General features: G+C 55.0%; 116 protein-coding genes, 1 pseudogene and 1 riboswitch (2 of these 118 running past the window's edge). Of the genes and pseudogenes, 83 read left to right on the top strand and 34 right to left on the bottom strand.

The genetic code is table 11. From position 1 onward, the window contains the following. Together pepF and NNL35_RS14835 are read left to right on the top strand one after the other, a co-directional pair. On the top strand, positions 1 to 1,131 hold the 3' portion of the coding sequence (pepF, locus tag NNL35_RS14830; RefSeq protein ID WP_254553560.1) for an oligoendopeptidase F. It extends 669 nt beyond the left edge of the window; the window shows 1,131 of its 1,800 coding nt (coding positions 670-1,800); its start codon lies off the left edge, out of view; the stop codon is at positions 1,129 to 1,131. A 234-nt stretch (positions 1,132 to 1,365) separates the two neighbouring features. Beyond that, complete coding sequence (locus NNL35_RS14835) at positions 1,366 to 2,445, top strand: lactonase family protein (protein ID WP_254553561.1); 1,080 nt, start codon at positions 1,366 to 1,368, stop codon at positions 2,443 to 2,445. A 61-nt stretch (positions 2,446 to 2,506) separates the two neighbouring features. Here NNL35_RS14835 and NNL35_RS14840 read toward each other — a convergent pair whose 3' ends face one another. Together NNL35_RS14840 and NNL35_RS14845 are read right to left on the bottom strand one after the other, a co-directional pair. Then, positions 2,507 to 3,148: a peptidylprolyl isomerase gene (locus NNL35_RS14840; protein WP_254553562.1), complete on the bottom strand. Its 642-nt coding sequence runs from the start codon at positions 3,146 to 3,148 to the stop codon at positions 2,507 to 2,509. Positions 3,149 to 3,981: 833 nt separating this feature from the next. Next, positions 3,982 to 4,899 carry a DMT family transporter gene (locus tag NNL35_RS14845; protein WP_006677596.1) on the bottom strand — a complete coding sequence of 306 codons (918 nt, stop codon included), beginning with the start codon at positions 4,897 to 4,899 and terminating at the stop codon, positions 3,982 to 3,984. 164 nt (positions 4,900 to 5,063) lie between these two features. On the opposite strand from NNL35_RS14845, the gene fumC reads away from it, so the two are divergent. The 4 genes from fumC to NNL35_RS14865 all read left to right on the top strand — a co-directional run bounded on the left by fumC (position 5,064) and on the right by NNL35_RS14865 (position 8,939). Further along, positions 5,064 to 6,440 (top strand): class II fumarate hydratase, encoded by a 1,377-nt coding sequence (gene fumC, locus NNL35_RS14850; protein ID WP_006677597.1) that lies wholly within the window; start codon positions 5,064 to 5,066, stop codon positions 6,438 to 6,440. Between the two features lie 146 nt (positions 6,441 to 6,586). Then, positions 6,587 to 7,624, top strand: coding sequence for a glycoside hydrolase family 18 protein (locus NNL35_RS14855; RefSeq protein ID WP_006677598.1), 1,038 nt, complete (start codon positions 6,587 to 6,589; stop codon positions 7,622 to 7,624). Positions 7,625 to 8,116: 492 nt separating this feature from the next. Next, entirely contained in the window at positions 8,117 to 8,509 is a 393-nt protein-coding gene (locus NNL35_RS14860; protein WP_006677599.1) for a cupredoxin domain-containing protein, read from the top strand. 103 nt (positions 8,510 to 8,612) lie between these two features. Then, a complete protein-coding gene (locus NNL35_RS14865; protein ID WP_006677600.1) occupies positions 8,613 to 8,939 on the top strand; it encodes a hypothetical protein in 327 nt (108 codons plus the stop codon). Between the two features lie 153 nt (positions 8,940 to 9,092). Here the strand turns inward: NNL35_RS14865 and NNL35_RS14870 are convergent, their stop codons facing one another. After that, a complete protein-coding gene (locus tag NNL35_RS14870; RefSeq protein ID WP_006677601.1) occupies positions 9,093 to 9,698 on the bottom strand; it encodes a pentapeptide repeat-containing protein in 606 nt (201 codons plus the stop codon). 177 nt (positions 9,699 to 9,875) lie between these two features. Beyond that, positions 9,876 to 10,520 (bottom strand): metal-dependent hydrolase, encoded by a 645-nt coding sequence (locus NNL35_RS14875; protein WP_006677602.1) that lies wholly within the window; start codon positions 10,518 to 10,520, stop codon positions 9,876 to 9,878. Between the two features lie 174 nt (positions 10,521 to 10,694). Here NNL35_RS14875 and NNL35_RS14880 point away from each other — a divergent pair, with 174 nt between their 5' ends. From NNL35_RS14880 to NNL35_RS14895, 4 genes are all read left to right on the top strand, one after another. Further along, positions 10,695 to 11,828 carry a zinc-dependent alcohol dehydrogenase gene (locus NNL35_RS14880; protein WP_006677603.1) on the top strand — a complete coding sequence of 378 codons (1,134 nt, stop codon included), beginning with the start codon at positions 10,695 to 10,697 and terminating at the stop codon, positions 11,826 to 11,828. Between the two features lie 197 nt (positions 11,829 to 12,025). Continuing rightward, positions 12,026 to 12,916 (top strand): ABC transporter ATP-binding protein, encoded by an 891-nt coding sequence (locus tag NNL35_RS14885; protein ID WP_006677604.1) that lies wholly within the window; start codon positions 12,026 to 12,028, stop codon positions 12,914 to 12,916. Next, a complete protein-coding gene (locus tag NNL35_RS14890; protein WP_006677605.1) occupies positions 12,913 to 13,617 on the top strand; it encodes a hypothetical protein in 705 nt (234 codons plus the stop codon). Before NNL35_RS14885 ends, NNL35_RS14890 begins: the two co-directional genes overlap by 4 nt. A 119-nt stretch (positions 13,618 to 13,736) precedes the next feature. Beyond that, positions 13,737 to 14,327: a hypothetical protein gene (locus tag NNL35_RS14895; RefSeq protein WP_006677606.1), complete on the top strand. Its 591-nt coding sequence runs from the start codon at positions 13,737 to 13,739 to the stop codon at positions 14,325 to 14,327. A 79-nt stretch (positions 14,328 to 14,406) separates the two neighbouring features. On the opposite strand, the gene NNL35_RS14900 is transcribed toward NNL35_RS14895, so the two are convergent. Next, positions 14,407 to 15,582, bottom strand: a complete 1,176-nt coding sequence (locus NNL35_RS14900; RefSeq protein ID WP_006677607.1) for a GNAT family N-acetyltransferase — start codon at positions 15,580 to 15,582, stop codon at positions 14,407 to 14,409. 148 nt (positions 15,583 to 15,730) lie between these two features. Then, positions 15,731 to 17,944, bottom strand: a complete 2,214-nt coding sequence (locus NNL35_RS14905; RefSeq protein ID WP_006677608.1) for a GH92 family glycosyl hydrolase — start codon at positions 17,942 to 17,944, stop codon at positions 15,731 to 15,733. 171 nt (positions 17,945 to 18,115) lie between these two features. On the opposite strand from NNL35_RS14905, the gene NNL35_RS14910 reads away from it, so the two are divergent. After that, positions 18,116 to 18,988 (top strand): AraC family transcriptional regulator, encoded by an 873-nt coding sequence (locus tag NNL35_RS14910; RefSeq protein ID WP_006677609.1) that lies wholly within the window; start codon positions 18,116 to 18,118, stop codon positions 18,986 to 18,988. Positions 18,989 to 19,112: 124 nt separating this feature from the next. Here NNL35_RS14910 and NNL35_RS14915 read toward each other — a convergent pair whose 3' ends face one another. Together NNL35_RS14915 and NNL35_RS14920 are read right to left on the bottom strand one after the other, a co-directional pair. Beyond that, positions 19,113 to 19,955 carry a gluzincin family metallopeptidase gene (locus NNL35_RS14915; protein ID WP_006677610.1) on the bottom strand — a complete coding sequence of 281 codons (843 nt, stop codon included), beginning with the start codon at positions 19,953 to 19,955 and terminating at the stop codon, positions 19,113 to 19,115. A 295-nt stretch (positions 19,956 to 20,250) separates the two neighbouring features. Then, positions 20,251 to 21,291 (bottom strand): alpha/beta fold hydrolase, encoded by a 1,041-nt coding sequence (locus NNL35_RS14920; RefSeq protein WP_006677611.1) that lies wholly within the window; start codon positions 21,289 to 21,291, stop codon positions 20,251 to 20,253. A gap of 467 nt (positions 21,292 to 21,758) precedes the next feature. Between NNL35_RS14920 and NNL35_RS14925 the strand changes: the two genes are divergently transcribed. Beyond that, positions 21,759 to 23,042 carry an ankyrin repeat domain-containing protein gene (locus tag NNL35_RS14925; RefSeq protein ID WP_006677613.1) on the top strand — a complete coding sequence of 428 codons (1,284 nt, stop codon included), beginning with the start codon at positions 21,759 to 21,761 and terminating at the stop codon, positions 23,040 to 23,042. 73 nt (positions 23,043 to 23,115) lie between these two features. Here NNL35_RS14925 and NNL35_RS14930 read toward each other — a convergent pair whose 3' ends face one another. Then, positions 23,116 to 23,520: a GNAT family N-acetyltransferase gene (locus NNL35_RS14930; RefSeq protein WP_006677614.1), complete on the bottom strand. Its 405-nt coding sequence runs from the start codon at positions 23,518 to 23,520 to the stop codon at positions 23,116 to 23,118. Between the two features lie 167 nt (positions 23,521 to 23,687). Between NNL35_RS14930 and NNL35_RS14935 the strand changes: the two genes are divergently transcribed. The 3 genes from NNL35_RS14935 to NNL35_RS14945 are packed head-to-tail and all read left to right on the top strand — an operon-like array spanning position 23,688 to position 25,066. Next, a complete protein-coding gene (locus NNL35_RS14935) occupies positions 23,688 to 23,981 on the top strand; it encodes a hypothetical protein (RefSeq protein ID WP_006677615.1) in 294 nt (97 codons plus the stop codon). A gap of 55 nt (positions 23,982 to 24,036) precedes the next feature. Beyond that, entirely contained in the window at positions 24,037 to 24,660 is a 624-nt protein-coding gene (locus tag NNL35_RS14940; protein WP_006677616.1) for a class I SAM-dependent methyltransferase, read from the top strand. Positions 24,661 to 24,664: 4 nt separating this feature from the next. After that, positions 24,665 to 25,066 (top strand): GNAT family N-acetyltransferase, encoded by a 402-nt coding sequence (locus tag NNL35_RS14945; protein ID WP_006677617.1) that lies wholly within the window; start codon positions 24,665 to 24,667, stop codon positions 25,064 to 25,066. Positions 25,067 to 25,144: 78 nt separating this feature from the next. On the opposite strand, the gene NNL35_RS14950 is transcribed toward NNL35_RS14945, so the two are convergent. Beyond that, positions 25,145 to 26,587 (bottom strand): alpha/beta hydrolase family protein, encoded by a 1,443-nt coding sequence (locus NNL35_RS14950; protein ID WP_006677618.1) that lies wholly within the window; start codon positions 26,585 to 26,587, stop codon positions 25,145 to 25,147. 131 nt (positions 26,588 to 26,718) lie between these two features. Between NNL35_RS14950 and NNL35_RS14955 the strand changes: the two genes are divergently transcribed. The 5 genes from NNL35_RS14955 to NNL35_RS14975 all read left to right on the top strand — a co-directional run bounded on the left by NNL35_RS14955 (position 26,719) and on the right by NNL35_RS14975 (position 30,291). Further along, positions 26,719 to 27,429, top strand: a complete 711-nt coding sequence (locus NNL35_RS14955; RefSeq protein ID WP_006677619.1) for a response regulator transcription factor — start codon at positions 26,719 to 26,721, stop codon at positions 27,427 to 27,429. Continuing rightward, positions 27,426 to 28,829, top strand: coding sequence for a sensor histidine kinase (locus NNL35_RS14960; protein WP_006677620.1), 1,404 nt, complete (start codon positions 27,426 to 27,428; stop codon positions 28,827 to 28,829). Before NNL35_RS14955 ends, NNL35_RS14960 begins: the two co-directional genes overlap by 4 nt. 62 nt (positions 28,830 to 28,891) lie before the next feature. Further along, the gene (locus NNL35_RS14965; RefSeq protein ID WP_006677621.1) at positions 28,892 to 29,188 is read left to right on the top strand and encodes a hypothetical protein; all 297 of its coding nucleotides are present in this window, start codon (positions 28,892 to 28,894) and stop codon (positions 29,186 to 29,188) included. A 21-nt stretch (positions 29,189 to 29,209) separates the two neighbouring features. After that, positions 29,210 to 29,707, top strand: a complete 498-nt coding sequence (locus NNL35_RS14970) for an alpha/beta fold hydrolase (protein ID WP_050979437.1) — start codon at positions 29,210 to 29,212, stop codon at positions 29,705 to 29,707. After that, positions 29,677 to 30,291, top strand: a complete 615-nt coding sequence (locus NNL35_RS14975) for a GNAT family N-acetyltransferase (protein ID WP_238535364.1) — start codon at positions 29,677 to 29,679, stop codon at positions 30,289 to 30,291. The genes NNL35_RS14970 and NNL35_RS14975 overlap by 31 nt, the downstream gene beginning before the upstream one ends. 202 nt (positions 30,292 to 30,493) lie before the next feature. Here the strand turns inward: NNL35_RS14975 and NNL35_RS14980 are convergent, their stop codons facing one another. Continuing rightward, a complete protein-coding gene (locus NNL35_RS14980; RefSeq protein ID WP_006677624.1) occupies positions 30,494 to 31,450 on the bottom strand; it encodes an alpha/beta hydrolase in 957 nt (318 codons plus the stop codon). Between the two features lie 5 nt (positions 31,451 to 31,455). Next, on the bottom strand, positions 31,456 to 32,007 hold the full coding sequence (locus tag NNL35_RS14985) for a helix-turn-helix domain-containing protein (protein ID WP_006677625.1): 552 nt from the start codon (positions 32,005 to 32,007) through the stop codon (positions 31,456 to 31,458). 276 nt (positions 32,008 to 32,283) lie between these two features. On the opposite strand from NNL35_RS14985, the gene NNL35_RS14990 reads away from it, so the two are divergent. From NNL35_RS14990 to NNL35_RS30400, 11 genes are all read left to right on the top strand, one after another. Further along, positions 32,284 to 35,514, top strand: coding sequence for a DEAD/DEAH box helicase (locus NNL35_RS14990; protein ID WP_006677626.1), 3,231 nt, complete (start codon positions 32,284 to 32,286; stop codon positions 35,512 to 35,514). An 89-nt stretch (positions 35,515 to 35,603) separates the two neighbouring features. Next, positions 35,604 to 35,762: a hypothetical protein gene (locus tag NNL35_RS14995; protein WP_006677627.1), complete on the top strand. Its 159-nt coding sequence runs from the start codon at positions 35,604 to 35,606 to the stop codon at positions 35,760 to 35,762. Between the two features lie 350 nt (positions 35,763 to 36,112). After that, entirely contained in the window at positions 36,113 to 36,754 is a 642-nt protein-coding gene (vat(I), locus tag NNL35_RS15000; RefSeq protein WP_006677628.1) for a streptogramin A O-acetyltransferase Vat(I), read from the top strand. Positions 36,755 to 36,929: 175 nt separating this feature from the next. Next, entirely contained in the window at positions 36,930 to 37,133 is a 204-nt protein-coding gene (locus NNL35_RS15005; RefSeq protein WP_006677629.1) for a hypothetical protein, read from the top strand. Between the two features lie 91 nt (positions 37,134 to 37,224). Next, positions 37,225 to 38,187 carry a helix-turn-helix transcriptional regulator gene (locus NNL35_RS15010; RefSeq protein ID WP_006677630.1) on the top strand — a complete coding sequence of 321 codons (963 nt, stop codon included), beginning with the start codon at positions 37,225 to 37,227 and terminating at the stop codon, positions 38,185 to 38,187. A 47-nt stretch (positions 38,188 to 38,234) separates the two neighbouring features. After that, positions 38,235 to 39,233: a cysteine peptidase family C39 domain-containing protein gene (locus NNL35_RS15015; protein WP_100226368.1), complete on the top strand. Its 999-nt coding sequence runs from the start codon at positions 38,235 to 38,237 to the stop codon at positions 39,231 to 39,233. Between the two features lie 16 nt (positions 39,234 to 39,249). Continuing rightward, a complete protein-coding gene (locus NNL35_RS15020) occupies positions 39,250 to 40,197 on the top strand; it encodes a hypothetical protein (RefSeq protein ID WP_006677632.1) in 948 nt (315 codons plus the stop codon). Positions 40,198 to 40,280: 83 nt separating this feature from the next. Next, entirely contained in the window at positions 40,281 to 41,198 is a 918-nt protein-coding gene (locus NNL35_RS15025) for a class I SAM-dependent methyltransferase (protein WP_006677633.1), read from the top strand. Between the two features lie 332 nt (positions 41,199 to 41,530). Continuing rightward, entirely contained in the window at positions 41,531 to 42,409 is an 879-nt protein-coding gene (gene rpoD / locus NNL35_RS15030; protein WP_006677634.1) for an RNA polymerase sigma factor RpoD, read from the top strand. Positions 42,410 to 42,599: 190 nt separating this feature from the next. Next, positions 42,600 to 42,746, top strand: a riboswitch (FMN riboswitch). Positions 42,747 to 42,858: 112 nt separating this feature from the next. After that, on the top strand, positions 42,859 to 43,782 hold the full coding sequence (locus NNL35_RS15035; protein WP_006677635.1) for a DMT family transporter: 924 nt from the start codon (positions 42,859 to 42,861) through the stop codon (positions 43,780 to 43,782). 133 nt (positions 43,783 to 43,915) lie between these two features. After that, the gene (locus NNL35_RS30400) at positions 43,916 to 44,044 is read left to right on the top strand and encodes a hypothetical protein (RefSeq protein WP_276540136.1); all 129 of its coding nucleotides are present in this window, start codon (positions 43,916 to 43,918) and stop codon (positions 44,042 to 44,044) included. A gap of 259 nt (positions 44,045 to 44,303) precedes the next feature. Here the strand turns inward: NNL35_RS30400 and NNL35_RS15040 are convergent, their stop codons facing one another. Beyond that, on the bottom strand, positions 44,304 to 44,471 hold the full coding sequence (locus NNL35_RS15040) for a hypothetical protein (RefSeq protein WP_254553563.1): 168 nt from the start codon (positions 44,469 to 44,471) through the stop codon (positions 44,304 to 44,306). Positions 44,472 to 45,203: 732 nt separating this feature from the next. On the opposite strand from NNL35_RS15040, the gene NNL35_RS15045 reads away from it, so the two are divergent. Further along, entirely contained in the window at positions 45,204 to 45,479 is a 276-nt protein-coding gene (locus NNL35_RS15045; protein ID WP_006678155.1) for a helix-turn-helix domain-containing protein, read from the top strand. A gap of 98 nt (positions 45,480 to 45,577) precedes the next feature. On the opposite strand, the gene NNL35_RS15050 is transcribed toward NNL35_RS15045, so the two are convergent. Continuing rightward, positions 45,578 to 46,108, bottom strand: coding sequence for a hypothetical protein (locus NNL35_RS15050; protein ID WP_006678156.1), 531 nt, complete (start codon positions 46,106 to 46,108; stop codon positions 45,578 to 45,580). Between the two features lie 284 nt (positions 46,109 to 46,392). Next, positions 46,393 to 47,313, bottom strand: a complete 921-nt coding sequence (coaA, locus tag NNL35_RS15055) for a type I pantothenate kinase (RefSeq protein ID WP_006678157.1) — start codon at positions 47,311 to 47,313, stop codon at positions 46,393 to 46,395. A 257-nt stretch (positions 47,314 to 47,570) separates the two neighbouring features. Here coaA and NNL35_RS15060 point away from each other — a divergent pair, with 257 nt between their 5' ends. The 10 genes from NNL35_RS15060 to NNL35_RS15105 all read left to right on the top strand — a co-directional run bounded on the left by NNL35_RS15060 (position 47,571) and on the right by NNL35_RS15105 (position 59,206). Continuing rightward, on the top strand, positions 47,571 to 48,275 hold the full coding sequence (locus NNL35_RS15060; protein ID WP_006678158.1) for a response regulator transcription factor: 705 nt from the start codon (positions 47,571 to 47,573) through the stop codon (positions 48,273 to 48,275). Continuing rightward, positions 48,272 to 49,258, top strand: a complete 987-nt coding sequence (locus tag NNL35_RS15065; protein WP_006678159.1) for a sensor histidine kinase — start codon at positions 48,272 to 48,274, stop codon at positions 49,256 to 49,258. Before NNL35_RS15060 ends, NNL35_RS15065 begins: the two co-directional genes overlap by 4 nt. A gap of 202 nt (positions 49,259 to 49,460) precedes the next feature. Beyond that, entirely contained in the window at positions 49,461 to 50,231 is a 771-nt protein-coding gene (locus tag NNL35_RS15070; protein ID WP_006678160.1) for an ABC transporter ATP-binding protein, read from the top strand. Next, on the top strand, positions 50,206 to 52,131 hold the full coding sequence (locus tag NNL35_RS15075) for an ABC transporter permease (RefSeq protein WP_006678161.1): 1,926 nt from the start codon (positions 50,206 to 50,208) through the stop codon (positions 52,129 to 52,131). Before NNL35_RS15070 ends, NNL35_RS15075 begins: the two co-directional genes overlap by 26 nt. Positions 52,132 to 52,218: 87 nt before the next feature. Further along, positions 52,219 to 52,923, top strand: coding sequence for a lipoprotein BA_5634 family protein (locus tag NNL35_RS15080; protein ID WP_006678162.1), 705 nt, complete (start codon positions 52,219 to 52,221; stop codon positions 52,921 to 52,923). 729 nt (positions 52,924 to 53,652) lie between these two features. Then, positions 53,653 to 55,479: an ABC transporter substrate-binding protein gene (locus NNL35_RS15085; RefSeq protein ID WP_006678164.1), complete on the top strand. Its 1,827-nt coding sequence runs from the start codon at positions 53,653 to 53,655 to the stop codon at positions 55,477 to 55,479. Positions 55,480 to 55,551: 72 nt separating this feature from the next. Then, entirely contained in the window at positions 55,552 to 56,562 is a 1,011-nt protein-coding gene (locus NNL35_RS15090) for an ABC transporter permease (protein ID WP_040732282.1), read from the top strand. Between the two features lies 1 nt (position 56,563). Further along, complete coding sequence (locus tag NNL35_RS15095) at positions 56,564 to 57,400, top strand: ABC transporter permease (RefSeq protein ID WP_006678166.1); 837 nt, start codon at positions 56,564 to 56,566, stop codon at positions 57,398 to 57,400. Positions 57,401 to 57,402: 2 nt separating this feature from the next. Continuing rightward, positions 57,403 to 58,413, top strand: a complete 1,011-nt coding sequence (locus NNL35_RS15100; protein WP_006678167.1) for an ABC transporter ATP-binding protein — start codon at positions 57,403 to 57,405, stop codon at positions 58,411 to 58,413. Next, positions 58,394 to 59,206: an ABC transporter ATP-binding protein gene (locus tag NNL35_RS15105; RefSeq protein ID WP_040732286.1), complete on the top strand. Its 813-nt coding sequence runs from the start codon at positions 58,394 to 58,396 to the stop codon at positions 59,204 to 59,206. The genes NNL35_RS15100 and NNL35_RS15105 overlap by 20 nt, the downstream gene beginning before the upstream one ends. 133 nt (positions 59,207 to 59,339) lie before the next feature. Here the strand turns inward: NNL35_RS15105 and NNL35_RS15110 are convergent, their stop codons facing one another. Beyond that, the gene (locus NNL35_RS15110; protein ID WP_006678169.1) at positions 59,340 to 59,705 is read right to left on the bottom strand and encodes an immunoglobulin-like domain-containing protein; all 366 of its coding nucleotides are present in this window, start codon (positions 59,703 to 59,705) and stop codon (positions 59,340 to 59,342) included. On the opposite strand from NNL35_RS15110, the gene NNL35_RS15115 reads away from it, so the two are divergent. Together NNL35_RS15115 and NNL35_RS15120 are read left to right on the top strand one after the other, a co-directional pair. Further along, positions 59,695 to 59,847 carry a hypothetical protein gene (locus NNL35_RS15115; RefSeq protein WP_158000463.1) on the top strand — a complete coding sequence of 51 codons (153 nt, stop codon included), beginning with the start codon at positions 59,695 to 59,697 and terminating at the stop codon, positions 59,845 to 59,847. The two genes, NNL35_RS15110 and NNL35_RS15115, sit on opposite strands and share 11 nt — an antisense overlap. Before the next feature lie 165 nt (positions 59,848 to 60,012). Continuing rightward, a complete protein-coding gene (locus NNL35_RS15120) occupies positions 60,013 to 60,399 on the top strand; it encodes a DJ-1/PfpI family protein (protein ID WP_337999312.1) in 387 nt (128 codons plus the stop codon). On the opposite strand, the gene NNL35_RS15125 is transcribed toward NNL35_RS15120, so the two are convergent. Then, the gene (locus tag NNL35_RS15125; protein WP_006678171.1) at positions 60,394 to 60,831 is read right to left on the bottom strand and encodes a GNAT family N-acetyltransferase; all 438 of its coding nucleotides are present in this window, start codon (positions 60,829 to 60,831) and stop codon (positions 60,394 to 60,396) included. The two genes, NNL35_RS15120 and NNL35_RS15125, sit on opposite strands and share 6 nt — an antisense overlap. Before the next feature lie 283 nt (positions 60,832 to 61,114). After that, complete coding sequence (locus NNL35_RS15130) at positions 61,115 to 61,342, bottom strand: hypothetical protein (RefSeq protein ID WP_006678172.1); 228 nt, start codon at positions 61,340 to 61,342, stop codon at positions 61,115 to 61,117. 260 nt (positions 61,343 to 61,602) lie between these two features. Between NNL35_RS15130 and NNL35_RS15135 the strand changes: the two genes are divergently transcribed. The 4 genes from NNL35_RS15135 to zwf all read left to right on the top strand — a co-directional run bounded on the left by NNL35_RS15135 (position 61,603) and on the right by zwf (position 65,495). Continuing rightward, entirely contained in the window at positions 61,603 to 62,346 is a 744-nt protein-coding gene (locus tag NNL35_RS15135) for a winged helix-turn-helix domain-containing protein (RefSeq protein WP_006678173.1), read from the top strand. Between the two features lie 170 nt (positions 62,347 to 62,516). Further along, complete coding sequence (gene trxB, locus NNL35_RS15140; protein ID WP_040732288.1) at positions 62,517 to 63,470, top strand: thioredoxin-disulfide reductase; 954 nt, start codon at positions 62,517 to 62,519, stop codon at positions 63,468 to 63,470. A 106-nt stretch (positions 63,471 to 63,576) separates the two neighbouring features. Then, positions 63,577 to 63,816: a glutaredoxin family protein gene (locus tag NNL35_RS15145; protein ID WP_006678175.1), complete on the top strand. Its 240-nt coding sequence runs from the start codon at positions 63,577 to 63,579 to the stop codon at positions 63,814 to 63,816. Positions 63,817 to 63,956: 140 nt separating this feature from the next. After that, positions 63,957 to 65,495, top strand: coding sequence for a glucose-6-phosphate dehydrogenase (gene zwf, locus NNL35_RS15150; RefSeq protein ID WP_006678176.1), 1,539 nt, complete (start codon positions 63,957 to 63,959; stop codon positions 65,493 to 65,495). A gap of 176 nt (positions 65,496 to 65,671) precedes the next feature. Here zwf and NNL35_RS15155 read toward each other — a convergent pair whose 3' ends face one another. Continuing rightward, positions 65,672 to 66,403 (bottom strand): endonuclease/exonuclease/phosphatase family protein, encoded by a 732-nt coding sequence (locus tag NNL35_RS15155; protein WP_006678177.1) that lies wholly within the window; start codon positions 66,401 to 66,403, stop codon positions 65,672 to 65,674. 275 nt (positions 66,404 to 66,678) lie between these two features. Between NNL35_RS15155 and NNL35_RS15160 the strand changes: the two genes are divergently transcribed. From NNL35_RS15160 to NNL35_RS15190, 7 genes are all read left to right on the top strand, one after another. Further along, complete coding sequence (locus NNL35_RS15160; protein ID WP_006678178.1) at positions 66,679 to 68,121, top strand: PAS domain S-box protein; 1,443 nt, start codon at positions 66,679 to 66,681, stop codon at positions 68,119 to 68,121. Between the two features lie 205 nt (positions 68,122 to 68,326). Beyond that, complete coding sequence (dcuS, locus tag NNL35_RS15165; protein WP_238535398.1) at positions 68,327 to 69,946, top strand: DcuS/MalK family sensor histidine kinase; 1,620 nt, start codon at positions 68,327 to 68,329, stop codon at positions 69,944 to 69,946. Further along, on the top strand, positions 69,943 to 70,677 hold the full coding sequence (locus NNL35_RS15170; RefSeq protein ID WP_006678180.1) for a response regulator: 735 nt from the start codon (positions 69,943 to 69,945) through the stop codon (positions 70,675 to 70,677). The genes dcuS and NNL35_RS15170 overlap by 4 nt, the downstream gene beginning before the upstream one ends. A gap of 143 nt (positions 70,678 to 70,820) precedes the next feature. Next, on the top strand, positions 70,821 to 72,458 hold the full coding sequence (locus NNL35_RS15175; protein ID WP_040732291.1) for an SLC13 family permease: 1,638 nt from the start codon (positions 70,821 to 70,823) through the stop codon (positions 72,456 to 72,458). An 80-nt stretch (positions 72,459 to 72,538) separates the two neighbouring features. Next, positions 72,539 to 73,366 (top strand): ROK family protein, encoded by an 828-nt coding sequence (locus tag NNL35_RS15180; protein WP_006678182.1) that lies wholly within the window; start codon positions 72,539 to 72,541, stop codon positions 73,364 to 73,366. Positions 73,367 to 73,561: 195 nt separating this feature from the next. Next, positions 73,562 to 74,512 carry a ring-cleaving dioxygenase gene (locus NNL35_RS15185; protein ID WP_006678183.1) on the top strand — a complete coding sequence of 317 codons (951 nt, stop codon included), beginning with the start codon at positions 73,562 to 73,564 and terminating at the stop codon, positions 74,510 to 74,512. Then, positions 74,509 to 75,120, top strand: coding sequence for an alpha/beta hydrolase (locus NNL35_RS15190; protein WP_006678184.1), 612 nt, complete (start codon positions 74,509 to 74,511; stop codon positions 75,118 to 75,120). Before NNL35_RS15185 ends, NNL35_RS15190 begins: the two co-directional genes overlap by 4 nt. A gap of 627 nt (positions 75,121 to 75,747) precedes the next feature. Here the strand turns inward: NNL35_RS15190 and NNL35_RS15195 are convergent. The 3 genes from NNL35_RS15195 to cdaS all read right to left on the bottom strand — a co-directional run bounded on the left by NNL35_RS15195 (position 75,748) and on the right by cdaS (position 77,955). After that, positions 75,748 to 76,668 carry an IS3 family transposase gene (locus tag NNL35_RS15195; protein WP_276540153.1) on the bottom strand — a complete coding sequence of 307 codons (921 nt, stop codon included), beginning with the start codon at positions 76,666 to 76,668 and terminating at the stop codon, positions 75,748 to 75,750. An 11-nt stretch (positions 76,669 to 76,679) separates the two neighbouring features. Beyond that, positions 76,680 to 77,000: a transposase gene (locus NNL35_RS15200; protein ID WP_040734339.1), complete on the bottom strand. Its 321-nt coding sequence runs from the start codon at positions 76,998 to 77,000 to the stop codon at positions 76,680 to 76,682. A 322-nt stretch (positions 77,001 to 77,322) separates the two neighbouring features. Further along, on the bottom strand, positions 77,323 to 77,955 hold the full coding sequence (gene cdaS, locus NNL35_RS15205; protein WP_006677300.1) for a sporulation-specific diadenylate cyclase CdaS: 633 nt from the start codon (positions 77,953 to 77,955) through the stop codon (positions 77,323 to 77,325). Between the two features lie 228 nt (positions 77,956 to 78,183). On the opposite strand from cdaS, the gene NNL35_RS15210 reads away from it, so the two are divergent. The 4 genes from NNL35_RS15210 (at position 78,184) to NNL35_RS15225 (ending at position 81,406) form a co-directional block, all read left to right on the top strand. After that, complete coding sequence (locus tag NNL35_RS15210) at positions 78,184 to 78,921, top strand: RNA polymerase sigma factor (RefSeq protein ID WP_006677301.1); 738 nt, start codon at positions 78,184 to 78,186, stop codon at positions 78,919 to 78,921. Between the two features lie 16 nt (positions 78,922 to 78,937). Continuing rightward, a complete protein-coding gene (gene clpP / locus NNL35_RS15215) occupies positions 78,938 to 79,513 on the top strand; it encodes an ATP-dependent Clp endopeptidase proteolytic subunit ClpP (RefSeq protein WP_006677302.1) in 576 nt (191 codons plus the stop codon). Between the two features lie 217 nt (positions 79,514 to 79,730). After that, positions 79,731 to 80,609, top strand: a complete 879-nt coding sequence (locus NNL35_RS15220; RefSeq protein WP_083835561.1) for a protein phosphatase 2C domain-containing protein — start codon at positions 79,731 to 79,733, stop codon at positions 80,607 to 80,609. Between the two features lie 374 nt (positions 80,610 to 80,983). Next, positions 80,984 to 81,406 (top strand): C40 family peptidase, encoded by a 423-nt coding sequence (locus NNL35_RS15225; RefSeq protein ID WP_050979423.1) that lies wholly within the window; start codon positions 80,984 to 80,986, stop codon positions 81,404 to 81,406. A gap of 67 nt (positions 81,407 to 81,473) precedes the next feature. On the opposite strand, the gene NNL35_RS15230 is transcribed toward NNL35_RS15225, so the two are convergent. Next, positions 81,474 to 82,901, bottom strand: a complete 1,428-nt coding sequence (locus tag NNL35_RS15230) for a sensor histidine kinase (RefSeq protein WP_006677307.1) — start codon at positions 82,899 to 82,901, stop codon at positions 81,474 to 81,476. Between the two features lie 57 nt (positions 82,902 to 82,958). Continuing rightward, positions 82,959 to 83,648 carry a response regulator transcription factor gene (locus NNL35_RS15235; protein WP_006677308.1) on the bottom strand — a complete coding sequence of 230 codons (690 nt, stop codon included), beginning with the start codon at positions 83,646 to 83,648 and terminating at the stop codon, positions 82,959 to 82,961. A gap of 263 nt (positions 83,649 to 83,911) precedes the next feature. Between NNL35_RS15235 and NNL35_RS15240 the strand changes: the two genes are divergently transcribed. After that, complete coding sequence (locus NNL35_RS15240) at positions 83,912 to 85,078, top strand: AI-2E family transporter (RefSeq protein WP_040731573.1); 1,167 nt, start codon at positions 83,912 to 83,914, stop codon at positions 85,076 to 85,078. Positions 85,079 to 85,169: 91 nt separating this feature from the next. Here NNL35_RS15240 and NNL35_RS15245 read toward each other — a convergent pair whose 3' ends face one another. Then, on the bottom strand, positions 85,170 to 85,925 hold the full coding sequence (locus tag NNL35_RS15245; protein WP_006677310.1) for a divergent polysaccharide deacetylase family protein: 756 nt from the start codon (positions 85,923 to 85,925) through the stop codon (positions 85,170 to 85,172). 205 nt (positions 85,926 to 86,130) lie between these two features. Between NNL35_RS15245 and NNL35_RS15250 the strand changes: the two genes are divergently transcribed. From NNL35_RS15250 to NNL35_RS15265, 4 genes are all read left to right on the top strand, one after another. After that, the gene (locus NNL35_RS15250) at positions 86,131 to 87,270 is read left to right on the top strand and encodes an amidase domain-containing protein (RefSeq protein ID WP_006677311.1); all 1,140 of its coding nucleotides are present in this window, start codon (positions 86,131 to 86,133) and stop codon (positions 87,268 to 87,270) included. 46 nt (positions 87,271 to 87,316) lie between these two features. After that, positions 87,317 to 88,837: an oligosaccharide flippase family protein gene (locus tag NNL35_RS15255; protein ID WP_254553564.1), complete on the top strand. Its 1,521-nt coding sequence runs from the start codon at positions 87,317 to 87,319 to the stop codon at positions 88,835 to 88,837. A 161-nt stretch (positions 88,838 to 88,998) separates the two neighbouring features. Beyond that, a complete protein-coding gene (locus NNL35_RS15260; protein WP_006677313.1) occupies positions 88,999 to 89,721 on the top strand; it encodes an ABC transporter ATP-binding protein in 723 nt (240 codons plus the stop codon). Next, positions 89,718 to 90,821, top strand: coding sequence for an ABC transporter permease (locus NNL35_RS15265; protein WP_006677314.1), 1,104 nt, complete (start codon positions 89,718 to 89,720; stop codon positions 90,819 to 90,821). The genes NNL35_RS15260 and NNL35_RS15265 overlap by 4 nt, the downstream gene beginning before the upstream one ends. Before the next feature lie 55 nt (positions 90,822 to 90,876). Here NNL35_RS15265 and NNL35_RS15270 read toward each other — a convergent pair whose 3' ends face one another. Both NNL35_RS15270 and NNL35_RS15275 read right to left on the bottom strand, forming a co-directional pair. Continuing rightward, the gene (locus NNL35_RS15270) at positions 90,877 to 91,527 is read right to left on the bottom strand and encodes a TetR/AcrR family transcriptional regulator (protein ID WP_006677315.1); all 651 of its coding nucleotides are present in this window, start codon (positions 91,525 to 91,527) and stop codon (positions 90,877 to 90,879) included. 156 nt (positions 91,528 to 91,683) lie between these two features. After that, a complete protein-coding gene (locus NNL35_RS15275; RefSeq protein ID WP_006677316.1) occupies positions 91,684 to 92,979 on the bottom strand; it encodes a hemolysin family protein in 1,296 nt (431 codons plus the stop codon). Between the two features lie 260 nt (positions 92,980 to 93,239). Between NNL35_RS15275 and NNL35_RS15280 the strand changes: the two genes are divergently transcribed. The 5 genes from NNL35_RS15280 (at position 93,240) to NNL35_RS15300 (ending at position 96,388) form a co-directional block, all read left to right on the top strand. Further along, entirely contained in the window at positions 93,240 to 93,998 is a 759-nt protein-coding gene (locus tag NNL35_RS15280; RefSeq protein WP_006677317.1) for a DUF1836 domain-containing protein, read from the top strand. 124 nt (positions 93,999 to 94,122) lie between these two features. Continuing rightward, positions 94,123 to 94,233, top strand: coding sequence for a YjcZ family sporulation protein (locus NNL35_RS15285; RefSeq protein WP_238535349.1), 111 nt, complete (start codon positions 94,123 to 94,125; stop codon positions 94,231 to 94,233). Between the two features lie 285 nt (positions 94,234 to 94,518). Continuing rightward, on the top strand, positions 94,519 to 95,355 hold the full coding sequence (locus NNL35_RS15290; RefSeq protein WP_006677319.1) for a TrmB family transcriptional regulator: 837 nt from the start codon (positions 94,519 to 94,521) through the stop codon (positions 95,353 to 95,355). Continuing rightward, the gene (locus tag NNL35_RS15295) at positions 95,352 to 96,074 is read left to right on the top strand and encodes an AzlC family ABC transporter permease (protein ID WP_006677320.1); all 723 of its coding nucleotides are present in this window, start codon (positions 95,352 to 95,354) and stop codon (positions 96,072 to 96,074) included. The genes NNL35_RS15290 and NNL35_RS15295 overlap by 4 nt, the downstream gene beginning before the upstream one ends. Next, complete coding sequence (locus tag NNL35_RS15300) at positions 96,065 to 96,388, top strand: AzlD domain-containing protein (RefSeq protein ID WP_006677321.1); 324 nt, start codon at positions 96,065 to 96,067, stop codon at positions 96,386 to 96,388. The genes NNL35_RS15295 and NNL35_RS15300 overlap by 10 nt, the downstream gene beginning before the upstream one ends. Before the next feature lie 44 nt (positions 96,389 to 96,432). Here the strand turns inward: NNL35_RS15300 and NNL35_RS15305 are convergent, their stop codons facing one another. Continuing rightward, complete coding sequence (locus NNL35_RS15305) at positions 96,433 to 97,206, bottom strand: MerR family transcriptional regulator (protein WP_006677322.1); 774 nt, start codon at positions 97,204 to 97,206, stop codon at positions 96,433 to 96,435. Between the two features lie 183 nt (positions 97,207 to 97,389). Between NNL35_RS15305 and NNL35_RS15310 the strand changes: the two genes are divergently transcribed. The 5 genes from NNL35_RS15310 (at position 97,390) to NNL35_RS15330 (ending at position 100,717) form a co-directional block, all read left to right on the top strand. Further along, the gene (locus tag NNL35_RS15310) at positions 97,390 to 97,839 is read left to right on the top strand and encodes a MarR family winged helix-turn-helix transcriptional regulator (RefSeq protein ID WP_006677323.1); all 450 of its coding nucleotides are present in this window, start codon (positions 97,390 to 97,392) and stop codon (positions 97,837 to 97,839) included. A gap of 15 nt (positions 97,840 to 97,854) precedes the next feature. Next, on the top strand, positions 97,855 to 99,048 hold the full coding sequence (locus NNL35_RS15315; protein ID WP_006677324.1) for an MFS transporter: 1,194 nt from the start codon (positions 97,855 to 97,857) through the stop codon (positions 99,046 to 99,048). A 183-nt stretch (positions 99,049 to 99,231) separates the two neighbouring features. After that, positions 99,232 to 99,876 (top strand): pentapeptide repeat-containing protein, encoded by a 645-nt coding sequence (locus NNL35_RS15320; RefSeq protein ID WP_006677325.1) that lies wholly within the window; start codon positions 99,232 to 99,234, stop codon positions 99,874 to 99,876. Between the two features lie 137 nt (positions 99,877 to 100,013). Next, the gene (locus tag NNL35_RS15325; protein WP_006677326.1) at positions 100,014 to 100,409 is read left to right on the top strand and encodes a DUF2642 domain-containing protein; all 396 of its coding nucleotides are present in this window, start codon (positions 100,014 to 100,016) and stop codon (positions 100,407 to 100,409) included. Between the two features lie 194 nt (positions 100,410 to 100,603). Beyond that, positions 100,604 to 100,717 carry a YjcZ family sporulation protein gene (locus NNL35_RS15330; protein ID WP_220084718.1) on the top strand — a complete coding sequence of 38 codons (114 nt, stop codon included), beginning with the start codon at positions 100,604 to 100,606 and terminating at the stop codon, positions 100,715 to 100,717. 217 nt (positions 100,718 to 100,934) lie between these two features. Here the strand turns inward: NNL35_RS15330 and NNL35_RS15335 are convergent, their stop codons facing one another. Continuing rightward, entirely contained in the window at positions 100,935 to 101,543 is a 609-nt protein-coding gene (locus NNL35_RS15335) for a C40 family peptidase (RefSeq protein ID WP_006677327.1), read from the bottom strand. 375 nt (positions 101,544 to 101,918) lie between these two features. Between NNL35_RS15335 and NNL35_RS15340 the strand changes: the two genes are divergently transcribed. The 4 genes from NNL35_RS15340 (at position 101,919) to trxA (ending at position 104,227) form a co-directional block, all read left to right on the top strand. Beyond that, entirely contained in the window at positions 101,919 to 102,317 is a 399-nt protein-coding gene (locus NNL35_RS15340; protein ID WP_006677328.1) for an Rrf2 family transcriptional regulator, read from the top strand. A 120-nt stretch (positions 102,318 to 102,437) separates the two neighbouring features. Beyond that, positions 102,438 to 103,340 (top strand): NAD(P)/FAD-dependent oxidoreductase, encoded by a 903-nt coding sequence (locus tag NNL35_RS15345; RefSeq protein WP_040731582.1) that lies wholly within the window; start codon positions 102,438 to 102,440, stop codon positions 103,338 to 103,340. 89 nt (positions 103,341 to 103,429) lie between these two features. Continuing rightward, positions 103,430 to 103,882 (top strand): carboxymuconolactone decarboxylase family protein, encoded by a 453-nt coding sequence (locus NNL35_RS15350; RefSeq protein WP_006677330.1) that lies wholly within the window; start codon positions 103,430 to 103,432, stop codon positions 103,880 to 103,882. A 27-nt stretch (positions 103,883 to 103,909) separates the two neighbouring features. Then, on the top strand, positions 103,910 to 104,227 hold the full coding sequence (trxA, locus tag NNL35_RS15355) for a thioredoxin (protein WP_006677331.1): 318 nt from the start codon (positions 103,910 to 103,912) through the stop codon (positions 104,225 to 104,227). A gap of 50 nt (positions 104,228 to 104,277) precedes the next feature. Here trxA and NNL35_RS15360 read toward each other — a convergent pair whose 3' ends face one another. Together NNL35_RS15360 and NNL35_RS15365 are read right to left on the bottom strand one after the other, a co-directional pair. Then, on the bottom strand, positions 104,278 to 104,718 hold the full coding sequence (locus NNL35_RS15360) for a VOC family protein (RefSeq protein WP_006677332.1): 441 nt from the start codon (positions 104,716 to 104,718) through the stop codon (positions 104,278 to 104,280). Positions 104,719 to 104,874: 156 nt separating this feature from the next. Continuing rightward, positions 104,875 to 105,576 carry a CPBP family intramembrane glutamic endopeptidase gene (locus tag NNL35_RS15365; protein WP_006677333.1) on the bottom strand — a complete coding sequence of 234 codons (702 nt, stop codon included), beginning with the start codon at positions 105,574 to 105,576 and terminating at the stop codon, positions 104,875 to 104,877. Between the two features lie 282 nt (positions 105,577 to 105,858). On the opposite strand from NNL35_RS15365, the gene NNL35_RS15370 reads away from it, so the two are divergent. Together NNL35_RS15370 and NNL35_RS15375 are read left to right on the top strand one after the other, a co-directional pair. Beyond that, entirely contained in the window at positions 105,859 to 106,293 is a 435-nt protein-coding gene (locus NNL35_RS15370) for an SRPBCC family protein (RefSeq protein ID WP_133383792.1), read from the top strand. Continuing rightward, positions 106,294 to 106,662 carry an ArsR/SmtB family transcription factor gene (locus NNL35_RS15375; RefSeq protein ID WP_254553565.1) on the top strand — a complete coding sequence of 123 codons (369 nt, stop codon included), beginning with the start codon at positions 106,294 to 106,296 and terminating at the stop codon, positions 106,660 to 106,662. Between the two features lie 16 nt (positions 106,663 to 106,678). Here NNL35_RS15375 and NNL35_RS15380 read toward each other — a convergent pair whose 3' ends face one another. Beyond that, a complete protein-coding gene (locus NNL35_RS15380) occupies positions 106,679 to 107,878 on the bottom strand; it encodes an MFS transporter (RefSeq protein WP_254553566.1) in 1,200 nt (399 codons plus the stop codon). Between the two features lie 103 nt (positions 107,879 to 107,981). Here NNL35_RS15380 and NNL35_RS15385 point away from each other — a divergent pair, with 103 nt between their 5' ends. Next, positions 107,982 to 109,730, top strand: a complete 1,749-nt coding sequence (locus NNL35_RS15385) for an ABC transporter substrate-binding protein (protein ID WP_254553567.1) — start codon at positions 107,982 to 107,984, stop codon at positions 109,728 to 109,730. Here the strand turns inward: NNL35_RS15385 and NNL35_RS30405 are convergent. Both NNL35_RS30405 and NNL35_RS15390 read right to left on the bottom strand, forming a co-directional pair. Continuing rightward, positions 109,711 to 109,842, bottom strand: coding sequence for a hypothetical protein (locus tag NNL35_RS30405; RefSeq protein WP_276540137.1), 132 nt, complete (start codon positions 109,840 to 109,842; stop codon positions 109,711 to 109,713). The two genes, NNL35_RS15385 and NNL35_RS30405, sit on opposite strands and share 20 nt — an antisense overlap. Beyond that, positions 109,826 to 110,350, bottom strand: a pseudogene (locus NNL35_RS15390) (ankyrin repeat domain-containing protein); the annotation flags it as partial. The pseudogene NNL35_RS15390 and the gene NNL35_RS30405, both read right to left, overlap by 17 nt. Positions 110,351 to 110,582: 232 nt before the next feature. Between NNL35_RS15390 and vanG the strand changes: the two are divergent. Next, a complete protein-coding gene (gene vanG / locus NNL35_RS15395; protein WP_254553568.1) occupies positions 110,583 to 111,644 on the top strand; it encodes a D-alanine--D-serine ligase VanG in 1,062 nt (353 codons plus the stop codon). After that, a protein-coding gene (locus NNL35_RS15400; protein WP_254553569.1) for a D-alanyl-D-alanine carboxypeptidase family protein crosses the window boundary here: on the top strand, positions 111,641 to 112,122 show its 5' portion. It continues 373 nt past the right edge of the window; only the first 482 of its 855 coding nucleotides appear in the window; it begins with the start codon at positions 111,641 to 111,643; the stop codon falls past the right edge of the window. Before vanG ends, NNL35_RS15400 begins: the two co-directional genes overlap by 4 nt.

The raw sequence follows: 112,122 nt of genomic DNA on the forward strand, positions 1-112,122 counted from the left end.
ACGCTCAAATCGTACCAGCATACGTTCGCGCAGACGTACGCGACGGAAGTGAAGAAGCAGATCGTCCTGTCCCGCCTGCGCAAGTATAACTCCGTTACGGAGATGCTGTTGCAGCCCCAGGAAGTTACGCTCGAGATGTATCATCATATTTTGGATATTATCCAGGAGCAATTGGCGCCTCACATGCGCCGCTACGCCAAGCTGAAGCAGCGCGAGCTCGGGCTCGGCAAGATGATGTTCTGCGATCTGAAGGCGCCGCTCGATCCGGAATACAATCCGCATATTTCGATCGAAGAGGCAGGGAAGCTGATTGCCGAATCGCTGGAGGTGCTCGGTCCGGAATACGGCCAGATTATGCAAGACGCGCTGAACAATCGCTGGATTGATTACGCCGATAACATCGGTAAATCGACCGGCGCGTTCTGTTCGTCGCCGTACGGGGCGCATCCGTACATTCTCATCTCCTGGGCGGACAATATGCGCGGGGCATTCACGCTGGCGCACGAGTTGGGCCATGCCGGCCACTTCGCGCTTGCCGGCCGCTATCAGCCGTATGCGACGTACCGTCCGGCGATGTACTTCATCGAAGCGCCGTCGACGATGAACGAGATGCTGCTGGCCCAGCACATCATGAAGCAATCGTCGGACAACCGGATGAAGAGATGGGTCATTCAGCAGCTGTTGAGCACATACTATCACAACTTTGTGACGCATCTTCTCGAAGGGGAGATGCAGCGCCGCGTATATGATCTCGCTTCCGCCAATGAGCCGCTTACCGCGAAGACGCTGTCCGAGCAAAAAGGCGCTGTCCTCGCCAAGTTCTGGGGCGACGCTGTGGAGCTGGATGAGGGCGCTCATCTGACGTGGATGCGCCAACCGCATTACTACATGGGCCTGTATCCGTACACGTATTCCGCAGGGTTAACGGTATCAACCGCCGCCGCGCGGATGATCCAGGAGGAAGGCCAGCCGGCCGTCGATCGCTGGCTTCAGGCACTCAAGGCAGGCGGCACGTTGAAGCCGCTCGACCTTATCAAGATTACTGGCGTTGATATGTCCGGCCCGGCTGCGATCGAGGAAGCCGTCGCTTATGTCGGCTCGCTCGTCGATGAGCTGGAGAGATTGTCTTAATCGAATCGAGAGAAGAACAGTAGCGGTGTCTCCCGGGAAGCGGGGGACATCGCTGCTTATTGACCGGGACATTCAGATCGCGCCGGTTCATGATGCACCCCCGACGCCACAGCTTGCATCCTTGCATCCTTGCATCAGGGGGAAGAACTTGCTTCTGCTATTGATTTGCCGCGGCGGATAAGTGTACATTAGAACAATGGACAAGTAACAGGATGTGACAAGGAGGAAGACAACATGGCAGAACGTATGCTTGTTTTTGTCGGTTCCTATGCAGACGGCTCCGGCAGCGGGGTCTATGTGTACGAGTTCGACGAACAGAATGAATCGCTGACATTGACAGATGAAGTATCCGGCCTTCGCAATCCAACCTTCGTTAATCTGGACGCGGAAGGCCGCCGGTTATATTCGATCGTGGAAGGAACGAACGGGGACGGAGGGAAGACAGGGGAAGCGGCCGCTTTCGCCATCGATCCGGCGGCAGGCAAGCTGGAACTGTTGAACCGCTCCTTCACGGTTGATGCGCCGACCTGCCATATTCAGCGCGATTCCGGCAGCAACCATATTGTAGTGGCGAGCTATCATGGCGGACGGATAGCGCTGGTTGCGCTGACGGACGACGGCCGTGTCGGCGAACAGCTGGACGTTCAGCAGCATGAAGGGCACGGGCCGAATGGCGACCGGCAGGAGAAGCCGCATCCGCACTCCGCCTTCTTCAGCCCGGACGAGCGTTATCTGTTCGTTCCGGACCTGGGCATCGATCGAATTCGGGCCTATGCGATCGACAAGGAACGCGGCAAGCTGCAGTTCCATGGCGAGACAGCTGCCCAACCGGGAGCGGGTCCACGCCATATGATGTTCCATCCGAACGGGAAGCTTGCTTTTGTCATCAATGAGCTGGACTCCTCGATTACCTCTTATCACTATGATGCGGAGCAGGGAACGCTGCAGCCGATTGCGACCGTGCCGACGCTTCCTCCGGGCTTCAGCGGGGAGAATACGTGCGCGGAGATTGCGGTATCGGAAGACGGAGCCTATCTGTACGGCTCGAACCGCGGTCACGACAGCATCGCCGTCTATGCGATCGACACGGCGGCAGGAACGTTGACGCTAGTGGAGCATGTGTCCGTGGAAGGGGAGCATCCGCGTCATTTCGCGCTGACACCGGGCGGACGTCACCTGATCGCGGCGAACCGGGATACGAACAACCTGGTTCTGTTCCGCGTGGACAAGGCGACCGGCAAGCTGACATTTACCGGGAAGAGCGTTGAGGTCTCGAAGCCGGTCTGCGTCAAGCCGGCCTATTTTGAGGTATAAGCACACAATAACGATAGAGAACCCCCGCCGGAATATCTTCCAGTAGGGGTTCTTTCGCGTTTTATTTACTTTCCGGTTCCTTGATCGTCTCCGGCTCCTTATACTCAACGCCGAACGTATCTACCGTGATCTTCTTAATCTTCTGATCCTCTGCCGGACGGTCATTCGCATCCCGCTTCGCGTTGGCAATCTCATGCACCGTCTCGATTCCGGAGGTCACTTTGCCGAATGCGGCGTACTGCCCGTCCAGATGAGGCGCATCCGCATCCATAATGAAGAATTGAGAGCCGGCCGAATCGGGATCCGTGGAACGGGCCATCGAGATAACCCCTTCCGTATGCTTCAGATCGTTGGTTACGCCGTTCGATGAGAATTCGCCCTTGATGCTATAACCTGGTCCGCCTATTCCGGTTCCTTGCGGATCGCCGCCCTGGATCATGAAGCCGGGAATGACCCGATGGAAGATGAGTCCGTCATAAAAGCCTTTGTTGACTAACGAGATGAAGTTGTTGACGGTGTTCGGAGCGGTGTCCGGATACAATTCCACTTCAATCTTCTTGCCGCTCTCCATCTCAATCGTGACAAGCGGATGCTTGGCGCTGCCTGCGCCGCTCGCGTTGCCGCAACCCGCGACGACCATCATGGAGATGATAAGCAGGGCCATGAGGGTCAAGCCTGTGCGCTGTCTGTTACTTCGTCTCATGCATTCATTCCTCCTACCTCTTGCTATGAAAATATCTCATACTTTACAGTATGCCATCGAATGGGTGCAAGAGCAAACAGTCGGCCCGGCAGCAGGGACGGAAAGGAGTGAGGACACCACTTCGTTATCCTGGTTATAGTTGCCGAAGCGGTTCCCGAACAGACTGACCCCGCCCGGATGGCGGACAGCTTCGCGTGTCCGCTCACGGCGTAGTGATCTTGCTGCGTTGGCGGACAGGCAGCAGGCTCCACAGGCGGGTTGGTGCAACGCAGCAAAGTATATAATTATTGAGTAAACGGTGTAAACAGGATTTACCCAGGATGGAATGAGAAGGATTGTCGTGGATGCGCGGTTATTTCGAGAATAGGGAGGTGTAGGGAGGTGGTTTTACTCCCCTTTTGTCCATTCTCCCCTCGGCTCAGCCAGCGCCCTGACGGAAAGGGAGAACTCGGGAGGACAGAGTACCTATCGCTTATCGCTGAGTTAAGGGGATAACGGGCAAAAGGCCCGTCTCGACTTATGTGTAGTGAAGCAATGTGTGCTGAAGCGATGGGATAATGAACGAAAGGCCCGCCCCCGGCTCATGCGTGGCTGAAGCAATGGGATAGTGAACGAAAGGCCCGCCCCCGGCTCATGCGTGGCTGAAGCAATGGGATAGTGAACGAAGGCCCGCCCCCGGCTCATATGTGGCTGAAGCAATGGGATAGTGAACGAAGGGCCCGCCCCGGCTCATATGTGCTGAGTCGATGGGATAATGAACGAAAGGCCCGCCCCCGGCTCATGTGTGCTGAAGCAATGGGATAGTGGGCAAGAAGCAGGGGCAGTGCCTTGATCTATTTCGGCGACAGGCTCGTCTCCGCGGTCGGAACGTTAACCTGTCTGGGCTTGTCGAATTGAAGGAAAATCCACACGCCCGCAATGAGCAGGACGCAGGCGGATGCCTGCAGCGCCGTCATCATCTCGCCAAGCAGAATCCAGGCCAGCAGGCTGGCTCCAACCGGTTCGCCCAGCACGCTCATGGAGATGGAGGTGGCACTGACATATTTCAGCAGCCAGTTGAAGAGCATATGGCCGAGCACCGTCGGAATGAGCGCCATCAGCAGGAACAAGAGCCACTCGCGAGAAGGATAGCCGTTCATCGGATAGCCGGCTCCCATGTTATAGAGGGCAAGTACGGCTCCGGCGACGAAAAAGACGGTAAAGTTATATACATAAGATGAGATGCGTTGGCGCAAATCTTGGCCGAGCAGCATATGTACGACGACAGCAACGGTACCGAGCACGGACAGCAGATCGCCGTACAGCGCTTGTCCCGATAATCGCAGATCGCCCCAGCCGATCAGCAAGACGCCGAAGATGGCGATGACGATCCCGGCCAAGGCCGCCGGCGTCGTCCGCTGCTTGAACAGCCAGAATGAACCGAGCATGACAAGAATAGGCTCTAAGGACAGGATCATTGTCGAGCTCGCGACGGTTGTATGACGAAGCGATTCCATCCAGAGCAGGAAGTGGATCGCCAGGAACAGGCCGGATATCCCCATGCGCAGCCAGTCCTTGCCGCGAACCGCGCGCCATTCCGCACGATAAGCGAACGCCCAGGGCAGCAGCACGAGATTCGTGAGCAACAGGCGATACATGGCAATAATAGAAGCGGGGGCTTCCGACCATTTGACGAAAATGGCGGAAAAGGAGATTGCGATGATTCCGATAATGAGAAGCAGATAGAGATGGGATGATTTTCGGGCAGACATCGGTTTATGCACCTCGTAGTTTTTTGATCTTGGTTGTCACGATCAGCTAGTATATCGCATTTGGAAGGAACAATAAAGAGGGGGGCGGAAGAAGTTTCGGGCAGGGCATTTTGGCTGTAAGATATGAGAAACGGCAGTGAATGATGATAATGGAGGTGAGTCCGATGGATGTTCGGGTGGAACGGGACACATTCGGCGAATTGCAGGTTCCTGTGGATAAGCGATGGGGGGCTCAGACTCAGCGCAGCCTGGAGAATTTCAAAATCGGCGCAGAGAAGATGCCGCGCGAGGTCATTTACGCGCTGGCCTTGATTAAGCAGTGTGCCGCCCGCGTGAATGGCGAGCTCGGACAGCTCGAGAAGGAGAAGGGCGAGGCGATTGTTGCGGCGGCCCAGGAGCTGCTGGACGGCCGGTATGATGATCATTTTCCGCTGGTGGTCTGGCAGACGGGAAGCGGCACGCAGACGAATATGAACGTCAATGAAGTGATTGCCCATCGGGCGAATGAACTGCTGGCCGAGCAGGGGATCGTCATGCGGGTGCATCCGAATGATGATGTCAACCGATCGCAGAGCTCGAATGACACGTTCCCGACGGCGATGCATGTCGCCGCGTTCATCGCGGTGGAGGATCAAGTGCTTCCTGCGCTGCATCGGCTGAAGAGCACGCTGCTTAACCAATCGAAGCAGTTCCGCGATGTGATCAAGATTGGACGGACGCATTTGCAGGACGCGACGCCGCTTACGCTGGGGCAGGAGATCAGCGGATGGCACCGAATGCTGGAGAAGTGCGAGGAGTACATTATCGAGAGCTCCGGCGCTCTATTGGAGCTGGCGATTGGCGGAACGGCGGTCGGCACCGGGCTGAACGCGCATCCGAAGTTCGGACAATTGATGGCTAGAGAGCTGAGCAAGGCGACCGGTCGCGAGTTCATCACGGCCCGGAACAAGTTCCAGTCGCTGACCAGCCATAACGAGATCGTTCATCTCCACGGCGCGTTGAAGGCGTTGGCGGCCGACCTGATGAAGATTGCCAACGATGTGCGCTGGCTGGCAAGCGGTCCGCGAACCGGAATTGGAGAGATTCTCATTCCAGCGAATGAACCGGGGAGCTCGATTATGCCTGGCAAGGTGAATCCGACGCAAGCTGAGGCGCTTACGATGGTCGTCTGTCAGGTGATGGGCAACGATGTCACGATCGGGATGGCGGCAAGTCAGGGCAATTTTGAGCTGAATGTATACAAACCGGTGATTATATACAACTTCTTGCAGTCAGCGAAGCTGCTGGGGGATGCGATGCAATCGTTCCATGACCACTGTGTCGTCGGCATTGAACCGAACCGCAAGGTGATCCGGCGCAATCTGGAGCAGTCGTTAATGCTTGTGACCGCGCTTAACCCGCATATCGGCTACGAGAAGGCGGCGGCGATCGCGAAGCTGGCGCACCAGGAGGGGCTGACGCTGAAGGAAGCGGCCCTTCGCACCGGCCTGCTTACGGAGGAGCAGTTCGATGACATCGTGAAGCCGCAATCGATGGTATGAAGATGACCGGAAGGGGACTGCCTGATAGTTCCGGCCAGGGGGCAAAAGAACATTCAGGCGGTTCTTTTCATAACATTTTGGACGTTCATTCGGCTTCCGTCTGTGGTATGATGATATCGAAAACGCACCTGGAAGGAATGAGAGTTATGGCAGCTCATAAATACATATTGGCCGGCTATGCGGTGGATGGCGTCCTGCCGGAGATTACCCCGGTGGATGCGGCGAGTTTGACACATTTGAATGTAGCGTTCGGTTATGTGAAGGAAGACTGCATTACTGTGGCGCATTTGAAAAATCTTGGATCGATTGCTCAATTGAAGGAATATAACCCGGAGCTCCAAGTGATTCTGTCGGTGGGCGGCTGGAGCGCCGGCGGGTTCTCCGAGGCAGCGTCCACTGCGGAAGGACGCCGCAAGTTCGCGGAGTCTGCGGTTGAGATTTTGCGGAACCATCCCTTCGACGGGATCGATCTGGACTGGGAGTATCCGTGCTATTCGGAAGCGGGAATTCAATCCAGTCCGGCGGACAAGCAGAATTTCACGCTGCTGCTGCAGGAGATGCGAGAAGCCATCGACAGACAAGGGGAAGCCGATGGCCGCCATTACTTGCTGACGATTGCCGCGGGGGCCGATCAGTATTACATCGACGGAACCGAGATGGATAAGGTGCAATCATACCTCGATTTCATTCAGCTGATGACCTATGATATGCGCGGCGGATTCCAGACTCTGACCGGGCACCACACCAATCTGTATGCGTCGACGGGAGACCTGTTCCGCATCAGCGTGGACGCATCGGTTCGTCTCTTCACGAACGCAGGCGTGCCGCGCGAGAAAATCGTCATTGGCGCCGCCTTCTATTCGAGAATGTGGAAGGATGTTCCGGCCGTCAATAACGGCTATCTGCAAATGACCCCGGGATCCGGCGGCTACGGGCCGGACTACTCCCGTCTCGCGGAAGAATATATCAACCGCAACGGCTTCACCCGCTACTGGGATGACGAAGCGAAGGCGCCGTACCTGTTCGACGGCAGCACCTTCATTACGTACGATGACGAGGAGTCGCTGGCGTGCAAGTGCAGCTATATTCAAGAGCAGAATCTGAGAGGGATCATGTTCTGGGAGTACAGCTGCGACAAGACGGGCACGCTGCTGAGCGCGATGTACAACGGATTCAAGGGCTGAACGGGGCAAGACCGGCTCCGGATCGGCATGTTCCGGTCCGGTGCATATTGAGGACAAACGAAAAGCTAGAGATGCAACGGCGAATCGATAAGATTCGCCTGTTTTTATGTTAGCGGGCAAGGGGCCGTAACGTGAATGGAGTAGCCTGGGCAGGGGCAGTCGAAGGAAAAGGAACATTTTGTCACGATACGTTCAAATATCGTTCACCTTCCGTTCATAATACGTCCATATTCGTGATCTGTATTATAGCTATACTGGTTGTAAGGGAGAGAAAACGATGAAGCATGACAGCGAATGGTTCATCCGCATCGCTGCCATCTACTCGCTTATAGGCGCCTTGCACGGCACCGGCCTATTCTACTACATATTCTCAGATTGCTGGTCGCTATTTTTCTCTTTCTTGCCATTGTCCTGTTCGACAAGCGGCTGTTCGCCAAGAGTTAACGCTCTTGGACGGTAGGAACGAGTCAATTGGATAAGGAGGTCTTTGTGGTGAACAAGAAATTTGCTCTCGCGGCAATGACAATGCTGTTGGCTGTCTCGTTGGCTGCCTGCGGCGGCGGGAACAAGGATGCGGGTGCATCCAACAATGAAGGGGCGGCTCCGGCAGCTTCTTCCGGCGATGTGCAGGCAGTAACGCTGAAGGCCAAAAACTTCGAGTTCGATCAGACCGAGATTCGGGTCAAGAAAGGTCAGACGGTCAAGCTTACATTCGAGAACGAGCAGGGCATTCATGGCGTAGAGATCCCGGATTTGAATGTGAAGCTCGATCAGCCGGGCACGACCGAATTCGTGGCTGACAAGGAAGGGACTTACGAGTTCAAATGCTCGATTATGTGCGGTTCCGGCCATAACGACATGGTCGGCAAAATTATCGTTGAGTAATCGGAACCGGGATGAGTGGTTCAACGCAACGCATGGCCTGTCTGCGGAGAGGCTGTGCGTTTCTTTGTTGGATGCCGCTGTCATCGCCTAAGGAGTGAATAGGATGTCTCGGAAAAAAGGCTGGATTGCCCTCATTGCGGCAGCGATCATGATTGGGGCGCTGTTCGTCGTTCCGGTGACGCTGCATCCCCCGGATTCGACCCGAATCGTCCTGGATCATACCTATCAGACGTATATTACGCCTCCGTGCTACGACCGGGCGGAGGTCACCAACAATTTGGCGGAGGGCGCCCTCAAGCATTTGAAGGACTACTCGTCCTATTTGCCTGAGTCGGCATGCACCCGTGATTCTCTGGCGCCGCAGGAGGTTACGGCCAGCGTATGGCTGGGCCAGATGCTGGGCATCGGCAAGGGGCCGTGGGATTGGTAGGCCACCATATGCGGGGAAGCATCCGAAAGAGAACAAAGCAGCTCACAGGAGCTGCTTTGTCTGATCATCGGCTCCTGCCGATGATGGGCTGGTGGGGCGAGAGTGATTCGCCGGTTCCAGCTGTGGCCGCCTGCCGTTATGACGCGCAGGAAGCTAGTCGATCTTGGCGCCATGGGAGCGGGCGAAGGCGACGGCTTGTCCGCTATCGAGACGCACGCCCTGAATATCAAGTCCTTTCCAATGGATGCCTTCCAGATTGGCTCCGCGCAGATCGGCGCCCTTCCAGGACACCTTCGTCAACATCGCATGCGTCAGATCGGCGTCTCGCAAATCCGCCTTATCGAGCCGGCATTCCGACAAGTCGGCCTCGATCAGCCTCACGCCGCGCAGCTTCTGCTTGGTGAGATTCGCATGCCGCATATGGGTGTACGACCAATCGCCCCCCACTATCGTAATTCCGTCCCAGTTCGCATTGGCGAAATCGGTGCCGACCATTTTACATTCCTCGAACTTGGAGGCGAACAGATTGACGCCGACGAAGCGGCAGTTGGTGAACGCGCTGCGCGTATGAATGGAGCCGTTCAGAATGGCGCCTGTAAAATCACAATCGATGAACTGGCAGCCCCAAGTCCATGCTTCCTCCATGCCGGTGCTGCGGAAGCGGCAGTTGGCGAAGACGCAGTTCCGCAGCTCGCCGTCCCGCAGATCGGCATGGCTGAAATCTACGCCTTCATAGTGCTGGTCAACATATTGATACATCGCAATGAAGCCTCCAATGACTGCTTGCCCGAATCGAATTATTTCCCTACGGACAGTTGCTAACCTGATATCCTTCATCGTATCAAGATTGCCGCCAACGGGCAATGCGTTATCATTCCGTCTTAGCGTTAAAAACTCGGGCCGGCTCGTCGGCTGTCCGCATCCTACTCGGCGTGCTTACAACCGAAGCTTGAACGACTTGCTCCAGAGCGGGTACAGCCATTTGACGCCGCGCGGCGTGAGCGTGTCCGCAATGAGATGGGACATATACCCGGCCGTGGCGACAGCGGCGACCCCGTCCAGCTGCAGCTCATGCTCCAGTCCCAATCCTATGTACCCCCAAGCACAGGCGGCCCATACCGTATGCGTCAGCCCCCGGTGCCGGAGCCAGGGAGCGATCGCGATGAACAGCCCGAGTCCGATGAGCCAATACCGGTCCGATGTCCAGCCGGAATAAATAAGTGCGCAGCCTACCAAGCTGACCAGGCCATTGCGAATGGCCCCTTCCTTGGCGATAAAGCCGGTAAGCAGAAGAACGACGGAGATGACGGTCCATTCCCGGTGCTCGATTCCATACACGGCATACAGAATCAGGACGGCTGAGACAAGCAGCCCTCCGGTCCATACAAGCAGCTCATGAAGCAGCTTCGACAGCTTGCCCAGCTTGCTGCTAAGCAGAGAGGGTCCGTCCAGATCGGCGCTTAAGGCGGAGAAGGCCGAGACCGCGACATACAGGGCGGCATGCTTCCAGCTGAACGGATAATAGATTGCCGCAGCCGTGCCGATTGCGGTTCCGATAGCAAGATGTGTTGAGCCTTTCATGATAACCTCCTCTGATCCCCTTGCAAACATATGTTTGCGTACCCCTGATTATACTTGCTTTCGTTCCTTGGGGCAACCAACAGCGGACCTAATTGTTGCTTCAGGACAAGGTATAAAAGGCGGGGAGGGTTTGCACATTATGAAAAGGCTGGAAAATTGGATTGGAGGGTCACCATGAGAGCGGTTACGTATCAAGGTCCGAAAAAGGTCGAAGTGAAGCAGGTGGAAGACCCGCGCATCGAGAAGCCGGACGATATCGTGATTCGCATTACTTCGACGGCGATTTGCGGATCCGACCTGCATTTGTATCAAGGCAATATTCCGCTGCCTGACGGATATATTATCGGCCATGAGCCGATGGGCATCGTGGAAGAGGCGGGCCCGGAGGTAACGAAGGTGAAAAAAGGCGATCGCGTAGTCATTCCGTTCACCGTCGCATGCGGCCAATGCGTGTATTGTCAGGATGGATTGGAGAGCCAGTGCGATCAGGCGAATCCTCATTATGATTCAGGAGGATATCTCGGCTATAGCGAGAAGTTCGGCAATTACCCGGGAGGGCAGGCAGAGCTGCTGCGGGTGCCGTTCGGCAACTTCATGCCGCTCGTCATCCCCGAGTCATGCGAGCTGGAGGATGAATCGCTTCTCTTCCTCTCGGATGTGCTGCCTACGGCGTATTGGAGCGTGGAGAACGCCGGGGTCAAGGCGGGCGATACGGTCATCGTGCTCGGATGCGGTCCGGTCGGCCTGATGGCGCAGCGCTTCGCCTGGATGAGAGGGGCGAAGCGGGTGATCGCGGTCGATCATCTTCCTTACCGGATGCAGCACGCGGAACGCATCAACAAGGTGGAGGTATTCGACTTCACCGCTCATGACGATATGGGCGAGCATCTGAAGGACATCACCTCCGGCGGGGCCGATGTCGTCATCGATTGTGTCGGCATGGACGGCAAAAAATCGGCCCTGGAGTTCATTGAGCAGAAGCTCAAGCTGCAGGGCGGCACGCTCGGTCCGATTCAGATCGCGACCAAAGCGGTACGCAAATGCGGCACGGTCCAGATTACCGGCGTGTACGGCAGCACGTACAACATGTTCCCGCTGGGCGCATTCTTCGCGCGTAATGTTACGTTGAAGATGGGACAGGCTCCGGTCGTGCATTTCATGCCGGAGCTGTACCGCAAAATTGTGAATCGGGAGTTCGATCCGCGCGAGCTGATTACCCATAAGCTGCCGCTGGCGGAAGCCGGGCGCGGGTATCAGTTGTTCAATGATCACGAAGACAATTGCATTAAGGTCGTCTTGAAGCCATAGCCGATACCGTATCGGAATCGCTATAATATCTGCCGGACAGGGCATGGATCGAAGCAGTGCCGCTTCGTCTCCATGCCCTGCTGCCGTTGCAGGAACCGACGTCCTTCAGCCGCCCTCCAGTTGAAAAGGAAGCCTCGCCCAATTAAACTAAAGAGATTGCCAATGCGGTAATTTTATTGGGGGAGGCCGGAGTTATTTTGTTGCAACTGGAAGGAATTGAGAAAGCCTATCATCGCAACTCGGTAGTGAACGGGGCTACCTTCACCGTGCATACCGAGGAAGCCGTCGCCTTGATTGGAGCGAACGGATCCGGCAAGAGCACCCTGCTTCGCATCGCCGCAGGGCTGCTAACGCCAACCGCCGGAGAGGTGAAGTGGAGGGGCGGGCAGGGCAAACCGCGGATTGGCTACGTGCCGGAACGCTTTCCGAAGCTGCGCTTGACGCCTGTGGAATATTTACAGGCCATGGGCCGCATGCAAGGGATGCCGGCAGAGCCGCTGCGCGCGAGAATTGCGGAGCTGTTACGCATATTCCGGATGGAGGAGGCGCAGAACCGGCGCATCGATCGGTTCTCCAAAGGGATGGCGCAGAAGGTCAATCTGATGCAGGCTGTCCTGAACCCGCCGGAATTGCTTATACTGGACGAGCCGCTGTCTGGCCTGGACGCCGATTCGCAGCGCGATCTGGCCGACTGGCTGAAGGGATGGAGAATGCAGGGCATGGCCCTGCTGTTCACCTGCCATGAACCGCTGCTGCTGGAAACGGTGGCCGATCGAATCCTGCTCCTGCAGCAGGGACGGATCGCCCGTGAACTCGGCGTGGAGGAGTGGCTGGAGCCGCGGATGCGGATCGACTTCGCGCTTCCGGACGGATCGGAAGACGCGTTAGAGGCATTGCAGCGCTTCGGTGCCGTGCAAGTGCATGGCGGCGCGCTGCGCATCCATGTCCCCCGCGAGGAGAGCGATGCGGCGCTGCGCGAGATTCTCGCTTCCCGCGGCTCGATTGCCTCGGTAACGTCCGGCGATAGCGACCGGAATATGCTGGCCGAGGCGATGAGAGGAAGCCGGGAAGGGGGCGATCCGAGATGAGAGCGCTCATCGGCTATCTGCTGCGGAATTATACGCGGTCGCATCGTTATTTCCCGCCTTTCGCCGCTTGTCTGTTCATCGTGATGATGAATTATTCGGTGAAGCCGAATCCGGTCATGGAGACGTACGGGAACACCGGAATTTTCATCTATGTGATTGCCGCCTGGGTTGCCTATCAAATGTTCGTAGGGGAGAACCAGGTTCAGGAGCAGCTTTCGATTTTGCATTTGGGCAGCTTTGTCCGGTATCAATGGGGCAAAATTGCAGCCTGCCTTCTTATCATGACAGGGCTTAGCCTGTTCACCGTCCTGTATCCGATCGTGTTCGACAAATTCAATGAACCGGTCGCGCTGCCGCGATTCTTGTATGCCTGGCTTATCCATATGGAATTGGCCGGCCTCGGCATCGCCATTGCCTATTTATGGAGCAGTGCGCTTCGGGTGAAGATGAGCACGGCCATTGCGGGAATACTGCTCCTTATCGCGCTGTCGTCGGCCCAGGGGTCCGTGGCAGAGGCACTGCCTGCGATGGTGAAGCCGCTGCTGTGGCTCCTTCCGCCGGCCCATTCCTCGCTCAGCCTGTTCATGAAGGATGCGGCGCTGTCGGTATACGACAAGGCATGGTACGCTCTATGGCCGCTCCTATACAGCGGAGCTGCATTCAGTCTCATGATTGCAACCGCCCGGCGCCGGCAGGACTGACGGATTGCCATGAATGGCTGAAGGCGAACTGGGATGAATTTCCTTGACGCGGGTGCGGCGCCGTTTATACTTATGGGAAGATAGAAGCAGCAAGCATCACGATCATGGGGGAATAACAGATGAAGAAACAGCTCATCGCCGCAATCATAGCCGGCGCGGCGGTTCTCGGGACAAGCTTGGTTCCGGCAGCCGATGCGGCGGCGAAGACGGCGCAGACAACTCGGGCGAGCCAACCGGCAGTCATCACGCTGGATCAGAAAAACAGCTTCATGATAAGCGGCGTTCATATGGGGATGGGCAAGGGGAAGGCCGAGAAGGTTCTCGGCAAGCCGAAGAAGCTTGTCCGCCTGGACGAGGAAGAGGGGTACTTCGATCTCGAAGCGAGATACGGCAATTTTACGATTTATTACCTGGAACAATCCGTTCAGAGTATGGATGGGATTATCAGCGCTTCGAATCTCAAGAAGTTTCTCAATACATATGAGGGCCCCGTCTACACAGTCGAGGACAACCATTTTGCTTTACCGGACGGCAAAAAGACGATTTTGTTCGTGCGGATAGAAGAGAAAAACTGCGCCATAAATGTATTGCTCCATGACGGCAATTTCGATATGGCCGTGGAGTCGGGCTGGTATCCGGAAGCGAGCAAGCAAGACGTGCTGACCGCCCTTGCCGCTAAAGCGGCCGCCAAAGCCAAAGCAAAGAAATAGGCATCAAGCAAGCCACCTGTCCGCATTGCCGGGAAGGTGGCTTCTCTTATGTCCGGCAAGCCGGATCAACAATTAAGATTTAGAACATATCGTAAAAGAACGGCTGGAGACGGGGAATGAGCCGTTCCAGCTTCGCGACCGCCGCTTCCGAGCCGTGAAGCATGCCAAGCTGATGCAGCTCGTCCGGCCGGCGGTAACTGAAAAGAAGCGTAGTCAGCGCAAGGATAGATAAGCGCAATTCATTGTCCCCGACAGCTTCCGGCCTTGTATGGCGACCGATAATCTTCATTTCGCCGTCCTGGAGCGAGACGCTGAGATTGTTCCATTCCGCGTGCGGATCGTCGATATGGAGGAGGAGCGCTTCGTCCAAGCCCTGCCATTGGAACGGATAGCGGGCAAGGAACGCCTCAGCGTCGACGATGCGTCCCATAACAAGCGGCGTCGCATCTCGCGTAATGCGCGGGTTGCGCAGTGCGAAGTTCAATGGCTCGTCCGGAGCGGCCCACAGTTCCACCTGCTCGACCATCGAATCATGCTGGCAGATGAAATTCCACAGCCCGATGCGGGCTTCTCCGTTCAGCGGAACGAATTCCTTCACCTTCATGCGCGAATCCTTCACTTCATACATCATATAGCCTTGCGGGTTCTTGCCTTCGTCATAATAGACGGCGGCGAACATATTCCCATAGACCGCATGCAGCCAGCGGTCGGTGGTGCGCTTCAGCATGCCCGCATGCCGCTGGGCAAATTGATCGTACACCTGCTCCAGATCTTCGGAATGGTTCGCTTTCGAATAGCGGCGTATGATGCCGCCGGGTGCAGGCTGCAGCGGGACGAGATCCGATTTGGCATAGACGCTGCGGCAGTAATCGGTGATCAGTTCCCAGCCATATTTGCGGTAAAAGGATACGGAGAACGGATGCAGCATGGATATGGTCTGCCCAGCCTCCTTCATGACGGCAAGCAGATGAGTCAGCAGCCCTTTGACATAGCCTTGGCGGCGGTATTCAGGATAGGTGGCAACGCTGCCGATTCCGCCCATGCGGAATGCCTCGCCTTCCAGATAGATGTCGAAGGGGATGAGATGCGCCTTGGCGGCCACCTCGCCGTCCTCCACGACGCCGAAGATGCGATGCTGCTTGAGTCGCTCGAATCTCGCTTCCCGTTCCTGTTCCGGCACCTGATATTGAAATGCGTATTCCGACAGGCGGATGGCTTCCGGGAAATGGGCTTCGGTCAATTGAATGATATTCATCGTATCTCCTCCTTGTCATTCCATTATGATCCAGGGCATGGAAGGAATGCAAGCGCGAAGTAAGCGGTTCCGGCATTCCGGCATCGAAAAAAGGAGCCTTCCGAGTCGGTTCGGACAGGCTCCTCTGTTACTCTTCACTATGTTGGGCTCAGGCTTGCTTCGACATCGAATACGGAAGCGCCGGTTCGTCGTAGTTGTCTGCGCCAGGCGCGTCGGTCATCTCGAAGGAGAGCGTGCCGCCGGCCTTCATTTGATCATGCGTCACATACAGCTTCTCGACCGGAGCTCCGTTCAGTTGGACGCCGGCCACGTATTTGTTCGCGGCCGAGTTGTTCCCGGCTTCGATGACCAGCTTCGTGCCGTCTTCGAGGTGAACGGTCATCCGCTGGAACAGCGGCGTGCCGAGCACATATTCCGGAACCCCCGGGCTGAGCGGATAGAAGCCCATCGCGCCGAAGACGTACCAGCCGGACAAGCTGCCGTTGTCCTCGTCGCCGGGAAGTCCGTCCGGACGGGCGCTGAACAGCTCATCCATCGTCTTGCGCACCCAATGCTGCGTCAAGGACGGATAGCCGAGCGCCGCATAGATGTACGGGAAGTGGAAGCTAGGCTGATTGCTGATGGCGAACTGGCCGAAATCAATCGCCGCCAGCTCCGACATCTCGTGAATCTCGAAGCCGTACGAGCCGACCTTGAACTCCGGCTTCGCCGCGAACAGCGCATCGAGCTGGCGCTTGCACGCTTCGCGTCCGCCCATCAGGTCGGCCAGACCGCGCAGATCGTGCTGGACGGCCCAGCTGCTCTGGTAGGCGCCGCCCTCGGTATACGGTCCGCCCCACATCGTTGGATCGAACGGCTCCAGCCAGCTGCCGTCCTGGAGCTTGCCGCGCATGAAGCCGACGGACGGATCGAACAGGTGCGCATAGTTTTTCGCGCGCTCCATGAGCTGCCCGTATTCCTCCTCGCGGCCAAGATGCTTCGCGATCTGGGCGATGCAGAAGTCGCCGTAGACGTAATCGAGCGTATTGCACACGCTCTCGTGCGTATGGATATCGGCAGGCATATAGTTGTATTTCAAATATTCGCCCATGCCTTTGCGTCCGTAGCGGTTGTCGCTGGATACGGTCATCGCATGCTTGAGCAAGCCTTCGAACGCCGTCTCGACGTCGAAGCCGGTATTGCCCTTGACGACGGCATCAGCGAAGGAGACGTCGATGAGCGTGCCCGGCATCATGCTCCGCTCGCCAGGAGAAGCCCACTTCGGCATCCAGCCGGCTTCCTTATAGGCATTGACCCAACCCTGCATCATCTCGTTCACGAATGAAGGATAGAGCAGGTTGTAGAGCGGGAACGAGGTGCGGTACGTATCCCAGAAGCCGATGTCCGCGAAGAGCGGCCCTTCTTCGATCTTGCCGTTGTACGGGCTGTAATGAATCTGCTTCCCGTTCGCGTCATATTCATGGATCGCATGCGGATACAGGCTGGTCCGGTACAAGCAGGTGTAGAACGTGTCGAGACGTTCCGTATCTTCGCTCTCGACTTCAATGACGCGAAGCTGCTTTTCCCATGTCTCGGTCGCCAGGCTTCTGACTTCGTCGAAGGAGCGGCCGCCGATCTCGCGCTCCAGGTTGATGCGCGCCTGCTCCTCGCTGATGAACGAGGTGCTGACGCGGACATGAACGGTTCCGTGCTCCGGAACGTCGAGCCCGACATACGCGCCGATGCGCTCGCCCGTCTCGGACAGGCTGCCGATCGGCTTGTTTTCCTGATCGGACAAGCCGCTGGCATCGGCCAGGACCGGACAATCGAACGCCATGACGAAGTGCATGCGATAGTTGTCCGGCGTGCCGCCGGCCTTGGCCGTCGTATAGCCGCTCAGCGTTCGCTTGTCCGGATCGATCGTCATCGACGCTTCGCCAGGGAACGTCGACAGGATGAACCGCGCGCCGTCGCGGCGGTCGAACGTCAGGCGGATGCTCGCGCAGCGCGCGGTTGGAGCCAGCTCCATGGTCGTCTCGTAGCGGAGCAGGCGAACCTTGAAGTAGTCCGGCTTCACGACCATGTCCTGGCGGCGGAACGAGGAAGAGCGCTCCGGCGCCCATACTTTGAGCGGACCGGTCTGCGGCATCATCGTCATATGGCCGTAGTCGCCGATCCAAGGGCTTGGCTGGTGAGTAAGCCGGATCCCTTCCAGCCGGTTATGATGCGGGCTGAAGTACCAGCCGCCTGCGGCTTCATTCGTTTGCGGGCTCCAGGCGTTCATGCCCCAAGGCATCGAGACGAGCGGCAGCGTATTCCCGTTCGAATACGGGTAGACCGAGTCCGTGCCTTGCAGCGGATGGACATGCTTGAGTAAGCTCATGTGTATATTCGCTCCTTCGGAATGAATGTTATATTAAATATGGCTATCATAATTATTGTAGAGCGAAATGTTATAAATCACCTATCATTATTTTATAACATCTCTCATTTTTAATGATAAAATGGGCTTAATGCGATCTTCGCACACATTCTGGTGAAAAGAGGGATCGGGATGTTCCCGGATAATCTGCATGGCGACGAGGAGATTCATGGCGAATTTCCGTTCACGCTGAAGATACATCGGCTGAAGGGCACCGTGCCGGCCCATGTTCATCATTTTATCGAGTATACGTATGCGATCCAGGGGAGAGGGACGGAGCGGATCAATGGCGTCGAGAAGGAGCTGGCTCCCGGCACCTTCACTTTACTGTTTCCCCATCAGGTGCATGAAATAGACATTCCGCCCGGGGAGGAACTCGTTCTCTATGTCGGGGCGATCGGGCTGAAGGCGTTTTTCGGGGCGGGGGATTCATTCCTGACCTTGCACCGCCTGTTGAAGGATGCGGAGAACGATGACAATTCGACCTACAAGCTGGACGATTACACCGCAGGCGAGATGCTCCCGCTTCTGCATCAAATGTATGACGAGATCCGGGAGGCGAAGCCGTGGAGCCGCACCATGTTCCTGGCGAAGCTGACCCAGCTCTTCGTCCTGTTCGAGCGCTATCGTCTGGAGCGGTTGGAGCGCTGTCAGGAGGGCTATTCGGGCATGCAGCGCCGGGGGATGTGGGAAGTGATTCATTATGTATATCAAAATTTCAAGGAAGACATCACCCTGGAAATGCTGGCCGAGCGCTTCAGTTACAGCGTGCCGTATATTAGCGCAGCCTTCAAGCAGGCTGTCGGCGAAAACTATTATTCCTTCCTGGAGCGGAACCGGACTGCCCATGCCTGCAACCTGCTGATCGGCACGGACATGAAGATTACCGATGTCGCTTATGAGGCCGGCTTCAAGTCGTATCCGACCTTCGTGCGCGTCTTCCAGGCCCGGATGGGCATGTCTCCGAGCGCCTACCGCAAGCGCGAATATATCGCGCTGACATGACCGCGGCGGGTATCCAGGCCAGAAGCGGAAGGGCGACGGAAGACAAGGGGATGAATACAGAGATATAGACGCGCGCTCGATCATGACAACGGCTATTCCTGAACCGAATAGCTGTTTTTTATCCCTAAATTAACTTTTGAAGTTGCTTCTTCATCATTTCCTTAAATTCGAGTGTCTCCCAAAGCGTTAACACTTCTTCTATTCCTAAAAGTTCTACTAAATTAACAACAATTCGGTAACCAAGATAATAACCTAATCGCATATACATAAAGTGATTGCCGCCGTTTATCGAAAACCACTCTTTAAAAAATGGTCCATATTCTATTCTATTTTCTAAATCCTCCAAAAATTTTTGGGCAATCCTTGATTCATTTTCTTGTGCGAATCGTATCCATTTTTTATCTTCTTCAAATGCAAAATATTCATCTATATCTGCTTGAACTATTTTTGTAGATAAATAAGTTGCAATTCCTTCTTGTAAAAGCCAAGTGTGTGGATTGATCCAATCTACTTCATCCCAAGAAATTTGATTCATATCGTTATATAAATGATGTGTTGCATGACCAAATTCATGAGCAATGATAAGTTGGATATATTTTTCATGATATGGTAACTTTTCTAAACAGAAAGCGACTTCGGGATTATACTGGCGATATGTATAAGCATTACTACCATATAAACCTACAAGCAAACGCACATCTTTTGTGAATTTAATAGGAAACATGGATTCATAAGCATTTGTTATTTTAGGAATGTTCTCCAGGAATAAATCCCGCATCGGTAACATATCTTGTAATTTTGCAGGATGTAAATCGATTGCCTTTTGCTTCTTTTCTTCAACATGTAAACAGTGATATTTAAAATATTCCTTGTAATCGTTTTCATATTTGCTGTAGTATTCATTTAGATAATCTAAAGATGCTTCATAGTTTTTTACAAATGGCTCTACCACATCGATTATTTTCATTTTTACTTTTCTCCCTTTAGTACATGTCCTGTCCCTAGCTAAAGAAACTTATTTCTTCTTTCATTATAGATTCTTATTCTACAAATATTCCCAAAAACCTTCGATAAGTATCGGGCATGGGCTGACCTCGGTAATCGTGCAGCTCCAAGCGTTGCCTTATATGTTGCAGGCGAATGCCGGGGAAGCGATGAATCTGATGATTCGCTTGATACAGATACGCAACCGGATCGTGCAATGAAGAAGCCTGCATCGCCTGGTATCCATCCAGGCTTTGCAGGCTTCGCTGTTGGCAAGGCTAAGATCCTTGCCGTGTGCGGTTTTGGATAACACTTTTAATCGCATCTATGACTAAGTCCGGCTCGTCATGCATGACCATATGACCGCTTCTTTCCGCCACAATCAGCTCGCTATCGGTGGAGAGCCGCAGCATGTCCTGCTGCTGCGCTTGCCAAATGTCTTCCAGCTTCTTGCTGGCTTCGGCTGACATCCCGAATGCGGTGGCGTCGTTCGGGATCCCGTGTGTAATGATTTTGACGGGGAGGGAATCAAGGTGCTGGTTCCGAAGAGCTTCTTCGACCTGCGCCAATCGCAGATCTTCCTCTTCAGCCGTATCCAGGAAGCGGGATGAAGCCTCTACATTGACGAATAAGGTTCTTTCTTTTTCCGGCATTTGGGCTAACAACGAATTTTGAAATAGCCGAAGGCCTCCTGACATTTTCAATAGCTTGATGACCGATTTGGAGGGCATTCCCGCCGTAGCCGAGTCAACTCCTTCGTTCTCAAAAATCGGATCGGTCTCCCTGGAATAGTTCTCAGGCCGGGCATCCAGCAAGACCAGCCCTTCCACCTCATCCTTGTACTTCTCGGCGAATAATCGGGAATACAACCCGCCCACGGAATGACCCACCAGAATGTAAGGGCCGCGGATCCCTTCCTGTTCCAATGCGCTGTGCAGTTCCTGCACAATGTTGTCTCCGGAACGTTCGGTGCGTGCTGGATCACTCCAGGCATAACCGGCACGATCATAGCGTACGACAGTGGCGAATTCAGCCAGCTTCTCCGGTATGTCTCTCCAGATTAAGCTGGATTCCCTGCTGCCCGCCTCCAGCAAAACGACAGGCGACCCGGAACCGATCTTATCCACATGCAAGCGAAATCCGCCGACATCGACAAGCTTGCCTGGCGGAGCATAATTTTTTTTAGCTTGTTGGGCGGCTATATATTCATATACAAATCCGGAACCGATCAGAAGCACCACGCAAGATATAAAAGCGAGCAGTACCTTCGCCCAAGTTTTCTTTTTGCTATTTCTGACTCTTACAACGGGTTGATTCATGTCGCGACAATTCCTCCAATAGATCGTATAGTAGGGTAAGTATTCATTGTATCTGGTGTTCCAATATTAACCAATGGGCTAATGGCTTGTCTGACACTGGACTTAAGTCCAGGAAGCAAGGAGAGACATGTTTGTACAGGGGGCTCACCATGATAATTATTAGGAGACGTGACATGCCTGTGGCTTTTTTATCGGCCCGAACACCAAAATATTGCCGAGCTGTTGCTGCGGGTTAGAGGATTGGAGTGAAGTGTACGAGTCGGTAAAAAATCGAACCAGCCTTTGGCTTGGACATGATCCGAGTCCGGGAATCACGTATCATGACCAGGCTGCCAGGGTCTGGGCGGATGATCCCGCATCGATGACGGAAGGAACGGAGCAAGGCACGTTTTTTATCGATTACAAATATGAACTGGTTCCTTGCATCGTTATGAGTCGTTAATTTGCGATCAGTTGAGGTGATGGAGATGGATGCCAAGCAAGAACCGCTCTATGAATTTCTTGCTGCCGCCATAAGCGGAAATGAGGAACAAGCCCGGGCCATCCTGGCGGCAAATCGACAGCTTCCCAAGTCAAGCATTTATGCGGCAGCAGCTGCAGGCGAGGCCGACATCATTCAAGACATGCTTATACAGGACGCCTCTCTCGCCACAGAGCCGGGAGGACCGGAACAGTGGGAACCGCTGCTGTATTTGTGCTTCTCCTGCTTGCTTGCCGATCCGCAGTGTAATGAACGGTTCGCGCAGTCGGCCAAGGTGCTGCTTGATTATGGCGCGAATGCCAACGCATTCATCGTACCGAAGGATGATCCCTGCGAACGCAAGCTGAGTGCCTTGTACGGCGCAGCGGGAGTCGCCGGGAATGCGGCCGTGGCGCAAGTGCTGCTCGAAGCCGGCGCTGACCCGAATGATGGCGAGTCGCTGTATCATGCGGCTGAAGCGTCCGGACATGAATGCCTGGAGCTGTTATATCGATACGGAGCGGACGTGAACGCGACGCCTGCTTTATTCCGGAAGCTCGATTTCGAAGATGTGGATGGAGTGCAATGGTTCGTCGATCATGGAGCGGATCTGAATCTGACGCTGGGGGATAACGGCACGCCGCTTCATTGGGCTGTAGTGCGGGGGCGGTCATGTTCGATTGTTGAGCTGCTGCTCAACCATGGGGCACCGGTAAATGCCAGGAGGGCCGATGGGAAAACGGCGTACATGCTTGCCGTTCGTTACGGGCAGCAGGAGCTTGCAGACACGTTGGCCAGACATGGGGCCTGGACTGACGTTGATCCTATCGACCGTCTTTTTGGATCGTATGCCGTTGCCGACAAGCAAGCTGTGCTGGGCATGCTCAACAATGAACCGTCTCTGCTTGCGTCTCTGTCCGATGATGACAAGATGATGCTCCTGGAATTTGCCGAGTTAGATAAGGCCGAAGCGGTGAAGCTGATGCTGGAGACCGGCTTCGACAGTTCGATCCGGAGAGAAGAGGGAGCGGCGCTGCATATCGCCGCATGGCATGGACATATCGGCACGGTCCGGGCTCTTATTATGTATGGCGCATCCCTGAAGCTCACGAACAGCTATGGCGGCACGCCGCTGGAGAGCGCGATTCATGGCTCCATCCATTCCTTGCGCACTGGAGGCCATGCCGCCGTGGTCGAAGCATTGATTCAAGCGGGAGCCGCAGTGCCAGGGAAGGCGGAAGGAAGCCGAGATGTGCGGCAAGTGTTATGCAGGTATGGCGCTTCGGCATAAACAACCAGTTGAGTAGTTGAACACAAAAAAAAACGCTTGGACAGATTTCCAAGCGTTTTTCACTACTATTTTTTCAGCATCCAGATTGTCTATTATAGTTCCTCAAAATCATGCCACTGGTCTTCGTCATTCCGAACTTGTCATAATAAGGAACTAAGTCAGCGTCACAACATAAATCAATCATATAGATGTCATCCAATTCGGTTAGCATCCGATTTACTAATTCCTTGCCTATGCCTTTATTTTTGTATGCTGGTAAAACTTCAAGCAATGGAATGTAGGCAGATAGAATTCCATCGCTTATGGCTGTAATAAATCCAACCACTTGCTTCGCAGTATCATCAAGCGCAAGAATCACTTTACTGCTTTGCCTGAGTAGTCTTAAGTGAGTGTCTGGAGTCGGCGGATTCGGCCAATCCACAAAAAAGCCCTGTAACATATCAGAAGTAATACCATCAAGCGAGTTCTTGTATATCATAAATATATCAGCTCCTAATCCATATTCGCTATTAGAAGATGATAGCTATCAAAAGTAAAGTAACAAAATAGGACCTCCAAGCATGTAAGGAATTCTAGTAGTTATTCGACGCGCATTTCAAAATCCCTTCCTGGCAGCCATGCTAATGGATTCAGGAGGCTGAAGGCATGCATTTCCAATATGAAGTGGACTATCAGTTGCTTGAGCGGCATAATTCGGCTATGGAATTTATACTATTGACAGTGGAAGTTCGCATTCCTGATGATGAACCGGGATTCCGGCATTTTGTAGCGGGAGTCAAGGCAGAGTACTTGCTAAGAGCCGATGCAGAGGTTACATATAGCGGCGGCACCATTTATGTGAAAGAGAATGAAGTTCTGAATGCCGGGCAAGCGAGTGAACTATTCAATACTTCGTTCAAAATAAGCAAATTCCGCTGGACTATGCTGTTCGGGATATAACCAACATGTTTTGGACCTATGATGAGGCATTTATTAATCTATAAGTGAGGAAGCGATGGAGAAGCAGAAGTTAATTCAAATTTTCGACAGGCAGGCCAACCATTACGATAAGAAAAGAGAAGGCTCGAAAGTAAAGCAATGGCGTCAGCAGCTTATAGGCGATGCGAAGGGCGAAGTGCTTGAGCTGGCCGTAGGGGCAGGTGCGAATTTCCCATTCTATCCTCCCGGCGTCAAGGTTACCGCAGCCGACTTCAGCGCGGCGATGCTGGAGAAGGCAGAGCGGGCCGCCCGGGAGCATCGCCTTGATGCCCGGTTTATCTGGGCGGATATTGAAGAGATGGACTTTGCCGCGCATTCATTCGATACGGTCGTGTCTACGCTATCCATGTGCAGCTATGACCAACCGCGCATGGTGCTGGACATGATCGCGCGCTGGTGCAGACCGGACGGATTGATTCTGCTCATGGAGCATGGAATCAGCTCTAATCGCGCCTTATCCGCAGTCCAGAGAGCACTGAATCCGCTGCTGTATCGCACCTTTGGTTGTCATCATACTAGAGATATTCAAGGGCTGGTACGGCAAGCGGGCCTTGACCTCGTGAGAACGGACAGCTATTGGCTTGACATGGTTCAGCTGATCTGGGCGCGGCCCAGAGCGCTGAGGGGAACTGGAGGATAATATGATGACTATTCGATATACGAAGGAAGCTCCGAGCGACCTTGAGTTATTTCAACTGTATGAAGATTTGGGTTGGAACGATTTCTTGAAGCTGCCCAAGGAGAGCTTGTATCAAGCTATTCTTCAAAGCGGGTTTGCAATGCATGCGTATGATGGGGAGCGATTGGTTGGCACGGGGAGAGTCGTCACAGATGGATTCATTCATGCCTATCTGTGCGGAGTCGGGGTTCATCCTGATTATCAACAGCGGGGGATAGGCAGCGAAATCATTCGCCGCTTGGGCAGCATTTGCAGTGAAGCCGGTCTGCATGTCCAGCTATTCTGTTCATCAGAGAAGACTTCGTACTATGAGAGATTCGGCTTTGAAACATTTGCGATCGGCATGATGATGCGGCAGCGGCGCTGATCCGGTGCTTGACATGATACAACGAGGATGGAGGGGCTGCCGGTATACGGCAGCCCAAACTTTTTTCAGCAAATAAGGTTATTCGTCGTTCACTGTAAAATTCACTTCCGGGTATTGGGCAGCCAATTCGGCAAGGGCGGACCCGGATTGCTTCACATATTGATCGAAAAAGGCAAGGCTGAACCCGTTCACGATGCGGTGAACTTGCCGCGGATCTTCGCCCCGGCTTCGCAGCAGCGGGGAGAACAAGTGGAAGTCGGTATAGCTCATATGGTCCGTATCCGGAATAATCAAGGACATGCCTCCCCCTGCAAGCGCGCGCTCTCTCCTGCGCACGGTCTCGTTCCAGGAAGCTTCATACTCTTCCCGCGTTTTCCCTGACTGCGCGATCGCTTTGTCCAGCAGCAGGTCATACTGGGCCTTATCCACGCTCTTGTCCGCATTCATGATCAATAGCGGCTTCCCAATCCCGCTTGCGGAAGCAGTCTGTCCATATAAGGTGCCGTCCATATTAATGGCCGCCTTCACACGCGAATCCTGCATCAGCATCTGCACCGCGGCGGCACCGCCATAGGAATGACCGAACATTCCGATTCTCGCGGTATCGATCCGGCCGGTAAAGCGGCCGTCCGTATCGCTTCGGTTGAGCTGTTCCACTTGATCAAGCACGAAGGAGACGTCATCCGTCCAGAGCTTGATATGGTTGTCCAAATCGGCGAATCCAGATAGATTAGCGAACCGAATCAAGGCCGCGCGCCCGTCCGGAAAGACGGTGGCCGCGGCGTCGAAGGTGTGATCGATGCCGATCACGATATAGCCGTGACTTGCCAATTCCTCCACTTGGAATGTGTTCTGATTACGGAACCCGGTCAGTCCGTGTGAAAAAATGAGCACGGGGTAACGCTCTTCCGCCCCCGACAGCTTCGCATCCGGCTGAGCATGCGTTTGAACCTGCCCCAGATGACTGAGCGCAAAAGCCGGGATCGATAATGCTTTTTCCAACCCTGCGGTAATCTCGGGCACATCTCGGAGATAAGGAACCGGCGCAAGCCGGGCGTCCAGCTCTGCCGGATACCATATCTGAACCATCAGCTCGCGGCGGTCATCCTGCTCCAATGTGTACGTTTCCTCCCGTTCCGCATCCGTCCAATGGTATAGCGTCGTGCCGACCGCATATGGCCCTGTCGGCGCCTCGAATGCAAATATAGGCATAAGCGCAGGCAGCGTCACGGATGCCGTCATATAGACCGTCAGGAGCGCCGCGCGCCGCGTCAGACCCGGCCGGGTTCGCTCTCTTCGGGCCCGCTTGGTCATTAGCAAAGCCGCCGTCAGGACGACAGGCGACGCATACGCCGGGATCATCTGCCAGCGCGCTCCCTCGGCGACAAGCTGGATCGCGACCGCTCCGAAGGCGGCGGCCAAGGCCAGCGCGGCGTACCGTCTTATGGTCTGCGGGGCGAACAGAAGCCAGCCCAGTAGTCCAAAATTGATCGCGATTAATCCAATTTCCCACAATCTCATTGTCTGTTTCCTCCGGTTCTCATGGTGTATATTTGATTGTAGCCTGCCAACCTGTAGGCAACCTGTCCTCAATCTTATATAATCCTTACAGAGCAACGTTCGGTGCAATTATTGGGTACGGAGGAACGATTATGAGCAAAACGATTTTGATCGCGGATGACGAGCCGGAAATTGTCGAGCTGCTGCGGGTATTTTTGGAGAGGGATCGGTTCCGGGTCATTGAAGCCGCAGACGGCCGGGAAGCCTGGGATCTCATGCGGGCGCATCCCGTGGATCTGGCGATTCTCGACATTATGATGCCTCATATCGACGGCTTCGAGCTGATCGGGAAAATACGGGCGGAGTACAACATTCCGGTTATCGTTCTCTCTGCCAAAAACCGGGAAATCGATAAAGTGAAAGGGCTGTCCCTCGGGGCCGATGACTTTATCTCAAAGCCGTTCAGCCCGATCGAGGCGATGGCGCGGATTCATGCGCACATCCGCCGATCTTACGAATTGAATGACGCGTTTGCGCACCGCGGCACAGCGCAAACCGTGCTCGGTCCGCTGGCGCTGGATCATAACGAGTGCGTCCTGTACAAGCGCGGCGCCGAGATTCCGCTCGGCCCGCTTGAATATAAATTGTTGAAGCTGTTCATGGAATCGCCGGGGCGCATTTTTACGAAAAAGCAATTGTTCGAATCGGTATGGGGAGAAGCCTATATGGAGGACGACAATGCCGTCATGGTGCAGATTAGCAGACTGCGGGACAAAATTGAGGATCAGCCGCGAAGCCCCGAATATATCATCACAATCAAAGGCTTGGGCTATAAATTTAATAAAAAGGAATTCATCCAGTGAGAAAGAACAAAATTTATAACGCGCTCATCCGCAATTATACGATTTTTTCGCTAATATTGGGCATTATCTTCTCTTGTGTCTATCTGTACTTGTACTTGCAGAGCAATGACATCAAGAGCGATACGGTTCAGAAGGTTCAAGCGGGCGTATTGGCACGGCCTGATTACACGGCTATTGAGTCCGATGAAGTGGAATCCTTCGGCGGTTGGATCGAGGTGCTGGACGAAAATCTGAAGGTCGTATATACGAAGGGGACGGTTCATAGGGAAGTGCGTCAATATACAGAAAAGCAATTGATTGAACTGATGTATGACGATGCGTCTTCCTCCGAGCCGGTATACCGTTCGCTTGCTCCCTTTACGACTGGGGAAGGCAAGCCCTATCATCTGCTGGTCCATATACCGGAGAAGTATTTGACGCAGAAAATCGCCTTCGTACACGAAACGCCGAAGCAAAGGGAGCAATTTATCCGGCTGATAGCGCAGGGGCTGTGCATTTTCCTGGCTATCTTCGTGCTCAATGTCTGGCTGTACAGCCGCTGGACCGCCCGCAAAATTACCAATCCGCTCATCGCCATCGCGGATGGAATCCGGCATGTGACGGAAAGCCGCTATGAGAAGCGTCTCGAATTGAAAGCGTACGATGAATTGATGCAGATTCAGGGAGATTTCAATCGAATGGCGGAGCGGCTGGAACGGACGGAGCGGGAAAAACGCCAACTGGAGGAGAGCCGGCAGCGGATGCTGCTCGATATCTCCCACGATCTGAAGACTCCGATCACGACGATCCAAGGCTACGCCGAAGCTCTTCGCTTCGGAATTGTCGAGGATAAGGACAGCCAGAGGAAGTATCTTCAATGGATTCATGATAAATCTATCCTGCTTGCGGAATTGGTCCAGACCTTCTTCGAGCTTGCCAAGCTGGAAAGTCCCGATTATCCGATGAACGAACAGCGAGGGGACCTGGCGGAATGTGTCCGCACGCTGGCCGCGCAATTATACGATTCATTCGAGCAGAAGCAGTTCGGACTCGAATTGGATATTCCCGGGCGCAAGGTGGAGTGCATGTATGATGCGACGCTGCTGTATCGCGCACTCTCCAATATCCTGATGAACGCGCTGCGTCACAACCCGCCCGGCACAATGGTGCGAATTCGATTGCGGGATAAGCTGAACCAGGTTGTCATTCAGATCGAGGATAACGGCGTCGGCATCCCGGAGTCGCTCCAGGACACTATATTCGAACCATTTACGCGCGGGGATCAGGCGCGCAGAAGCGACGGCGGGGCCGGTCTGGGCCTGTCCATTGCCAAGCAAATCATCGACAAGCATGGAGGTACGATTCTCCTTGACGAATTTGAGGGATGGACTCGATTTTGGATTACGATGCCTAAGATGTAAGAGGCTGAAGGCGATGTATTTTCAATGGCTGAGGAGAAGCCGCAAGCGGAAGGAGGAGGCCTATGCCCCAACATGCTCCATCCGGGCTGGCCTATCGCATTTACCCCGAGCCCGATGGAACGATCTATTACGAATCCGATCTAATACATGCAGATATCGTAGAAACACTATTTGATTACTGCCAGATCGGGGAAGCCATCATCATGGAGGAAGGATGGCAGTTCTTGATTCGGCAGCACGGCATTCCATCTTTGTTCGATATGAATACGAAGAGCGGTTGGTTTGACTGCGAAAATGTAGAAGAATTCGTTGCCTGGATCGAAGCGTATAGAGAAGACATTAGCAAAGCTGGAGGGTAAAGTACGCCCGATAATTCTGCGATGATGTGGATATACCATATTGAACAGCTATCCGGGAGATTCTATGTGATCGCGATAGACGCGATTGGCGGCTCCGGCAAGAGCGAGCCGAATGAACGGTATGCCAATGAATTCGATCAGACGGCTTGGCTTGATGAATTGTTGGATGCTATGAAGATTGAAGCTGCGTGCGTGGCCGGGGTATCCTACGGGGCTTATCTCGCCTATCATTATGCGATATGGAGACCGGCCAGAGTAACGAAGATCGTGTGTATGGCGGGGAGAGTGGCGAGCAGTCAGTTCGAAGTAATGAGCAAGATGATGCACTGGTATTATCTGCTCAAGCATTTCAATAACAGATCGATGATGAAGCATGCTATCACGATCTTTACCGATGAGCAGCTGGAATCGATTCGCGAGAAAGCGTTATTTCTTATCGGAGAACGAGATATTTTGAGCAATAATCACGAGCAGCCGGAAGAAGTGAATTGGGAGATTATCAGCTACTTGCTGGCATAGCGCTATTCATGAGGGATAAGCTGATCAATATAAGAAAAAGCCGTCTTTTATTATCATCAAGGCGAAGAAAAGCAGGGAAAGCGCGCCAGCGACTTGACGAAAAAGAAAGGAGACTGATGGTGAAGCAGAGCGATAACAGCCGCTTTCGAATCATTGAGATCAACGAAGCGATTCAGGAGAGGGCCATAGAGATTATTTTAGAAGGATTGGAGGAACGATTTGGCTTCCTGGATCGAACATTGAATCCCGACTTGCGGGATATTCAACATAATTACATAGACAAAGGATATATGTTCCTCGTCGCCATGCTCGATGCGGAACCAATTGGCACCGGCGCATTAGTAGAAGAGACAGAAGGCACGGGAAGAATCGTCCGCATGTCCGTCTCGAAGCCTTATCGAAGAAATGGATATGCCCATATGATCCTATCTGAACTGGAACGAAAGGCAGTGGAGCAAGGAATGAGACGCCTCGTTCTGGAGACGAATAAAGAATGGCATAGCGCGATCCAATTCTATACAGCTAATGGTTATGAGCAATATGCGATAGATGATAGACGAGCGCATATGGAAAAATGGATATGAACAAGCAGACCCGGCGCTGCAGGCGGAGGCCGCAAAAAGTGGAATTCCCTATCCAGATCGTTTTGCTGCAGGACATGGGAGAATACCTGCTAACCTGGATACATAAAAAAGGTGCCTGCGCTTGGGAACGATGGGTGCGGAATCGCCCGGCAGATGGAGGAGCGGATACCGGTTGGAAGGGTATCCAGCTCCCTTGCTGCTGCTAAATGAACTTATATTTGCGCAGCCACTGATCCAGGAGCCCGATGAACTCCGCGTCGATTGGATCAGCGATCGATTTTTTATACTCTTTTACCAACCCTAGCATTGTATGGGGGGTGTCATATTTACGCAGAACATGATTCATCTGCGGCACGATATGCCATTCGGCCTCGCCCTTGACGGATTCTGCGAACATTTTTGCGTGCTCCGGCGGGGCTTGAATGTCGTTCGATCCCGTGATGGCCAAGAGAGGGCAGGACACTTCCTTCATATACTCCGCAGGGTTCAGAGCGGCATGCTCCTGAAACCATTTGGCGCAAAATTTTGTACCTTTAAATTTGAATGTTGGCGTCGCGGAGGACAGAACTTGTTCCATAAAAGCAGCGTTTTGTTTTTTGGATTTTTCCGATATTTTTAGCAAACGAAACAGAAACCCCTTGATCCCTTTTACAGTCTCCAATTCTTGCAGCGCCTGTGCCGACTGACGCGGCATGGTGTCATGCACCAAATTATCGAAGGCGCCGGCGATCAGCATCAATCCCTGCACCGGCTGGCTCGCATGTACGACGGGTGCGATTATCGCCCCTTCGCTATGTCCCAATATGACAATTCGATTCGGATCGACTTCTGGCCGGGACTGCAGGAAGCGAACGCAAGCTGTGCTGTCCTCCACCAGATCCCAGAAGCCGGTTTCATAAAAATTTCCCCCGCTTGCATGTGTGCCGCGCTTGTCGTAGCGCAGCGTTACCAACCCCATTTTTCCCAACGCGTCCGCCAGGTCTTTGTAAATATTCATGTTGAGACCGCTCCCGTTGCCGTTTCGATCACTTTCTCCCGTCCCGGAAATCAGTAAAATCGCGGGGGCAGGTTGAACCGTTCCACACGGCACCGACAACGTTCCTGCCAATGGAAAAGCGCTGTCGATCGTTACATCGATTTCAATACAATTTGCGTTCATGCCGTCTATTCTCCCTCGCTTTTATTGTCCGCTTCCGGAATGATGACGAGCGAAATCGTTCGGCGCCGTCTCCCCGGAGCGGGGCCGTGCTCCATTGCTTTTTGCAGCGCCTCCTGAAAAGGGGCTATCACTTCTTCGAATTCATCGTCACTCAAATACAGGGAGCATTGACGGTAACCGACGCCGTCTTGAGCCATATCGATATCGGGTTGTTCTAAATATTGAGAAAAATCATGGATCAGACTGGAAACGAACGTAGTGAAAAACCGCATATGGTCATCTTTTGTTATATTTTCAAGGTCGGCTTCCGTTATGTTCACTCCTTCCTGAGACAACGCGTATACTTTTTCCACCACGCCGCGAACCTGATACTGATCGACGACAATCAGCACCTCTGCTTCGGCTAATTTGTGGAGATGACGATAGAGCGTAGCCTGTGGAACTTCGGGCAGCAGCTCGTGCAATTGCGAGGCGGTGGCCCGTTGTTGACGCATGACGTTCAGAATGATCTTCATTCTTACCGGATGCAGGATCAAATCCGCTTTATTCTTTTTCATATGGATTACCGCCTATGATCAATTATTATCATTTTTGATTACATTCTCAATTATGATAATATAGTTCGTCTTTATGGATGTCAAGGCTCCAGTATCCTTGGGTTGATAAATGGAGGAGGCAAGCAAGGTCGGCAAGCTGTTGATGAGATGCGGGGCATGCTGAACAGAGGCTGGAAAAACAGTTGAAACTCCATTATGATCGAACGGTAAGCGAGTTCGGGGCCGTTACAAATGAGCAATTAGGACGAAAATGGCAGAGACAGGAGGGGCAGTTGCTTGGGCTTTCAACTGGATGATCAGATGATTCGACTGCTGTGCGGCCTGTTCTCCTATGAGGACGGGGAAGTCTTGTTCCATTCGCACAAAGTGAGGATAGCAAGGGAAAAGGAATCGGATACGCCGCGTTACGAAGCATCGATCGAAGAGGATGATCGCATCCTTCAGGTTACCGTTGCGTTCCCGGATGGGGAAGAGATGAAGGCGGCATGCACTTGTCCGGCATTTCATCCCGAGGACCAATACTGCGAACATATTGCCGCCGCGCTGATGGCTATTCTCGATGGACAACTCGCGGACGAGGCGCCGGAGCGGGACCAGTACGGCAGGCTGAATGGAGCCGAGGATGCCGGGGAGCGGATTTTGAAGCTGTTCGACGAGAAGCCGCTTCGTCCAACCGAAGCCCGCCCTCTATTCGATCCAAGGGAAGTGCTTGATGTGGAATTCATATGCAAGCCCGTGCCCTGCAGGGATGAGAAATACAGGTTCGGAGTAGAACTGAGAATCGGGCCGCGCCGGTTATACAAGGTTCAACATGTAGAGGAATTGCTCCGGCGAATCGAGCATCGCGAAGCGTGCAAGGTCTCCAGATATTTTACGTACGACCCGGAGCTCCACAGCTTCCGTCAACAAAATAATGCGATCCTCCAGCTTCTTATCCGGATGCTCGACAGTGACCTAAGGTATACAGAGGCAACACATGATTCCGAACGGTTGCTGGTCATTCATTCTTCCGCGTGGGAAGAGCTTCTTCCCTTGCTCGCCGCGGCTCCAGCAGTTAAGGTGATGCAAGGCGGCAGCAGCTTCGATGGAATCGTCGTCGCGGACGGACCGCTCCCGCTTCTCTTCGGCTTCGATCAGTCGCCGATGAGGGAGCAAGGGTACGAGCTGGACATAGCAGGTCTGGAACGGGTTATCCCGATGACGGCATATGGATGTGCGCTGTCCGAAGGGAAGCTGTGGAACCTTCCGCAGGAGCAGCTGAAGCGTCTCGCTGATCTGCAGCGGATCGTCGACGCAACCCATAGCAGCCGGATTGCGATTAAGCCGGAGCAAGCAGAGCCATTTATGGAGAAGGTCATCCCGGGCTTGATCAAGCTGGGCCAAGTCCGCATCAGCCAATCCGTCTCCGATCAAATGGTGCGCACGCCGCTTGTCGCCAAGCTGTACCTCGATCGGGTCAAGGATCGCCTCCTTGCCGGATTGGAGTTCCATTATGGCACGATGGTCATCAATCCGCTGGAGGGGAGAGGGCAGATGAGCGGCGAGGGCCGGATTCTGCTCCGGGACGGCGAGAAGGAGCGGCGGATTCTGGAGCTGCTGGAGCGCAATTCCTTCGTGAAGACGGAGGGCGGCTTTTTTCTGGCCGATGAAGAGCAGGAGTTCGACTTCCTCCATCATGTGATGCCTGAACTGGAGAAGCTTGTCCACGTATTCGCGACCACGGCGGTAAAGCTGAGGCTGTATCCCGGTTCTGTTCGCCCGGCCGTAAAGGTAGAGGTCGATGAGCGCACCGATTGGCTGGAGTTCCAGTTCGAGATGGACGGGATTCCGGAATCGGAGATACGCCGCATTATCCAGTCTCTCGAAGAAAAACGCAAATACCATCGGCTTCCCAACGGCGCGCTGCTGCCGCTCGATCGCGCCGAGCTTCAAGAAATCATCGCCTTCCTTAATGATGCGGGCATACGGCAGGAGCATATTCAAGGAACGAGGCTGCGGCTGCCGGTTGCCCGCGGACTTCAATGGATGGATACGGTGCACACAGGAAATGCGATCCGTTTCGGCAAAGGGTTCCGCAAGCTGTTGGAGCATCTGCGGAATCCCGACCATCTGGAATTCCCCATTCCCGCTTCGATTGCTCCGATTTTGCGCGAGTATCAGCAGTATGGGTTTCAATGGCTGAAGACACTTGCCCATTATCGCTTCGGCGGCATATTGGCGGATGAGATGGGATTGGGCAAGACGATACAGAGCATTGCCTTCGTGCTCTCTGTGCTGCCGGACATCCGGGAAGCCCGCATGCCGGCTCTTATTGTGTGCCCGGCCTCTCTGATGTACAACTGGCGCAATGAGCTGAACCGATTCGCGCCCGAGCTTCGCGTCGCCATTGCGGATGGAAGCAAGGAAGAGAGAAGCTGCATCGTGCGCGATGCATCCCGCACCGATGTCATCATCACCTCGTATCCTCTGCTGCGCCAGGATATCGGGCAGATTGCGGGAACGAGGTTCCATACGCTGATATTGGACGAGGCCCAGGCGTTCAAAAACTATGCCACCCTGACGGCCCAAGCCGTTAAGGCGATTCAGGCCCGGCATCGCTTCGCTCTGACGGGAACTCCTGTGGAGAACCGGTTGGAGGAACTGTGGTCGATCTGCGAAGTTATTTTTCCCGGCCTGTTCCCGGGGAGACGGGAATTCAACGAGCTCTCACGGGATGCCGTGGCGAGGAGGGTGCGCCCCTTCCTGCTGCGCCGAATGAAGTCCGACGTGCTGAAGGAACTGCCGGAGAAGATTGAATCCCTGCAAGCGTCGCAGCTGCTGCCGGAGCAGAAGAAGCTCTACGTCGCTTATCTGGCGGAGCTGCGGCAGGAAACGGTGAAGCATCTGCGCACGGGAGGCTTCCGGAAGAACCGGATCAAAATATTGGCGGGCTTGACCCGGCTGCGCCAGCTCTGCTGCCATCCCGCCTTGTTTGTTGAAGGGTATGCCGGCAGCTCGGCGAAGTTCGAACAATTGCTGGACATGATAGCGGAGTTCCGGAGCGCAGGCAGGCGCATCCTTGTCTTCTCCCAATTCACGGAGATGCTCGGCCTGATCGCGCGGGAGCTGGGCAAACATGGCGTGCGGTATTTCTACCTGGACGGCCAGACGCCTGCCCGCGAACGAGTCGAGCTCTGCGGCCGATTCAACCAGGGGGAGCGTGATCTGTTTCTTCTCTCGCTGAAGGCGGGAGGAACGGGATTGAACCTGACCGGAGCGGACACGATCATTCTGTATGATCTGTGGTGGAATCCAGCGGTAGAGCAACAGGCAGCCGATCGGGCCCACCGGATAGGGCAGAAGAACGTCGTTCAAGTCATTCGTCTCGTGACGCAAGGCACGATTGAAGAGAAGATGCATGAGCTCCAGCAGAAAAAAATGAACTTGATTCAAGAAGTGCTTGAACCGAATCAGGAAGGATTCTCCGCCATAACGGAGGAGGAAATCCGGGAGCTGCTTATGATTTGATGCGTCCAAGCAGAGTAAGGATATATGGCATCCTGACAAGACGAAAAACAAATGATAAGCTGGAACAAATGGATCAAGGAAGGTGGACTATGCTTAATGAAGGCTATTTCGTTGGCTGGGGGACGTTGGCTCTGATCAACGCCGGATTGGCTCAGGGGAAGAACCGAAGCGGCTTGAACTGGTTCTTGCTGTCTTTGCTGCTTGGCCCGATCGCTACCTTATGCATCGTGCTGTCGGATAAAAAGTAATTATGATTCATCCGGGCCGCAGAGGGAGCGTATTCATCCGTTTCGATCACATTTGCTATTGAATTCCAGATGGATCCTGCGATACAATAGAGGCAATATAATGAGAGGGTGAGCGAAAGCCAATGATCTACTAATCCTATCCGCCGCAGAATGAAGAATGCGAAGTGCTATGGATAGGATCGGTCTGGGCTTTTGCCTCCATACGGGACGAGAACGACTCTGCTTATGAAGCAGAGCTTGTCTTTGTGCATGCCAACCTCCTATCCGATGATCGGATCAGGAGGTTTTTTGATGTGAACCTCCTCTTTCCGGCGCATGACAAGTTGAATCGCTGAAAGGATGATGCGAAGATGACAGGACCGAATCCGCAAGACAAATATCCGATCCCCGGAAATAACAACGTGCAGTTCATCCGTAACGTCATTACGATGCCCAACATCGTCGCAGGGGAATATTCGTATTATGATGCCATGAACGGAGAATCGTTCGAGGAGCAAGTGCTGTACCACTATGAAGCGATCGGGACCAAGCTGATCATCGGAAAATTTTGCTCTATCGCCCCGGAGGCCCGGTTTATTATGGGCGGGGGCAATCATCGCATGGACGGCTCCACCTATCCGTTCAATATCTTCGGCCACGGGTGGGAGATCCATGCGCCGTCATTGGAGCAGCTTCCGCTCAAAGGCGACACGGTCGTCGGCAACGATGTCTGGATCGGCCGGCGCGCGACCATTATGCCTGGCGTCACGATAGGGGACGGCGCGATCATCGGCGCCGAAGCGGTAGTCGTCCGGGATGTGGAGCCTTATACGATTGTCGGCGGCAATCCTGCCCGGGAGATTCGGCGTCGCTTCTCGCCCGAGGTGATTGCGGAGCTGCTTGAGATTCGATGGTGGGATTGCGGCATCGAGCTTATTAACCGGTATATCGGGGCGATTGTGAGCGGAGATATGGCTCAGTTGCGCGAGATGAAGCGGCAATCCGGGGCGTGATGCCGGCGGCGAATCATGGCCGACATCAAGCAGGACATCGGGAACGGCCTATTACGTCGGCGCCGCTGTCCTTATTTTCGGGAACTGGTACGACATTTTATGTCGTACCAACCGTTTTATAATGGGGGTGCATCACCAATCATAACAGGATATATGAAATGAGGTTGCATCAAAGATGGCAAAAACAAAGCGCGGCAAAGTGTTATGGAAGCTGCCTTCCCGGGGCCGGGGCACGTGCCCGATGTGCAAAAGCACACGCATCAAGCTTTTCTACGCTGTGACGAATACGGACGGCCATACCTATCAAGTGTGCAAGTACTGCCGGAATGCGCCGCAGTCCAAGATTGATATGATTTCCGGCCAACCCGGCGTGTCATAGCGTACGGAGCAGGACACCCGCTTCCTCGGACTTAGGAAGCGGGTGTTGTCATGAAGCGCAGGGTTGCGCCAGGCTGAGCGAGAATGTTGTAATGAAGAAGCCGGGCTCAAGCCGCGGCAGCGGACGGAAGGAAGGGGCGGAGAATATGAGCAGTATGCACCGGATTCAATGGTTCGATCAGCAGATCAGGGCAGGGCTCTACCCGAACAGCAGCAGGCTGGCGGAGCGGTTCGAAATCTCGAGGCGGCAGGCGCAGCGGGATATCGAGTATCTGGAAGTCTCGCTCCGCGCTCCTCTGCTGTATGTGGCCAAGCACCGGGGCTATGTTTATGAGGATAAGGCGTATATGCTGCCGCTGCTGTACATTACGGAAGAAGAACAGGACGTGTTGAGATTCCTGGCTCATCGGTACCGTCAATATAACTATGAGAACGCGGCTGTCGTGCAGCGCATTGCCCATGTGCTGGAGCGCTTCGCCGGGCCGCCGGAGGAGGTTGGGGAGCATCGCCTGCCGATCTTCTCCGCTCATCCGCAGCGGATGCAGCATTGGCAGCTGCTGTCCCATGCGATCCGGGAGCGGCGCATTGTTCAGATCCGCTACCGTGAAGGCGGCCAAGAAGCGGAACTGCCGATCCGGCCGCTTCATTTTACTTCAAATTATAATTCGGACTATATTACGGCATATTGCGAACGGTCATGCAGAAAGCGCGCCTTCCGGCTGGACGGCATTCTCCATATGCAGGTGACGGCAGAGAAATTCGATCTGGACGCGATAGAACGCACGGAGTGGGAAGACGCGCCGCTCCCCCAGAGAAAGCCCTATCTGGCCCGCATCGAGACGGGACGTCCGCTGTATGGGGAGTCGTGGCACGGTTACCCGATTCGCCCCGTGCATGATTGTATTTACGAAATCGAGTTCTATGACCCGGACTCCTTCATGCAGCATCTGCTCGTGGCGGAGTGGGAGCGGCTGCTGTCCCCGAAATGGCTGCAGGCGAAGCTGCGGGATCGATGCGGGCGCATCGCCGCCCGGTTGGAGGAACAAGGGCAGTAAGCTGTGGAAGGGGAAGGAAGCCGATGCATCGGCAAGGGAGGGATACGGTGTCAAGTATCTATTTGGAGCAAATTCGGATGAAGCGGGAATCGAAGTCGTTCACCGACAGCCTATACGCGATATTGACGGCGGCCAACGGGTTCGCCGGACCGAAATATTTGCTCTCCGGACTCAGCGGGATGGCGTTCAAGTTCTCTGTGCATGAGAAGCTGCTGCCCCTGTCGGTTACGGCCTATGGGCAGTGGGGGAGCGAGCATTATCCGGCGATAGACAACCTGGGTGTTTTTACGATAAGTGATGGAGGCAGAACGAGGCATCCTTCGTTCCGCTATTACCAGCAGGATGCCGTCCAATGGGTGAAGGAGAGTCTGGATCAGGGGCGGGGCGTCATCTATTGGATCCCGGAATTCGGCGTCATCCACGGCTATGACGATGAAGATCGGGTCTTCTACATACAGGACGGTTGGTCTGAGGACAGTCAAATCCTGCTCTATGACAACTTCGGATTGAACGTCACCCCGTTCTGGCACTGTCAGGTGGTGGGAGAGCAGGTGGCGGTGGACCGCTCGAAGCAGGTGCTGGAATCGCTGCGGCTAGCCGTCCAGGAGTGGGACACCCCATACAAGACGCTGCCGTCCACCGAGATTGGTTCCGGTGAGCTGGCTTATGATTTTCTCATTCGCGGCTTGGGGCACGGGGATTATGACGAATACGGCGCCGTCTATATTATCGACTCGTATATTCAATCCCGGCGCGAGATACGCTCCTACCTGCATGACGAAGGCGGGAGCTTGCCCGGCTTGGGCGAGGCCGTTCCCATCTATGACCGGCTCATCTCTGTTCTGGCGGATGCGTCGGAATGCATCGCCGTGCAGGGCGGAGCGAGACGAGTCGAGCGGAAGCGGCTTGCGTCCCTGCAGCATGCGATCGCCGCAGCGAAGAAGCTGGACGGGGAAGCGATTGAGCTGTTCCGCGAACTGTCGGGACAATATCCGGATCCGAAAAGGGAGACGATCCCGCGATGGGGATTCCATATCCCAAGATGAAGGAGGGGGAGGAAGGATGGCTTCGATAAGGCTGAACCGCTTGCGGCCGTCTGGCGCGTCGGGTTCCTACATAGAGGCGATGCATGCGATATTGGCTCATGCCGGATGGATTGACTGTTCTCCGTCGACGCTTGCCGGGATGACGGCGTCCTGCTTCCGCTTCACGGTCAATCGAAGGCTGACGGAGGAGTCGGCGACGGCGTACAATTGGATGGCGGAGCATTTTGTCGCCGGGGAGTTCATCGGTGTCACGACAAGCCAGCATGCCGGCTTTTCCTTCCAGGCTACGTTTCCGCTCTACCAGAAGAGAGCCGTGTCGCTGCTGGCCTCTTCGATTGCTAAAGGGAGGGGAGGCGTGTTCTGGAAGGATCGCTTCGTGATCGCGACCGGATATGATGACGCGCGCAGGCTGCTGTATTATGCGGATGGAAGCAGCCGGGAGGAGAGCGTGATGTCCTATGACGAGTTCGGACGGAATGAGTCTCCCTACTGGTATGTGCAGATTTTTGAAAGCCAAGTCGCCGCCGATCCGATTGACGTCTATAAAGAGTCGCTTATCCAGGCGGTATTTAAGTGGGAGACGCATGATCCGATGCTGCCGGAACCGGAATATGCCTGCGGCCGCCGCGCATATGACGCTATCATGGCCGCGCTGCAGAGCGGGGACTATTATCCGCCGGAGGCCTGGAGCGTCTTATGCGCCTATGCCGGGTACAAACGGGATATTGCGCAGTATATGAACGAACTTCGGAACCTGCTGCCGAATACGGAGACGATCGCCTCACATTATTCGGAAGTGTCTCGAATATGGAATGACATTATCGGTGCGGGACAGGAAGCTCTCGGCGGGCAGCTACCGTTATTCGCAGAAGCCAAGCTCGCCGAAGAGCATGGAATTCAGGCGATTCGCGCCTTGATGAAGGAGACGATCGAGAACCGGTTCGATGATACGGGATTGCGTTAATGTAACGGTTGCAATTGGTGCGCGATGTGGTATCTTGTAATTAGTTACCAATCCTGGGTTCGCGATAGGGAGGCCGGTTTTCCATGGAAGTAAGCCAAATCAAACGTTCCGCCCTGATGTCCGCCTTCCTGCGCGGTCATCACGCCGCGCATGATCATCCCGCTATTTTGCGGGATGAATGGGCTCGCAAGCTGCTGAGCGAGGAGGAGCTAGCCGCGTTCGAAGCGACGATGGAGAAAGCATTGGAGGCAGCGATGCCTGACCAGGCCGCAGCCATGCCGGATCGGGCTGCCGCCGTAGCCTGCATGGTCCGGGATTACTTCCCGACCTCGCTGTTCCTTAGCCGGGCCAAGTACGCGGAGCAAATGCTGGAACAGGCGATGAGCCGGGGAGTCAAGCAATACGTCATTCTGGGAGCAGGAATGGATACGTTTCTGTGGAGGCGGAAGGACCTTGCCGATCGATTGGACGTATTCGAGGTCGACCATCCCGCGACGCAGGCCTTCAAGCAAGAACGTCTGGCCGGCTTGGGATGGCGCATCCCGCAGAATGCGCGGTTCGTGCCGGTCGATCTGACCAGGCAGCGGCTGGATGAGGCTCTTCGCGCTGCGGGCTTCGATTCAGGGGCACCGAGCTTCGTCAGTTGGCTGGGCGTGATCCATTATTTGCCACAGGACGATGCCTTCGCTACGCTGCGCATGATTGCCGGGATCTGTCCGGAAGGCAGCGAGATCGTATTCGACTATTGGGATACGGAGGCGTTCCTGCCGGATCGGGCCGCCTATCGGGTGAACTGGATGCAGGAGATGCTCCGATATGCCGGGGAGCCAATGCTGACCGGGCTGGATCCGGCTGCTATCGCCGGGCAACTGCGTGAATCCGGCTTGCATTTGCGGGAGCAGCTGTCTCCGGAGGCGATACAGGAGCGGTACTTCATGAACCGGTCGGACGGCTATTATGCGTACGAACACGCTTATTTCGTCCATGCTGCGGTCTTATAACTTCATACTAACGGCAAGCCCCCATCTGTTCTCCGTTCCCGAGGAATAGATGGGGGCTGATTGGCGTACTATTTGCAGCAGGGATCAAAAAAACTTCCCGCTCGCGACGAGAAGCTGCATTTGCAATCCACACGAAAATGAAGGAAAATCGAGAATGCCAGAAATTGAAAACAATCACTTCTATAATTATGTATTGAAAGTATCACGAAAGTATGATAAACTATCCGTTGCCAATTGTTTATGTGCACATTTATTTTTGATCTTAGCACATTCGGCATATTGTGTCAAGAATAATATATACATTCCAGCTAGCGGGTTACAGGGGGGATTGGATGCTTACGAACGATCAACAGGATTACGACCTGATGCTGCCACCCGGGATCAAACTCGATGACCCTGTGCGCATGTACTTAAAAGAGATAGGGCGCGTACCGCTGCTGTCCGCAGAGGAAGAGATCGAATTGGCCAAGCGGGTCGTCCAGGGGGATGCCGAGGCGAAGCAGAGACTCGCGGAGGCGAATCTCCGTCTGGTCGTCAGTATTGCAAGACGGTATATCGGGCGCGGCATGATGCTGCTCGATCTGATTCAAGAGGGCAATATGGGCCTGATGCGGGCCGTGGACAAGTTCGACTACACGAAGGGCTATAAGTTCAGCACGTATGCGACATGGTGGATTCGTCAGGCGATTACACGGTCGATTGCGGATCAGGCACGGACGATTCGGGTCCCGGTTCATATGGTAGAGACGATTAACAAGCTCAACCGGATCTCGAAGGAGCTGCTGCAGGAACTCGGCCGGGAGCCGACGCCGGAAGAGATCGCGGTCAAGATGGAGATTACGCCGGAAAAGGTGCGGGAGATTATGAAGATCGGCCAGGAGCCGGTCTCGATAGAAACTCCTGTCGGCGACGAGAACGATTCCAGTCTGGGAGATTTCATCGAGGATCAGGAGGCGCTGGCTCCGGCGGATGCCGCGGCTTACGAGCTGCTGAAGCTCCAACTGGAGGATGTGCTCGATACGCTGACCGAGCGGGAGCAGAACGTGCTGCGTCTCCGCTTCGGCCTGGATGACGGCCGCACCCGGACGCTTGAAGAGGTAGGCCACGAATTCGGGGTGACCCGCGAGCGCATCCGGCAGATCGAGGCGAAGGCGCTCCGCAAATTACGACATCCGAGCCGCAGCAAACGGTTGAAGGATTTTCTCGAATAAGCGGGTTTAGTGGCCCCCATAATGCACTTATAAGATATGATATGCTGCCGAGGGGCACGCGTTCGCTGCGCGTGCCCCTTTTGCGTCTCTGATGTGACACGAAATTTTCAGTTGAAGTGCGGATGATTCAAGTTATAATGAAGAACGGGGCATGACTACCGCAAGGGACATGCCTACGACAGATTTGAATGAGGATCTTCAGGGCCAGGTGCAATTCCTGACCGGCGGTAAGGCGCTGTTGACCAGCCCGAGCCCGCGACTCGCCGCTGTCTTAAGCGGCGACTGATTTGGTGCGAAGCCAAAGCCGACGGTATAGTCCGGATGGAAGAAGATCGCTTATCCCGATTCACGTGGTGTATGTTGCATGTCATCTTAACCACATATGATCATTGGCGAAGTAAGTCTTCTTAGGCCTAGATCCTGTTCAACGACCGTGGAGGTTATTGAATATGGACGAAGCATTGCAGCCGGGACATGGTGCTGCCCGCGCATCTAAAGGGATCTGGTACGTCGTGCTGGGTGCCGCTCTGTGGGGGATAGGACCGGTCTTCCGCACTTTTGTGCTGGATTATTTGACATCCACACAGATCGTTTTAGTTGAACATCTTATTTTGCTGCTGTTCGCGGCGCCGGTATTGTGGATGAACCGCCATGAGCTGAAGAACATCACCTGGCGGCATCTTGTGGCGCTGCTCTTCCTCTCCTGGGGCGGATCCGTCATCGCGACCATTATGTTCACGGACGCATTCGTGATGGGCAATCCGAACGCGGTGCTTCTGCTGCAGAAGCTGCAGCCGCTGTTCGCCATCCTGCTGGCGCGCATTCTTCTTCGGGAGAAGCTGCCGCGAGGCTTCGGGCTGCTGCTGGTGTTGGCGGTAGGCGGCACCTATCTGCTCACGTTCGGCTGGACTTTGCCGATCGGGCATGTGCGCGAGGTCATCGGCGTAAGCAGCCTGCTCGCGCTCGGCGCCGCCTTCCTGTGGGGCGGTTCGACCGTCATGGGGCGGTTGCTGCTGAACGATATGAAGTATGAGACCGTTACGGCGCTCCGGTTCGCGCTTGGCCTGCCGTTATTGTTCATCATCACCTGGAGCGAACATCCGAGCTGGGACATCCCCTCGGGCGAGTGGGGGAAGCTGACCTTCTACATTTTGCTGCAAGTGCTGCTGCCGGGTCTGCTGAGCCTGCTGCTGTATTACCGCGGCCTGGCCGTCACGAAGGCTTCTTATGCGACGCTCGCGGAGCTGTCCTTCCCGTTGGTCGGCATGCTGGTGAACTGGGTGGTCTTCCATCAGATCGTGACCGTGGCGCAAGTGGTTGGATTCGTGTTGATCTGGATTGCGCTGTTCTGCGTGGCCCGTCAGCAGGACTAATACCATCATTTATTGACGCGAATAGGGGCTGTCTCATCATGTAGTTTTTAGCTACAGTGAGACAGCCCCGCCCTGCTTCTGGCAGCTCGGCTTGCCGAAAAAGGCTGTGAAAATACAGTTTTCCCTTGTGACGTTGAGTCCGTTACCGAAATTGCTGCAAAACGGCATGAATGTAAGCCATGGCCATAGCATGAAAGGAAAAATCGCCGCAAATGATGTGCTTTTGCAGGAATTGCATCAGATAACGGCTGAAATAGCGTAAATTCCTGCACAATTCAGGCTGGTGAAAAAGTCCAAGGGAATTTTCGGCACTTCATTTTTTATGTGGTGGATCTCGTCTCTCCGTAGAAAAAATCGATTTAAAACGCTATGCGTGCCAAGTTTTGAGTAGGAAAATGGACAGCCTCCACCCCTTCGTAAAAAACAGGGGTTTTCCAACGACCTGAAAACTGCACCATTTCCCTAGACATGTCTATCCGGTAGGCGAAATCCGCAAAACTACACGATTTCTCCAGACACTTCTATTCGGTAAGCGAAATCCTGCGCAAATACAGCAATTCGATATGGACGACTTTACCAGAAAGGGAATCCTGCAAAACTGCAGGAATTTCACCCGTATCGCTTCGACTTGAAGCAAAAGGGCCTAAAATGATGTAGATTTGCAGCAATTCCCCGGGATGTGGACTCATTGAACCGAAATTCCTGTAAAATAGCAGCAATTCCCTCCACACGTTCAAGCCCCGAGAGGCAACGATGCCTGCTGAAGGCAACGAGGCGATGATACCTCCTGGAGGCGATGATGCCCCCAGGATCCGACGCGGTCTCTTGGATCCCGTAAAATCAGGCCGTTGAGAAGTATGTGGGAATTTTCTCCACTTCATTTTTTATATGGTTGGATCTCGTCTCTCCGTAGAAAAAATTGATTTAAAACGCTCTGAGAGCCAAGTTTTGAATCGGAAAATGGACAATCTCATGCCCTTCGTAAAAAACAGGGGTTTTCCAACAGCCTGACAATTGCAGGATTCGCTGCCTAACCCCTCTTCCGCCGCTCGTCCCGCCGCCGTCATTCCCGCCTCTACCTTCTCTTTTGCTTCAAAAAATGCAATTTCGGCCGCATGCATCAAACGGTTGTTCTTCCGGGCGATTGCTCCGTGGGCAGCCGCTTTTTTTTGTTTGACCGCATGCCGGCAATTGTCAGCATTTGTCGGTTGTCCAACCTGCGAAATCCATTTAATATCAGTACAGGATAGCCGCTAGTTGGCATAATCTGCTGAATTATCTCGTTGTAAGGAGCAATGGGCATCATGTCTTTTTGTGCAAAAACATCCATGAGACAGCTAAGGCAAGAAAGAAGACGCAAGGGACTATGCGCACAGTGCGGGAATGCCTCTTCCCAATACTTATGTCAGCGCTGCAAAGCGATGCGCCGCAAGCCCGAACCGAAAGGGTTCCGGGAGTACCCGATCCAGCGCAAGCTCAAAAGCAGCTTGAACGACAAGCGCCTCTACGAGGATATGATTCGCCTGAAATTGCGAACGGCCGACATCGCCCAATATTGCGGCGTGACTCAGCGGACGGCCGAGAAATGGGTATTCGAGGGCAGTGTGCCGAACCCGGAGCGCGTAGTCAAATTATGCGAGCTGATGGGACGGGAAGTCGGCTATTATTACCCATTGTATAAATGGACGAACAAATAGCAATTATCTGCAAGCGAGAAGGGCGGAGCCGCATGAATGCAACTCCGCCCTATGCATGACCGGGAACGGGCGAGGGATGCTCTTCGCCCCCCTGCAAGCTATTCGCTAAGACGCTGAAGCGAATCGAGCGTCTGCTTGACGAGGGCGCCCAGCTCACCCAGATGACGCTCGTCGATCGGCTGGCTGAACGTCAGCACGATGCGGTGCGTCCCATCGTCCGCGGCGGGAGAAGCGGCCCCGATCCGAATCGGGACGGGAACCGTTCGTTCCTGCCGCATGATGACGGCGTCGCCCCAGATGGAAGCCAGCCGTTCTCCCAACTCGTCCGCCTGCGCCGTGTAATCGCCCGCCAGCTCGAAGGAGAGCTCCAGCCGGGCGCCCGGCTCTTCCCCGACAAGCCGCAGACCCCGCAGCTCGGCGGCGAAATCGGCCAAGCCGCTCGCAAGCGTCAATGCGGCAATGCAGGCCTCCCCGGGCCGCTGCACGCGCATGCGGAAGGTCCGTCCGAACCCGGCGAGATCGATCAGATCCTCCCGCCCGATGACGAGCCATTCTCCTTCCTGATCCAGATCATAGATTTTGCCTTCCAGCACGACCTTCAGATTGTCGAAAATCGTAGGATCAAACATGGTCCAAGCCTCCTGCGCAACATGCGAATGATGTGTACGATCATAATACAAATCTGCGCTTACTGCAAAAAAGCGGGAAGCTGTCACGGGCATGTGGCTATTCGCCGCAGCCGCGGCAGGGATGAAGACTCGTTCCGGACACAAGCGAAGGTGGAGTGAAGGGGAGCGGACTTGGTTAGCCGGCGCATGGCAGGAGCCCCGAGGCAGAAGGGCTCCCTGAACACAAGAGCAGCCCTTCAAGCGGGCTGCTCCTGTCTGGCCGGACGGATATCCGGGGAGTTATGTTATTTGCGCAGAAGAATGTCGCGGATCCGATGATCGGCGGCTTTCCTTAATATGAGCTTGGCGCGGTAGCGGGTAGGCAGAATATTTTCGACCAGATTGACCTGATTGATGTCCCGCCAGATGTTCTTCGCCCGCCGAACCGCCTCTTCCTCGGTCAAGCCGGCATAGCGGTGGAAGTAGGAAGTCGGATTGCGGAAGGCGGTGTCCCGCAGCAGAAGAAAGCGCTCGATATACCATGTCTCCAGGTCATGCTCCTGCGCGTCGACATAGATGGAGAAATCGAAGAAGTCGCTGACGAACAAGCTCGCTTCCTTGCTGACCTGCAGCACATTGATTCCTTCGACAATCAGAATATCCGGCTGACATACGGCAATGCGCTCCTCGGGCACAATGTCGTAGGAGAGATGCGAATAGACCGGCGCATGCACTTCGGCCTTGCCAGACTTGATATCCATCAGGAAGCGAAGGAGCCGCTTCGTATCGTAGCTCTCGGGAAATCCTTTCTTATTCATGATGCCCCGTTCCTCAAGCGTCCGGTTCGGGTATAGGAAGCCGTCCGTCGTCACGATGTCGACGCGGGGGTGTTCTTTATACTGGGACAGCAGCGCTTGGAGAAGCCTCGCGGTCGTACTCTTCCCCGCTGCGACGCTGCCGGCAATTCCGATAATATAAGGTACGTTCTCGGTGGCGGTGCCCAGGAAGGAAGACGAGGACGCCTTCAAATGCTGTGCAGCGGTCACATAGATATGTAGGAGCTTCGCCAGCGGAAGATAGACCTCCTCTAATTCATCCAGGGAGATACGCTCATTCAATCCCTTCAACTGATTGAACTGTTCGGGGGTAACCGACAGATGGGATTGGCCGTTCAAGCGGGCCCATTCTGACCGCTTCATAGTGATATAGGGACTCAGGTTATACATCGTTCTACCTCTCGCTCCGATTAATGACTTCAACTGGAATATAGATAAGATAATAGACTCACATATCATGTTCCAAAATGGGCGATGTTGTCAAGTAAGTTCGCCTCTCCAACTGCCGCGAAGATTCTCAAGGAGGGGCAAAAGCGATTGATTTCTCGCCCTGTATATGCTACATTCGGTTCATTCTTGGTTCGGAGCGAATCGCAAGCAAATGCCCCGGCACAGGCCGCGCGGCATGGAAGGAAGGAGCATTGAACTTGTATAAAATCATGATCGTGGAAGACGATCCGAAAATCGCGCAATTATTGCAATCTCATATTGAAAAATACGGTGATAAAGGCATTATCGTCGACGAGTTCGATCGGGTGCTCGATACATTCCGGGACGTTCAGCCGCATGTCGTCCTGCTGGACGTCAATCTGCCCAGCTTCGATGGTTATTATTGGTGCCGCCAGATCCGCACCGTCTCGACCTGTCCGATCCTGTTCATCTCGGCCCGAAGCGGAGAGATGGATCAAGTGATGGCGTTGGAGAACGGGGCGGATGATTATATTACGAAGCCGTTCCACTCGGAGATTGTGCTGGCGAAGATTCGCAGCACGCTGCGGCGGGTATACGGCGATTATGCGGTCAAGGCGGATGAGCGCACGCTGGAACGGTACGGGCTGGCGCTCTATCCCGAGCGGCTGGAGGTGCGTCTGGGCGAGAAGACGATTATGCTGACGAAGAAGGAAGCGATTCTATTCGAGACGCTGCTGGAGCGCTGTCCCCGCGCCGTCACCCGGGAGCTGATTCTGGACAAGCTATGGGATGACTCGTTCGTCGATGACAATACGCTTAGCGTCAATATTACGCGGGTCCGCAAGAAGCTGGCGGAGCTCGGCATCGATGACGCCCTGGAGACGGTGCGCGGCGTCGGCTACCGGCTGAACGTGACCTGGGAGGATGAGCAAGCCCTATGAAGCTGTTCTGGCGTGAGCATCTTCCGTTGGCCGGATTCACCTGCGTCCAGCTGCTGCTCGTTCTGCTTGTCTTCTGGTATGACGGTTATGATCGGCCGTTGACGGCGATGTATGCGATGTTCCTCGGCCTCTGCGTCTTCGCCCTCTATCTTGGGTACCGCTATGCGACCCACCGTCTCATGTACAGGCGGCTGACCGATCCGCCGGCTTCGCTGACCTCCACGATTCAGCTCGCGGACGCGGCACCGCTGTCTCGGGCGGTGGACGATACGATCGACCACCAATACCGCTATTATCAGCAGCAGTTGAAGGTGTGGGAGCGGAAGCAGCAGGAGCATCTGGCCTTCATGAACCAGTGGGTGCATCAGATGAAGACCCCGCTCTCGGTGATCGAGCTGATTACGCAGGACGCGGAGGATCCGAAGCTTGCCAGCATCTCCGAGGAGGCCGATCAGATGAAGCGCGGGCTCGACATGGTGCTTTATATGGCGCGGCTCGATACGTTCGAGCATGACTTTCATGTGGAGAAAAAATCATTGCGCGATATCGTTCATGATGCCGTCCATGAGAACAAGCGCTATTTCATCCGCAGCTACGTCTATCCGGATATTCAGATCGATCCGGAGCTGACGGTCGAGACCGATGTGAAGTGGCTGCGCTTCGTCCTGCAGCAGATTGTGACGAACGCAATCAAATATTCGGCCGGCAGCCGCACGAAAGTAACCGCAACCGCCTTTACGGAGGGACGGGCCGTTGTCCTGGAAGTGAAGGATCGCGGAGCCGGCATTCCGAAGCAGGATGTGAAGCGGGTGTTTCAGCCCTTTTTTACGGGGGAGAACGGACGGAAATACAAAGAATCGACCGGAATGGGACTGTATTTGGCGAAGGAGATTCTCGACAAGCTGCATCATGAGATCGAACTGGAATCCGAGGAGGGCCAAGGCACGGCGGTCCGGATTATTTTCCCGTTCGCCCGGACCTGAACGACCGATGAGGGAGCGCTCCCTTGTCGGTTTTTTGTTTTGAAGACCATTATTTGGATCGAACCTTACAAAGGTGTAGACTTTTTGAAAGATTCGGCAATAGGACGAAAGGGAAAAGAGGATTACACTAGATTCATAAGCTCGATTCACTGGGCGCTCCAATGGATGCAAGTTATCGAATCAAGGAGGATGTGCAATCACGATGGAAATATTGCGAGTCAAGAACTTGAGCAAAATATATAAGGGAATGGTCTCTTTTGAAGCATTGTCCAATATCGATCTGACGATTCAAAAGGGGGAGTTCGTCGGCATCATGGGCCCGTCCGGGAGCGGCAAGACGACGCTGCTCAATCTCGTGTCCACCATCGATGCTCCGACCTCGGGGGAGGTATGGATTGACGGGAAGGATCCGCACACCTTGTCAATGGATGAGCTGGCCGTGTTCCGGCGGCGGGAGCTGGGCTTCGTGTTCCAGTCCTTCAACCTCCTTCAGACCTTGACCGTCAAGGAAAATATGATGCTGCCGCTGACGCTGGACGGCACAGACATTGCAGCGATGCGGGAGCGGGCCGATCGGATCGCCGGCAAGCTGGGCATCGCCGACATCATGGATAAGCGCACCTACGAGATCTCGGGCGGCCAGGCGCAGCGCGCGGCCATCGCCCGCGCGCTCATTCATGAGCCGAAGCTGGTGCTGGCCGATGAACCGACCGGGAACCTGGACTCCAAGGCGGCGCGCGACGTCATGGAGCTCTTGAGCCAGCTCAACAAGGAGGATCAGGCGACGATGATGCTGGTTACCCATGATCCGGTGGCGGCGAGCTACTGCGACCGCGTCGTGTTCATCAAGGACGGCCGGCTCCACAACGAGGTGTACTGCGGCGACAGCCGATCCGCCTTCTACCAGAAGATTATTAATGTGCTGTCGCTGCTGGGAGGGAACGGCCATGAATTTTCGCCAATTCGCGTATAACAACATCGTACGCAACAAACGGACGTACATCGCCCATTTTCTGAGCAGCGCGTTCTCGGTCATGATCTTCTTCACCTATGCCCTGCTGCTGTTCCATCCGGATCTGCAGGGCCAGCTCCGCTCGACAAGCGAGACGATGAGCATGCTCGGCACGATGGGGATGAGAGTCTCGCAGATCATGATTTTTGTGTTCTCGTTTATTTATTTGTTCTATTCGGTGAGCGCCTTTCTGAAAAACCGCAAAAAAGAATTCGGGCTTCTTCTCGTGCTCGGCATCTCGCGCCGGCAGCTAAGGCAGCTTATCTTCATCGAAAATATGATTATCGGCACCGCCGCCATCGTGACCGGCATCGCGGTCGGCTTGATCTTCGCGAAGCTGGCGCTGTTGATTTGCGCGAAGATGCTTGTCATCTACGAGGGACTGCGCTTCTATATTCCGCTGCAGGCGATCTTGATGACCGCCGGCGCCTTCCTGGTGCTGTTCCTGCTTATCGCGCTGTTCACGTCCCGCATCCGGAAGACAGAGCAGTTGGTCGAGCTGTTGAAGTCGGAGGATAAGCCGAAGCCCGAGCCGAAGGCTTCGCTGTGGCTTTCTCTGCTGGCGGCCGTTCTGATCGGACTTGGCTACTTCTGCGTCATGGTATTCGCCGTTGAGCGGGTTTTCTCGTTCGTGCTGCTGTTCGGCGGGGTGGCGCTCGTCGTGGCCGGCACCTACTGGCTGTTCACGCAGCTGAGCGTGTATGCGATCCGCGCGTTGAAGAAGCGCGAGAAGCTCTATTTTCATAAGACGAATCTGCTGACGCTGTCGGAGCTGGCCTACCGGATGAAGGATAATGCAGTCATGTTCTTCATGGTCGCCGTTATCTCGGCCGTCGCCTTCACCGGTATCGGCACTTCGATGTCGATCGGCGATCCCGGCTTGCAGGAGATGAAGAATCCGTATGCCTTTACCTATATTTCCAGTCAAGGCAACGATCGCGAGCAAGAGCATCTTGCCGCCATCGGGAAGCGGCTGTCCGAAGCGAATTTCACGTACCGGATGGGCAGCGTTGCGCCGTGGTATTCGGATAACGGGCTGCTCATCATGAAGCTTAGCGAGTATAACGGCCTGGCTGCCGCGCTCGGCTATGAAGCGGAGACATTAGGCGACGAGGAGGGGATGCTCGTTCCGACGAGCGTCAATTTGCAGACTCAGTACAAGAACGCGGATGCGAAAGACTACGGGCCGGTAGACATTGTGGAAGGGGACTGGAGCGCTGATTTCCGCATTGCGAAGCTGGGAACGCATATCGTCTACCCGGAATACAGCATGCTCCTGGTCGTGAGCGACGCGAGCTTCGGGCGCATCCCCGGCGTGGATGACTCTCCCGTAACCTATTTCCTGTTCGTCGTCGACCATTGGGAGAAATCGAAAGCCGTCTCGCAGGAGCTGCTGGATCAGATTGAGAAGGAGGCGGAGCAGCAACCGGACGGGAAATTCATGCTGCACGCCCATATCTTTGACTGGCTTCAGATGAAGCAGGGGAACGGGCTGCTGCTGATCGTAAGCGTACTGGTCGGCGTCGTGTTTTTCACCTTCGCGGCAAGCTTGCTCTACTTCCGGTTGTATGCCGATCTGGATCGGGATGAGCGGCAGTATCAGATGATCGCGAAGGTGGGATTGAGCCGCAAGGAGCTGAAAAAGATGGTGACGCGCCAACTGCTTCTAATGTTTTTCCTGCCGATTCTCGTCGCCGTCATTCACAGCAGTGTCGCTTTCACCGCGCTGCAGCAGATCGTCAGCTTCCCCGTGGCATCGTCGGCTGTCATTATCTTTATTAGCTTCCTTACGATGCAGACGCTTTATTTCTTCGTTATCCGCTGGCGGTATTTGAATCATTTGTACGGGAAAATCAAGTAAGGCGGCGGCTAGGGGCGAGGCTTAAGAGCTTTGCAGGGTGCGGAATCGCTCAGGAAGACGAGGAAGAGGAGAGAGGGAGATCGATTCATGATAGGAATTCAAGGCTGGAAAAAAGGACTGGCCGCCATACTGGCTATCGGCGTACTTAGCGCTTGCAGCCTATTCGGCGGGCCGAAGGAGGAGCCGCGGAACGGCATTCTGCTCTTAGGGGAGAAGGCCGCGCTGGAACAAGTGGCGGAGCAGCATCGCGATGCCATCACGGCAAGCGAGATGTATCCGGTCAAGAGAGCGGAGACGGAAGAGAAGCAGATCCTGGTCATGAGCCGGACGACCGCCGACAGTGTCGTGAAGACCGGCATTCTCCGCAAGGCGGATAACAATGATGACGTGTGGAGCTCCGATCCGATCACCTCGCTGCCGGACGCGGAAGCGGGTCAGGCGCTTCTGTTCGGACACCCGACGATGAAGGATGTGAAGCGGCTGAACGTCGGCGGGCAGGAGATCAACCTGGATTACGGGAGCAACAGCTGGATCGGACATGTGCGCAATACCGCCTATGCCGAACTGATATTGGTCATCGATGACGCGGCCTATGCACAGTTGTCCATCCCGGAGACGCAGATGGCACTGCTCCGTCTGAAGCAGGCCTACGGAGAGACGAAGGACGGCTGGATGGATCCGCCTCCGGAGCGGGTGCTGGCCAATACCGAGTGGCTGAAGCTGACGAAGGATATGAAGGCACGCGCCGACCATCTGGAAGGCGTGACGATCATCTCGCATAATCAAGAGTGAAGGAAGACCGCCCCTCGCAAGGGCGGTCTTTCGTTATGATACGCCCAGCATGGGCGTCATCTCTAGGCGCTCCCGCAGAGATGAGGCTGCGCTGTTGCCTAATGCCAATATGGGCCGCTTCCCCGCCGCTTTGCCTCGTTATGGCTAGAACCGCACTCTCGTATGACTCATTTACTCATCTACCCGAAATCGACGCAGCCGTGTCAGACGGAGTGTGGAAATGTCGTCCTCTGTGGATGGAAAAATAGTGAAATTGTCTATATAAAAGTGGACAAAAGAGGGACTTGCTTGGATGTAAGAAAAAATCAATATGTAGTTATGAAGAGTTTGTTTTATTCAATATATAGAGAATCTGCTGCTGGCGAATTACTATCTCTTTTGCAAACTAGTGTCCACTATTTGAAAGACATTTCTTCCGATTTTCCCTCGTAAAAGGACAGAGAGCTGAATCGCGCCAATAATGCAGCAGGGCGGATAGAATGCGCCCCCTGCGTTTCGTTGCAGTCGGTTGAACGCCTGAAGCATGGCTAACGCTGTGTTCCGCGGCCGCATTCTTCCGCAGCCCTCTCTGCACATCAATTTTGCCGCGGCGGGGATTGTCCTTGACATAACGAAGAGGCAGAACGAATACAATGGGTTCAACTCGGAGGGCATTGTAATTTGTAATCGCTTCCAACACTGGAGCGCCACGCTTGTGTCTTCCATGGAGGAGAGAATGGAGGGATTCAGATGAAGCTTGTCAGCGCATTTCGTCCCGTCTTGGCGATCATGATGGCTTTAGTGCTGCTCGCCGGCTGCACGGGAGGAGCGACGCCGCCGCCGGTCGGCCAATCCGCCGATCCGGGAGGCAGTCCGAAGGCGGACCCGCCGCCAACGTCTGATTCGCAGCCGCCCGCTGAGGGGGCGAAGGAGACGCCGCGTCAGGAGACGTTGTATGTGAACGGCTTGCAGTGGGGGCCTCCGACCAACTTCAACCTGTTGAGCGGCAACCCGGCTTTTCCGATTGAATATGGCAGCTCGCGCGAGCTCGTCTATGAGACGATGTTCATGATCAACCAGCTGGACGGCGGGCTGGAACCGCTGCTTGGGACTGAATTCGAATGGACCGACGATCTGACGCTGCGCATCGGCCTGAACCCGAAGGCCGCGTGGAGCGACGGCCAGCCCTTCACGGCGGACGATGTTGTGTATACGTACGGCCTGGGGAAGAAGTACGACATTAATTGGAGCAGCTTCTGGACGTATATTGAGGACGTTACGGCCGAGGGGCCTAATACGGTACAGATTAAGCTGAAGCCTTCGAACCCCAATAAGCTGACCGTTCTCGACAGCATTGTCTTGATCCCGATGCTGCCGAAGCATATTTGGGCGGAGCTGGAGAAGAAGGCCAACAGCGATCTGTCGGCGCTGCGCAAGGAAGTGAATGCGGACCCGATCGGGACGGGACCGTACAAGATGCATTACTACAACGATCAGAAAATAACGCTTGTCCGCGACGATAGCTATTGGGGCCAGGCGCTGTTCGGCAAGCTGCCCGCGCCCAAATACATTACACATGTCATCTACAAAGACAATGCGGCCGGCGATCTCGCCTTGAAGAGCGGCCAGGTGGACGTATCGCAGCAGTTCATCCCGCAAGTATGGAAGATGTGGGAGGACGGGGCGCCGATTAAGACGTTCCTGCCGGATCCGCCGTACTATGTGCCGGGATCGATGCCGTCCGTCTTCTTCAATCTGTCGAAGCCGGGCCTGGACCAGCCGGAAGTGCGAAGAGCGATTGCGATGAGCATCGACTATCAGAAAATCGCCGAGCTGGCCATGAGCGGCTATTCCGTGCCGATGCAGCCCTCGCTGACGCTAAACACGGACGCAGAAGTGAAATATGTCGATCAGAGCGCCATTCGGGAGCTGCAATGGTCTACGGACATCGACGGGGCGAACGCGCTGCTGGACAGCATCGGGGCCGAGAAGGGGAAGGACGGCATCCGCGTCCTGAACGGCGTCCGGCTCGGGCCTTATGAGATCGAATGCCCGTATGGCTGGTCCGACTGGAACGCCGCCCTCGAGATTGTGGCACAGAGCGCGAAGAAGATCGGCATCGAGATCCGGACCAAGTTCCCGGAAGCGCCGATCTGGACGAACGACCTCCAGACCGGGAAGTTCGATATTATTATGAACACGCCGGCTGGCGGCGTGAATCCAAGCCAGCCATGGGACCGGGCGCGAACGATTATGTACTCGAAAGGCGTCGCGCCGCTGGGCGAGATGGCGTTCTGGAATTGGGGGCGGTACCGGAACGCTCGGGCGGATGACATCATTGAGCAGATCCCGACTGTCTCGGATGAAGCCGAGTTGAAGAAGCTGTATACCGAGCTGACCCAGATCTGGCTGAAGGACATTCCATCGATTCCGCTGATGTACCGGCCGTGGGAATTCCACACGGTGAATGAATCGGTATGGAAGGGCTTCCCGGTGAGCGGAGACGGCACCAACATTCCGCCTCAGATTGTGATGGACGGAGCCGGCATCAAGGCCTTGTACCAGATCCATAACTAGGCCGGGAAATGATGGGGCGAGGCCTCTGGGAAGCGGCCATGTGCCAATACACGGTGCGGAGGAGGGATGCGGTTGAATGCCTATTCCAAATATTTTTTCAAAAAGCTGGTCTGGTATGGAGTTACCTTCATCATTGCTATCGGGCTGAACTTCCTGCTTCCGAGACTGATCGAAGGCAATCCGGTCAGCATGATCGCGGCGAAGATGACGAAGGGCATGACGGACAGCGATTCGATCAAGCGGGTGTACGAGACCTTCATTCAGGAATTCGGGATCGATCAGCCGCTTGGAACGCAGTTCCTCATTTATCTCAAAAATCTGTTCGCCGGCGACCTCGGGACATCATTCGGACTGTATCCGAAAAAGGTAACCGATATTTTGGCCTCCGCCGTTCCGTGGACGGTAGGCCTGCAGCTTCCGGCCATTCTCGTCGGCTGGATTATCGGCAATATACTTGGTGCGGTAGCCGCCTATAAGAAGGGCATTTACGACAAGGTCATCTTTCCGGCGGCGCTGTTCGTCAATTCGATTCCGTTCTTCACGCTGGCCATTATCATGCTGTACCTGTTCGGTCTGACCTTGCACTGGTTCCCGCTGTCAGGCGGCTATGACTATCAGATGGCGCCGCAGTTCAGTCTCGAGTTCATCGGCTCTGTCCTGCGCCATCATACGCTGCCGTTCCTGTCCATCGTGCTCGTCACGATTGGCGGCCAGGCGATCGGGATGCGGGAGATGTCCATCTATGAGCTGAACTCCGATTACGTGCTGTACAGCAAGCTGCTCGGGATTCGGGATGCCCGCGTGGCCGGTTATGTGTTCAAAAATGCGATGCTGCCCCAGATCACCGGGTTAGCCCTGTCCATCGGCACGATGATTAGCGGCTCGCTCATCTGCGAGATCGTGTTCAGCTATCCGGGCCTCGGCACATGGCTGTTCACCGCCATCCGGCAGCTCGATTATCCGCTGATCTCCGGCTGCACGCTGCTTATCGCCATCTCCGTACTGTTAGCCAACTTCACGATCGAGATCGTATACGGATTGATTGATCCCCGCATCAAGGCGGCTCAATTGGAGGAGCGTTAATATGACCCATTCGATACGCATTATGGCCAAATCGCCGAAGTTCATGCTGGGCGCCGTCACCTTTGCCGTCATGATCCTGTTCGTTCTCATTTACCCCCTCATCAACCGGAACGATCCGCTGGAGATGATCGCGCTCGCGTTCCAGCCGCCGGGCGGGGAATTGCTGCTCGGCTCGGACAATTTCGGACGGGACGTGTTCCTTCAATTGGTCTATGGCATCAAGACGTCGATCAAGGTCGGGCTGATTGCGGGCGTATGCGCGACGGTCCTCGGACTGGTCATCGGCCTCTGCTCCGGCTATATCGGCGGGCTCGTCGATAATCTGCTGACGGCGGTAACCAATATCTTCATCGTCATTCCGTCCTTCATCATCCTCATTCTCGTCTCCGTCAGCATCGATTCGCGCAGCTCGCTCGTGACGGCGCTCATTATCGGCATCACAAGCTGGCCGTGGACGGCGCGCGCCGTCCGGGCGCAGACGGTGTCGCTGCGGAACCGGGATCATGTTCATATCGCCAAAATTTCGGGCCACAACACTTCACGCATTATCGTATTCGAGATTTTGCCGTACATTGCTTCCTATGCCGTGATGGCGTTCGTGCTGCAGACCGCGTCCGGCATCTTGTCGGAGGCGTCGATCAGCATGCTCGGCCTGGGCCCGTACAACACGATCTCGCTCGGCATATTGATGAACTGGGCGCTCGTGTTCGAGGCGCCGGTGGCAGGGGCCTGGTGGGCCTTCATCCCGGCGGCGTTCGCGATTGCCATCATTACGTTCTCGCTCTATCTGATGAATACCGGAATGGATGAAATATTCAATCCGAAAATTAGGAGCTGACTATGAGCACACCGATATTGGAAGTGAGCGGCTTGAAGACGTATTACCGGACACGGCTGAAGGAGGAAGTGCATGCGGTGGACGGGGTTGATTTCGCGCTAGAGGAAGGGAAGACGCTGGGCATCGCGGGGGAATCGGGCTGCGGGAAGTCGACGCTTGCGCTCAGCCTGATGGGCTTCTACGCTCCGCCGCTGCATTACCACAGCGGCTCGATCACGATCGGCGGCACGGACATCATGAAGCTGAGCCGGGAGGAGCTGCGAACCCGCATACTGGGCCGAAGCATCGCTTATATTCCACAGGCGGCGATGAACGCGCTCAATCCGACGCAAAAGATTATCCGCTTCATCGAGGATGTGATGATGGAGCACCGGCCCGAGCTGAGCCGGAAGCAGGTGAAGGCATTGGCCGCCGAACGGCTGGAGTCGCTGAATCTGCCGGTGAAGGTATTGCATGCGTTCCCGAATGAGCTCTCGGGCGGCATGAAGCAGCGGACGGTGATCGCGATCTCGACGATCCTGAATCCGGCCGTCCTGATCGCGGATGAGCCTACCTCGGCGCTGGACGTCACTTCGCAGAAGAGCGTCATCAAGCTGCTGAAGGATCTGCTCGCCAAGAAATTCATTCGCTCGCTTGTCTTTATTACGCATGAGCTGCCGCTCCTGTACCATGTCACCGACGAGATTATGGTGATGTACGCCGGGCAGATTGTGGAGCGGGGCACGGCGGAGCAGATGATCTTCGATCCGGTTCATCCTTATACGAATAAGCTGATGGGCTCGATCATCGTGCCGGAAGCGGGCATGAAGGGGCATAAGCTGGCTGCGATTCCGGGGGCGCCCCCGAATCTGAAGCAGCCGATCACAGGCTGCCGCTTCGCCGAACGATGCGAATACGCGCGGGAGGCATGCAGGGAGGCCTCGATCGCAAGCAGGCTGGATGAGGGACGGCGGTACCGCTGTCTGTTCGATGCCGGGACGCTAAGGGAGTGGTATGCCAGTGACAAGGACTAGCGGCGAAGTTCTTCTGCGCGGTGAGCGGGTCAGCAAAATATTCGGATATGGCATGCAGCGCACGGCGGCGGTGCAGGAGGTCGACTTCGCGATTCATGAAGGCGAGATCATCTCGATCGTCGGAGAGAGCGGCAGCGGCAAGACGACGCTCGCGAAGATCATGATGGGGCTGCTGCAGGAGTCGGCGGGGCGCATCGATTATAAGGGCCGGCCCCGCAATCTGCGTTCGCATGCGAAGCGGCGGGCGTATTGGAAGGAGTTCCAGGCGATATTCCAGGATCCGTTCGCCGCGTTCAATATGTTCTATAAGGTGGAAAAGCTGCTGCTCGACTGCATCCGCCTGCAGGGGTTGAAGCTGACGAAGGAGGAGCAGCATCAGCGGATGACGGAGGCGTGCTCGTTCGTCAACCTGGAGTTCAAGGAGCTGTACAACAAATATCCGTTCGAGCTGTCCGGCGGCCAGATGCAGCGGCTGATGATCGCGCGCATCTTCATGCTGCACCCGAAGGTGCTGATCGCGGATGAGCCGACCTCGATGGTCGACGCGTGCTCGCGTTCGACGATACTGGATATGCTGATGAAGCTGCGGGAAGACAACAATATGACGATTCTGTTCATTACGCATGATGTCGGCCTGGCTTATTATGTAAGCGATACGATCTATATTATGGAGCAGGGGCGGATCGTGGAGCGCGGCCCGGCGGAGGAGATCATTTTGCGCCCGCAGCATCCCTATACGAGCCAGCTGATTGCGGATGTGCCGAAAATTTATGAAGCTTGGGATTTGTCTTAAAGGTTCCAGTGGGAATAGCTTCAGCCCCGGCGGCGGGCGCAGCGGCGGGTCCATGGAGATGCCAGCCGCATGCGAGTCGCCTAAGAACAGCGTCCGATGAGCGGGCGCTGTTCTTGTGTTCCGGGAGGCGGAATCATTGGATCTCGAAGTCGGCGGCCAGATCCACGACCTTATCGGATAGAAAAGCGGAGAACCGCTTCACGACCCGATAGCGCCCTGATTCAAGGCCGCGGGGGAGTGTGATGGTCTCGTCGAACGTTCCGCCGGGTTCGATATGTATCCCTACAGCGGGGACCGCCTGCGTGAAGGGCACGGGCACCCAATTTTCATTCTCGGCCCGGTACAGATCATACCCGTAACCGAGCTGCAGATCGGCGGGTCCCGCATTGTACAGTGTCAATGCGGTCCTGTGGGAGCCTTCGGGCGGGGAATTGACGGCCAGGCGGGCATTGACCTCATTCGGCGGCACGAACAGCGGAACAAGCAGCGTGTCCGTCATTACATTTCTGACCGCGGCGTTCGAGGGTGGAGTGATGATCAGCAAGCTATATGACAACAGTGAATATATGCGGGTGACCGTCAGACAGATGGCGCAGTATATAAAGACGGAATTATTGGTTGCCGATGAACGGACGCTGTAGGAAGCGTCTTCTCTTTTGACAATAAAACAGACCGTTCGGTCTTGGATTGGGAGTGCCGGCAAGCCTGCTTGCATGGTCCGATGCCGTCCCAACCGGCTGGCTTGAAGAGAAGGCGCTCGAAGGAGCGGAGGAGATAGAGGGATAGCCGATGCGCCCGAGCTTGATATCCTTATCATTCCCGGCGGATCGTTCCTGGCAGTACAGGCTGTGAGCGGTAATCGGGAAGTGGGGAACTGGATCAAGCGGCACCTGAATATTGAGTATATTTGTTCCGTCTGTACAGGCGTTTTCATGCTGAATGAGGCCGGTCTGCTGGACGGGAAGCGGGTCACGACGCATCATCTGGCTGCGGGCATGCTGCAGCGGAGCAATGCCTCCCTGCAAGTGGAATCCGAGAGCAAAGTCGTTCACGATGGCAATATCGTCTCGTCCGGCGGCGTCACCTCAGGCATCAATATGGCGCTCTATCTCGTCAGGACAATTCTAGGGGACAAGGCGGCGGATCGGACAGCGGCGTATATCGAGTTCGCCGATCCTGCCGCCGGTCTATAGCGGCTTGACGAAGCCATAGGCCGCATCCTTCAAGAAGCCCAGCTTCTCATAGAAGCGGTGCGCGTCGCTGCGCCAGGTGCTGGAAAAGAGCATAACGCTGTGGCAGCCGCGCTCCTGCGCCGCTTCCTCTACCGCTTGGGCGAGCATTTGTCCGATGCCGGAACGATGGAACGCTTCGGTCACAATCATGTTCTCCAGCACCATGAACGGGCGGCAGTTCCCGGTCAGATCCTGGCATGTAATGCCCATGACCGAACCGACGAGCCGCCCTGATTCATGCACGGCCCCGAGCAGCAAGTAATCCGGGTGGTCCTGAAGCAGGGCGAATTTCTCCCGCAGCCGTTCCCGATTCGTCACATTGCCTTCCAACTCGGTATATAAGGCGGCCAATTTCTCAAGCTGATCGGCTGTAACGGGTGCAATTCGAATCATAGTCAAGCCTCCTCGCTATATGGTGACGCTGCCATTGTCTGGCACACGGTGTCTCCATTGTAGCCATCCGGCTGCCTGTCGCGCAACACCCGTTCGCAACACTAGGTGCACACAGGCGCACATCATGGTTAGAGTGCGGCCGCTAGCAGACAAAATGCGCTCCCCGCCGGATCATCCGGCAGGAAGCGCATTTGCGCCAGAGATATATTGGTGGCTGCGCTGAACAGCCGCGCCTAGCGGCCGCCCGCCATCCTGAGCCAGGCGGCGAGGCGGGAAGGGCTGTCTATTCATCGGGCTGCAGGCTTGGGATCGCCGTGAAGAACACGTCGAGAAGATCTTTGTGGAACGTCTGCCGGACATAATCCGTTATCTGTTCAAGCTCCTGCTCCGAAGTGAACTCCAGCACCGGCCGCCCTTCGCATTTTAACACCCGGCAGTTATATTTCTCTCTCACCTGATCGATGATAACATCCTGACTTACGGCAGCGGAGCCCATTACCTCGATTGCCATGCCGTCTCCTCCTTAATAAGCTGCGTATGGCCATGATATACACTCTTTCTATCAAGTTTCTCGCCCGTTGTCTGTGATGGATGTCATAGACGAGCGGGGAGCGGGAGGGACGCGAACTCGGGCATATCCGGCAGAGACTGACTATTGTTGACTTTTGCGCCCCGCCTTCTTATATTAATACTAACTCTAAAATGGAGGGTCGGCATGGCCTGCCATGCTATCCCCGAAGAGGAGTTTATTGGCAAAGGAGTGTGTGCGGCGTGCAGTCATTCGAAGACAACGGTTCCGTCGATGACGGAAAGGCAATGACCTTTGCGGATGATGAACTGGGGCAATTCTGCGAGACGACCCGGCGGGTCGTGATCGTCAGCCCTTTCCCGGCTTCGATCCGCTCGCTGTTCGTCGCGTTAACGATACGCTGTTATGATGTGCTGCTCTTCCATCAGGAGCATGATCCGATGCTGCAGACGATGAACAGCGATCTGGTCATCGTCGATCGGACGAAGGCGGTTCCGGCCGACCCGTCCGCCACCATCCCGGGCAGTCATGGCGCCATCCTTCTGCTCCAGGGCGAGGACCTGGGGACGGGCCCGGACGAGCAGGGCAGGGAAGTGATGATCTGGCCTTGTCCGATCGAAGCGGCATTGTCGCGAATCGAAGAGCTGGCCAGCCGGAACGATGCCCAGCCGGCGGTGGCGGGCAGCGAGCTGCTGCGCTTCAAGGATGTCGTCGTCGATCTGAAGCGCATCACGGTGCATCAGGCGGGCGCCAAGATCGAGCTGACGCGAACCGAGTTCGATGTGCTGAAGGGGCTGCTGCTGAATGGCGGCGGCGTCATGACCCGGCAGCAGATTATGGAGTTCGTCTGGGGCGAATCGTATATCGGCGGCAGTAACTCTATCGATGTCCATATCAAGAGTCTGCGCCAGAAGCTCGGCGATGCGCCGAAGCATCCGAAGTACATTGTCACGGTCCGGGGAATCGGCTACCGGATAGCCGATTAACAACGATCGCGAGCATCTTCATGAACCCTTCATGATTCCTTCATGAAGGGTTCATTGTGTCTTCATCAAGCCTTCATGATGAGCGGCGGCGCAGATGATAAGATAGGTTCTGCAAGCAAGAACGCATCATGAAGATTCAATATGATTTGATAGATGATGGAGATGATCTTATGTACAAGACTGTCATTGTCGGAACGGGACCTGCCGGATTGACGGCGGCGATTTATTTGGCCCGTGCGAACCTGAACCCGTTGATTATAGAAGGTCCGGAGCCTGGAGGCCAGTTGACGACGACGACGGAAGTGGAGAACTTCCCCGGCTTTCCGGATGGCATTATGGGCCCGGAGCTGATGGACAATATGCGCAAGCAGGCCGAGCGCTTCGGCGCGGAATTCCGCACCGGGTGGGTCACGGAAGCGGATCTGTCGAAGCGGCCGTTCACCTTGTCCGTCGAAGGGATGGGCGAGATTCAGGCCGAGTCGCTCATTATATCGACAGGGGCCTCCGCGAAGTATCTCGGCATACCGGGCGAGCGCGATAACGTCGGCCGCGGCGTCAGCACATGCGCGACATGCGACGGGTTCTTCTTCCGCAACAAGAAGATTGTCGTCATCGGCGGCGGCGACTCCGCGATGGAGGAAGCCAGCTTCCTGACACGCTTCGCTTCGGAAGTGGTGCTGGTCAACCGCCGGACTGAGCTGCGCGCCTCCAAGATTATGCAGGATCGGGCCCGTCAGAATGGCAAGATCCGCTGGTCCCTGAACCGGACGCCGGTCGAAGTGATTGCGGGCGAGCATGGCGTTACCGGCCTCAAGGTGCGCAATAATGAGACCGGCGAGGAAGAGATTATCGCGACGGACGGCATCTTCGTGGCGATCGGCCATACGCCGAACACGAAGTTCCTGGCCGGCCAGCTTGATGCCGATGAGCAGGGCTATCTGCAGGTGAAGCCGGGCACGACCGAGACGAACATTCCCGGCGTATTCGCCTGCGGGGATGTGCAGGATAACCGGTACCGCCAGGCGATTAGCGCCGCCGGCACGGGCTGCATGGCCGCGCTGGACTGCGAGCGTTACTTGGAGAGCGTGGAGAGCGCAAGCGCTCCGGCCGCAGTCCAGGCGTAAGCCGCTCGGGGCCTGGCGCTGCGAGTGGAGCCGGTGCGGGGCACATCATGGCGCGGGCCGCGGCCAATAGGCAAGCGGATAGCGAGTAAAGGAGAGAGGTGACATCATGGATGAGAAAGTGATTGTCTATACAAGCACCTATTGCCAATATTGCTCACAGGTCAAAAAGTTCCTGGGCGAGCGCAACGTCGAATTCGAAGAGCGGAACATCGACAAGGATGAGAAGTATGCCGAAGAGCTGTGGAATACCGGCATGCGCTCGGTGCCGGTTACGCTCATCGGGGAGACGCAGATCCTCGGCTTCAACCAGATTCAACTGAACCAAGCGTTGGCCGCCCGCGCATAATCGGGGAGCGGCGGAAGGCCTATGCAGCCTTGCATAGATACGACAACGACGGAATCCGCTCAATGGGCGGATTTCTACTTATATATAAAAGATGAGATAGATGCAGCACTTGCTGGGAGCTGTGGAATGGAGGCCATCATATGAATGCAGCAACTTTACTACTGTTCGGAGCGACGGGCGATTTGGCGAAGCGCAAAATCTATCCCGCCCTATTCAACCTACATCTTGACCGCAAGCTGCCTGCCGGCTTCTCCATATTCGGCATGGGCCGCAGCGCGTGGAGCGACGAGGAGTTCCGCTGCCGCGTAGCGCAATCGATAAGCGACTTCTCCCGCCGGCCGGCAGCAGACGAGGCGGAATTGAACGCGTTCCTGGAGCGGTTCCGCTTCTGCCGCCTGAACGTGGCGGTTCCCGAAGATTTCGCGCGGCTGCTGGAGCAGGTGCGGCAGCGCGAGCAAGAGCTCGGCATCGCCGAGAACCGAATGTTCTATCTCTCGGTTGCTCCGGAGCTGTTCGAGCCGATCGTCCGCCACATTCATGAGAGCGGCTTGAGCCGCGTATCCGGCTGGAAGCGGCTCCTGATCGAGAAGCCGTTCGGCCGCGATCTGGCATCGGCCCGCGCGTTGAATGCGCTGCTGGGCAGCGTCTTCCGCGAGGAGGAAATCTTCCGGATCGATCATTATCTCGGCAAGCGGATGGTGCAGAATCTGCAGAAGCTGGAGTATACGAATCCGATGCTCCAGGCCGTCTGGAAAAACCAATACATTGCCAACGTGCAGATTACGGCGAGCGAGACGTTCGGCGTAGAGCAGCGCGCGGCCTATTACGACGAGGCCGGCGCCATCCGTGATATGGTGCAGAATCATCTGCTCCAAGTACTGGCGATGTTCGCCATGCAGCTTCCGCGCCGCGGCACGGCGGCGGATATGGCGGACAAGAAGCGCGCGCTGCTGGCCTCGATGCGGCCGCTGACGAAGGAAGAGGCGGAACGCTCTGTCGTGCGCGGCCAATATGCGGCGGGCGCCATCGGGGGACGGCCGGTGCCGGCCTACCGGGACGAGCCTGGCATCGGGGAAGGATCCCGCAATGATACGTACGTCGCGGCGCGCATCATGATCGATAATTATTTCTGGCAAGGGGTTCCCTTCTACTTGCGCACCGGCAAGCGAATGGCGGAGAAGGCGACCCGCATCGTGGTTGAATTCAAGGATCCGCTTGACAAATACAGCCGCACGAACGAGCTGACTGCGCCGAATCTGCTGATTATCGACATTGGTCCGAATGAGGGCATCTCCTTCCAGTTGAATGTGAAGGAGGGTCAGCACCGCATCAAGCCGGACCCGGTCCGTCTTCACTATGCGGCGGAGCAGAGCGGCGTTCCCGAAGCCTATGAGAATCTGATGGAAGGGGCCATCCAGGGCGATGCCGCATTCTTCGCCCGCTGGGACGAAGTGGAGCTGTCCTGGCAATGGATACAGCCGATATTGGAAGCCTTCGCGGAGAATCGGGTGCCGCTGCACTTCTATGAGGCGGGCAGTGACGGTCCGGAAGCGGCCCTGCGCCTGCTGGAGGAGGACGGCTTCCACTGGTGGCCGCTGGCCGGCCCTGAAGCGGAATCGAATCGGAACGCGGACGATTCCCGAACGGAGCGCGAGGCAGTCTATGAAGCGGTCCGATAAGCGAGCGGCAGCATACAGTTTTCGGTATCCACGCGGATAGAGCGGTATAGAAGAGGGGGCTGACGCGACAGTACGGCGAAGCAAGCAGACGCCGGATGTGCAGCGGACGGTTCTCTCCCCAGTGCCGCAAGCCATCGGCCTCCAGGCGAAGTCAAAGGCTTGCGGCGCTGCTCGTTCTATCGGATGGATAAGGCGGCGGCGATTGGGTAATGATCCGATGCCACCGAACGGACGACTTCGCGCTGCCCGCCAACAGCGATGCCTTCGTTGACGAGAATATAGTCGATCGTCTCCTTGGCTCCGCCAGCCGGATAGGTATAGGCCGCGGGAAGATCGGCGAATACGTTGCGGAACGAGCGGGACATCGCGGTGACCTCCGGGCTGTCCGGCTGGGCGTTGAAGTCGCCTGTCAGGATGGCTGGTCCGGCCTGTCTGGCCGCGATATCGAGGATTTCCGAGATTTGTGCAAGCCGTTCCTGCTGCTCCAAGCCGAGATGGGTGACATAGAAGCATACCCTCGCATCCTGGACGACCAGCTCGGTCTCCAGCAATCCGCGCTGCTCCTGGCCGCCGCTGTCCAGCAAGTAATGCTGCTGGTGCACGATCGGATACTTGCTCAGGACGGCAATGCCGTATTGCCTCCGCTCGGTGCGCCCCGGCTCGGGATCCCCGTCCAGGTTGGCGCCATACGCATACTGCATCCCCAGGCGCGCGGCCAATACCGTAATCGTATCCTCGTAATTGCTCCGCCTGTCGAAATGGCGGTCGACCTCCTGCAAGCCGACGACGTCGGCGCCCGCTCTGCGGATAACTGCCGCAATCCGCGCCGGATCATACCGGTCATCCATTCCGCGCCCATGCTGAATGTTGTACGACATGACGGTAAGCGATGCTGGACCTTGTATCATGAACTCACCCCTGAATTGTAGCGTAGTCTCCTCTCCTGCTAAGTTCGCACAGATGACGGCCGCCGTCAATGGGGCGGCGCAAGCCGTTTTTTTGCGGAACGGTGACCCTGTACAATATTTTGGGAAAACTTTATTTTCGGCACGAGGAAATTTGTGGGCGGCAGCGAATTATTTCGTACACAACAGAAAATTGGAGATTCCCGTTCCTGGATAAAGACATACATCATTCCGCTCGAAGTCATTTGGGGATGTGGCGATTGAAAGGGGATACTCATATGCATTTGAAGCAAATTGACTTGTTCGATTTCGCCTTCAACAATGCGTCTATCGGGATGTCGATCGTCTCTCTGGAGGGCCGGTTCATTCAAGTCAACCGCGCCTTGTGCAGCATGCTCGGCTACGATGAGCGAGAACTGCTGGCATTGAATTTTCAGTCGATCACCCATCAGGATGATCTCGAGGAAAACCTGGAGTACGTCTATCAGCTCCTCAACATGAAGATCGAAGCGTACCATATGGAAAAGCGGTACATACATAAGCAAGGGCATCCGGTGTGGTGTCTGGTGAACGTCTCCGTCGTGCACAACGAGAAAGGGGAGCCCATTTTTTTGTTCTCGCAGTTCCACGATATTACGGCCGAGAAAATGACGGAAATCGCGCGGCGCAAAACGGAAAGCGTGCTGCGGGAGAAGGAAGAGTCGTTCCGCATCCTGCTGGAAGAGCTGCCGCTCGCCGTCATCATTACCCGGCACGGGATCTGCCAGTATGTCAACCGGGCGGGAATTCAACTCATCGGCGCGCGCGGCCCCGAGGAAATATTGGGCGTATCCACGAATGAGTTCGTCGATCCGAGCAATCATGACAAGATCGAGGACAGACGGCGAAGACACCGTCATGGGGGGAAGCTGGGCACGGTCAAATATAAGCTCCGCTGCTATAACGGAGAGATTAAATTTGCGGAGGGCGTCTCGATACCGACAACCTTTCTCGGCGAAGAAGCGGTGATTGGCGTATTTCAGGATGTGACGGAGCGGAAGAAGGAAGAGGAACGCATCATCCAGTCGGAGAAGCTGTCGATCGTCGGGCAGCTGGCGGCGGGAATCGCCCATGAAATACGCAACCCGATCACCTCGATCAATGGCTTTCTCAAATTGCTGCGATCCTTGAAGACCGAGAAGGAGCAATATTACGACATTATCGAATCGGAGCTGAAGAGCATTGAGATCATCTGCAACGAGCTGCTTATTTTGGCGAAGCCGAACCTGGTGACGACCCGGCGCACGAATCTGGTGCAGCTGCTGGAGCAGAGCATCGCGCTGATGAGTGCCCAGGCGACGATGAAGAACAGCACGATTGACGCCGATCTTCCATCAGGGGAGATATGGCTGCACTGCGAGCCGAATCAGATCAAGCAGGTGTTCGTCAATGTAATTAAAAATGCGATCGAAGCGATGCCGGACGGCGGACATATTTATATTGGCGCAACGGTGAGAGACGGATTCGCGCTCATTACGATTGAAGACGAGGGCTGCGGCATTCCCGCGGAGAAGCTGGAGATGCTGGGCCAGCCGTTCTATACGACGAAGGATTCCGGAACGGGTCTCGGCCTGATGGTCAGTTACAACATTATGGAGAATCACGGCGGGAGCATATCGGTGGACAGCCTGCCGCAGCAGGGGACGACATTTACGGTGGCGCTACCCATCCTCGATGAGTAGAGACGGCGGCGGCTTGAGCGGAGCCGTGAGCAGAGCAGATCCGATAGGGCAGAGACGAAGCACTTCCGAAGCGCAGGGATGGATACGCGCCGACGGGGGTGCTTTTTGCCGCAATCGCGCATCGAGGACTAGTTCAAATTTCATCTATCCGTTATATTGATATAGTGTACTGCCATTTTTGTAAAAATAGGCTAGAAAATGCGAGGTGACCAAGATAGCACACGGTCTCAAACCATTCTTTTTTCCCAATCGGCCTTATCAATTAAAGACGCTTATCCTGCTGCTAGTCACTGTCGTGGTGGCGCTGTCTCTCGTGTTGACCGGGATCCTTATCGCGAACGACTATGCGGCCGCAACCCAGAGAAGCCAGGAAAAGAGGGCGCAAGCCATTGCAAGCGCGGTCGGCCAGACGCCGACCATTCTGGACAGCCTGCGCAACGGAACCTATGGCGGCCCCGTCCAGACTTATACGATGAAGGTGAAAGCGGATACAAACGTCGAGTATATCGTGGTCATGGATATGAACAGCGTTCGCCTGTCTCATCCCAATGAAGAGATGATTGGCCGCACGTTTGTCGGAGGAGACGAAGGGCCGGCCCTGGAAGGGAAAAGTTACACGTCAGTGGCTATCGGTACGTTAGGAGAGTCGATGCGCGCCTTTATGCCGATCTGGGACGGAGGAGAGCAGCTTGGCGCCGTGGCGGTCGGGATAGCCAAGGATAAAATCAATGACGCGGTATGGCGCAGTCAACAGATCATCCTTCTCGGCATGGGGGTGGGCTTGGCGGCAGGCTTGATCGGGGCGCTGCTGCTGGCGCAAAAGGTCAAGCGTTCGATGCACGGCCTGGAGCCGGTTGAAATCGCGAAGCTGCTGGAGGAAAAGGAAGCGATGCTCGCTTCCGTTCGCGAAGGAGTCGTCGCGGTGGATGAAAAGGGGATCATGGTGGTAGCCAATCGGGCAGCACGAGAGATGTTCAAGCGGGCGGGGCTTCCTCCCGATCCGATTGGAAAACATGTGCGGGATTGCATGCCTGAATCCAAGCTGCAGGATGTTCTGATTCACCACAGAGTAGAGCTGGACCAGCAGCAAACATTGAACAATCTGGAGATCGTCGTGAACTGCGTTCCTGTCAAGGCTGCCGGCAAACTGGTAGGGGCATTGGCTACGTTCCGGGACAAAACGGAGCTGACGAGAATGCTGGAGCAATTATCGGGCGCCAAAAATTATGCGGAAAGTCTCAGGGTCCACACTCATGAGTTCATGAATAAGCTTCATGTCATATCAGCCATGGTGCATACGGAATCATACAAGGAGCTTCAGGCGTATATCAAGCGGATTTCCAATCATTATCAAAAGGATGTGGGCTGGGTCTCCAGCCATGTGAAGGACCCGGTGATAGCTGGATTTTTGCTGAATAAGCTCAGCTTCCTGCAGGAGCATGACGTCGAAGTGACGCTGACAGGACGGGAAGCGTGGCCCTCCATTGCACGGCCGGAGGTTCTTGACGCGCTGATCACGATAATCGGCAATTCTCTGGACAACGCTTATGAAGCGATAGCCGGGCAGGAGGAAAAAGAAGTCATGGTTGAGCTGTCTTCCACAATGGAAGGCTGGCTGGAATGGACGGTGCGGGATAATGGTCCGGGTCTGGCGGAGGAGCTTGCCGGAGAGATCAGAAAAGGGAACTCCACCAAAGGAGAGGGACGGGGCTACGGCCTGCATCTGATCCACACAGCGGCGGCAGACACAGACGGAACGGTACATATATCTTCAAGGAAAGGAGACGGGATGACATTGACGGTGCGCATTCCATACCAGGCATGATTCAGGTCTTGATTATTGAAGATGATCCGATGGTAGCGAAGTTCAACGGGATGTATGTCGACAAGGTGCCGGGCTTCGCATTGGCGGGAACGGCTGACGGAGTAGAAGCAGGCTGGGAGATTCTACAGAGCAGAAAAATCGATTTAGTGTTGCTTGATGTGTATATGGCGAACAAGAACGGACTGGATTTGCTCGTCGATGCAAGGAAAGCCAATCTTGCTGTTGATGTTATCGTGGTCTCCTCTGCGAATGACCACGCTTCCGTACAAACGGCTCTTCGTTACGGGGCCGTTGACTACTTAATCAAGCCCTTTGATTTTGAGCGGTTCCGGGAGGCGCTCATGCGGTACAAGTATAGATGCATCCATATCCGGAAGGAAGGAATTCAGCAAAAAGAGCTTGATGCGTTGTTTCATCAGGGCGGCGGGAACCAAGGCTGGGCTGGGGAGAGCCTGCCTAAAGGGATTACGAAAGAAACGTTTCTTCGCGTCCTGCGCGAGATTAACAAGCTGGAGGGCTGGTTCTCCACGGCCGAATTGGCTGAATTGACGGGGATATCAAGAGTGTCTCTACGCAAATACTTGCGTTTCCTGGAGGAAAACAACACACTGCTCAGCGATGTCAGCTATCAAGGCAACGGCCGCCCGCTCCAGCAGTATAAGCTCAGCGCAGAGGGGCTGGATTACGTGCTTTCCATTTTGCACAAAAGAAATAAAGTTCCGGTTGAATAGCTCGTTCGCTCTGGCGGCGAGCTTTTTTTTCATTCCGGGCACTTTTTTTAGTTACAAAAGCCCTGATAATAGTTAAAAAACATATACGGATAGACAAATCTGTAAGAGAATTGACGAAAGCGCTTACAAATGGGGGATGATTGATGAAACAAATGGTTGTATCCGCTTGGCGCAGCCTGTGGGCACAGCATAAGCGAACGAAACAGATATTGACGGTATCCGGCCAGGCAACAGATCAGGGAGGCATTCAACCTGGCGTCAAGTCCAACAAACCGTATGCCAAAGCTCAGCTTGTTGGATTTATATTGGGACCTGTTTTGTTTATGTTGACGATGTTATTTTTTCAACCCGAGGGATTGTCTGCGGAAGGGAAATCCGTGCTCGCCGTGACGCTATGGATTGCGGTATGGTGGATTACCGAGGCGATTCCGATACCGGCGACTTCTCTGCTGCCGCTCATACTGCTTCCTGTCACGGGAGCGATGCAAGGCAATGTGGTCGCCTCATCCTACGGCAACGATATTATTTTCTTGTTCCTGGGCGGCTTTTTTATCGCCACCGCGATGGAAAAGTGGAATTTGCACAAAAGAATGGCCCTGTCGATTATCTCGGTAATCGGTACAAGCACACAGCGCATCCTGCTAGGCTTTATGGCCGCAACCGGGTTTTTGTCGATGTGGGTGTCCAATACGGCAGCCGTGATGATGATGGTCCCGATGGGATTGGCGATTACGGCCCAGATTGCGAGTACATTGGCAGGCAAGCCGGAAGAAGAGGAGCTGCCGAAATTTGAGAAGTCCCTTATTTTTGGCATCGGCTATGCAGGGACCATCGGCGGGCTCGGAACACTGATAGGCACTCCGCCCAACATTATTCTTGTCGCCCAGATGAATGAGTTATTCGGCATTACCATCTCCTTTGCTCAGTGGATGCTGTTTGCCGTTCCCGTCGTCCTGCTCATGCTCTTTTTTACCTGGCTTTATTTGGGGAGAATGAAGTTCAGAACATCGATCCGCCAGCTTCCGGGCGGAAGAGAGTTAATTCAGAGCGAGCGCAGCAAGCTTGGCAACACCTCCTTTGAAGAGGGCATGGTTGGCCTAGTCTTCGTACTTGCTGCCTTTATGTGGATCACGCGCGAGTTTTTATGGGTAGACGGCGGTTTGTTCATGCCCATCCCCGGCATCTCGGACGGGATGATTGCGATTATGGCCGCAGCCCTTTTGTTTATCATTCCGGCCAAAGCAGAATCAAGCTCCCGCATTTTGAATTGGAGCGATTCCAAGGACATTCCATGGGGCGTGCTCCTTCTCTTTGGAGGCGGGCTGGCGATTGCGGCAGGCTTCCGTTCCAGCGGTCTGTCTGACTGGATGGGAGAACAATTGACGATGCTTGACGGTTTCCATCTTATTGTCATTATTTCATGCGCTACGCTTCTCATTATGATGATGACCGAGATCACGTCCAATACGGCAACCGCGACGATGATCTTGCCTGTCGTGGCCGCGCTCGCGATCGCCCTTGGCATTCATCCGTTCGCTCTTATGATCCCTTGCGCCATGGCGGCCAACTGCGCCTTCATGCTGCCTGTCGGCACGCCGCCCAATGCGATCATATTCGGTACGGGCAAATTAAAGATTATAGATATGGTCCGGGCCGGTTTTTCCGTTAACGTATTCGCCACGCTCATCATTATCCTTGCCGTCTATTATTTGCTGCCGATCGTCTTCGGGATTGATCTCAACGTTATTCCTGAAAATCTCTTGACCAAGGCGCAGGGCTAGGTTTCTAAAATGCAGAAAACGAAAATATAATGAGATGCAATGAGGGGAAACCAAGGCTGTCAGGCCAAGGAGGACATGGGATGAAGAACTATGTCGGCATTGATATTGGCGGGACGAAAATGCATATGATGGCGGAGCTGGAGAATGGTTGGGCCGAGCATACGGTGCCGACCGGAAGCGGCTGCACGCTGGAGCGTCTCCGGGAGGAGATTGGGTCTTTTCTCTCGCGGCTCCCTTATCGGCCGGACGGGATTGGAATCGGTGTCGTCGGCCTCGTCGAGGGCCACAGCCGAATCCAATTCAGCGATATGCGGGCGCTTAGCGGCATCGCTGCGGAAGAACTCGTTAACGGCGCTGCGCCTGTGGCGTTAATCAATGATGTCAAGGCTGCCACCTTGTCCGAAGCCGCTCATCATCCGGACAGCGATACGGTGGCGGTCATTATGGCGGGCACCGGCATTGCGGTGGGCGTCGTCTCCGGCGGGCAGCTGCTGCAGGGAGCGCGCGGCTGGTCGGGCGAGCTCGGCTATATGATGTTCCCCGTCGGCGAGCGGGTGCAGAAGCTCGATGAGCTGGCCGGAGGCGCGGCGATCCTGCGTCAGGCCGGAATCGGCATTGACATCTTCCTGCGGAAGCTGGAGGAGGGAGACAGCGAAGCGCAGGCCGTCATCGATCGGGCGGGCTTCTACTTCGGGCTCGCCTTCACGAATGTCATCCATCTGTACAACCCGGATACAATTGTGATAGGCGGCAGCACACCGAGATTCAAGGGCTATATGGATGCGGCATTGGCTGCAGTCAAGGCCCATACGCTGTCCGATCACGCGGCGGTCTGCTCCATCGTGGAGGCCAGAGAGCCGAAGCGCGCGGTCGCCCTTGGCGCCAGAGCGTTCATCAGCCGCTTGTAATGCTTGTTGACTGAACCGGTTCCTTCGCGGAGCCGGTTTTTTGTGCACTTGCCGGGGACGCGGGAGTGCCAGCCTTTGCGATTGGGGGCAGCGGAAGCGGGGCACACTTGACAGAAGGAGATAAATATAATATCTTTAATTCGAGATATTAACCACCACAATTGATTTATACTGAGATAAAAAGGAGAGATCCATATGACTTTGCATACGGCAGGCATTCATCATATTACCGCGTTTGCCCGCGATCCGCAGGCGAACGTTGACTTTTATGCCGGTGTTCTCGGCTTGCGGCTCGTCAAGAAGACGATTAATTTCGATGCGCCGGAAGTATACCATTTGTATTTCGGCAATGAGGTTGGCGGTCCGGGGACGATCATTACGTTCTTCCCGTGGCCGGATTCCCGCAGAGGCCGCATCGGAGGCGGCCAGGTCGGCATGACGACGTATGTCGTTCCGCCGGGGGCGCTCGACTTCTGGGAAGCGCGGCTGAGACGGTTCGGGATTTCCGTCATGACTGGCCGCCGCTTCGGGGAGAACTACGTGCAATTTACCGACAATGAAGGCTTGCGGCTGGAACTGGTGGAGCGGGAGGAAGGTCCCGCCAGCCAATGGTCGTTCGGCGGAATTCCGGCGGACAAAGCGATCAAGGGCTTCGGGGGAGCGGTTCTGTTCAGCATGCATGCCAATGAGACGATGAGCGTGCTGGAGCATGTGCTCGGCTTGACCCGGGTAGGCGAGGATGCCGGATTCGTCCGCTTCCGGGCGGCCGGGGAGCTCGGCAATCTGATCGATATTCCGAAGTCGGACATGGAGCCGGGAGCGGGGGGCGCGGGGACCGTGCACCATATCGCCTGGCGGGCCCGCGATGATGAGGAGCATGCGGAGTGGAGAAGCAAGGTGGAGCAGAGCGGCTATCATCCGACGCCGATCGTCGACCGCCAATATTTCAACGCCGTTTATTTCCGCGAGAGCGGCGGGATTCTGTTCGAGATTGCGACGGATCCGCCGGGCTTTACCCGCGATGAACCGTTCGAGTCGCTGGGAGAGAGTCTGATGCTGCCGGAATGGTTCGAGCCGCACCGCACCCAGATTGAAGCGAATCTGCTGCCGATCGAAGTAAGACCGCTCAAGGAGGGAGAAGCATGAGACATCTGTACGAAAAAGGGACGGATGAATCAGCGCCAACGCTGGTGCTGCTGCACGGGACGGGCGGTTCGGAGCGCGATCTGGTGCCGCTGGCCCGGATGATCTCGCCGGGATCGGCGGTGCTCAGCCTGCGCGGCAATGTGTTGGAGAATGGAATGCCGCGCTTCTTCCGGCGGCTGGCGGAAGGCGTCTTCGACGAAGAGGATCTTCTGTTCCGGACGGGAGAGGTGAACCAATTCCTGGATCAAGCGGCGGAACAGTACGGGTTCGATCGGCGCAATCTCGTGGCCGTCGGATATTCCAATGGCGCGAATATCGCCGCCAGCCTGCTGTTCCATATTCAAGAGGCATGGGCCGGCGCCATTCTCCATCATCCGATGGTTCCGCGCCGCGGCGTCGTGCTGCCCGAGCTGAGCGGGATCCCTGTCTTTATCGGGGCTGGCAAGAACGACCCGATCTGCTCGCCGCAGGAGACGGAAGAGCTGGAAGGGCTGCTGCGCGGAGCGGGCGCCGACGTCACCGTTCATTGGGAGCGCTACGGCCATCAGTTGACCTCGACTGAGGCGGAGGCGGCAGCGGATTGGTTCCGCGACAAGTTTTTGACGTAATGGAATAGCGGAATGGCATATCGATAAATGCGCAAATGGGGCTGTCTTAGAAGTAGTGTTAAGCTACCGTGAGACAGCCCCAACCTGTGAAAACAGTACTGCGTTTTGCTGAACATGCTTAATTATTCATAATTTCATTTATTCGAGGTGAAGGTGGATTCGATTTGTTCGTTTGGCTGATTTGGTGCTGTCTGATTCCACTCTGTTTCGAGTCTACTTTGATTCTACTTCGGTTCTACTTCGGTTCTGCTTCGATTCTACTTCGATTCAACTTCGGTTCTGCTTCGATTCTGCTTTGGTTCTGCTTTGATTATACCTCGACTCTACTTCGGTTCAACTTCGGTTCAACTTCGATTCTACTTCGGTTCTACTTCGATTCAACTTTCACTCTGCTCCAGCCCTGCCTTGAGTCTGCTTCTGCTTCACTCTGCCTTCCGCTCTATCTCGATTCTGCTTCCGCTTTTGCTTCTCGCCGCTCGACTTGCCGAAATACTGCGAAAATGCAGTTTTTCCTTATGACGCTTCCTCTGTTACAGGGATTCCTGCAAAACCGGCTAGGCCCCCTATATCCGGAGTCATGCCCACCAAAAAATATGCGTTCTTAGAATTGCTTCCTATTTCGCGTAATTACATGGCCCGATGATATTTTGATCGGTCTTCCAGCGTCATGACCCACTTCGAGAATTGCGATGGTGACATGCTCTTTAGGCTACCATGCATTCTGCGGTTGTTATAGAAATCCATATAACGATCAAGTGCTTCATAGGCCTCTTCAAATGTCATAAATTCCGTCAGGCTGAACAGATCACGTTCGAGTATGCTATGAAATGACTCAATGTACGCGTTCATATTCGGGCTACGCGGCGGGATCCGTTCATGGACGATCTCCAGACTCTCGCACGTATCACCAAACAGCTTACTGACAAACTGAGGCCCGTTGTCGGTGCGAATGGTAGGTAAGTCATCGCCGGGATTCAGGCGTTCTTGCAGCGCACGGCATAGGGTCTGCACGACGTGCTTGGCCTCACACACGGAACCCCGGTATTGTCCGACGACGACGCGGTCAAATACGTCGATGATACTGAGCACGAAAAAGAATCGCTGACGCCCAACCACGTACCCATATTTAATGTCAATTTGCCATAGCTGGTTCACCCCGGTTACCGTTCGGTTTCTCGGTACTCTGCGAGGATGTTTGCTTGTTTTCTTTCGTTGTTTCTGAAGAATTCCTAACTCCTTGCAAATGCGGTACGCCTTTTTCTTGTTTAGGATCACGCCGCGTTGTCTGCGGAGGCACAGCGCCAAATTCTTGTACCCATAAACGTGCTCTTCTCCTTCCAGGAGTTCGAGCATCCATTCTTTAATCTGTTCATCTGCAACTTTCCGGCCCGTGTTCGTAGAGGAAAATCCAGGTACAGGACGTCCTTTTAGGCCGCATGAAGCACGTTCTTCGGTGTTGGATGCCTCTCGTTTCTTCCGGCCATAGTACGTCGATTCGTGAACTTTCAGGATACGCAGAACCTTAGCTGTTGCATGCCCCCGCTTAATAAACGATTCTGCTACTTCAAGTCTTTCAGATAAGCGGGGTTCTTCTTTTTTACGAGTTCTCGCAGGATCTCGATCTCCAGTTCTTTTTCACCCAGGAGCTTTTTTGCCTGTTCGAACTTGGCCTCCACCTCTTGAAGTCGACGGAGTTCTTGCAGATGCTCGTCTGCTGCGGGTATCTCCTCTTGGCTAATTTCGTCACGGTGGTCTCTAACCCAAACACGTACAGTCTCAGGATGTACACCGTACATCCGGGCGAGTGTTCCCACCTTAATGCCGGCCAGTGCTTCCTTTACGATTTCCAAGCGTATTTCTTTGCTAAAGTGCTTTCCCATACTTATTGCCTCCCTCTGATAACAGCTTATAATATTGGGGCTGAGAGCTCCAGTTTAATTAGGGGGCCTAGGAGTTTACGCAGGATTTCGCTGCCTCATCTATTTTCCGATCGCATTGTCCGCGCCGCTTTCCCCACTTCATGCATTCGTTGCATTGTCCGCGCCGCTTTCCCCACTTCATGCATTCGTCGCATTGTCCGCGCCGTCTTTCCCACTTTCCGCACTCGCCGCATTGCCCGCCGCCGTCTTCCCCGGCTCCATTTGCCGCAGTCCCGTCTTGTCCCTCGCCATTTGTAAATGACGTATGGACAATCCCCTTGCGTTACTTCGGATTGTCCCCGGGGATAAGCGAGGAGATAGGATACAGCCGGCCGCCCAGCGCGAAGGAAGCGGTGCCCGATTCTTCGGAGACGACAAGCACGAGCGCATCGCTGCGCTCGCTCAAGCCCGTCGCGGCCCGGTGGCGCGTGCCGAATTTGGAGCCGGGAGGGATGGACCGGGAGAGCGGCAATATATTGCCTGCCGACAGGATCTCGTTCGCGCGGATAATGACCGCACCGTCATGAAGCGGGCTGCCCGAGATGAAGATCGACTCGAGCAGCGAGTGGGTCAAGGTCGCGCCGATCGGCGTCCCGGGCTGGATCAGATGGTCGAGCGGGTCTTGCCGCTGCACGACGATCAACGCCCCGAGTCTTCGCTGCGACAAATGATGAATGCTCAGCGTCAGCTCGGCGTATTTGTCGGTGTAGGGGGATAAGTAACAGTTCAAATAAAACGAGGCCGCCGTCGATTCAAGCGCGATAATGCTTTTGCGGAACTGCTCGAACTGGCCGAGCATGCAGTTGTCTGACTCATCGAACACTTCCAGGCTCTGCCGGATATCATCGGAGAGCTGCTTGAGCTGCTCCTTCAACTGCTGCTTGACGATGGATAGATCGCAATTTCCCGTCTCCATGCTCCTAGCTCCTTGTCTTGCCGATTTTCTTCTTATTGTTAATGTAAGCCTTCCGGAAGCTCATTATACAGAAAAGTTCATCTTAGCCAACCGAGTAACGGATGCCCGCCGATTTCCATACCAGCTTATTATGTGATAATTTTATTTTACATGATGCGTATCCTTTTTGACCGTTCGGCCGTTTACGTAGTGTAATCGAAAGGAATTAGCAAAGGAGGGCCCCATTCCATGGCCTTTGTGAAATCCGATCTGACCTCTTCTGCGAGCGAGGCGCATGATGCTATCCTGGAGGCTCTGCCTTCGCTGCGGAAATATTGCATGTCCCTGACTGGTTCGCCATGGGATGCGGAGGATCTCGTGCAGGATGCCTGCCTCAAGGCGATCCCCGTATTCCGGCGCCCGGGCGGCAAGCCGCTTCAGACGGAAGCGTATTTGCTGCGGACGGCGAAGCATGCCTGGATCGATCGTATTCGTAAAGATAGAAACGCGCAGCGTCTGCAGCTGATGCAGCCGCTGCAGGACCTAATCGAAGTTCCGGATCCCGATTCCGGCATGGAGCTGGAAGCAGCCATGTCTTTGCTGCTGGCTTGTTTGTCGCCGCTCCAGCGGACCGTGCTGCTGCTGAGGGAAGGGCTTGGCTATTCAGCGGCGGAGACGGCCGCTCTGCTCCATACGACGGAAGGGGCGGTCAAGTCTGCGCTGCATCGCGCCAGAACCGTCCTGCGGACCGAGCTCCCGGCAGAGGAGGAGCAGCTTCCCGCCTCTGAAGGGGTTGACGATAGGCTGCTGAAGGACTATCTGTCCGCCTTCCGCAGCGGAGATGCCGCCCGCATCGTCAATCTGGGGCTGCAGGGCGCAGTCGAGCCCGTCGTTTCTCTGCATGCCGTCCTGGGAGGCCGCGCCAACCGCGGACAGGGGATGCTTACCAACTGTGCTCGTCCATCTTCTTGGAGGATGGCGGCCTGACGAGAGGAGCATTCGCATGAATTTCATACCGTATGTAGTCGAGCAGACCAAGGTGGGAGAACGCAGCTACGATATTTATTCCCGCTTGCTGAAGGACCGGATTGTGATGGTATCCGGGGAGATTGAGGATCAGATGGCCAATTCGGTTGTCGCGCAGCTGCTGTTCTTGGCAGCGGAGGATTCGGATAAGGACATTCAGATGTATATCAATAGTCCGGGCGGCTCGGTGACGGCGGGATTCTCGATCTACGACACGATGCAGTTCATCAAGCCGGACGTGTCCACCATATGCATCGGCATGGCTGCCAGCTTCGGGGCGATGCTGCTGACCGGCGGCGCGAAGGGCAAGCGGATGTCGCTCGCCAACAGCGAAGTGATGATTCACCAGCCCCTCGGCGGGGTGCGCGGGCAGGCGTCCGATATCCAGATCCATGCGGAGTGGATATTGAGCACGCGGCGGAAGGTGAATCGGATTTTGTCCGAGCATACCGGCCAGCCGATCGAGCGGATCGAGCAGGATACGGATCGCGATCGCTTCATGGATGCGAAGGAAGCGCTTGCGTACGGGATTATCGACAAGATTATTGCCTAACGAGTGCAGGCGATGAAGCCCTTGGAACCGGTGTGGAGACGGCAGTGTCCGCCGCACCGGCTTGCCGGGGGCTTTTTGTTGTGGGCGTTCTGGCCGCGGGCGGCGATACGCAGGCCTTGCGGGAGCAGGAGAAGGGACGTATGATGGAGAGGATTGGAAAGCGCGGAGATTTCGATTTCATAGGTGAGTATGTTGTTCATGGGAGCGGAGATCAGCGATGCAAACTTGTCATCTGCAAGGCAGTGGAATATGGAATGAAGATGCCCTGGTCGTGAACGAGCGGAATCAGGTGTACGGGGTGGTTGACGGAGCAACCTCGCTTGGCGGTTACCGGGACGAATCCGGTTATACGGGCGGCTATATCGCGGCGCAGCTGCTCGCTGCCCACGCGCTGGAGGCTGCGGACGGCATGCCGCTGGAACAGATGGTGATGCAGGCGAATGCCGCGCTGCGGGACAGGATGAAGGAAGCCGGCATCGATACGGCTGATAAGGCGCAGCTGTGGAGCGCGGCATTCGCGTTGTTCCGTGTGCGGGAAGATTGGATTGAATATGTTCAGGCCGGCGACTGCATGCTGTTCGCCCGATATGAAGACGGCACATACCGGCGGCTGACGCATGATCAGGTGGCGCCGTTCGATCGCGCGCTGCTGCACAAGCGTCAGGAGGCGCTGGAGCTGGGCATTGGCGAACCGGCTGAGATTCTTCGCTATCTGCTGCCATTCCAGCGCGAGAACCGGTTCAGGGCAAATACGCCCGGCGGCTACGCCGTATTGAACGGAGATCCGGCATTGGAGCGCGGTATGGAGACGGGACGCATCAGCCGCTCCGGGCTGACGGCGATTTATGCGGTCACGGACGGGCTCTTCCACGGCATGGAGGCAGAAAATCAGGATGACGTGTGGACGCAGATGCTGGAGGCTATCGATCGCCAAGGACTGGAAGCTTATGCGAAGCGGTTGATCGAGAGGGAACAGGCGGATTCGGATTGCTCTGTCTGCCAGCGGCTGAAAATATCCGATGACAAGACAGGCATCGTATGGACGAATCCCGCCGCCGTGAATGCTCATCTTGAGGTAAATATGAGGGAAAAATGAGAGAGCCTGCTTGCCCGGCATCCGTCCGGCATACCGGATTGGGGGGGCGCAATAACTGGGCCTGACGGTGCTGCACCGCGGGCAGTACGCGCACGATGACCGCCAGAATCATTCTGGCGGTTTTGTCATGTCTGGGAGCGGGACGAGCTGTCAAGACGAGTTTTATGAGAAAAGTCTAATCCGTTTCTCATCGGACGGCGCAAACATAACAGGCACCGATTACATTTCACTTTAAAGAAAATAGTGGAAAAAATTTATATGTTATGGTGGTTTCAGGTGATTTGCCTACCCGATTTGAAGGAGGATGTATTTCATTGAAACCAACCAAGTTCGGTAAAATTCTGATTAGTGTCAGCTTGAGCGTCTCATTTCTGATGTCAGCGGGCGTCATGATGCCGCTGCAGCCGGTGAGTGCGGCCTCTGCAACGACGAGCAGCGCCAAAGCGCAAAGCATTATTGCCACCGGAAAAAAATACATGGGCATGCCGTATAAGTTCGGAGCGAAATCCGGCATAACGAGCGCATTTGACTGCTCTTCATTCGTTCAATATGTATACAAGAAGCATGGCATCAAGCTGCCGCGCACTTCGAAGCAGCAATCGAAGGTCGGCACGAAGGTAAGCAAGAGCCAGATGAAGCCGGGAGATCTGGTGTTCTTCTACTCTCCGGTTCACCATGTCGCCATTTACATAGGTGACGGGAAAATACTGCATACTTACGGCAAACCGGGCGTCACGATCTCCAGCCTCGATGGCAAATGGGGCAAGCGCATCACAGGGATTCGCCGCGTCCTGTAACCGGACAAGCTATGATAAGGCCTCCTGAAGATACGAGTCTCGTATCTTTAGGAGGCCTTATTGCGTGCTAGGGACGCTGCTGCGGAGCGGGAGGCAGGCATACCGTGAAGGTGCTTCCTTCGCCGAGGCGGCTCTCCACCGTAATGCTGCCTTGATGATTGTTCACCAGCTGCTTCGCGATCGACAAGCCGAGCCCGGTACCGCCGGTTGCCCGGGAGCGCGCTTTGTCCACCCGGTAGAACCGATCGAATACGTTGCCGATCTCATCGGAAGGAATCCCGATTCCGGAATCGGCGACGGAGAAGCATACGCGCTCCTTATTCCGCGTCACCTCCACCCGAATCCAGCCTCCCTGGTTCGTGTAGCGGATCGCATTCTCGATCAGGATGATAGCGACCTGACGGAGCTGGTCCTCATCGCCGAGCACGAAGGCGTCCTTGTCCAGATTGACGTGGAGGGTAATGCCGCGATCCTCGGTCCACAACTGACGAATGGCCTGATGGATCGTGTCAGAGAGCTCGATCCGTTCCCGGCTCGGCGTGACGCTGCCCGTCCGGGCCAGCGTAAGCAGCTGCGTGATGAGGCGCTGCATGCGCTGACTCTCCTGATCCAACGCCTCGATCGAGCGGTTCAGGACATCCGGATTGCTCGTCCCCCAGCGCTTCAGCAGCTTGACGTAACCCCGAAAGGCGGTTATAGGGGTACGGAGCTCGTGGGAAGCATCCGAGACGAAATTTTTCTCCCGTTCGACCTGCTCTCCCAGCTGCACGAGCATATGATTGAGCGTGCGGGCCAGATCGTTCAGCTCCCGCGGCGTATCCGGCACCGGGATTCGATGCTTGAGATCCGGATGATCCTGAATGCGCCGTACGGCATTCGTGATGGCGAACAGCGGAGACAGATTTCTCTGCGTCACATGGTAGAGCAATAACGATCCGACGGTGGAGCTAATCAGCCCGGTGATGAACAGCACTTGGGCCATAATCTGGAGGAGGCGCTCGACATTGTTCAATTGAACGCGGATATGAATCGTCCCCTCTCCGCCGCCCAACGGATTCCAGACAAGCTGATCCCGGAAGAACAGCCCGCTCTTCCCGTTCCACTTCAACGTATCGACCACCCAGTTCAGCTTCACTTCCTGCTGATTCGTATCATACGCCTCGTACCAGCCTCGGGATTGGGCAAGGACACGGCCGGACCCATCGATAACCTGGACGTAATAATTCGCATGATCGGGATAGAGCATCTCATCCAGAATATCCTGATACTGCTTATCGGCGGGCGTTTCGAGCGTATCGATTAATTTGAGCTCGACCGCGGTCAGCTCCCGGCGCGTATCCTGAATGACGGTATGGCTGACGGTGCCCATAATGAAGAGCCCAATCCAGACGATGACCCCAAGCAAGGTCAGCACGTATAACAAGGTTGTGCGGAACATTAAGGTGTCCGGCAGAAAAGAGGCCAGTTTTTTTGGGCGGGAAAAGAAATTTTTCATCGGAATGACCTCCCGTTGCAACGACGTCTGCCCCGGCTGAATCGGCAGAGCATCCGTCTAAGACGAGCGCAGCACATAGCCGACACCGCGCACGGTATGAATAAGCTTCGGCTTATACGTTCGATCCAGCTTGTTGCGAAGGTAGCGGATATAGACGTCGACCACGTTCGTCTCGCCGGCGAAATCATAGCCCCAGACGTTGGACAGGAGCTGCTCCCGGCTGACGACCTCGCCTTGATGCTCGGTCATGTAGAGAAGCAGGTCAAATTCCCGCTGCGTCAAATCGATCTGATCGCCCTCGCGCGTCACCAGTCTTTTTTTCACATCGATCGTCAAGCTGTCAACTTGATATACTTCCGGCGACGAGGAATGCCATGACGGATTGTGCCGGCGCAATACGGTCCGGATTCGCGCCAGCAGCTCCTCGATCTCGAACGGCTTCGTAATGTAATCATCGGCCCCGGTGTCGAGGCCGGCGATTTTGTCGCCGATATAATCCCGGGCGGTAAGCAAGATGATGGGCACGTCGCTCGTCTTGCGGATGCGCCGGCACACTTCCAAGCCGTTCAGGCGCGGAATCATCCAATCCAGGAGGATCAGATTCCACTCCTGCTCCTTGAAATAGTCGAGCGCCTGCTCGCCGTCCTCCGCAACCGTCACATCGTAGCCTTCATGCTGAAGCTCCAACTTCAGGAACTCGGATACATTATGTTCATCTTCCACGAGCAGAATCGAAGCCGTCGTCATGGCATCACCACCTTCCTGTGTGCCCTTATTATGTCCGGACCGTCGGCAATCATGCCGAACCGGGACCGGTGAGATCATCGATAAGGCTGCGGGATCCGTCTGCGGGACGGAGCGGAAATGCGCCTGCTCGGAAGGCCGGGGTCTATTTAAAATAGGGGCGCTCTTCAGGCAGGAGCAGTGTTAGGATCCGGGAATTCATTATGCTACAATGAGAAAAAAGAAAATGATTACAAATGATATGGAGTGGAAAAGGGGAAATGCATATGGATCAACCTCAATCGAGGATGAGTAAGTTCAAACTTCTTTTTTTAAACAACCGCTTCGTTCTGTTTTTGCTGATTCTGCTGCTGATCGGCCTCAACATCTTCCTGCTGACGAAGATCTCGTTCGTCTTCCGGCCGCTGCTTGTCCTGATCAAGACCGTCCTGCTGCCAGTCATTCTGGCGGGCGTGTTATATTATTTGCTGAACCCGATCGTAGATTATTTGGAGGAAAAAGGAGTGAAGCGGTTCTTTACGGTCCTGTTGCTCTACCTCATGATAGTGGGACTTCTTACGATAATCGTCTTGGCCGTGATTCCGGTCATTCGCCATCAGGTGATGGAGCTGGTCTCGAACTTCCCAGCCTTCGCGGCCCATATCGAGACGCTGCTGACGGACCTGATTGGCAGTGATTATATTCAGCGCTTCCAGCAGACGGTCGATTTCGATACGGCGAAGCTGTTCAATACGATAACGGAGCGCGCCACCAGTCTGTTGAATAATACATGGTCAAGCATCGGCGGATTTGTCGGGGCGGTGACGGAGACCGTTCTCGCCTTGGTAACCGTGCCGTTCATCTTGTTCTACCTGCTGAAGGACGGGAAGAAGCTCCCTGCTTATATCTTGGGGTTCGTGCCGACGGCGCTGCGCAAGCAGACCGGTCAGGTGATGACGGAGATGAATCATCAGATCAGCTCCTATATCCGGGGCCAGATTATTATCAGCTGCTGTATCGGCATGCTTCTCTATATCGGCTATCTCATTATCGGTCTCGATTATTCGCTCATTCTGGCCATTATCGCGGCCTGCACGAGCATTGTTCCTTATCTGGGACCAGCGATCGCGATTACGCCGGCCCTCATCGTGGCGCTTGTCACTTCGCCGATAATGCTGTTGAAGATGGTTGTGGTCTGGACGGTCGTCCAGTTGATCGAAGGGAAGTTTATTTCCCCGCAAATTATGGGCAAGACGCTGCGGGTTCATCCGATCACGATCATCTTTGTCATCCTGACGGCCGGCAATCTGTTCGGCGTGGTAGGCATTATCCTGGCCGTGCCCGGATATGCGGTGCTGAAGGTCGTGGCCACGCATCTGTTCCGCTGGTTCCAAGCCCGATCCCATCTGTACGACGGGCCGCCCGCGGGACCGGATCCCACCGTTAAGGGGTAGCCGGTAACCATTGTGGCGCAGACCTGTGGATAGAGGTAGACCAGTTCGCATACTTGCAACTGGTCTACGATGCACGGGCTGCAGGCGAAGGCTATGAATGCGGGATGACGGGAATGGGCGGCGGGAGCACCTCCGATACTTTTTTGAATGCAATCTGTTCCTGGCTCATCTGAAGCATCTGCTTCTTCACGATAGCTGCCGTTATATGCCCCGCGCTTCCGACATGCCCGATGGCGACACATATATTATGGTCATTGAGATGCTCCTTCATCTTCATGAACTGTTTTCTAATCGCCGACGGCTTGTGAATATCGTCGAGGAAGATATGGTTCTCCATCGAGGGGATATTTACTTCTTCCGCCACTTTGGCCACGACGCTCCGAAAGTTCGTATGGCTATCCAGGAAATAAATGCCCCGTTCCTTGCAGACTTCCAATATCACCCGCATCACTCTCGGCTCAACAGTCACCTTGGAACCCATATGATTGTTCATCCCGACCGCATGGGGGACATCGTCTATCGCGGCATGTACCCGCTTGCGAATCTCGTCTTCGCTCAAATCCACCGTAATCGCTCCTGGACCGAGCCACGTTTTTTTGCCGGCCAGCGCCTCCATCGGCATGTGCACGATGACTTCGTGACCGGCCGCATGCGCCCGCTCCGCGTCTCTCTTCGTATACTTCAAAAAAGGCATCACCGCCACGGTAACCTTGAAGGGCAGCTCGATAATCTCTTGCGTTCCGCGTCCGTTATTGCCGAAATCATCGATTACGATGACGGCCGTTTTCTCCGGCCCAGCCGCCGCCGTTCCAGGCAGCAAGCAGGCGATGAGAGCCAGCATTAACATGAACCGGCAGCCTGCCATAAGCAATGGGGGTCGTATCATCTGCTCACACATCCTATCTATGCATTCCTTTCTAGGTTACGTAGGCGGTGGAATTTCAGTATGTTATTTTTTCACAGCATCAAAACAACGGGTATGGAGAACTTAAAGGCAGTGCAAGCTGCGTTCTTCCCTCAATGAGGTAGAAATACTGCCAAGGAGTTGCGAAATGGTAAGGAAAACGTTGTTCATCATGCTGTCGCTATGCTGCATATGGATCACGGCGGCAGCGGAGGCTGCTTCTTCCGTTGACAAGGATGAAGAGGTGACCGGCTATATCCAGCAGCTTTTCAAGGACAGGACAAATTTTTTGATTCATCAGCAGGAACAGGCGATTCGCCATCATTATGCCCCTTCCAGCAGCAGCCGGCACGCGCTCCGTCATGAAGTCGAGCGCTCCGCTTATATTCATGCATGGGCGGAACGAAGAGGTCTGCAATTCATTAGCGCCGATAGCGATGTCCGGGTCATTCGGGCGAGGGTTAGGGAAAATAAAGCGACTGTCTCCGTCGTCGAATCTCTGCGGCTGGATTATATCTATACGCACAGCATCGTTCCGACCCAGTCGTTCGGAATCGGCACACGCCATGCGCTCACCCTGACGAAGGAGGACGGCAAGTGGAAGGTGCTGCGGGAATGGTATCTTGACCCGCTGGAGGAGAACCCGAAGCTGATTCCCGAATCCGACGATATGATGCTGCGGCCGCAGCTGAAGCAGCCCTCCAACAATGCCGACCGGCCCTCCGCACAATCAGACACGAAGCGGAAGCCGAAATATAACCGGCAGAAGGCCGTCGACTACGCCAATAAATATGCCGGCGCGGCCTGGGGAGCCGGGAATAAGCACCGATATAATCCGAAGTACCGGGATTATACCGGCCTGGGCGGCGACTGCACCAACTTCGCTTCCCAATGCATCGGCGATGCGGAGGAAGGCGGAGGCTTGAAAATGAGAGGCGGCTGGCATTATATTCTGTTCAACGGGGGATCCCGGACATGGGTTCAAACCGATGCCTTTAAAAATTTTCTGCTGCACAGCGGATATGGCCAGTTGATTGCCAAAGGCAAGTTCACTGATGTCGTCAAGCCGTCCGAGAAGCATCCGGCAGGGGCGATTGCGAAGCTGCAGCCTGGGGATCTGATTGGTTACGAGATGAAGGGCGATGTGGATCATTTCTCCGTCGTCGTCGGATTCGATGATTATGGCTATCCGTTGGTCAACTCGCATACTGCCGATCGGTACCGTGTGCCCTTCGATCTGGGCTGGGATCGGCATACGAGCTACTGGCTGATCCATGTCCGCGATTAACAGCAGCGCTGTCTGTTGAACATAACCCGGCTCGTCCAATCATACAATGGGAGGACAAGATTGGATTGGTCGGGTGATGGAAATGAAGCTGCCAGCCATGAATCCGGCTGCCCTGCGGGCAGGAGCTATTCTCGTGGGGAAAGTCATTGGCTTAGCGGGGAGAGCGACGCTGACCCGCATTCTCGGCGCTGAGGGCCTCGGATTATACCAGATCGCCTATTCATGCTATGGTATTTTTCTCATGATCATAACCGGAGGGCTGCCGACGGCATTGGCGTTATTTACCGCCAAGCACCCAGCCAGAGGCTGGGGCGTTTTTCGCAAGCTGTCTGTGATCGTCGCCTTGGTCGGTGCTGCGGCCAGTCTCCTGATGTATATGCAGTCCGAGAATATTGCCATCCTTCTCGGGAATACGAAGGTGGAAGCCGCTATCCGCTGCCTGGCTCCTTCCTTGCTGGCCGTTTCACTTTTGCAGCTGCTGCGGGGGTATATGCAGGGGAGAGAGCGTTACGGAGCTATCTCCTTCTCGGAGATAGCGGAGCAGGCCGTTCGCGTCGGGACAATGATTATTCTTGTCCTTCTGTTCGCATCCGAAGGGACGTCCATCGCCCTGGGGGCCGGGTTGGCGGGAACGACGATTGGCGCGCTGTCCGCCTTCCTTCTGCTTACGGTCTGTCTCGCGATAAGGCGCTCACTTCCCGCCGATTCCATCGAATCCCATCCGCCGGTCCGGAGGGAAGTCCGATCGATTATCCATGCTTCCATGGCGATTGGCTTCACGAGGCTGCTGGTGCCGGCCTCGGACTTCATCGATTCGCTGCTCATACCTCGCCGGCTTCAGACGGCAGGATACACCCTCTCGGAAGCAACGTCCATCTACGGCGTCATTATGGGGATGGCGGTCATCGTTGCTTATATGCCGACGATCGTGACGGCCGCTATCTCTTACACGATGACGATGAAGCTGGCCTCGTATTACCAGCAAGGCGAGTTAAGGTCTTATCAATTCATGGTCCGGAACATGCTTCAGCTCTGCTGGACATGGGGCTTGTTAAGCGGAATGTTCTTGTTGTTGTTCGCGGATCTATTGGCGCATTGGTTGTTCCATACCCCCGAGGCGGCGGCTCCGATTCGATACTTCGCGGTTCTCCCGCTTATCGTCGGCATTCGCGAGCTGACGACAAGTATTTTATGGACCCAAGAGAAGAAAAATGTTCCCTTCATCGGCCTGCTGAACGGAATCGTCTTCTCGACGGCCTTGCTGTTCTTCCTGCTGGCCATACCCGGATTCGGATATGAGGCGGCGTCGATTGGCATTCTGGCGTTGGAAGGGGTTGCGGTGTTCTGTAATCTATACGGTCTCCAGCGAATGCGGGCCAATCTGTTCGCCTGGAGATGGATCGGGTGGGAAGCATTTTTTTGCATCCTAAGCCTATTCTTGTTCTTATTCGTCTTTCCGTCCGGCCTCGAGTCGGCATCGTTCTGGCCAGCAGCTGGTCTTATGCTGATCTATTGGCTCGGAGCAGGGAGCGTCCTCCTCGTGCGGGCGAAGTCCTTCATGCATTGAGTGCACACACGGTGAGCGTCTTCATTCCGGCAGGAAAGGGGACGCTCTTTTGCTTCGTTCCGCTGCCCCGAGATGAAATCATGGATTTACATAAGGAGAAAAGTTGGTATAATAAAAATGAGTAAACACTCACTCACATTTTGGCGAGGATGGTGAATCCTTTGAGAAACGTAATTACCGTCCAACAAGTAAGCAAGCGATATGGCAAGAAGGTCATTCTGTCAGACGTGGACATGACCGTGGCCGAAGGCGAGATCTATGGATTGATCGGACCGTCGGGGGCAGGCAAGACCACCCTGGTGAAGCTGATCGTCGGCATGGATTCGGCCTCGCAAGGGGAGATCGAGGTGGAGGGCGAGAGGATACCGAATCTCGGGATGCTGCAGCGCATCGGATATATGGCCCAATCGGATGCGCTTTACCCGGAGCTGACAGGAGAAGAGAATCTAGATTTTTTCGCCTCCCTGTTCGGACTATCCAAAAAGAAACGGTCCGAACGGATTGCTTATGCGGCTGATCTGGTTCAGCTTACTCCCCATCTGTCCAAAAAAGTGATGGCGTATTCCGGCGGCATGAAGCGCCGGCTGTCGCTCGCGATTGCGCTCGTTCACGATCCGCAGGTGCTCGTGCTCGATGAACCGACGGTCGGTATCGATCCGGAGCTGCGATTAACTATCTGGAATGAGCTGTATCGGCTGAAGCAGGAAGGCAAGTCGATACTGGTGACGACACATGTCATGGACGAGGCGGAAAAATGCGACCGGCTGGCGATGATGAGGGAAGGCCGCATGCTGACCCATGGCTCGCCCGCCGATTTGAAGAGCCGCTTCGGCATTCACAGCTTGGAGGACATATTTATTAAGGCAGGGGGAATGGATGCATGAGAACGGCAGCCCTGGTCAGACGGATTGGCCAGCAGATGATGCGCGACAAACGGACCTTGGCGCTCATGATGGTGGCGCCCCTGCTTATTTTGACGCTCGTTCACTTCCTGTTCACGGGCGATTCCGCCGCGAATCCGAAGCTTGCCGTGATCGGCTCGGATGAAGCGACGGTGGAGGCGCTGCGGGACAAGGAGATCGAACCGATGGTCTATCCTGTCGGAACCGAAGCGAGGAAGCTGATGGCCGAGGAGGATCTCGACGGCGTGCTGCAATGGGAAGGGGAGGAGGAGGGCGCCCTTACGCTGCGGAATGAGGATCCGGCGTCCGCCAAAGCGCTGCAGATGAAGGTGATGCAGACGCTTGCGGCACAGGCGGCGAAGCAGCAGGCCAAGCGGCTGGCCCATCTGCTGCAAGGAAAGGTCGAGCTTCCGGCAGGCGGCCCTCTCGGTGCGGCGGAGCCGAAGCTTGCAATCGATTATATGTACGGGAATGCCGACACGTCGTTCTTTGATGTGTTAAGTCCGATTCTTGTCGGTTTCTTCGTCTTCTTCTTCGTCTTCCTTATCTCGGGGATCGCCCTGCTGCGGGAACGGACGACCGGCACACTGGATCGGCTGATGTCGACGCCAGTTCGCCGCAGCGAGATTGTATTCGGGTATTTGCTCGGCTATGGGCTGTTCGCCGTGATTCAGACGCTTATCGTCGTCTTTTATTCGGTCAAGGTGCTTGGAATTGTCATGGCGGGCAGTCTCGGGAGCGTCATTATCATTAATTTGCTGCTTGCGCTGGTCGCGTTATCATTGGGGATATTGCTGTCGGCCTTCGCCAACTCGGAGTTCCAGATGGTGCAGTTCATTCCGCTTGTTGTCGTTCCTCAAGTTTTCTTCGCCGGCATCTTTCCGGTGGACGGCATGGCGGATTGGCTGCAGGCGGTTGCGCGGATCATGCCGATGTATTATGGAGGGGATGCGCTGCAAGCTGTCATGTATAAAGGGATGGGACTGTCTGATATATACGCTGATCTCGTCGTGCTGGCCGGCTTCGCCCTCGTCTTCATCGTGCTGAACATTGCCGTGCTGCGGAAGTACCGCAAAATATAAATTTTTCAACGAAAAAGCCGCCGCGGATTGCGATCTGCGGCGGCTTGGCTTTGGCTCAAGGAGCCAGCGCCTTCATCAGGAAGGAAATCGTAGCTTCCCGTTCCTGCTCGTCGTTCCACTCTGCTTGCTCCTTCCCAATGAGGAAGGAGCGTGAAAACACATACCCGATAATGACCGAGGCCGTGAGCCGGATAACGGTGCCGGTCGGCAGCTCGATAAGCTTCCCTTCGGCCTGGAAGCCGCGGATGATCTTCTCGAACCGTTCCTTCACTTGAGAGACAACAATCTCCTGCAGTTGGGTCTGCAGATCGGGATGGAAGGGAAGCTCCTGCAGCACAATGCGGACCAGGCTCATATTGTGATGCAAAAAATCGATGCGGTTCTCGATAACGGCCCGCAAAAATTGATCGTAGCTCTCATATTCCGTGTCCAGCACGTCCTTGAACTCGCGCAGCACGAACGGGGCAATCAGCTTCACGATGGAGGGCGCCACGATGGAGAGGAGCAAATCCTTCTTCGTCTTGTAATGACGGAAGATGGTGCCTTCCGCCACGCCGGCGCGCTGCGCAATCTCGCTGGTCGAGGAGGCCGCAAAGCCCTTTTGCGCAAAAACCTCAATGGCTGCCTTCACGATCCGCTCCTGCTTCTCGGTCATCTTCGCATTGGCATCGGCGTGCAGCAGTTCTTCAATCCATGGCTCGGTCATAGGTTCAATGGCAACTCCTTATTTCCTTCGTTCCGTGTCACGTTACCGTTAGCTTATCACAAAGCAATCCGATTGTTAAATGCAGAAGCGCCCTCTTCCGTTCGGGAGAGGGCGCGATTGTGGCGCATGTCCCATGATTAGGGCCAATGACGCCTGTTATTCCGGTACTGGTACTGGTGCTTCCACTTTGTCCTCGACAATGACTTCAATCCGGCGAATGCGGTTCTTGCTCATCTCGCGGATAATCATGCGGACATGCTCATAACGCAATTCCTTGCCTCGATGCAGCTCGGTGAAATGATTGAACACCCAGCCCCCGAACGTGTCCACTTCCGCGTTGTCGATCTCGAGTCCGGTCAAATGGCAGAATTCGTGCAGCGGCACAAGGCCGTCGAGCAGGTAGCATCCTTCATCCAGCACTTCAATTTCCCGGCGCTCATCGGTATCGAACTCATCCCGAATCTCGCCGACGATTTCTTCCAATATATCTTCTATCGTAATAATCCCCGATGTCCCGCCGTATTCATCCACGAGCAAGGCCATATGCATATTTTCCTGCTGCATCCGTGTCAGCAAGGTCTTGACCGGTATCGCTTCGGGCACGGTAAGAATCGGGTGAATCAATGATCGGAAATCAAATTCTTTCTCTCTGTCATACTCCAGGAACAGCTGCTTCGTGTTCATCATGCCGATGATATTGTCTTTGGAGCCGGTCGCGACAGGGAAGCGGGTGTACTGCTCCTTGCGGATAATCTCCAGATTCTGCTCCAACGAATAGTTGGTATAGACGCAGGCCATATCAGTACGCGGCACCATGATCTCCTTCGCCAGCAGCTCATCGAAGGCGAAGATGCGGTTCACATAGCCGTATTCGGCATTATTGATCTTCCCGCTCTGCAGGCTCTCGGACAGGATAATCTGAATCTCTTCCTGGGTATGGGCTTCCTCATGCTCGCTGGCCGGCTTCAGCCCGAATGTCCGGACCAGCAGGTTCGCAGAGCCGTTAAGAAGCCAAATAAATGGGTACATCAATTTGTAAAAGAATATGATTGGCTTCGCTGCCAGCAAGGTGATCGCTTCGGCCTTCTGAATGGCCAGCGTCTTCGGCGCGAGTTCCCCGACGACAACGTGGAGGAAGGTAACGGACAAGAACGCGATGGCATAGGACAGCACATGGCTGACATTGCTGCTAATATTCATGTCGGTCAACCATGGGAGCAGCATCGCTTTCACGGTCGGCTCGCCCAGCATCCCGAGTCCTAACGCCGTAATCGTAATACCTAACTGACAGGCTGACAGATATCCATCCATGTTGCTTGTGACTTGCTGAACGGCGAGCGCTTTCTTGTGGCCTTCCAGCACAAGCTGATCAACTCTGCTGGAGCGCAGCTTCACGATAGCGAACTCGGTCGCAACGAAGAACGCAGTCAGCATAATCAATACGGCAATCATGAATAGATTCAATCCTATACCCATATAATGTTGTCTCATCCCTTTATAATCAGATTTAAGTTCTTATGAACTAATTTTACGAACTTTACCTTGGATGTACAACTGGCGGCAGGGGTCAATTTGGGGGTGTCGGACCGATTTACGCCCATTGAGGGCAGTATGGGATGCCATTCCCTTTGTTTTTCGGCTCTTTACAAGCAATTTTGAACAGTGCTATATTAGGTTCATATGAACTTTTGGAAGGCTAAGGAGGGGAGCAGATGGAGTCTTTCACGCTGACCCGCAAAGAAATGTCGTCTCTGTTGCTCTCGCTGCAAGGGATGCAGCGCCAGTCGCCGTTGGCCATTCTCCAGGCCGCATGGTCGCATACTCACGGCAATACGGGAGCGGCAGCGGACTCGATGCAGTCAATCTTGTCACTGGATATGCCGCATATCATCAAGAAATTGATTCAGGGCCAGCCGTTTGCCGGATTTTCGCTGCAGGAGATCGCGGATCTGGGCCATTTGATAGAGCATTCGAACATTTCGATTACATCGATTCAGAATTGGGTGAAGCGCGACTTCAAAGAGCTGTTCGCCAGCATTAAGGAAGGGCGCAAATACTCGATAAATCAAGCGGCACTGATGTTCATGATCGACGATCTGAAGTGCACGCTGGACTTCGTATCGATTCGCACGCTGTTCGATTCCCTGTTCCGCGACCGGCACGGAGGGATCGATCCGATTCAGGTCTATCATGCTTATGCCGGCATGTTCGAGGAATTGGATGCGAACAATGACCAGTTGTTCGACGTGGCCGGACATGCTTCGGCCGGGGGCGCGCAGGATGCGCTGCTGGAACAGCTCGTCAAGACGACGGCCGACCGGACGGCGCAAGGATGGGCTCTGTCCGGGCCCTGCCGGAAGGCAGTCAGCAACGGCCTCGTCATCGCCGTTCTGTCCGTCCAGGCCTCCTATTTGCAGGATATCGCGAAGCGATATTACACCGCCAATGTGTTCCTGCAATTTGAATCGTAGATCATGATGAACCAATATTGTACAGCAGGGACTTGCGCCTAATTTCTATTCTATGGGCTAAAGCCAAATCAACCATGAAATTAACCCAATATAATGAGGTATATTCATAAGAGGAGGCTGCCTAATGAGCGATATCAAAGGTGGGTACGGATGTCATCATCCCTTCACTTCTACAGCTGTAATCTTGGTTCTGTTCATCTTGCTCGTCATCGTTTCTCGTGCATGCATTTATTAGAATCCACGATAAGATTAAGAGGATTGGCTCCCTCATGCGTTCGTGCTTCTAGGTCATCTTATTTCATGCCCTGCTGATGGAGCAGGGTTATTTTTTTGCCGGTTCTCCGAGGGACCATTGACAGGATAATGAAGCGGCATTATAGTAAGTAGTAATCTAACGACGCGGCCACGCTGGCCGATTACGGTTCGCTCTGCGCTGGGCCGTTTTTCTTTTCGTGTTCGATAGTAGTTAGCTACATAACTCCTCAAAGGAGATTATATGCCAAAAGAAGGGATGTGCCCCATGGAGGATGTGTTCAAGGAGTTGCAGAAGCTCGGCTTTTCTCCATATGAGTGCAAAGCCTATATTGGACTGTTGAAGGTTCACCCCATTACGGGCTATGAGATTAGCAAGCGATCCGGCGTGCCTCGATCTATGATTTACGAGGTGCTGGGGAAGTTGATGGACAAGGGGGCCGTTCACCTCGTGCCTTCCGATCCGGTCAAATACTCGCCGGTTCCTTCGGGCGAGCTCATCGATCGGCTGCGGAACCAATTTGAGCAATCCTTTTCTTTTCTGGAGCAAAGGCTGCCGCTCCTGCAGCGGGAGCGGGACATGGATGTCATCTGGCATATCCGCAGCGACGAACTGGTGCTGAATGAAATGGCGGATATGATCGGAAGGGCGGAGGACGAGCTGTGGCTGTCCGTCTGGGAGCCGCAGGTTCCTGTCATTCAAGAAGCGGTGGACGCGCATCTGCGGGAGGGGGTTCAGGTGTTTTCCGTGCTCTTCGGAGCGCCGGAAGCCCGCATCGGGACGACCTTCCATCATGATTATATGCCGCCGGAAGTGGTCAAGGATCGGGCGGGAGGGCGCTTGACCATCGTCTCCCGCGACGGTGAGGAGGTGCTGATCGCGAACTTCTCCGGCGACGCTGCCTCCTGGGCGGTCCGGACGCATGACCCGGTGCTCGTGCTGGTGGCGACCGAGTATATCCGGCATGACATTATGATTGAAGAGATAACGGCCGTATTCGGAGCGGAGAAGCTGGATGCGCTGTGGCGGAATCATCCTGCTCTCTACCATGTCGTCACCGGACAACGGTATGAGGATCAAAGGCGGACAAAGGAGGAACCATGAACCAACAATATGTGAATGCGCCTGCGGCGAGGAACGAACCGTTTCTGCTGGGGGTGAAGGACTGCCTTCCCACGGTATTGGGATATCTGAGCATCGGCTTCGCAGCCGGGGTGGTGGAGAAGACGGCCGGCATGTCTCTGGCCGAGATCGCGCTGCTGTCGATATTTTTGTATGCCGGCTCCGCCCAATTCATCGTGGCCGGCATGCTCGCCTCGGGAAGTCCCGCTTTTGCCATTATTTTTACTGTGTTTTTTGTCAATTTGCGCCATTTGTTAATGAGCGCGGCGATGTCGCCTTATTTCCGCCATCTGCCGGCATGGAAAAATATGCTGATCGGCTCTCAGCTGACCGATGAGACATTCGGCGTCGCCGTTACGAAGCTGACGGGGCGGACGCAGGGGAGCTTCCGGTGGATGCTCGGACTGAATGTGACCGCTTATCTGAATTGGCTCGTCGCCAATCTGGCCGGCGGGGTATTCGGGCACTGGATCGACTCGCCGGAGAAGTACGGCTTGGATTTTGCCTTGCCGGCGATGTTCATCGGCCTGTTCATGCTGCAATGGCTGGAACGGTCCAAGTTCCGGGTGGATCTGGCGGTCGCAGGCTGCGCCGTAGCGACAGCCATTGCCGGCACGATGTTCCTGTCCAAGAGCGCCGGTGTCTTAATCGCTATTATTATCGCGGCAAGCGTAGGGGTGTGGATGGAAAAATGGAAGTAAGATGGAGCTTTCTCTTGATGCTGGCGGGAGCGGCGCTCGTTACCTTGATACCGCGGGTGCTGCCGCTTATCGTCCTGAGCAAGAAGCCGCTGCCGGAATGGGGGCAGAACTGGTTGAGCCACATCCCGATCGCGGTTATGTCGGCGCTTCTGGCTCAGGAGCTGTTCGTCGGCAGCGAAGGCGGCTCCGTGCTGCCGCTCATTGCCGCCGCGGCCGCCTTCGCCGCCGCATACTTCACCCGGAGCTTGCTCATTACCGTCGTTACCGGGATGGCAGTCATTGCGCTGCTCCGCTATGCCGCCTCCTTGCTGTAGCGCTTGGAAGGCGGATGCGGCGAGCGAAGGAGACCGCTCGCCGCTTATGAACCCGCCTCCTGCTTCAGCTGCCGGGCGTCTTCGCTGGCGATATAGAGGTTATACGCCTGCTCGAACAGCTCTAGCAGCTCAGGCTCCAGGGGATACATCCCGACTTGGGCGGATTGCTCCGGGCACTTCCGGATTTCCCACAGTTTATCGAGAAATTCCTCTTCTCCTGGAAATGATTCCTCGCTCTTCTCGGCAATTCTTCGAATAATGCGCTGCACCTGAGGCGAGTCCGGTCCGGCATCCATATGCTTGCGGAGCTGGGCGATGAGCCCGAGCCACTCCAGCGAGTCGGGATCGCTGCCATCCACTCTCGGCAGGCGCGACATCAGATTTTGCTCATGCTCCTGGAAGAGGAGCTTGCGGTATTTCCGGCGCGTCTCCTGACTGCGTCCGGACAATTGAATCAGCTTTTGAATTGCATTGCCCTTCGCATCCCCTTCGACAGCCATACTGTGAATGAGCTCGCGCAGATGCATCTCCATCTGCTTGAGCTTCTCTTGCTCTTCCAGCACATAGGCCAGCTGATTGTTCAGACTGGCCGACCAATCGAGGTCATGGATGGCGAGCATTTCATCGATCTCCTGCAAGCGGAAGCCCATCTGCTTCAAAAATTGAATATGCTTCAATCTCATCAGATCCTCATCCGAATAGAGCCGATGTCCGCCGGGCGTCTTGCCTGCCGGGTTCAAGAGCCCGATTTGATCGTAATAGCGAAGCGTCCGGACGGTGATGCCGGTCTTTTTGGTCACATCTTGAATCGGAATCATGATGCTCCCTCCTTCATTCCATGATGTCTCTCCATTATATAAAATGACGCAGCGTAAGTTTCAAGCGCCGCATGACATTTGGCCTCCGGCCGCCGCTGGATTTCCATTGACATTTCTAGTTGTTAGGCATATAGTTGTTTAGACAACTATGTTAATTTAAATCATTGAAAGGGGACCGCAGGCTTGACTGAAGAGAACCGTCTGTTCCGTTCCATCGGCTTCGTGATGGGCATGACCTACCGCAAGGTGTCGACAATGTTCCAGCACCGCTTGAAGAAGTACGACATCACGCCGGAGCAATGGACCATCCTGTATCAGATTAGCCGGGCCGACGGCTTGATTCAAAAAGACATTGCCGAGCGATCGGGCAAAGACAGGCCGACGACGACGCGGATTCTCGATCATCTGGAAGCGAAGGGATTCGTGTTCAAGACACCGGGAGAGCATGATCGCCGCTCCTTCCTCGTCCGCATTACCGAGCGGGGGAAGGCGCTGATCGAGCAAACATCGCCAATCGAGCAGCAAATGATTCAGGACATCAAGCAATGTATGTCGGATGACGAATATGAACTGCTCATCGAGCTTCTTCTCCGCGTCAACAGCCATGTGAATGAATTAGCAGACAGAGAATAAGGAGAGAGACACTTGATGAAGGAACCATCAACACCGCTTTGGACGAAATCGTTCCTGTCGTTAACGATTTGTTCGTTTTTATTGTTTTTGAATTTGCAAATGCTGCTGTCTTCCTTTCCCGCGTATGTGAAAAATGAATTCCATGCCGGGGATGTAACCGTCAGCCTGGTCACCAGCGTGTTCGCGGCCTCCGCCATTGCGACCCGCTTCATCACCGCCGCGCTGATGCGGAGGATGAAGCGCAGCGTCATCTTGTACATCGGGCTTGCCGCCGCCGCTGTGATGACTGCCATCTATGCAGCAGCCGATTCGATCGGCTCCATTCTGCTGATGCGGGTCGGATACGGCATCGGGTTCGGCATGGGCAGCACGATTATCCCGACGATGGTCTCCCAGATCATCCCGCTTCCCCGGATGGGCGAAGGTATAGGGTACTTCGGCTTGTCTACCAGCCTTGCGATGTCCATCGGGCCGATGATCGGACTTAATGTCATGAAGCAATCCGGATTCGGCATGCTGACCATTATCGGTACCGTAACCGTGGCGCTCATTTTTCCGATCCTGCTGCTCACCCGCTCGATCCCGCCTGAACACAGGCAGCCCCGAACCGCGGGCTTGTCCCGGCAGAAGCAGCGGCTCAATCCGAAGCTCCTGTTCCCGGCTCTGCTCAATGTCATTCTGTCCGTTACATATAGCGGGCTGCTCGGCTTCATTGCCCTGTTCGGCGAAGCGGTGCATCTGGAGCAGGTCGGGCTGTTCTTCTTGTTCAACGCCGTCACGATCATCATTATCCGGCCGATATCCGGCCGGGTCTTCGATAGCCGAGGCCATGCGGCCGTGCTGATCCCGGCGGCTGTCTGTGTTATCGCCAGCTTGACGATATTGTCGTATACGACCTCGATCCCGATGCTGGTCGTGTCCGCACTGCTGTACGGGCTCGGGTTCGGCGCGATTCAGCCGACGATTCAGGCATGGATGATCCGGCTCGTGCCGAAGGAGCAATACGGCATGGCGAACAGCATGTTCTACAACGCGACCGATCTCGGGGTTGCTGCCGGAGCGCTTCTGCTCGGGGCTATCTCGGCCGCCACAGGCTATGCCGTGATGTACCGGTATTCCGCCGGCTTCATGATCCTGTTCCTGCTTGTATACGCGATGGTGCAGGCGGCCGCAATGAGACAGCGGAGCAAGGCGGATCTGTCGGCGTAAGCGAACAACCTGCCATCGAGCCAAGGAGCTGTTCCGGAAGATGAAGCATTCTTCCGGAGCGGCTTCTTCGTGTTATGAGGGAACAATGCCCGGTTGTGCCAACGGTGTTCCGCAGGCTGCACTGGTCAACGATCCCGGCCGGCGGTATAGTTAGAAGACAGAGAAAAGTGGAGGCTGGTATGCGTGGATGAGTTGAAAATCGACGCTCCCAAATTGCCGCGGGAGTTGTCTGAACTACTTTTGCCGCACGGCATGCTTTATGATGAAGACGTGTTCCGCGAAGGTGTGATCAAGGATTGTGTCATCGAACAGCAGAAAGTTGATCGGGTCACCTTCGACAAGGTGGTATTGCGGAATGCCGCGTTTGCGGAGACCGCTCTGTCGCGGATGGAGATGATCGATGTCGTACTCGACAGATGCGATTTGTCGAACATCGATTTCAGCGGGGCCATCATTCATCGCGCTGAATTCCGCCATTGCAAGCTTATCGGCATCGACTTGATGGAGGCGACGCTCCGCAATGTGCGGTTCACCGGCTGCAATGCCAGCTATGCGAATTTCCGGTTCGCGAATATGAAGCAGGTTCAGTTTCAGGAATGCTTGCTGGTTCATGCGGATTTGTACAGCTCGACCGTCCTGCAGACACAATTCGAGAACTGCGATCTCGATCAGGCGCAATTATCGGGCACGAAGCTGGCCGGCATCGATCTGAGCGCGTGCACGTTCACGGCGCTGGGCGCCGGTCTGGACGACTTGCAGGGCTGCATCATCTCTCCGGAGCAAGCTGCTGTCTTCGCCGCCCAGTTCGGCCTGCAGATTAAGGAGTAGCGCGCACCGGAAGAAGAGAATCAAGCCTCTTTGTCCGGCTTCGCGGTGACGCGGCTGCCGGATTCAATGCCAGCCGGAATATTCCGGGTTCCCGAACATATATAATTACAATGAGACGGAAAAGGAGGGAACCGCCCATGACCGAGAAGAAGCCCGCACACAAACCGCCTGCCGAGAAAGAAAAACCGCCAGCCAAACCGCCAGCCAAGCCGCATCATGTTCAGACTTGCCTTCACCCGATCGTGCAGCCTGCTTATGTCAATCATCAACCGGCCGCGTGCACTCCGATTTGCACGACGCCGGCCGTGCCGCAGCCAACCGATTACGTGACTTGTCTGGATCCGGTATTCCTGGACCATCTGAGCCGGCATCAAGGCCAGCGCATTACCGTCCGGACGACAGCAGAGACGCTGGAAGGCGTATTAGCCAGCGTCGCGGTCGATCATATTCAATTGAATCGGCATGACAAGGCGTTCCATATCCGGACCGCTCAGATTGTCTATTTCGAGGGGCTGCCGATATCTTATTTATGATGAACGTGACGGGTCCGGTCAACGCGAAATAACCAAGGAAAAAAGGCTCCCGGCGGAGCCTTTTGTCATGAAAAAAACAGTCGATCTGTCCCCGGACAGAGCCTAATTTATTGCGGTATGGGACATAGCCAAGTCATTCAGGACGCAACCCCAATACAATGAGTATGTACCTAGCAGGAAAGGAGGTTGCCGGAATGAGTGATGTTGGCGGAATTGGATGCAAAGGCATCGGTCATTTTACTTCTATAGGCGTTATCTTGGTCCTGTTCATTTTATTGGTCATCGTCTCGCGTGCTTGTATTTATTAAAAGATGCGCCAGTCCTGATCGCCGTCTTAATTCGGCCCTGCTTCAACAGCAGGGCTCTTTCATTTGTTGCCTGCAGAAGCGGTCACCGTGAGCGCATGCTGTTCATTGCATTCGGGAACAATAACAAGAAAAATACAACCTGAATAGATAAAGCCAGGGGCAGAAATAGAAAAAGCAGGGCTTCAGCTCGAACCCCTGCTATCCATCGCGTATTTTATTATCGCCAATTCCATTGGTATTCCTCGGCAGGAGCTTGCTGATCGTAGCTCTCTTCCGCGTTACGATCTTGAGCCGGGGCAGAAGCTTCGGATGTAGGGGAGGTAATGACGCGTCGCGCAGTCACGAACGTCTTGTCCCAGGAGCTGCCGGAAAAATCGGAAATCGTTACGCCGACACCGACTTTATAGGTGTGAAGAAGCTTGTCCTCACCCATGTAAATGGATACGTGGTTAATCTTCCCGTCCCGGTTCGTATCGGAAAAGACAAGATCGCCCGGCTGAAGTTCGTTCTTGGAGACTTTAACGCCCGCGGTCGCTTGCTCCCGCGAAGAGCGCGGAAGCTCGATGCCATGCTTCTTGAACACATACTGCGTGAACGAAGAGCAATCGAATTGATCGGTTCGGCCGGATTTAGCTCCGAAATGATAAGGAACGCCGAGAAAGGCTTTTCCTGTCGCAATAACATTATCCGCTACCGTGGAAGCGGACGCGGAGGCCGCTTGGGCTGGTTGAGGGGCTGCCATTACCGTGCCTGACAAGGCTATAAAAAAGCTAAGGCTGATTCCCGTTACCGTTTTGACAATGCGTTGATTCTTCATGTTGTTCATGGTCTTCCTCCTTGTATTGAAAAGTTGGGGTAAGGCCTATTAACAACATAACATATGATTCGCATCCATTATTTAACGGATGTCTTGAAAACGCTGCAAGGGCAATGAATTCACGGCTTTATTAGAATTCGATGAGAAAATATTAACGAGATCGCCGAAACGGCTTGCGATAATCCGCAGGGGGCAGTCCGAAGCGAGCTGGAACGGTCAGAGGCGGGCCGGATTCGAATCGTGGAGACGATGAAGAGGGGGATTCCCGTATACCGTTGCGAACCCAGGCCAACGGTCTGATGTATTGTGAAAAGGCGCAGCTTGACATCTGGGCTGCTTCAAGGATATTATAGATACGATAAGTCCTTGAATGGGAGGTGCAGCATGAGATTTTCAAAAGCGACGAATTATGCTCTTCACACGATGCTCATGCTCGTGGAAGCTGCTTCGGTGAAGCCGATTGGCGTCCAGCAGTTGGCGGAAGCTCAAGGCGTCTCGCCGACCTATCTTTCCAAAATTTTAACGAGGCTCGTAAAAGCAGGAATGATTGAATCGGTTTCCGGGGTCAATGGAGGCTACCGGCTAACCCGCAATAAAGACGATATTACGTTTTTGGATATCATTCATGCCATCGAGGGGACCGCTTCGTTATTTGAATGCGGCTTTGTCCATGGTTCCGAATGCTTGATTCAAGCGGTCATGAAGGAAGCGGAAGAGAAAATGGAACAGCATCTTAACAATGCGAAATTGGCGGATCTGGCATTCAAGCAAACGCAAGTCTAAGCTGATCCGCCTCGGGCAGCGAGGAAGAGATATAAATTCGCTGCGAATAAAAAGTGTTTTTTTTGGTTTTATTATAGATATAATGAGTCTTTGTTATCTACGTTAGAGAGGATGAACATCATGACTTACGATTGCGCCATTATTGGCGGTGGCCCCGCCGGCTTGAATGCAGCCCTCGTTCTTGGCAGGGCGAGGAGAAGGGTTGCATTGCTCGACAGCAACCGCCCCAGAAATGCGGTCACGCATGCGTCACACGGCTTTATTACGAGAGACGGTATAACTCCGTCCGAATTCCGCCGGATTGCATATGAGGAGGTGCTGCGTTATCCGTTTGTCGAACATTTCCCAACCGAGGTTGCAGCACTGAACCGGATTGAATCCGGATTTGAAGTGCTTGATTCGTCAGGCCTTCGCCTTCCGGCGCGCAAAGTGATCCTGGCGACGGGCGTAAAGGAGGTGTTTCCGGAGATCGAAGGCTTTTATCCGCTGTACGGCAAAAGCTTGTTGAATTGCCCTTATTGCGACGGTTGGGAGCTCCAGGATCAACCGCTTGTCCTTGTATCCGAATCTCCAAGCGTGTTTCATACCGCCAAGCTGCTCCTCAATTGGAGCAAGGACCTGGTCGTCTGCACGAACGGTAAGGCTCCGTTGACGGAAGAGCAAATAGATCGGCTGCACACACTGGGTATCGCCGTAATGGAGCAGCCGGTTGCGGCTTTCGTCGGCCAAGATGGGCAGCTTGATCATGTTCGCTTTGCGGACGGAACTCAGGTTCCGCGGGCCGGCGGCTTCGTGATGCCTCAGTTTGTGCAAAGCACGCCGATCGGTGAACAACTGGGCTGCGCAAGGACGGAATCGGGCGGGATCCAGACGGATCAACGGGGAAGAACCTCGATACCCGGCCTGTATGCCGCAGGGGATGCTTCGCGTTTCTCGCCTTCCCAAGTGGTATTTGCCGCAGCGGATGGCAGTCGAATCGCAATGAGCGTCAATTTGGATTTGACGGAGGAAGATTACGGATAGGAGGTGGTGTTTTACGGCCCGTGTGTTCTTGCCGGGACAGCTTTGCAAGCCACATATTTCGACCGAATGGATTGGGGAGGTAAGGCGGAATGGAATTCAGAATGGTTCTCGATGAAGTCAATCCTGCTGCATACGAGGCGATGATGGGCCTTGAGTCGTTTGTGATGACATGCGGTTTGGATCCGTCCATCATTGAGCTAATCAAGCTAAGGGTGTCACAAATGAATCGCAGCTCCGTGTGCATGAATATAAACGGCAGAACTCTTTATGACAAAGGAGACAATTTCGAGCGGATTGTACTCCTGGATGTGTGGCGCGACGTGCCTAATTACAGCAGCCAGGAGAAAGCGGCGCTTGAGCTGGCGGAGCATATTACGCGAGTCGCCGAGCTGGGGGTCCCTGATTATGTATATGAACAAGTCCGTGCTCATTTTACTGAGCAACAGTACGTGAATCTCGTAATGGCCATCAATGCCATCAATTGTTGGAACCGGCTCGAAATTGCGGCCGGCATGACACCTGGATGCGCAATGGAAAAATAAATCATGCTATAGGAGAGGAAGATCCGAATGACGATTTACCATGTTACCGATGCGGCATTTCACAAGGAGCTGCAAGGCACAGGATTGACTCTTGTCAATTTTTGGGCGCCTTGGTGCGGACCTTGCCGGATGTTTGCCCCCATACTTGAAGCGTATGACGCAATAGGGAACAACGATGTGAAGCTGCTCAAAGTCAATGTTGACGAAAATGCGGAGACCGCCGCTCACTTCGGGATTATGGGCATTCCGGCTACGATTCTGTTCAAAAATGGCGAAGCGGTCGACAAACAAGTCGGAGTCATGTCCCTGGAAGGACTAAAGGCGTTCGTATCAAGACATCAGTAATATATGTAGATAGCTAAAAAAAGGAGCAGCAGGGCTGCTCCTTCTCTCATTTACCGCTCGTAGGCTTCCATATCCCCGCCTTCGCCGAGGTTAAGCTGCCACAAAATTCCGAACCGATCTTCCACTTGTCCGTAGCGTTTGCTCCAGAATGTCTCCTGCAGCTCCATGACGACCTTGCCGCCGGCCTGCAGCTTGTCGTAAATCGACTGGAGCTGGTCCTCGTTCTCGCAAATCGCAGCCAGGCTGATATTGTTGCCGACAGTGAATGGCATTCCCGGGAAGACGTCCGAGAACATGACGTTGCTGCCCAATATGTTGAGACGGGCATGCATAACGAGATGCTTGGCTTCCTCCGGAAGCGTAAAGTCCGGGTGGGGCGGCGTGTCGCCAAAGGTCATGATCTGCGGCTTGTCTGTGCCGAACACCTCAGCATAGAACTCGACGGCTTCCCGGCAGTTCCCGTTAAAATTCAAATATGCATCTACGGACATGTGCTTCAACTCCTTCGTTCGATTGGATCTTCATCGTATAGTATTTAGCGGCAGGAAATCAATTATGCTATGAAAAAATATTTTAATTTTTTATTAATGGTGAGGGGAAGGCGCCCTGTTCTTACACCTCCTGCCGTGAGATCGGATTCTTAAGCATCATCGGAGCCAGAAAATAAAAATAACGGTGGCGTTCATGACGCCGTGCAGCATAACGGGCATCCACAGGGTTCCCCTCCTCTCATAAAAGAGCGCAAACAGGCTGCCAGTTACTATAGCGTTCAGCATCAGCTCTGGAGCATGGCCGACCCCGAAAATAAGCGCGCTGACGATGACGCCGGCAAGGACGCCGAAGCGGCTCCGCAAATAGCCGTAGATTACGCCTCGATTCACGACCTCTTCCACCAATGGAGCAACGACAGCTCCCATAAGTAATGTTAGAATGAAGCCGACCGATTCTGCCGGCTCCGCCTTGGAAGAGCCTTCCGACCACAGAAACGTAAATGTAACCCATAGCACGAGCAATGAGATGAGATTGGCGAAGAGCGCCCAGGGCAGCAATTGCAGCCAGTCCTTCCTCGTTGGCCTGCGGAATCCGAAGGATGTCCAGGTTAATTGATACTTGCGGATGATGACGAGGCCGATAACAGCGAGTTGAATGATGTGGATCAGGAAGGCAGCTGTGTAGCGGGCATAGGCGGGCAGGAGCCCCAGATACTCCAGCGGAACTGCGGCCGCGTTCATGACGGGAGCCGACAGCAGCAGCCTCCATATAACGAGAATAAACAGCACGTCGATTCCATTCCATGGCACCTTGACTTGTTCGTTGGTGCGAGGCGGGGGAATTAGGTTGTTGCTCATTGGACATTTCTCCTTTGCGATGATTGTGTATCAGCGTTGGCAGTTCATCGATCTGTGGAAGAACGATATTGTGAATAGTTGCCATTATAGCCGGCCCCGTTACGTCACTTTCAATGAACAAACGGTGAACATCGGTTTGCCTGAGCAGCAATGAGGGGAAATTGGATCATATTGCTTGGCGGATAGAATCGTACGAATTATTGACATAGCACCAAATGGTTTCATATAATCGGAAAAGCGAAACCATTCGGTTTCCTATTTTCGAATGAAAGGAGAATGAGGATGGAAACCAACAACAAGAACACAGTTCCCGATATCCGGCAAACCGTGGTGTTGAACGCACCGATTCAAAAGGTGTGGGATGTCGTATCGACGGCGGAGGGCATTGCCTCCTGGTTCATGGAGAATGATTTCGAACCGAAGGAGGGACATGAATTCCATATCCAATCCCCGTTCGGACCTTCCCCGTGCAAAGTCATCGAGATAGAGGCGCCGCACCGGCTGTCCTTCGCGTGGGATACGGACGGCTGGATCGTCACGTTCCTGTTGACAGAGATGGGGGACAAGACCGAGTTCACGTTGATTCACGGCGGGTGGAAGGCAGCGGATGCGATTATCGGGAAGGCGAATGAGACGAGCGCCGTCATTCGCGATCGGATGAATCAGGGCTGGGATGCGATCGTGCATCAACGGCTTCGCCAGGCGGTCGAGGGCTAAGTGTCATCGTCTGCGGCCAAGTACGATGTGTTTCAGGCTATCGCCGACCCAACCCGCAGGGAAGTTCTTCGCTTGTTGGCGGACAAGGAAATGCCGATTTCCCAGATTACGAGACATTTTCCGATCAGCCGCACCGCCATTGCCAAGCATCTTCATATTCTGACCGAAGCCGAACTGGTCAGCGGGCGGAAGGTGGGCCGGGAGAAGATCTACCGGCTGCATCCGGAGCCGCTAACGGAGCTGAAGGATTGGCTCTCCTTCTACGAGCGCTTCTGGAGCAACAAGCTGTCCATCCTGAAGCATGTCGTGGAGCAAGAGACGAATCCCGGCTTGCGAGTGGTGGAAGCGGAGGAGAAGGACAGGCACTGACATTCCCGTCAGTGCCTTACCTGGTTGTTCGAAATGTTCCCTTGGAGAGATAGAAAGCAAGCAAGGCGACGATGGCGCTTGCGATGAGGAACAGCCAGGGAATCGGCAGATGGTCCGCCCATAGGCCTGACAAGAGCAAGCCGAGCGGCAAGACCAGCTTCATGAACATCGAAGAGGTGCCTGCGACGCGTCCGAGTAAATGATTCGGCGTCGACTCCTGGCGAATCGCCAAATAAATGATATTGACGATGACGGTGGTGCAGGTTCGGCAGGCTAACAGGATCGCGAGCTGCCACCAAGCTCCTGCGAAGAAAAATAAGCAGAGCACAACCGCATCGATGCAGAGCATGGCATGAAAAATGGCGCCTCTTGTCCATTTCTTGCGCAGCAGCTTCTGTCCCTTCGCCCCGGCAATCCCCCCGAACGCCGAGATGGAGAACATCCAGCCGACCTCCTTCGATGTCGCTCCCAACTGATCTACCGTGTAAAAGACGAGAACGCCGATGACGAAGCTCGTGGCCAAATTCGTGAACAAGATGGTGATTGTCGGCGGAAGCAATGTCTTATTGCCGAACAGCTCGCTCATCCCTTCCTTCATATCTTGCCAAAGGGTCTGTTCGCGCGCACATTCAGGCGATGGCACCGGATCCAGCAGCAAGACAGTCACCCATAAGAGAACCAGGCTTATCGCATAAATAAGGAACATCCACTCATAAGCCAGCCAAATGATTAGGAAGCCGGCGATGGACGGTCCGATAATCGAGAGTACCGTTCCCAGCAGTGAGAACCGGGCCTGAATATCGGTCATCCTCTCCCGGGGAAATAACTGCGGCATAATCGCATGCTTCGCGTTGCCGAAGGTGTAGCTGACGGTCGAGAGCAGGAAGCCGAGCAGATACAGCTGCCACAGATGGAGCGCATTCAGCCACAGGAGAAGTACGAGGAGCGCAGCGAGTCCGGCTTGAAGGAAACTGGTCCACGTCATCATCTTCTGCCGGTTCATCCGGTCGACCATTACCCCGGCGAGCATGCCGAGCAGCACGTTCGGCACAAAATCCATCACGCGCATCGTACTCATGGCGAGTGCGGATTGGGACCATTCATAAATAAACAGCGGCAGGATAAAGCTGTAGATCTGGCCGCCCATCGTTACAATGAACGTGCTGGCATATAACACATTGAAATTCCGATATTGATGCAGCGATGTATCTGACATACTCCCTCATCCTTCCGTTGATGTTATTTCCAGTGTAGAATGAAGAAACGGGAACAAAAAGTGATAATATGGATGAAATAGTTCCCCTTTTAGGAGGATGAGCATGTATCCTTATTTGATTGACCTGGCCAGACGTTTTCCTCAAGGGATCGAGAACGAGACGGGGATTGGAGAGCTGGCCGCTCTGTTTCAATGCTCCACGCGCTATACGAAGACGATACTCAAGCAACTCCATCAGCAGGGAGACATCCGCTGGATTTCTTTTCAAGGAAGAGGCAAGAAGCCGCGTCTTCTGCTGCATAAGAGCCTGGAGGAGATCATTCGCCTCTATTTTCAAGCGTTGTGGCAGAAGGGCGAATTTCAAAAGGCGTTCCAACTCATCGCCGAGCATGGCATGTTCCAGGACGGGGAGATCAAGCGTTTCATTGAAGAGGCGTATGGCCTGCACCATATTGTACATAACGAGAAGCCGTTGGATGTGTTCCGCTATCCGTATCCGAATACGCGCTTAGTGCTCGATCCGCTGCATGCGATCTCGAGACATGATGTGCATTTCGTCGAACACATTTTTGATTCCCTGCTGCGGTTCGATCCGGAGCTTCAACAGCCTGTGCCTCATCTTGCCCATGCTGTCGATACCGGGGACGGGGTGTCGTGGCGAATTCTGCTGCGCAAAGGCGTCCGCTTCCATGATGGAACGGCCGTCCGAAGCTTGGATGTGATGGGCACGCTGAACCGGGCCATGAAGCGGGACCGGATGTTCATTCCGATGGAGCGCATGACGATAGAGGATGATTATTCCTTGACGGTGCAGTTGAAGGAGCAGAATTATTTATTTCCGCGAATCGTATGCAGTCCGAAGCTGTCCATCGTGCCGCTGCGATGGATGGAAGGCGGAGAACACGGCATTCCGCCCGGGACAGGGCCCTTCCGGCTGGCCAGCCTTACGGACACCTTGGTGAAGCTGGAAGCTTTCGAGCATTATTTTGGCTGCCGGCCTTGGCTCGACCAAGTCGAGGTGATCCATACGCCCAACCTGTTGACCTTTGGCTTATCGACCAGCGTGTCGAACGATCCGGATGAAGAGGCGGTGAAAATCGAGCAGGTAGAGCAGGGGGCCGATTTTGTGCTGCTCAACGCCAATGAATCGAGTGTCTTCCATGATGAGGCCGCCAGGCATTGGCTCTATGATGCGATCAAGAGCGAGGCATTTTGCTTGCGGGAAGAGGGAGAGTTCGCGGCGACGAGCTTCCTGGTTGACCGCTCGGAACGGCAGCTGCCTGAGGCATGCGCGAGGCCGAAGCCTGACATCCCGTGGCCGACGATCCGCATCCGGGTTCAGCAGATCCGGCCGGAGGCCAATCATTTGAGAGAGGCCAAGGTGCTGGAGCGGCTGCTGCATGCACATGGATTGCAATGCGCATTGGAGATCGTGTCACCCGCCGAGATCAACGAGGAAGCAGGGAGCAAGTATGACTGCTTCGTCGGGGGAATCGCTTTCGGCAAGGACTGGATGATGTCGGCGATGGCCATGCTGCAGGGCAAGGGCAACTACCTGATGTCGGCGTTGCCAGAAGAGGGCAGAAGTCATGTGCGCTCCCTCCTTCGTCAGCTCCAAGGCGAGCGCTCGGAAGCGGCGAGGGTGCGAAGGTATGAGGAGATTGAATCGTATTTCACCAGCCAGGCCATTTTGAAATTTCTGGCGCATCGCCGCCATACGCTCTATGTGTCGAAGCACAGCCCGTTCTACCATATCCGAATGGATGCCAACGGGAAAATTGATTACCGCGCTATCGTGAGAAGCAGGGATTCCCGGGGAGAAGGGGAATCAGCTACAGCTCCCCTTCCATAATCTTGCCTAAATAGACTTCAGGATGGGCAATGAACTTGGCAAACGGGCCCAGATCCGCATATTCCTGATGCTCGACATCATAATAACCGATGCAATACCATATCGCGAGCATTGAAATTAACGTCGGCGCCATGGTCCAACAGCCATGCGACCGTCTTCCTGTCGCGATCGCCCACCGCTTTTCTCAGTGTGCTCCCGCCATGCTTCCGGACATCGAGACCAAGCTCGTGAATGAGCGGGATGTTCCGCTTGTTGCCGTAATACGCCTGATCATAGGCATTCGACTTCACCCGGTTCAGCGCGTCCAGCTTCGCCCCGTGCGCCGCCACATAGCGAACCGTTTCCTCGCCGCAATAGCGCACGGCGATGAGAATGGCCGGATCCTGCTTATCATTCAGGTTGACTCCATGCTCGATGAGGAGCTTCACGATTGGAAGCTGCTCTGCGAGCAGCGCAATATGCAGGGGGCGGAGCGTCGTGTATTGGCTAAGCGTAATCTCCTCCTCGATATCCCAGCCCTGCGCGATCGCTTCGCGGAGCGCGGGAACATGGCCTTCCACGATCTGCATCGCCCGGTCGGGCAGCGTCTCGAATCTTCCGATATCCTTCAACTGTATCAAGGTCAATCCCTCCTAATCTATGTAATCTATGAACCCTATCAATCCAGCGATGTTTTTGCCCGGGCCAAGAAATGTCCGTTCCGGGAACGCGGCTTTCTTAACAAAACTTCATAAATCTTCATATTCGTCTAGCAGAATCTTTAAAAACATTAACACTCTATTTAAAGATAAACAAGATAAACAGGCTACGATGAAGCATAGCAGAAAACTACTTCATGGAGGCTTGTTATTGATGAAAAAGAAGACGATTGCCGTCTTGTTCGGCGGCTGCTCCACCGAATATGAGGTATCCTTGAAATCGGCCGCGTCGGTCATCGATCATTTGGACCGGGCCCGCTATCATATCGTCATGGTCGGCATTACGCGCGAGGGAAGATGGCTGAAATATCACGGCCCCACCGAGGATATCCGGCAGGACCGCTGGCACGCCCATCCCGCCTGCTTGCCCGCCTGTCTCTCGCCAAGCAGGGACGTCGGCGGTCTTATCGTGCTTGTCGGCACCGAGTATCATATGACTCCCGTCGATGCCGTCTTCCCTGTCCTGCATGGCAAGAACGGGGAGGATGGAACCGTCCAGGGGCTGCTGGAGCTGTCGGGTATTCCGTTCGTCGGCTGCGGCTCGCTGTCGTCGGCCATCGGCATGGACAAGGAGATCGCGCATACATTAGTGCGCGCGGCCGGCATCGAGACAGCGGAGTCCGTTACGATTTACGATGACGAACCGCTGGACAGAGCGGTGGACGCCGCGGCAAGGCTCGGATTCCCGCTGTATGTGAAGCCGGCCCGATCCGGATCGTCTCTGGGCATTACGAAGGCATGCAATAAGCAAGAGCTGATGGATGGGGCGATACTCGCTTTTTCCCATGATAATAAGATCGTGATCGAGCAAAATGTGAACGGCTTCGAGGTGGGATGCGCTGTGCTGGGCGATGCCGATCCAATCGTGGGCGAGGTCGATGAGATTGAGCTCCGGGACGGATTTTTCAATTATCATGAAAAATATACGCTTGAGACGTCAGCCATCCATATGCCTGCCCGCATCGATGCCGATACCGCAGCCAGAGTCAAAGCAGCGGCGCTGACCATCTATCGAACGCTCGGCTGCCGCGGGCTGGCCCGAGTCGACCTGTTCCTGACGAACGAAGGGAGGATCGTGTTCAACGAGGTGAACACGATGCCAGGCTTCACGTCCGCCAGCAGATACCCGAATATGCTGCGCGGGATCGGCCTGTCCTTCCCGGACATCCTGGACCGGTTGATTCAGCTCGCCCTCGCGGAGGAGCGGAGCGCATGAGTCAAGTCAGGATGTATGCGGCCAACCGCAGGTCGCTCATGGGAAAATACACGGAAATTGCGGTCGGCCGGGATCAGGTTCACGCAGGGCATGTCCTGCTCGTGAACCGCGACCATCCGGTGAAGCGTCCGCCGGCGCCGGAGGAACTGCTTCCGGTGCAGCAGATTCCGGCGGCGCGCCATTGCGAGGAGCCGGAGATTCTGCTGGAGAAGACGTGCTTGCGCCAGTTGAACCAACTGCTCCAGGCATGCCGTGCCGCAGGGCGCATCGTGGCCGTCAGCGGCTACCGATCGAAGGAAGCGCAAGGGCGCATCTATGCGGCATCGGTGCGGGACCACGGCCCCGCCTTCACGGCGAGCTATGTCGCGCGCCCGAATGAGAGCGAGCACCAGACCGGACTCGCGGTGGATGTCGGGGAATATGCCGATACGATCGACTATCTCTGTCCGTCGTTCCCTGATCGTGGCGTCTGCCGGGA

It is taken from the genome of Paenibacillus dendritiformis (genome assembly GCF_945605565.1).
Lineage (GTDB): Bacteria > Bacillota > Bacilli > Paenibacillales > Paenibacillaceae > Paenibacillus_B > Paenibacillus_B dendritiformis_A.

What these genes read in the sequence shown, in the direction of transcription:
- NNL35_RS15345 (WP_040731582.1), top strand. Translation starts at nt 102,438, where the DNA reads ATGACTTACGATTGCGCCATTATTGGCGGTGGCCCCGCCGGCTTGAAT.
- NNL35_RS15010 (WP_006677630.1), top strand. Translation starts at nt 37,225, where the DNA reads ATGAAGAAGCCGGGCTCAAGCCGCGGCAGCGGACGGAAGGAAGGGGCG.
- NNL35_RS15235 (WP_006677308.1), bottom strand. Translation starts at nt 83,648, where the DNA reads ATGACGACGGCTTCGATTCTGCTCGTGGAAGATGAACATAATGTATCC.
- NNL35_RS14920 (WP_006677611.1), bottom strand. Translation starts at nt 21,291, where the DNA reads ATGAATCAACCCGTTGTAAGAGTCAGAAATAGCAAAAAGAAAACTTGG.
- NNL35_RS14875 (WP_006677602.1), bottom strand. Translation starts at nt 10,520, where the DNA reads ATGAAAGGCTCAACACATCTTGCTATCGGAACCGCAATCGGCACGGCT.
- NNL35_RS15225 (WP_050979423.1), top strand. Translation starts at nt 80,984, where the DNA reads ATGTCAGCGGGCGTCATGATGCCGCTGCAGCCGGTGAGTGCGGCCTCT.
- NNL35_RS14950 (WP_006677618.1), bottom strand. Translation starts at nt 26,587, where the DNA reads ATGAGATTGTGGGAAATTGGATTAATCGCGATCAATTTTGGACTACTG.
- NNL35_RS15190 (WP_006678184.1), top strand. Translation starts at nt 74,509, where the DNA reads ATGAGACATCTGTACGAAAAAGGGACGGATGAATCAGCGCCAACGCTG.
- NNL35_RS15045 (WP_006678155.1), top strand. Translation starts at nt 45,204, where the DNA reads ATGCGCCGCAAGCCCGAACCGAAAGGGTTCCGGGAGTACCCGATCCAG.
- NNL35_RS15160 (WP_006678178.1), top strand. Translation starts at nt 66,679, where the DNA reads ATGCATTTGAAGCAAATTGACTTGTTCGATTTCGCCTTCAACAATGCG.
- NNL35_RS15360 (WP_006677332.1), bottom strand. Translation starts at nt 104,718, where the DNA reads ATGTCCGTAGATGCATATTTGAATTTTAACGGGAACTGCCGGGAAGCC.
- NNL35_RS14970 (WP_050979437.1), top strand. Translation starts at nt 29,210, where the DNA reads ATGATGTGGATATACCATATTGAACAGCTATCCGGGAGATTCTATGTG.
- NNL35_RS15125 (WP_006678171.1), bottom strand. Translation starts at nt 60,831, where the DNA reads ATGATTCGAATTGCACCCGTTACAGCCGATCAGCTTGAGAAATTGGCC.
- NNL35_RS15350 (WP_006677330.1), top strand. Translation starts at nt 103,430, where the DNA reads ATGGAATTCAGAATGGTTCTCGATGAAGTCAATCCTGCTGCATACGAG.
- NNL35_RS15305 (WP_006677322.1), bottom strand. Translation starts at nt 97,206, where the DNA reads ATGATTCCGATTCAAGATGTGACCAAAAAGACCGGCATCACCGTCCGG.
- trxA (WP_006677331.1), top strand. Translation starts at nt 103,910, where the DNA reads ATGACGATTTACCATGTTACCGATGCGGCATTTCACAAGGAGCTGCAA.
- NNL35_RS15255 (WP_254553564.1), top strand. Translation starts at nt 87,317, where the DNA reads ATGGGAGGACAAGATTGGATTGGTCGGGTGATGGAAATGAAGCTGCCA.
- NNL35_RS15280 (WP_006677317.1), top strand. Translation starts at nt 93,240, where the DNA reads ATGGAGTCTTTCACGCTGACCCGCAAAGAAATGTCGTCTCTGTTGCTC.
- NNL35_RS14985 (WP_006677625.1), bottom strand. Translation starts at nt 32,007, where the DNA reads ATGAAAAAGAATAAAGCGGATTTGATCCTGCATCCGGTAAGAATGAAG.
- coaA (WP_006678157.1), bottom strand. Translation starts at nt 47,313, where the DNA reads ATGTATAACCTGAGTCCCTATATCACTATGAAGCGGTCAGAATGGGCC.
- NNL35_RS15130 (WP_006678172.1), bottom strand. Translation starts at nt 61,342, where the DNA reads ATGGCAATCGAGGTAATGGGCTCCGCTGCCGTAAGTCAGGATGTTATC.
- NNL35_RS14895 (WP_006677606.1), top strand. Translation starts at nt 13,737, where the DNA reads ATGAAGAAACAGCTCATCGCCGCAATCATAGCCGGCGCGGCGGTTCTC.
- clpP (WP_006677302.1), top strand. Translation starts at nt 78,938, where the DNA reads ATGAATTTCATACCGTATGTAGTCGAGCAGACCAAGGTGGGAGAACGC.
- NNL35_RS15080 (WP_006678162.1), top strand. Translation starts at nt 52,219, where the DNA reads ATGATAGGAATTCAAGGCTGGAAAAAAGGACTGGCCGCCATACTGGCT.
- NNL35_RS15315 (WP_006677324.1), top strand. Translation starts at nt 97,855, where the DNA reads ATGAAGGAACCATCAACACCGCTTTGGACGAAATCGTTCCTGTCGTTA.
- NNL35_RS15025 (WP_006677633.1), top strand. Translation starts at nt 40,281, where the DNA reads ATGGAAGTAAGCCAAATCAAACGTTCCGCCCTGATGTCCGCCTTCCTG.
- NNL35_RS14955 (WP_006677619.1), top strand. Translation starts at nt 26,719, where the DNA reads ATGAGCAAAACGATTTTGATCGCGGATGACGAGCCGGAAATTGTCGAG.
- NNL35_RS15155 (WP_006678177.1), bottom strand. Translation starts at nt 66,403, where the DNA reads ATGATACAAGGTCCAGCATCGCTTACCGTCATGTCGTACAACATTCAG.
- NNL35_RS15075 (WP_006678161.1), top strand. Translation starts at nt 50,206, where the DNA reads ATGAATTTTCGCCAATTCGCGTATAACAACATCGTACGCAACAAACGG.
- NNL35_RS15245 (WP_006677310.1), bottom strand. Translation starts at nt 85,925, where the DNA reads ATGTTAATGCTGGCTCTCATCGCCTGCTTGCTGCCTGGAACGGCGGCG.
- vanG (WP_254553568.1), top strand. Translation starts at nt 110,583, where the DNA reads ATGAAAAAGAAGACGATTGCCGTCTTGTTCGGCGGCTGCTCCACCGAA.
- NNL35_RS15325 (WP_006677326.1), top strand. Translation starts at nt 100,014, where the DNA reads ATGACCGAGAAGAAGCCCGCACACAAACCGCCTGCCGAGAAAGAAAAA.
- NNL35_RS15180 (WP_006678182.1), top strand. Translation starts at nt 72,539, where the DNA reads ATGAAGAACTATGTCGGCATTGATATTGGCGGGACGAAAATGCATATG.
- NNL35_RS14930 (WP_006677614.1), bottom strand. Translation starts at nt 23,520, where the DNA reads ATGATATACAAGAACTCGCTTGATGGTATTACTTCTGATATGTTACAG.
- NNL35_RS14940 (WP_006677616.1), top strand. Translation starts at nt 24,037, where the DNA reads ATGGAGAAGCAGAAGTTAATTCAAATTTTCGACAGGCAGGCCAACCAT.
- NNL35_RS15210 (WP_006677301.1), top strand. Translation starts at nt 78,184, where the DNA reads ATGGCCTTTGTGAAATCCGATCTGACCTCTTCTGCGAGCGAGGCGCAT.
- NNL35_RS14980 (WP_006677624.1), bottom strand. Translation starts at nt 31,450, where the DNA reads ATGAACGCAAATTGTATTGAAATCGATGTAACGATCGACAGCGCTTTT.
- NNL35_RS15265 (WP_006677314.1), top strand. Translation starts at nt 89,718, where the DNA reads ATGAGAACGGCAGCCCTGGTCAGACGGATTGGCCAGCAGATGATGCGC.
- NNL35_RS14890 (WP_006677605.1), top strand. Translation starts at nt 12,913, where the DNA reads ATGAGAGCGCTCATCGGCTATCTGCTGCGGAATTATACGCGGTCGCAT.
- NNL35_RS15085 (WP_006678164.1), top strand. Translation starts at nt 53,653, where the DNA reads ATGAAGCTTGTCAGCGCATTTCGTCCCGTCTTGGCGATCATGATGGCT.
- NNL35_RS15170 (WP_006678180.1), top strand. Translation starts at nt 69,943, where the DNA reads ATGATTCAGGTCTTGATTATTGAAGATGATCCGATGGTAGCGAAGTTC.
- NNL35_RS15175 (WP_040732291.1), top strand. Translation starts at nt 70,821, where the DNA reads ATGAAACAAATGGTTGTATCCGCTTGGCGCAGCCTGTGGGCACAGCAT.
- NNL35_RS14915 (WP_006677610.1), bottom strand. Translation starts at nt 19,955, where the DNA reads ATGAAAATAATCGATGTGGTAGAGCCATTTGTAAAAAACTATGAAGCA.
- NNL35_RS15065 (WP_006678159.1), top strand. Translation starts at nt 48,272, where the DNA reads ATGAAGCTGTTCTGGCGTGAGCATCTTCCGTTGGCCGGATTCACCTGC.
- NNL35_RS30405 (WP_276540137.1), bottom strand. Translation starts at nt 109,842, where the DNA reads ATGCTCGCGATATGGTATTGCATCGGTTATTATGATGTCGAGCATCAG.
- NNL35_RS14865 (WP_006677600.1), top strand. Translation starts at nt 8,613, where the DNA reads ATGTCTCGGAAAAAAGGCTGGATTGCCCTCATTGCGGCAGCGATCATG.
- NNL35_RS14855 (WP_006677598.1), top strand. Translation starts at nt 6,587, where the DNA reads ATGGCAGCTCATAAATACATATTGGCCGGCTATGCGGTGGATGGCGTC.
- NNL35_RS15145 (WP_006678175.1), top strand. Translation starts at nt 63,577, where the DNA reads ATGGATGAGAAAGTGATTGTCTATACAAGCACCTATTGCCAATATTGC.
- NNL35_RS14870 (WP_006677601.1), bottom strand. Translation starts at nt 9,698, where the DNA reads ATGTATCAATATGTTGACCAGCACTATGAAGGCGTAGATTTCAGCCAT.
- NNL35_RS15290 (WP_006677319.1), top strand. Translation starts at nt 94,519, where the DNA reads ATGGAGGATGTGTTCAAGGAGTTGCAGAAGCTCGGCTTTTCTCCATAT.
- NNL35_RS14935 (WP_006677615.1), top strand. Translation starts at nt 23,688, where the DNA reads ATGCATTTCCAATATGAAGTGGACTATCAGTTGCTTGAGCGGCATAAT.
- NNL35_RS15380 (WP_254553566.1), bottom strand. Translation starts at nt 107,878, where the DNA reads ATGTCAGATACATCGCTGCATCAATATCGGAATTTCAATGTGTTATAT.
- NNL35_RS15330 (WP_220084718.1), top strand. Translation starts at nt 100,604, where the DNA reads ATGAGTGATGTTGGCGGAATTGGATGCAAAGGCATCGGTCATTTTACT.
- cdaS (WP_006677300.1), bottom strand. Translation starts at nt 77,955, where the DNA reads ATGGAGACGGGAAATTGCGATCTATCCATCGTCAAGCAGCAGTTGAAG.
- rpoD (WP_006677634.1), top strand. Translation starts at nt 41,531, where the DNA reads ATGCTTACGAACGATCAACAGGATTACGACCTGATGCTGCCACCCGGG.
- NNL35_RS15365 (WP_006677333.1), bottom strand. Translation starts at nt 105,576, where the DNA reads ATGAGCAACAACCTAATTCCCCCGCCTCGCACCAACGAACAAGTCAAG.
- NNL35_RS15110 (WP_006678169.1), bottom strand. Translation starts at nt 59,705, where the DNA reads ATGACGGACACGCTGCTTGTTCCGCTGTTCGTGCCGCCGAATGAGGTC.
- NNL35_RS15385 (WP_254553567.1), top strand. Translation starts at nt 107,982, where the DNA reads ATGTATCCTTATTTGATTGACCTGGCCAGACGTTTTCCTCAAGGGATC.
- NNL35_RS15105 (WP_040732286.1), top strand. Translation starts at nt 58,394, where the DNA reads ATGCCAGTGACAAGGACTAGCGGCGAAGTTCTTCTGCGCGGTGAGCGG.
- NNL35_RS15035 (WP_006677635.1), top strand. Translation starts at nt 42,859, where the DNA reads ATGGACGAAGCATTGCAGCCGGGACATGGTGCTGCCCGCGCATCTAAA.
- trxB (WP_040732288.1), top strand. Translation starts at nt 62,517, where the DNA reads ATGTACAAGACTGTCATTGTCGGAACGGGACCTGCCGGATTGACGGCG.
- NNL35_RS15100 (WP_006678167.1), top strand. Translation starts at nt 57,403, where the DNA reads ATGAGCACACCGATATTGGAAGTGAGCGGCTTGAAGACGTATTACCGG.
- NNL35_RS15220 (WP_083835561.1), top strand. Translation starts at nt 79,731, where the DNA reads ATGCAAACTTGTCATCTGCAAGGCAGTGGAATATGGAATGAAGATGCC.
- NNL35_RS14835 (WP_254553561.1), top strand. Translation starts at nt 1,366, where the DNA reads ATGGCAGAACGTATGCTTGTTTTTGTCGGTTCCTATGCAGACGGCTCC.
- NNL35_RS14965 (WP_006677621.1), top strand. Translation starts at nt 28,892, where the DNA reads ATGCCCCAACATGCTCCATCCGGGCTGGCCTATCGCATTTACCCCGAG.
- NNL35_RS15240 (WP_040731573.1), top strand. Translation starts at nt 83,912, where the DNA reads ATGGATCAACCTCAATCGAGGATGAGTAAGTTCAAACTTCTTTTTTTA.
- NNL35_RS15335 (WP_006677327.1), bottom strand. Translation starts at nt 101,543, where the DNA reads ATGAACAACATGAAGAATCAACGCATTGTCAAAACGGTAACGGGAATC.
- NNL35_RS14840 (WP_254553562.1), bottom strand. Translation starts at nt 3,148, where the DNA reads ATGAGACGAAGTAACAGACAGCGCACAGGCTTGACCCTCATGGCCCTG.
- NNL35_RS15070 (WP_006678160.1), top strand. Translation starts at nt 49,461, where the DNA reads ATGGAAATATTGCGAGTCAAGAACTTGAGCAAAATATATAAGGGAATG.
- NNL35_RS15020 (WP_006677632.1), top strand. Translation starts at nt 39,250, where the DNA reads ATGGCTTCGATAAGGCTGAACCGCTTGCGGCCGTCTGGCGCGTCGGGT.
- NNL35_RS15285 (WP_238535349.1), top strand. Translation starts at nt 94,123, where the DNA reads ATGAGCGATATCAAAGGTGGGTACGGATGTCATCATCCCTTCACTTCT.
- NNL35_RS15005 (WP_006677629.1), top strand. Translation starts at nt 36,930, where the DNA reads ATGGCAAAAACAAAGCGCGGCAAAGTGTTATGGAAGCTGCCTTCCCGG.
- NNL35_RS15185 (WP_006678183.1), top strand. Translation starts at nt 73,562, where the DNA reads ATGACTTTGCATACGGCAGGCATTCATCATATTACCGCGTTTGCCCGC.
- NNL35_RS15200 (WP_040734339.1), bottom strand. Translation starts at nt 77,000, where the DNA reads ATGGGAAAGCACTTTAGCAAAGAAATACGCTTGGAAATCGTAAAGGAA.
- NNL35_RS15040 (WP_254553563.1), bottom strand. Translation starts at nt 44,471, where the DNA reads ATGAGTCCACATCCCGGGGAATTGCTGCAAATCTACATCATTTTAGGC.
- NNL35_RS15250 (WP_006677311.1), top strand. Translation starts at nt 86,131, where the DNA reads ATGGTAAGGAAAACGTTGTTCATCATGCTGTCGCTATGCTGCATATGG.
- NNL35_RS14995 (WP_006677627.1), top strand. Translation starts at nt 35,604, where the DNA reads ATGCTTAATGAAGGCTATTTCGTTGGCTGGGGGACGTTGGCTCTGATC.
- NNL35_RS14910 (WP_006677609.1), top strand. Translation starts at nt 18,116, where the DNA reads ATGTTCCCGGATAATCTGCATGGCGACGAGGAGATTCATGGCGAATTT.
- NNL35_RS14900 (WP_006677607.1), bottom strand. Translation starts at nt 15,582, where the DNA reads ATGAATATCATTCAATTGACCGAAGCCCATTTCCCGGAAGCCATCCGC.
- NNL35_RS15230 (WP_006677307.1), bottom strand. Translation starts at nt 82,901, where the DNA reads ATGAAAAATTTCTTTTCCCGCCCAAAAAAACTGGCCTCTTTTCTGCCG.
- NNL35_RS15275 (WP_006677316.1), bottom strand. Translation starts at nt 92,979, where the DNA reads ATGATTGCCGTATTGATTATGCTGACTGCGTTCTTCGTTGCGACCGAG.
- NNL35_RS15050 (WP_006678156.1), bottom strand. Translation starts at nt 46,108, where the DNA reads ATGTTTGATCCTACGATTTTCGACAATCTGAAGGTCGTGCTGGAAGGC.
- zwf (WP_006678176.1), top strand. Translation starts at nt 63,957, where the DNA reads ATGAATGCAGCAACTTTACTACTGTTCGGAGCGACGGGCGATTTGGCG.
- NNL35_RS15300 (WP_006677321.1), top strand. Translation starts at nt 96,065, where the DNA reads ATGGAAGTAAGATGGAGCTTTCTCTTGATGCTGGCGGGAGCGGCGCTC.
- NNL35_RS15295 (WP_006677320.1), top strand. Translation starts at nt 95,352, where the DNA reads ATGAACCAACAATATGTGAATGCGCCTGCGGCGAGGAACGAACCGTTT.
- NNL35_RS15270 (WP_006677315.1), bottom strand. Translation starts at nt 91,527, where the DNA reads ATGACCGAGCCATGGATTGAAGAACTGCTGCACGCCGATGCCAATGCG.
- NNL35_RS14905 (WP_006677608.1), bottom strand. Translation starts at nt 17,944, where the DNA reads ATGAGCTTACTCAAGCATGTCCATCCGCTGCAAGGCACGGACTCGGTC.
- NNL35_RS14945 (WP_006677617.1), top strand. Translation starts at nt 24,665, where the DNA reads ATGACTATTCGATATACGAAGGAAGCTCCGAGCGACCTTGAGTTATTT.
- fumC (WP_006677597.1), top strand. Translation starts at nt 5,064, where the DNA reads ATGGATGTTCGGGTGGAACGGGACACATTCGGCGAATTGCAGGTTCCT.
- NNL35_RS14845 (WP_006677596.1), bottom strand. Translation starts at nt 4,899, where the DNA reads ATGTCTGCCCGAAAATCATCCCATCTCTATCTGCTTCTCATTATCGGA.
- NNL35_RS14925 (WP_006677613.1), top strand. Translation starts at nt 21,759, where the DNA reads ATGGATGCCAAGCAAGAACCGCTCTATGAATTTCTTGCTGCCGCCATA.
- NNL35_RS15340 (WP_006677328.1), top strand. Translation starts at nt 101,919, where the DNA reads ATGAGATTTTCAAAAGCGACGAATTATGCTCTTCACACGATGCTCATG.
- NNL35_RS15095 (WP_006678166.1), top strand. Translation starts at nt 56,564, where the DNA reads ATGACCCATTCGATACGCATTATGGCCAAATCGCCGAAGTTCATGCTG.
- NNL35_RS14880 (WP_006677603.1), top strand. Translation starts at nt 10,695, where the DNA reads ATGAGAGCGGTTACGTATCAAGGTCCGAAAAAGGTCGAAGTGAAGCAG.
- NNL35_RS15370 (WP_133383792.1), top strand. Translation starts at nt 105,859, where the DNA reads ATGGAAACCAACAACAAGAACACAGTTCCCGATATCCGGCAAACCGTG.